We start from the raw sequence: 114430 nt of genomic DNA on the forward strand, positions 1-114430 counted from the left end.
CGGTGCAGAACCGTTGACCGCCACGCGCAGGTACTTGCCAAACTTGCAACGCGCCGTTTCCAAGTCCCACACCTGCGTGACCTTGAAGCGGCGGCCGAATCGCTCGGAAGCGCCTTGCAGCGTTCCCTGGACAACCACAAACTCATCGTCCTTGAGCAGGTTGCGATAGGTGTTGAACGTGGCTTCATCAACGGAGGCTTCGATCACATCCGTTTTATCGTCCAGTTTAAAAATAATCACCTTGCCGCGCTGGCCATTGATGACACGCAGGTCCGTGACGATGGCCGCCAGCAACTGCTGGTCACGCGAATCCATCAGGTCCTCAATCTTGCGCTTGGCAAACTTGCGCACCTCAAGCTCCACCTCATCAAAAAGGTGGCCGGACAGGTAAAAACCAATCGCGGTCTTTTCCAGCACCAGACGCGCCTTGACGCCAAACGGCACAGCGGGCACCAGCGGCGGCTCCTGTGTGCTGGCCGCATGCGAGTCCATGTCGAACAGGCCGGTCTGGTTGGCATTGGCCTCGGCCGCGGCGGCAAATTCAAATGCGCGATCCACCGATGCCAGCAGCTCGGCGCGGTTCAAATGCAGGTTGTCAAAAGCGCCTGCCTTGATCAGTGCTTCAACCGTGCGTTTGTTGAGTTTTGACTTGTCAACACGCACGCAAAAATCGTACAGCGAGGTAAACGCCCCGCCGCTTTCACGCGCAGCGACGATCGCGGCAATGGCCTGCTGGCCGGTTCCCTTGACGGCGCCCAGGCCGTAGCGAATGCTTTTGTCGGTGATCGGTTCAAAACGGTAATTGCCGCGGTTCACATCGGGTGACTCGAAGGACAGGCCCATTTTTTGCGCATCGCCAAACAGGATCTTGAGCTTGTCGGTGTCGTCCATTTCCACCGTCATGTTGGCGCAAAAGAACTCGGCGGTGTAATGCACCTTGAGCCAGGCCGTGTGGTAAGCCAGCAGCGCGTAAGCAGCAGAGTGCGACTTGTTAAAGCCGTAGCCTGCGAACTTCTCCATCAAGTCAAAAACCTCGTCGGCCTTTTCCTCGCTCAGTCCATTGATGCCCGCGCCCTTGCGGAAGATTTCGCGCTGCGACGCCATCTCCTTCTCGTCTTTTTTACCCATGGCGCGACGCAACATGTCCGCACCACCGAGCGAATAACCGCCCAGGATCTGCGCGGTCTGCATCACCTGCTCCTGGTAGACCATGATGCCGTAGGTCTCCTCCAGCATGGGCTTGACGCGCGGATCGGGGTACTCCGGCTCCTCTCGCCCCTGCTTGCGGGCAATGTAGGTCGGTATCAGGTCCATAGGGCCCGGCCGGTACAGCGCATTCATCGCAATCAGGTCTTCAAGCCGGTTCGGCCTGGCGTCCTTGAGCATGCGCTGCATGCCGGTACTTTCAAACTGGAACACGGCTTCGGTCTTGCCCTCGGCAAACAAGGCATAGGTCCGCGCATCGTTGAGCGGCAGGTTCTCGAACTTGAAGTCCTTTTGTGTCGGGTGCCGGGCAATGATGAACTCTCGCGCGATCTCCAGGATCGTCAGCGTCGCCAGGCCCAAAAAGTCGAACTTGACGAGGCCGATCGCCTCCACATCGTTCTTGTCATACTGGCTCACCGCCGAGCCGCTGCCGGGCTGCAGGTAAAGCGGACAAAAGTCGGTCAGCTTGCCCGGCGCGATCAGCACCCCCCCAGCATGCATGCCGACGTTGCGGGTCAGGCCTTCGAGCTTGCGGGCCAGCTCGAGCAGGGTGTGAACGTCTTCTTCCTTGGCCTCGCGCTCGGCCAGCAGGGGTTCGGCCTCCAGCGCGTACACCTGCTTGTCATTCTTTTTACGTTCGGCGGGCAGCAGTTGCAGCGTGACGGCCTGACCCGGCTTGTTCGGGATCAGTTTGGAAATGCCGTCGCAAAATCCATAGGGAAAGTCCAGCACCCGGCCCACGTCACGAATGGCCGCACGTGCCGCCATGGTTCCGAAGGTCACGATCTGGCTGACCGCCGCATGGCCGTATTTGTCCTTGACGTAATCAATGACGCGGTCGCGGTTGCTCTGGCAAAAGTCGATATCGAAGTCGGGCATGGATACCCGCTCGGGATTCAGGAAACGTTCGAACAGCAGGTTGTACTGCAGCGGATCCAGGTCGGTAATTTTCAGCGCATAGGCCACCAGGGAGCCGGCACCCGAGCCCCGTCCCGGGCCCACCGGGCAGCCGTTGTTTTTGGCCCAATTGATGAAGTCACCCACGATCAAAAAGTAGCCCGGGAAACCCATCTTCAGGATGGTGTTGATCTCGAACTCCAGGCGTTCCACATAGGCAGGCCGCTTTTCGTCACGCACGGCTTCATTCGGGTACAAGTGCTTGAGTCGCTCTTCAAGGCCTTCAAAGGAAGTCTGGCGGAAGTAGTCATCGGCTGGCATGCGCACGCCATTGACTTCAGGCGTGGGGTAATCCGGCAACATGGGCTTGCCGAGTTCCAGCTTGAGGTTGCAGCGTTTTGCGATTTCCAGCGTATTGGCGAGCGCGGACGGAATGTCGGCAAACAGCTGCGCCATCTGCTCCGCCGACTTGAAGTACTGCTCACGCGTGAACTTGCGCACGCGGCGGGCATTGCCCAGGATTTCGCCCTCGGCGATGCACACCCGTGCTTCATGCGCCTCGTAATCGTCGTAAGTCAAAAACTGCACAGGGTGTGTTGCCACCACGGGCAGATTCAGGCGTGCAGCAAGTTGCACGGCAGCGCTGACATGCCGCGCATCGTCGGCCTGCTCGGCACGCTGGAGTTCAATGTAAAAACGGTGCGGAAACATTCCCGCCAGGTGCAGCGCACACTCCACGGCCCGCGCGTCGTCGCCCTGCACCAGCGCCTGCCCGATGGCGCCGCGCTGCGCACCCGACAACGCGATCAGGCCCTCATTCAGCTCACCCAGCCATTCAAGGCTGATGATGGCCTGGTCGCGCACCACGCCGCGCGTCCACGCGCGCGTGAGCAATTCGGACAAATTCAGGTAACCCCTGTGGTTTTGCACCAGCAACAGCATACGCGCAGGAGGAGATGCAGCGTCCTTGCCCGGCACCTGTACCCACACATCCGCAGCGATCAACGGCTTGACGCCCTTGCCACGGCATTCCTTGTAAAACTTGACAGTGCCAAACAGGTTGCTCAGGTCACTGATCGCCAGTGCCGGCTGCTGGTCTGCTGCTGCGGCAGCCACGATTTCATCTATGCGGTTGGTCCCGTCGACGACTGAAAACTCGGTGTGGATTCGTAAATGGACAAACATCGAAGAATTTTAGCCCCCACGGTCGTTCACTACGTGTAACTCCCGGCGAAGCAGGTTCCGCGGCCCCTATTTGTAAAGTCCCCACTCCGCCTACTGCCCCGCGCTTACCTGCCTACAATTCCCGGCATCATGAAAGTTCTGAATATTGCGGCGTACAAGTTTGTGGCGCTGGATGCGCTGCCTCAATTGCAGGCAGCTGTCCTGGAAACCCTGCAAACACTTGGTCTGAAGGGCACCGTGTTGCTGGCGGAAGAAGGCATCAACCTCTTTCTCGCCGGGCCATCGACGGCAATTCATGATTTTTTGGCATGGCTACGGCAGGATGCACGTTTTGCAGATATTGAGGTCAAGGAAAGTTTTTCAAACGCCCAGCCCTTTCGCAAGCTGCTGGTGAAAATAAAACCCGAAATCATCCGCATGAACCACCCGGCCATCCAGCCGGCTACGGGTCGCGCACCGGCGGTTGATGCTGCCACGCTCAAACGCTGGCTGGATACGGGTCATGACGATGCTGGTCAACCTGTTGTCACGCTGGACACCCGCAACGATTTCGAGGTCGACGTCGGGACATTCAAGAATGCCATTGACTGGCGTATTACGAAATTCACGGAGTTCCCGCAAGCCCTGCTCGACCACAGCCAGGAACTGCAGGGCAAAACCGTGGTGAGTTTTTGCACCGGTGGCATACGCTGTGAAAAAGCGGCGATCTTCATGCGCGAAGCCGGTGTGCAAAACGTCTACCAGCTTGACGGCGGCATCCTGAAGTATTTCGAGCTCAATGGGCACGCCCATTTTGAAGGGGAATGTTTTGTGTTTGACGACCGCCGGGCCCTGGACCCTGCGCTGAACCCCAAAATCAATCCATGACACCTGCGCCAAAACAGTGCCGCTCTGGCATGTTTCGGCATCTTGTCTGACAATTGGCGGCCTGGCATTCTGCGACGCTGGCAGGACAATTTTCGCAAACCCTTGCAGCGGCGGCCAGGCCCGCCCATCCCATAAAGGCAGCCCATGAAAAGCACCCTGCCCGCGCCAACATCTGCCTTGCAAATGGATGCGCCGCTGTCGCCATTGTCGAAACTGGCCGCGCGGTTTTCTGCGGTCCGCCAGCAAACCGAAAACCTGATCAGGCCGCTGAGCGCAGAAGACTGCCAGCTCCAGTCCATGCCTGACGCGAGCCCGGCCAAGTGGCACCTGGCGCACCTGACCTGGTTTTTCGAGACCTTTGTGCTGGAGCGTTTTGAAGCCGGGTTCAAGCCTTTTGATGCCAGCTTTCGCGTGCTTTTCAACAGCTACTACAACGGCGTGGGTGACAAATACCCTCGTCCCCAGCGCGGCCTGATCAGCCGCCCTTCGCTGCAGGAAGTTTTGGACTACCGGGCACAAGTCAACCTGCGCATGCTGGAAACCATGGCCAGGCTGCAAGCGCATGGATCGCAGCGTGAACAGTGCGAATTGCGGGAGCTCATAACACTGGGCCTGCAGCATGAACAGCAACACCAGGAACTGCTGCTGACGGATATCAAGCATGCCCTGTCATTCAACCCCGAAAGGCCTGCCTATGCCCGGCACTGGCCCCTGGCAGGCATCGCCCCCCAGGCCGCAAGCTGGCTACCCTATGCGGGCGGCTTGATCGAACACGGCTTTGACAGGGCACATGACGGTGAATTTGCATTCGACAACGAGACACCACGCCATCGTTTTTATATTGCGCCCTTCGAGCTGGCCAGCCGGCTGGTGACTAACGGCGAAATGATGGCCTTCATTGCCGATCGAGGCTACCAGAGGCCGGAGCTCTGGTTGTCCATGGGCTGGGACTGGGTGCAAGCCGGCCGGCACGCCTTGCCGCTTTATTGGCAGTGCAGCACAGGCAACGGCATAGGCGACTACCGGAACTTCACGCTGCAAGGCCTGGTGGACCTTGACCCCAACACCCCTGTGTGCCACCTGAGCTATTTTGAGGCCGATGCCCTTGCACGCTGGGCAGGTGCGCGCCTGCCTACGGAGTTTGAATGGGAGCTTGCTGCCAGGGGCCTGCCGGCAAGCGCAGGACCCCAGGGCAACTTTGTAGAGAACGCCGCCTATCACCCCCTGCCCCAGCAGGAAAACAGGCAAGGCCAGCCCATGCAGATGTTCGGCGACGTGTGGGAGTGGACACAATCAAACTACAACCCCTACCCCGGTTACAGGCCCTGGGAAGGCCTGGTCGGCGAGTACAACGGCAAGTTCATGTGCAACCAGTTTGTGCTGCGCGGGGGATCCTGTGCCACGCCGCAAAGCCATATCCGCGCCAGCTACCGCAACTTCTTCCCCCCCGATGCCCGCTGGCAGTTCAGCGGTTTGCGCCTGGCGCGGGATATAAGCTGAAAATAAGCGTCAACAAAGTCAGATCCGCGTTGTGCACCGGCCACAGCCAGCGCGAAGGGCAGGAACTCCGGCACGAGAAGCGGTTTTAAAGAGGATGGATGCTTCCAGGCCTAAGAAAAAATATTCATACTTACGACTTCTCAATGATGATTTCTTTGTGATTTCCGGGGACTATATGGATACTTTTTTCTCTGACAAAAAACGCTGGACAACGAGTGACGTGGCCCAGTTGCTGGTCTCCCACACCTCGCTCACGAATATCTCGCAGGAAGACGCAACCGAGTTCGTCAAGCGGATGCAGCCACGCCGAATCAAGCACGGTACGGTGTTGTTCCGCGAGGGAGAAAGGGACTCCCATTTCATGGTGTTCATACTCCAGGGCGAAGCAGTTGTCGAAAGCTCCACGACGGGGCATGGTGAATCCATGGTCCTCAAGCTTCTTGGTGAAGGCGACATCATCGGGGAGCTGGGCATCATCGACAACAAAGCCCGTTCTGCCACAGTCACGGCGGCCAGCGACATGGCACTGGCCGTGATGGACCAGACCGCATTTGCACAGCTGATCAAGGAAGCCCCAGGCCTGGGCTGTAGCCTGCTCGGTACGCTTCTGCAGAGCGTAGGCAATCGGCTGCGTGAGTCCAACCGCATGGTGCACACGCTGACACTGATCAATAAAAGCCTTCATGCAGAACTGGAAACCATCATGGCCCGCGACGAAGATGCGGAGCATGCCGCCAAACAGGTCCGGCCCCGTCCCGCATCGGCGAAGGCGGCACACTCCAGCCAGCCTGGCCAGGCTGTGTTCAAACGCCTGAAATCGAGTCCGCCATTTTTTGCCGATATGCCGTTTCCCGCCGTGCACCTGAACGGCGCTGCACCGGACATCAATGTCGAGCAATCATCAAAGCTGGATTTCCTGATCACACGCGGGGCGCCCGACTCACGACCGCCGGGATTTGCCAGTACCTACCAGGTTTGACAGCCACATGAACCCAGTGCCGGAGGCACTGCGTTCATTGGCAAACGGCCTTAAGCCTTACGTTCGGGTAGCGGGATGAATTCCGTCTCGCCGGGTACCTGCCCCATGGCCTGCGCCTGCCAGTCCTCGGACGCCTGAACAATCCGCTCCTTGCGGCTGGATACAAAGTTCCACCAGATCAGGCGATGGCCATCCAGCGTCTCGCCACCCAGGACCACCAGGCGGGCAGATGCTGCCGCGCCGATGCGTGAGTTCATGCCCGGCGTGAGCAGCACCAGTGTGTTCGCCGCGACCGTTTCACCGTCCACCTCGATGGCGTTGTCCACCGAATACACGGCCAGCTCGGGCGCCAGCGGCGGCAGCTCAAACATGCCACCGGCCTTGATCTGCACATCCAGATAAATCGTTGGCGCGAATGTCTTGACCGGCGACGTTTTGCCGAAAGCCTGCCCGATCAGCACGCGCACCTGCGCATCCCCCACGGCCAGCGCCGGAATGTCGGCTGCTGGCGTGTGCACAAAAGCCGGCTCAACCTCTTCATGCGCCACGGGCAGCGCAGCCCACAACTGGATGCCGTGGTTGACATAGGCTTTGGCCCTGAGATCCTCGGGTCCGCGCTCGGAATGCACAATGCCGCGTCCCGAGGTCATCCAGTTGATCGCGCCCGGCTCAATGCGCTGGACCGAACCCAGGCTGTCGCGGTGCATCATGGCGCCCTCGAACAGGTAGGTCACGGTTGCCAGCCCGATGTGCGGGTGCGGCCTGACATCGTGGTTCTCGCCGGGCTCCACCATGACCGGCCCGAAATGGTCGAAAAACAAAAAGGGGCCGACCGCCTGCTTTCTTGCGGAAGGCAGCAGGCGGCGAACCATAAAGCCGCCGCCCAGGTCCTTGTCATGCCCAGTCAGTTTGAGTTGCACGCCCATCACATACGCTCCACGCTGGTTGTAATTTCTGTCGTTACCACGGTCATGAGTTTGTGCAGCGGGCATTTTTGCGCAACGCCGGCCAGCTCATGCAACTGGGCGTCAGTCAGCCCACCGCTGATCTGCAACCTGGCTGCGAGGCGATACACCCCGGCCCGCTCCTGTGTGTCGTCACGTTCGATCACGGTGCGAACGTCGTCCACCGGAATGCCTTTTTTATTGGCGTACCACATCACCGTCAGCGCCTTGCAGGCACCCAGCGCGGCATCGTACAAGTCGTGCGGGCTCGGTCCCGCAGCGGCACCGCCTTCGGCCACGGTGGCATCGGCAATGATGTCATGGCCACGAAGATGCAGTAGCTGGGCCATTGCCGCGGTGCGGTCACGCTGGAGTTCAATTGCCATGACAAGCTCCTCTAAAAGAAAGGCCGAGCAATGGATGTTGCGGCCCGATGTGTTTGCAGTCTAGCGCTGAAACCGGCTAGCCACGTCAGCAACGCGGCTGCCGAAATTCCGGGCTGTTTCAAGATCACCGGGAAACATCTCGCCGGCGCCGGCATCCGATGGCGACTGCGCCATGGCGCCGCTGTAGGAGCCCAGATAGTTGGCATCGTTACGCTGTGCGCCCTTGCTGTTGCTGGGCAGCATGCCCTGGCTGACCCAGATGCCGCCATGCTGCATGGCCAGGGTAAAAAGGTAGTTCAGCGTTGACATCTTGTCGCCGTTCGTCGCGGCGCTGTTGGTAAAACCGGCGAAGAGCTTGTCTTTCCAGGCCTGGCTATACCAGGGTTTGGAAGATGCATCCGCAAATTTCTTGAACTGCCAGCTGACGCTGCCCATATAGGTGGGCGAGCCCATGATGATGGCATCCGCATCGTTCAGGGTGTCCCAGCCACCTTCAGGCAGGTTGCCGTCCGCATCTATGGCCAGCACCTGGGCCGCAGCGCCTTCAGCCACCGATTGCGCCATGCGCTGGGTATGGCCATAACCCGAGTGGTAAACCACGACAACTTTAGGCATGCTTGCTCACCTTGAAACGATTGAAGTACATCATCCAGAAACCGGGTTACCGGCAGCAGGCATCCCGCCTGCTGCCGGGCGAACAAACCGCTCAGGCGGCGGCGCGCTTCGCGTCCAGGCTCCAGCCGCCCGCACCCCAGGCCGCCAGGGTCAGCAAGCCACCCACGACAGCGATGTTCTTGAAGAACAGGAGCTGGGCGACCATGACCTGATTGGCCGGCACAGCCCAGTAGGCGTGGAAAAAGAAGCTGGCCACCAACGTGAAAAAGGCCAGTGCCAATGCGGCCCAGCGGGTTCCCAAACCAAAGATCAGCGCCAGCGAGCCGACGATCTCAATGACCAGCGCAATGGCCGTAGCAACTTCGGGCATGGGTACGCCACCGGAAGCGGTATAGCCGACACTCCCTGCGAAGGCCGTCAACTTGCCCCAGCCAGCCGGCAAAAAAAGCGAAGCCAGCAGCAGGCGGCCAATGAGGGACAGGGGGTTTTGCAATGTGTTGAACATAAAAATCCTTTTTGAGTAAGCAGGGTTGATGGGGAAATGATGAATTAAAAAAAGGCGGCAGGCAAGGCTACCCAGGCCGCCAGTACAACAGCGGCGCAGGCTCAGGCAGCCAGGTCAAACACCAGCACCTCGGCTGATTGCCCCTGTGCCAACGTCAAAAGGCTCTCGGACGCCAGGGCCGCCGCGTCACCGGCATGAAGCACCGTCCCGTTGACCTCCAGTTGCCCGCGGATCAGGTGCACATAGGTTTTGCGATTCGGGTCCAGCGTGAGCGTGACTTTTTCAGCGCCGTCAAACAGGCCTGCATACAAACGCGCATCGGCATGAACCGTCACAGCCCCCTGGGCGCCATCGGGCGATGCCACCAGACGCAGTACGCCGCGCTTTTCAGCTTCTGCAAAAGTCTTTTGTTCATAGCTGGGCGGAATGCCCGTCACGTTGGGCTCGATCCAGATCTGCAGGAAGTGTGTGGTCTGGCCATCGGCATGGTTGAACTCACTGTGCTGCACACCCGTGCCGGCACTCATGCGCTGCACATCACCGGGCGGAATGCCCTTGACATTGCCCATGTTGTCCTTGTGCGCCAGTTCACCGCTCAATACGTAGCTGATGATTTCCATGTCCTTGTGGCCATGGGTGCCGAAGCCTCGGCCGGCGGCAATGCGGTCCTCGTTGATGACGCGCAGGTTGCCGAAACCCATGTGTTTCGGGTCGTAATAACCGGCGAATGAAAACGAGTGAAAAGACTTGAGCCAGCCGTGGTCGGCATAACCACGCTCGGCGGATTTGCGTAAGGTCATCATGTGAATTTCCTTTTTTATGCTGGCTTCTGCAGGAGAGTTACAAAGCCTCTGCCAGTGCGTCCAACGCCTCCAATGTAGTTCTGAAAACCCTGCTGGCCGTTGCCTGCCTTTGATGGCATCATTCAAATTATTTGAATGATTAACTCCCCCATGACGAAGCACACCCTGCGCGACGTGCTCACGCCCGAAGCCCTTGGCCTGATTGACGCCGTGCACCGCACAGGCAGCATGGCCGCCGCCGCACGCGAACTGGGCGTGGTGCCGAGCACACTGACTTACCGCGTGCGGCTTATCGAGGATACGCTGGACGTGCTGCTGTTTGACCGCTCTTCGCGCCAGGCCAGGTTGACGGAGGCCGGCAAGGAATTGCTGCGCGAAGGCAACCGGGTGTTGAGCGAGCTGGACGCCATTGCCAACCGCGTCAAGCGTGTCGCCACGGGCTGGGAGCCACAGCTGACACTTTCGGTGGACAGCATTGTCTCGCGCAGCACCATGATGGAGTTGTGCGAGGCTTTCTTTGCACTGAAGCCGCCCACACGCCTGAAGCTCCGGGAGGAGTCCCTCTCCGGCACGCTGCAGGCGCTGACCTCCGGCCAGGCAGACCTGGCCATCGGTATCGCGCTGGACGTCAGCTCCGGGGCCCGCATGGAGCCGGCCGTCAGCAGTGCGGTGCAAAGCCGGGTGCTGGGCAACATCAGTTTTGTCTATGCCGTGGCGCCGCACCACCCACTGGCGCAGGTCACCCAGCCCATCACCGACGAGATGATGCTGGCGCACCGGGTGGTGGCCGTGGCCGACTCGGTGCAGCGCGGCGACGGCATGACGGTGGGCCTGCTGGGCGGGCAGGATGTTTTCACCGTACCCGGCATGCTGGCCAAGCTGGATGCGCAGTTGCGTGGGCTGGGATCGGGTTTTTTGCCCGAGTACCTCGCCCGGCCGCACATTGAAACAGGCCGGCTGGTCGAGAAGGCAGTGACGCGGCCGCCCCGCGTGGTGCGGGCCAGCTATGCCTGGCGCAGCAGCGCGGGCGCCAAACCCGGGCGCGCCTTGCAGTGGTGGCTCAAACAGCTGGAAAGCGCCACCACGCGCAGCGCGCTGCTGGAGCGCTAACCGGTGCCGCAAGGCAGGAGGTGGGGCAGCCTTGGGATGACTGCGTGTAGAGTGTGTTCGTGGCAAGGCATTGAATGAATTGTTTCCGCCCTTTCATTAACTTCGGAAAAAGTACAAAGACATGACCAAAACATCCCGTAAAAAACCTGCCGGCAAGCCCCTTGATGCAGGCCCCCGCCGCATTGCAGTCATTGGCGCGGGCATTGCAGGCATTGCCTGCGCGCGCACGCTGATGCAGGCAGGGCACCAGGTCACGGTCTTTGAAAAAAATGCCGGCGCGGGTGGGCGCATGGCTACCCGCAACACCGAGTTCGGCGGGTTTGACCATGGCACCCAATATTTCACGGTACGCGATTCGCGCTTTGAAAAGGCACTTGCCACGGCCTCCGGGCTGGTTCGCCCCTGGAGCGCAAACACGGTGCGCATCCTGGACGAGTTAGGCCGTGTAGTGGCGTCCGCTCTTCCTCCCAAGGAAGCGCACTGGGTAGCCACACCCGGCATGAACGCGCTGGTACGGCAATGGGCCCAGCCCATTGCGGCGGCTGGCCAGCTGTTCTTGGAAACCCAGGTGATGCGCCTGGAAACCGACAAGCTCTCCCCCGGGCACTGGCAATTGCAAACCGAAGGCTCCGGGACCGGCAGCCGGGTTCACTCCGGCTTCGATACCGTGATCCTGGCCGTGCCCTCCGCACAGGCGAATGCCTTGCTGCTCAGTTCGCAACAAGGCAAGCCCCTTATAGCTGCACTTGGCGGTGTCAGTGTGGCCCCCTGCTGGACATTGATGCTGGCATTTCCGCAGGCCGTACAACCCAACCTGCCGCACATCGGACCGCACTGGAATGCAGCGCGCAGCACACATCACCGCGTCGCCTGGCTGGCGCGCGAATCCTCCAAGCCCGGGCGCGGCCCGATTGAGCGCTGGACCGTGCAGGCCAGCCCAGACTGGTCACAGCGCCACCTGGAAGACGACGGCGAGCGCGTCAAGGCCAAACTGCTCAAGGCATTCACTGAAATCACCGGTATACGCGCGCAGCCTCCGCACGCGGAAGTGCACCGCTGGCGCCAGGCCCAAACCATAGTCCCGCTGGGCAAAACCCATCTCTGGGATGCCAAATCCGGCATAGGCGCCTGCGGCGACTGGTGCCTTGGTCACCGCGTCGAGGACGGCTTTGTGTCGGGTCTTGAAATGGCTCTGGCTGTTCTTTGATCTGCGGAGCGGTCCCGAAGAATGGATGGGCTTGAAGCCAATGTCTACAAGGGGCGCTTTGCCCCCTCACCCACCGGCCCGCTGCACGCAGGCTCCCTTGTTGCAGCTCTAGCCAGCTGGCTGGACGCACGGGCGCACAACGGCCAATGGCTGGTGCGTATTGAAGATGTGGACACACCTCGCTGCGTGCCTGGTGCCGACCAGCGCATATTGCAGCAGCTCGCCGCCTGCGGCCTGCAACCCGACGAGCCCCCGGCATACCAGTCGCAGCGCAGCCATCTGTACCAGCAGGCACTGGAGCGGCTTGTCGCGCAAGGCCTGGCCTACCCCTGCGCTTGCACCCGCCAGGACATCGCGCTGGCGCTGGCGGCCACCGGGCAGGCACGCCAGAGGCATGGCGAACTGGTGTATCCGGGCACCTGCCGGCATGGGCTGAATGGCCGCGCCGCGCGCGCCTGGCGGTTTTTAACGCTCAATTCAGCATCAAACATGCCCTTGGCCACCGTCCAGCGCTCGCAACAAGCTATCAATTTGATAGCATCCAGTAAACCGAAAAACACTACATGGCATGACCGCAGGCTGGGAGAGCAGACACAAAACGTCAGCCGGGAGGTGGGCGACTTCATCCTCAGGCGAGCGGACGGTTTATGGGCCTACCAGTTGGCCGTGGTGGTGGACGACGCCGCGCAAGGCATCACCCACATCGTGCGCGGCGAGGACCTGGCGGACAACACGGCGCGGCAAATCCTGCTGCAGCGCGCGCTCGGGCTTGCGCAGCCGCTGTACCTGCACACCCCGCTGGTGCTGGGCGTAAATGGCGAAAAGCTCTCCAAACAGAATGGTGCCCGGGCGCTGGACACGGACAGGCCACTGGCCTTGCTTGAAACAGCCGGCAAGACGCTGGGCCTTGAACTGCCTGCGGAATCGGTCCAGGCGTGGCTGGCGGGTGCGGTATTGCAATGGCGCCAGATTCATCGGCTGAAACCACACCATTGACGAATGCACGCGTGGCTACATTGTTTTGGTTACACTTGGAAACAACTACACCATCCATGTCAGGCCGCCTAGGCAACATTCGGTTTTATGGTCGTTTCTTTCTGGTCTTCCGAATCCGTCAGGGTGCTCTGTCGCCGAGGCCTTGTGCTGCTCGCCCTTCTCGGGTGCTGCATCACCGGCATGGCGCAGACCTGCGCCCTGCCAGGGTGGAACGGGCCAGTCACGGCCGCCGGTGTCATCAACGCCTACTACGGCGGTAGCGGCAGCGCTACTGCAGGCGCCACATCCATCACCCTGGCCTCCATCACCGGCCAGCGAAGCAATGCGCGCTCGCTGCTGGTGGGCGACCTGATCCTCATCATGCAGATGCAGGATTCGGCCAACGGCGCCAATGCCGGCCTGCATGAATACGCCCACATAACCGCCATCACGGGCACCACAATCTCCCTGAGCCAGCCGCTGGTCAACGCCTACAACCAGTCCATGAACACCTCGTCCGTGCGCAACTGGCAGGTGGTGTGGGTGCCGCAGTATTCGGCGGCAACCATCACAGGGACGGTCAGTGCTGATCGATGGACGATCAATAACGGCACAGGCGTGGGAACCGGCGGCGTGGTGGCCATGGACGTGGCCGGCAGCCTTGCGCTCAACGGCACGGTCACCGTGTCGGGCGCCGGTTTCCGCGGTGCGTTTGGCCTGAGCGGCACCGGTAACGTGACGGGCGGCACGGCAACCTCCGCCAATGTCAACTTTGACCCGACCAGCGTGGCCACAGTCAATGGCGGCCAAAAGGGAGAAGGCACCGAAGGCACGCCACCCCGCGTGTTCGCCGGTGTGCTCGCGGCGGTCAATTACACAGCACTGCTGGGACAGGGATACACCCTTGGCGCCGGCGGCCAGGCTTCGATAGGCAACGCCGGCGGCGGCTCCAATGACGGCAACCCGCCCACCGGCACCAACTCCTACAATGCGGGCGGCGGCGGCGGCGGCAACGCGGGCGCCGGCGGCCAGGGGGGCAACAGCTGGAACGACGCCAATACCCTGCCCCTCACCCCTGTGTTGAACCAGGGCACAACCACCAACATCGGCAACATTGCCGGCGGCAAGGGCGGCAACGCACAAACCCCTTCGCCAACACGGCTCGTACTGGGCGGCGGCGGCGGTTCGGGCGCTGCCAACAACGGTACTGTCGCCAATGCACTCACCACCTGGCCGCCAACCACGGCTACCGTCGCTGCCGGCAACGGCGCCTCCGGGCCCATCACCTCCAGCGGCGCCTCGGGTGGCGGCGCAGTCCTGATCCGGGCCGGCAGCCTGACCTCGACGGCCGGTGTGATTGATGCCAGCGGTTACCGCGCTTACAACAAGGCGCCTACGGCCGATACAGACTCGGCCGGCGGCGGCGGTGCGGGGGGTTCCGTCTTCATCGTCGCCGGTTCAGGCAATGGGGCGGGGCTCACCATCAGGGCTTCCGGTGGTGCCGGCGGCTCTTCAAACTACTACAACCACGGTCCCGGCGGCGGCGGCGGCGGCGGGTACATCCTCTCAAACCTGGCCAGTGCAACAACCAATGTCGCCGGCGGTGCCAGTGGCACGGATGGCTGTTGCGGCGGCACGGCAGGCAATGGCAGCCCCAAGGCCTGGAACTCGGCACCGGGCAGCCCCGGCAGCACGTCCACCGCCGGCGGCACGGCTGCCGGCGCACAAGGCGGCGCGGCATGCCTGCCGGTGATCACCGTGACAAAGAGCACCACCACCCCCAACATCACGACCACAACGGGCGCAACGGCCGGCTACAGCATCAACCTGAGCAACAGCGGCGGCGCCGCGTCCAATGTGTTCGTGTTCGACGCAACCTTGCCGCCCGGCTGGCTATACACCGCAGCCACGGCACCGACCTTCAACTACAGCCCGGCGCCGCCTGCAGCGGCCGGATCCGCCGCCGCCGGGGCAGAAACCACCACTGCGTCAGCGCCGGCTGCCTTGCCGGTCAGCAGCGTGACCCGGGTCAACTCCGTAACCTCCGTGACGCTGCGCGCTGCAGCCAGCGCCCCCGGCATCACCCCCACCACGGGCAACAACACCGCGACTTTCGGCAGTTTTTACCTGCCGCAAAACGGCAGCATCACCGTCAGTTTTGTTGCCACCATCCCCAACACGGCTACCGTGGGCGTATACCACAACCCGGCCGGCGTGATTTTCCTCGACCCCACGCGCACAACAACAGCGGTACGCATGGTCAGCCCCGCGGCCAACATCAATGCCAACCGGACCGGCATCAGCTATAGCGGCAACACCACCTATGCAAGCGGCGCAACGTCCAGTGTCGGGGGCAGCAATTACAGCGGACTGGAGGGCGGGCCGGCCGGCGAGGATGTCAACCTGCAACCGGACCTCTCCGTCACCAAAACCCTCAATACCCCGACCTTCACACTGGGCGTTACAGGGTTGAAATACGTCATTGTCGGCCGCAACAATGGCAGGGCCATCGCCAACCAGGTCTACGCCACAACCCAGGCCACCAGCCAATCGGCTACCGCCATCATCACCTCCCCAGCTGTCACGGACACCCTCCCCGCCGGCATGGCCGTGACGGCCCTGGTCAACAGCGCCCCCGCCATATGGACCTGCACGCCCAACGGAAGCAGCACCACATTTGCCTGCTCGGCAAGCAGCGCCGTATTCCCCATGGCGTCGGCCACCAATCTTGTGACCGTGACGGCCACGGTCAGCGTCTCCGCTCCGGCTTGCCCCAGTCCGCAAACCAACACAGTCACAATCAGCATCTCGTCAATCGGCGACGCGGTACCCGCCAACAACACGGCGACCCTGTCCACACCGATCGGCTGCAGCACCAATTTGACCGTTACAAAAACGAACGGCATCACAAGCCTGCCCGCCGGCGGGACCACAAGCTACACCGTGACTTTTGCCAACCTGGGGCCGGCGGCAAGCGATGGCAGCACAGTAGCCGATACGCCTGGCGCCGGACTGAACTGCTCTGTGACCAATTGCGCAGCCAGCGGCACCGGCGTGTGTCCGGCGCCCGGGTCATGGCCGGGCCTGCTTGGCGGCGGCCTGACGCTGGCATCGTTTTCCACGGGCGCGACCGTCAGTTTTATCCTGAGTTGCAGCGTCACAGCCACAGGGCAATAACACACCTGTCAGCCCCGGCCCGACGGCGCGTAGCCCGTAAACTATGGCCCCATGACATCCATAGTTCCCATTGCACCTGATACAGGCGAGCCAGACGACAACACGCACCCTGTACGGGCCATCCGCAGTTTTGTGCGCCGTACCGGCCGCACCACGGCCGGGCAGGCCAAGGCATTTGCGGATGTGGGCCCGCAGTTTTTACTGCCATATTCGCCGGACCTCGCAGACTTCAATGCGATATTCAGGCGCACGGCCCCCACCATTCTTGAAATCGGCTTCGGCATGGGCGAAGCCACGGCGCATATTGCTGCGCTGATGCCGGAGAAAAACTTTTTATGCTGCGAAGTGCACACGCCGGGCGTTGGCGCATTGCTCAAGCGCATCGAAGAACAAAAGCTCACCAACATCCGCATCCTGCAGCATGACGCGGTTGAAGTCATCGACGACATGCTGCCGCATCAAAGCCTGGACGGCGTGCACATCTTTTTCCCCGACCCCTGGCACAAGAAAAAACACAACAAGCGCCGCCTGATCCAGGCGCCGCTGATTGCCAAGCTGGCCGCCCGCCTCAAACCCGGCGGCTACCTGCATTGCGCCACCGACTGGCAGCCCTATGCCGAGCAGATCCTTGAAGTGCTGAGCGGCCAGGCCCTGCTGAAAAACACGGCCGATGCATCGAACGGCGGCTACGCACCCAAGCCCGATTACCGGCCCCTGACCAAGTTTGAAAATCGCGGCATCAAGCTGGGCCACGGTGTATGGGATGTGGTGTTTGTCCGTGTTTGATGCGGCTCTGCGGCTGTGAGCAAAACGCTCAAATACGGCTTGCACGGCCTGCCCACACGCCACGGCGTAGGCCCCAGTTGCGTCAGCTTGCCTGCAGGCCAATGGCCGACCATCACCGATTTTCTGGTTGAGCGCTTTCCGGCCATCACACGCAAAACTTGGCTTGAGCGCATGCAGCAAGGCCTGATGGCCGACGAGTTTGGCCTTGCCGTCACGCCGGAGCGCCCCTACCAGGGCCATATGCGCGTGTATTACTACCGCGCCCTGGACGACGAGCCCCGCATCCCGTTTGAGGAAACCGTGCTGTACCAGGACGAGCACCTGGTGGTCGCCGACAAGCCGCACTTTCTGCCGGTCACACCCTCGGGCCACTACCTGCAGGAAACGCTGCTGGTGCGACTTAAAAACCGGCTGGGCCTGGATGGCCTGACCCCAATCCACCGCATAGACCGCGAAACCGCCGGCCTGGTGCTGTTCTCGGTACGGATTGCAGACCGCAATGCCTACCAGGGGCTGTTCAGACAGCACACCATCCATAAACATTACGAAGCGATAGCGCCCTGGCGCGCGGGCACGGTTTTCCCCTTGACACGCAAAAGCCGCATCGTCGAGGACAAGCCCTTTTTTCGCCAGCTTGAGGTGCCCGGCGAGCCGAACAGCGAAAGCCGTATCGACGTACTGGAAGTAGCCGGCAATGTTGCCCGCTATGCGCTAAGCCCCGTCACGGGGAAAAAGCACCAGCTGCGTGTGCACATGAATGCCTTGGGACTGCCTATCCTGAATGACCGCATGTACCCGCCAGTAGAGCACACCCCGGATGACGATTACAGACTCCCGCTGCAACTGCTGGCCAAATCGATCGCCTTTACCGACCCGGTGACGGGGCAGCAAAGGCAATTTGAAACCCGGTTCAGCTTAAATTTTTAGGCTGCGATTTCTTTCGCGGTAATCTGGTACTTGAAGTCATCCGGCGCATAGGAGTCAAAACGCCCCGCTGCGTTTTCGCCCACCGGGTACATCAGGAAACCCAGCTTTTCTCCGGTCGATTTTGGCAAGGCCACATCGTGCGCCGTGTTGTAGGCCATCCAGTTGCCTTCCCAGCCGCCAAACAGCGCCTTGTTCACCGGAGCCACCACCGGATTGGTCGTGTTCTTGATCCAGTCCGTGGTTTCCAGGCGCATGACCTTGGCCACATCGGCCGGGTCCATGGCCACCCAGCCGTAACCCTTGAGGTAGGCTTCAGAACGGCAATGCTGCGCGCCCTTGAGGCTGGCCGGGTTGCCTGACAACTCCTTGTAGCCGAATGCCGAGGGCACCAGGCGGATGCCGTACACGTCGCGCGCCGGCACACCCACGGAGCGGCACAGGCCGACAAACAAGGCGTTCAGGTCGGCGCACTTGCCGCCCAGGTTGCCGGTCTCCAGCATGGTCTTGATGTCGCCCTCGCCGCAGCCACGCACCTTGGGTTCGCGGTAGGTGTTGGTGACTATCCAGTCGTAAATCTTCTGGGTTTTTTCGACATCGGTTTTGGCATTGCCGACTGCGGCAAGAGCTGTCTTGCGCACGATCCCGTCGGTCGGGATCATTGCCGTCGGGCGCGTGAAATAACGCAGCGTGTCGGCGCTCTCGGCCGGCGCGTTTTTCTGCGACCAGTCCATGGCCCGGCCTTGCGTCTGCACGCGGCTGGTCAGCTCGACATAGGGCTGCTTTTCAGTCGCGGCAAATTCCACGTACAACATCTTCGCGCCATCCTGGCCGTCCTGCGTGAGCATCGTTGTGCCGTTGCTGGAGAAGCTGTTTCCAAGCGAATGCTGGTAGTCGCTGTTGACCGACGGGATGGGCAGCCAGACCTTGGTCACGCCCTCGGGTTTGACGATATCGACGCGTGTGGTCACGTCAAAGGTGCGCCAGGCGCCGCTTTGCGGTGCGAAATGACCCCGGGCTGTCGGGGTTTGGGCGAAATTAAGCGAGGGCAGGGCTGCTGCAACAGCTGCGGCAGCGGTATTTTTGAGGAAGGTGCGGCGTACGGTGGTCATGAAAAGATCTCCGGATGGGGGTGAAGTAACGTGCACCGGGGCATGTAAAGGTGCTCCGGGATGTTTTTTGCGAGTATGGGCCCGCCTGTCAAGGCAGCACTCAGGCAGCCTGGTGATTATCGCTGCCCGCGCCCGGCAGGCAACATCAAGCCTGGATCAGGCCTGTTATCAGTTTGTCGGCAGCACTGCTGGTCCAGTCCACCTCGCCCTGCACCCGCTGGCGCGGCCGGCCCCGGCTGTCAATCGTCAGGGTGGTCGGGAATACCTTCACGCCCCACTGGCGCGCCGCCCTGCCGTCTACATCCAGCAAAACCGGCATGGTGACGCCGGTGGTTTTGGCAAACTGGATCGCGCGCGCAGCGGGCTCCTTGAAGTTGATGGCCAGTACCAGCAGCTTGTCGGGCCCATACAGGTCGGCTACTTGCTGCAAGGTAGGCATTTCGGCGCGGCAAGGCTCGCACCAGCTGGCCCAGAAATTGAGCAGTACTGCCCTGCCCCGCAAATCGGCGGGCCGCCAGGTCTTGCCCGTGGTGTCCACCAGCGCAAACCCGGACACCGGACCGGTCCATGCGGACACCTCGTAAGCAGGCCCCGTCAGGCCTTGTGCGCCAGGCCGTGGCATGACAGCGAAAGCGGTGCTGCCCGCAAGCGCACTGCGCATCAACTGGCGGCGGGTAAGACGGGGGGTAAGCGGACTGGTGAGCATCGGCGTGGCCATGGCATGAAGAATTAAGCAGGCATCCTGCAGGAAATGCAAGGTTCGAAAGACTAACAGAGCGTGCGCCGGCCCCCTGCCGCTGCATCTCAAAGTCCCCACGCGGATGGTGCAGCTTGCGTTCAAAGCGGTTCGGTCCTACAAATGGGGTGCCCAAACTGTTTTTAAATCTGTCGATATAACCCATAAAGCCAAGGCAATCTTGAACCTCCCCCTCAACATTCCCGGCCTGTCCATCCCCCTGCCGCCGGCCTCACCGCAGTTCATGGACCTCTACAGCCGGCATAAGGCCCAGCCTCCGGGGCTCGCCCTCAGTTCGGTGCAGGAGTTGACGGACGGGCTGCGTGCCCCGGCAGCCAGCGTGAGTCCCAAGTTCTTTTACAACGCACTCGGATCCAAACTGTTTGAGGCCATCACGAAACTGGACGAGTACTACCCAACGCGCACGGAAGCCGGCATTTTTGAGGCATCCTATCCACAAATCGCCGAAGCGCTGGCCGCAGGCGGCGTCCGGTCCCCCTGCCTGATTGACCTGGGCGCGGGCAACTGCGCCAAGGCCGCAGCACTCATTCCCCATCTACAACCGCGGCAGTATGTGCCCGTCGATATTTCGGTAGATTTTTTGAAGGATGCTGCCGGGCAGGTGCAAAACAGCTTTCCCGCGCTCGACATCGTGGGCCTGGGCATGGACTTCTCAAGCGGCCTGGTATTGCCGGAAGAAGTGCAACACCACGATCGGGTCTTTTTCTATCCCGGGTCCAGCCTCGGAAACTTTCATCCCGACCAGGCTTTGCAGTTTTTGCAGCACATTGCCGACCCGGCGCAAGGCAAGGCACGCGGACTGCTGCTGGGCATTGACCTGGTCAAGGACAGGGCCACGCTGGAGGCGGCTTACGACGATGCGCTGGGCGTAACGGCGGCATTCAACAAAAACCTGCTGCTCAACGTCAACGACCTGCTGCAATCGGATTTCGACGTGATTCAGTGGCGGCATGTGGCGCTGTTCAATCAAACCCAGTCACGCATCGAGATGCACCTGGAAGCCATGAGCGAGCTGACAGTTCGCTGGCGCGGCCATGCACGCACATTCGGCGCCGGGGAACGCATCCACACCGAATGCTCCTACAAGTACACGCTGGAGGGCATGGCGGCACTGCTGCAGCAGGCCGGATTCCGGCATGTCCAGTACTGGACCGACCCGAAACAGTGGTTTGCGGTGTTCTGGGCGGCTGTTTAAGCCCTCCCGGCACGTTCAAGGGCAGTTTTCAGTATAAAAAGTGCCCGTAGCCAAGGAGGAATGAGCGCAGCCAGCTATCAATTAAGTAGCAGGCTGCGGCAGTTTCCGGCTGTCAGGCGCGCTCGCTCACCCAGGCCTGGACAGATTTCAGCGCATCGCCGAGTTTGGAGGCATCGGTGCCGCCCGCCATGGCCATGTCGGCCTTGCCGCCGCCCTTGCCGCCCACCTGCTGGGCGACAAAGTTGACCAGTTCGCCGGCCTTGACCTTGCCCACGCTGTCGGCCGTGACGCCTGCCGCGATCTGGACCTTGTCGCCATCCACGGCGGCCAGCACGATGACAGCGGTTTTCAGCTTGTCCTTGAGCTTGTCCATGGTGTCGCGCAGGGTCTTGGCGTCAGCGCCTTCGAGGCGTGCAGCCAACACTTTCAGGCCCTTGACATCAACGGCCTGCGCCATCAGTTCATCGCCCTGCGACGATGCGAGCTTGCCCTTGAGCGCCGCGATTTCCTTTTCCAGCGACTTGACCTGGTCCAGCACCTGGCCAATGCGGTTCTGCAAATCGGCCGGGCTGGCCTTGAGCGAGCCTGCTGCGGCCTCAACCGTTGACTCCAGCGACTGCAAATAGGCCAGCGCGTTCTCGCCGGTCACCGCCTCGACCCGGCGCACGCCGGCCGCCACACCGCTTTCGGCCACAATCTTGAACAGGCCAATGTCCCCGGTGCGGCCGACGTGAACGCCGCCGCACAGCTCCTTGCTCGAGCCTATGGTCAGCACGCGAACGGTTTCGCCATACTTTTCACCGAACAGCATCATGGCGCCGGTTTTTTGCGCGGCCTCCATGTCCATCACGCTGGCATCGGTTGCCACGTTGGCCAGGATCTCGGCATTGACACGCGCTTCGATCTCGCGAATCTGCTCATCCGTTACAGGGGCGTTGTGGGTAAAGTCAAAACGCGTGCGCTCGGCGTTGACCAGCGAACCCTTTTGCTGCACATGCTCGCCCAGCACTTCACGCAAGGCCTTATGCATCAAATGCGTGGCGCTGTGGTTGCGCACGGTGGCCGCGCGCACGGCCGTATTAACCGCCGCCGTCACATGGTCGCCCACGCTCAGCGTGCCTTGCTCCAGCATGCCGTGGTGGCCAAACACATCGGCCTTGATCTTCTGTGTGTCAGCCACGGCAAAGCTGGCCGAGCCGCTGGTGATGGTGCCTTCGTCACCAACCTGGCCGCCGCTCTCGGCGTAGAACGGCGTCGTATCCAGCACCACCACACCGGCTTGACCATGTTTTAGCGTTGCAACGCTGGTCCCGTCTGCGTAGAGCGCTACGATTTTTGCAGTCGCCTCCAACTTGTCGTAGCCGACGAAGTCGTTGCTGGCACCGCTGTAATCGAGCGCCTTGTCCATCTTGAACTTGCCGGCGGCGCGAGCCTGTGCCTTCTGTTTTTCCATGGCCAGCTTGAAACCGGCTTCGTCCACCTGCACGTCGCGCTCGCGGCAGACGTCGTTGGTCAGGTCCAGCGGGAAGCCATAGGTATCGTGCAACTTGAAAGCCACATCACCCGGCAGTACCCTGACGCCATTGGCCAGGGTGATGTCCAGGATTTCCATGCCGTTGGCCAAGGTCTCGAAGAAGCGCTCCTCTTCGGTCTTGAGCACTTCTGTGATGCGCTGCTCCTGCTCACGCAGTTTGGGGTAGGCCTCGCCCATGACTTTCACCAGATCCGCCACCAGCTTGTGGAAGAACGGTGTCTTCTTGCCCAGCTTATAGCCATGGCGGATGGCGCGACGCACAATGCGGCGCTGCACGTAGCCGCGGCCCTCGTTGCTCGGGATCACGCCATCGCTCACCAGGAAGGCGGTGGCGCGGATGTGGTCGGCGATCACGCGCAAGGACTTGTGGTTCAGGTCCTGTTCACCGGTCTCGCGGGAAGCCGCCTTGATGAGCGCGGCGAACAGGTCTATCTCGTAATTGCTGTGCACATGCTGCAGGATGGCGGCCAGGCGCTCCAGACCCATGCCGGTATCCACGCAGGGCGCAGGCAGCGGTTTGACCGAGCCGTCTTCGGCCATGTCGAACTGCATGAACACGTTGTTCCAGATCTCGATGAAACGGTCGCCGTCTTCATCCGGGCTGCCCGGCGGGCCGCCGGGGATGTGGTCACCGTGGTCGTAGAAAATTTCCGAGCAGGGGCCGCAGGGGCCGGTATCGGCCATCATCCAGAAGTTGTCGGACTTGTAGCGCCCTCCCTTGTTGTCGCCGATGCGGATCACACGCTCGGGCGGCAGGCCGATTTCTTTTGTCCAGATGTCGTAAGCCTCATCGTCCTCTTGGTACACCGTGGCCAGCAGGCGGTCCGCCGGCAGCTTGTACACCTCGGTCAGCAATTCCCAGGCCCACTTCAGCGACTCCCGCTTGAAATAATCGCCAAAGCTCCAGTTGCCCAGCATTTCAAAGAAGGTGTGGTGGCGTGCGGTGTAGCCGACGTTTTCCAGGTCGTTGTGTTTGCCCCCGGCGCGCAGGCAGGCTTGCACGGACGTGGCGCGCACATAAGGGCGCTTGTCGGTCCCGAGGAACACGTCCTTGAACTGCACCATGCCGGAGTTGGTGAACATCAGCGTCGGGTCGTTGCCGGGCACCAGTGAGCTGGAGGGCACAACCGTATGGCCCTTGGATGCAAAGAAGTCCAGAAAGGTCTTGCGGATGTCGGCGACGGAGAATGCAGGCTGAGAAGTGGGAAGGCTCATGTTGTTGGGAGAGCATTCCCACACCGGTCCGCGAATGCAGGGCGCAGGTGAATGCTTTATTGACCAGAATCCTGAATTATAGGTTTTGGCATGCCTCCCGCCGCCTGCGCGACGTTTGGCCGGGATTCGCGAGCCGTCCGCCCGTCAGCCCGCGCCAAACCGCCCTGCAGTCAACCCCTCAATATCGATATCGGGGCTTTTGCCGGACACAACATCGGCCACGATACGGCTGGTGCCGCAGGCCTGCGTCCAGCCGTTGGAGCCATGGCCGCTGTTCAGGAAGAGATTGGGCCAGCGGGTCTTGCCCAGGATGGGCGGGCCGTCGGGTGTCATGGGTCGCAGTCCGGCCCAGAAGGACACCTGGTCAAAATCAAGACCCCGGGGGAATATTTCCCGGACGACCCGTACAAGAAGGTCCTTGCGCGAAGGCACCAGTGAAAGGTCATAGCCCGTCAGTTCAGCCATGCCCGCCGCGCGAATGCGATTGCCAAGCCGTGAAATCATCACCTTGTTGTGCTCATCCATGATGGCAGCCCGGGGGGCCAGCGCCTCGTCGGTCACCGGCACTGTGATCGAGTAGCCCTTCAGGGGATAAATGGGCAGCCTGATGCCCAGCGGGGCCAGCATGAGGGGCGCATAACTCCCAAGTGCGACAACATAGGCATCGCTTTGCAACAGGCTGCCCGCGCCTGCCGCCGTCGCTGCAGTCCTGACGCCGGTGATGGCGCCAGCATCATGCGCAATGGCTTCAACAGCCGTGTTGTAGAGAAATGAAACGCCCCGGGCTTCAAGCCAGGCACCCAGGCTGAGCACAAACCGGTGGCTGTCGCCGGAAGCATCCAGCGGCAGGTGCAGCGCCCCCGCCACGCCGACGGTACTGTGTGCCAGGGCGGGCTCCACAAGGTTCAGCCCGGCAGCGTCCAGCATGCGCCACGGCACGCCGAACTCCGCCAGGGCACGCGCTGACGCATGTCCCATTTCCAGCTCGGCCGCGGTACGGAACAGCTGCAGCACACCATCGGCATGAAAATCAAAACCCGTCAGCGCGGTGCTGTCTACCAGGTCTTTCAGGCAGGCCATGCTGTAATGCGCAACTTTTTGCATGCGCAATTTGTTGACGCGAAAGCTCTCCGTATTGCAATTGGCCAGCCACAGCCTGAGCCACTGCAGCTTGCGAATCTCGGGCTTGAGGGAAAAGCGGATGGGCGAGTCGCCTTGCAGCGACATCTTCAAGACCTTGGAAACCATGCCAGGCGCCGCCCAGGGACCTGCAAAACTGGGGCAAAGGCCCCCGGCGTTGCCAAAGCTGGTTTCAAACCCCGGCCCCGCCTGGCGATCAAGCACCGTCACTTCATGCCCATCGCGCCACAGGTAATAGGCGGTGGTGACGCCAACAACGCCGGCGCCCAGGACGAGGACCTTCATCTGGCGGACCTCAATCTATGGTGATATTCGCTTTGTCGATGATCACCTGGTAGCGGGCCATTTCAACGTTGATGTACTTCGCGAAATCCGATGAGCTCTTGTACGCCGGATCGAATCCGCGCTCGTTCAGGTACTTTTTCATGTCCGGCGACTGCATGATCTTCGAGGATGCGGCCTCGAGTTTCAGGCGTATCGGCTCGGGAATATTGGCCGGGGCCCACAGGCCGTACCAGGAATAAAACTCGAAGTCCTTGAGGCCGGACTCGCGCATGGTCGGCACATCCGGCAGCAGCGGGCTGCGCTCACGTCCGGTCACTGCCAGGGCCCGGAGTTTTCCCGCCTTCACTTGCGGCAGGGAGGACAGCATGGGGTCCATCATCCCGGAGGTCTGGCCACCGACCAGGTCCTGCAAGGCAGGCGCGGCACCCTTGTACAACACGATGGGGATTTGAAGCGGGGAGAGTCCGGACTCATAGAGGAACTGGGCAATGCCAAGGTGGCCCGCAGAGCCAAAACCGCTGGTTCCGAAGTTGTAGGCTTTCGGTGATGCCTTGACCTTGGTGATCAGCTCCTGCACCGTGTTGGCGGGCACCTTGGGGTTGACGCTGAAAATAAGCGCGCCCTGGGCCAGCATGCTGATGGGCGTGAAGTCCTTCACCGCATCGAACTTGACATTTTTCTTGTAGAGAAGCGGATTGATCGAGTGGATGGAAGCATTGACGTACAGCGTGTAGCCATCCGGCGTAGCGTGGGCCACGGTACCTGCACCAATCATTCCCGACGCGCCGGGACGGTTGTCCACAACGACAGACTCCTTGAGTTCTTCGCGAAGCTTGTCCGCAAAGATGCGCGCAACACCGTCCACCGCACCGCCTGCGGCATGCGGCACCACGATAGTGACAGGGCGCGAAGGATAGCTTGCCTGGGCCATCAGTGGCGCGGTGTGGACAAGGCCTGCCAGGCCCATCAGGGCCAGGCCGCCCTGCGTGAAAGTACGACGATTGAAGCGCATCATGTTTCTCCCAAATTGCTTGCGGTAAAAGAAAAGCTGAAGATTTTTGCCCGACGTTTTTTTCAGTACGTCCCGGGGTACGCACCACCATCGATCAGAATGTTCTGACCCGTGATGTATCCGGTGTGGGCAGAGCAGATGTATGCACAGAGCGTGCCCATTTCTTCGGCTTCGCCGTAACGGCCTGCAGGATTGTTGCTACCCCTCTCCTGCCAGAGCTGGTCAAACGATTTTCCCGTGCTGTCCAGCATGCCTTCGATATGGTGGCGCTGGGCGTCCGTCGCGAATACGCCGGGCAGCAGGTTGTTGATGGTGACGTTGTGCCGCACCGTCTGCCGCGAGAGGCCGGCAACAAAACCCACCAGCCCGGAGCGCGCGCCGTTGGACAGGCCAAGTTCAAGCTGCGGCGTCTTGACGCTGCGCGAAACGATGTTGACGATGCGCCCGAACCTGCGCTCAATCATGCCGTCCACGGTCCTGCGGATCATTTCAATCGGCCCCACCATCATCGAATCGAGTGCGGCATGCCAGTCTGCGGGCGTCCATTGGCGAAAATCCCCGGGCGGCGCGCCGTCAGCGTTGTTCACAAGGATGTCCGGCGAAGGACATGCCGCCAGTGCGGCATCACGCCCGGCGGGCGTCGTGATGTTGGCCACGACGTAGCGGACTTCATGGCCGGTCTGCGCGGAGATTTCCGCGGCAGCCCGTGCCAGAGTTTCCTCTGTGCGGGCGGCGATGAAGACCTTGACGCCCTCCTGTGAAAGCTGCTGCGCACAGGCACGGCCCATGCCCTTGCTGCCCCCAAACACAAGCGCTGTTTTTCCTTCGATTCCGAGATCCATGCTGAGGCTTCCGTTTGAGCTGGCTGATGATCAGGCGGATTTCAATGCGGCAGAACTCCAGCCGTATTTTTTGTCCAGCTCCAGCTCCTTGATGATGCGCAAGCCCTTGAGCAGGGCTTCGCCTTCCAGGCCTTTCAGGGGTTTACGCAATTCACCGGCGGGCAGGCCCACGGCTTTCATCAGCGACTTGATGGCGACCGGGTTGATGGCGGAATAGGAAAAATGCAGCAGGGAAAGAATCTGCAAATAGGTTTCGCGGAAGCTGATGGATACGTCCGGCGTTGCCCATGGCGTTGAAATCGTGGCCATCTCCGCCGGGGCGATATTGCCGGTCATGTTTGCAGTGCCGTGGCCACCCAGGCTCATGGTCGGGACGACCAGCCCGAGGTTGGGCGAATCGCAGCACATCACGGCCACATCCGTGTTGGCGCGCAACACCTGGGCCACCTGGCCAACGCGTGTTGTGGACTCTTTGTGAACCACATAGTTGGGGTGCTTGAAGATGCGGATCAGGTTGTCCCAATGCAGGTCGGTCTTGACGCGCGGCGGGTTGTTGTAAAGCCCGAGCGGCAGGTCCGTCGCATCGGCTACTTCAAGGAAATAGTCTTCGATATCGGCTTCCGGGCCGCAGATGTAGGCGGGTGCGGCCAGAATCGCGCCGTCAGCACCGTTGGCCTTTGCAAAACGCAGGTAGTCTTTTGTGGTCTCCGTATTGTTGCCGGTGCAGCCGTAAAAGAACTTCATCTTGCCGGTTTTCATCTTCGCGGTTTCCACGATGATGGCCTGGCGCTCCTGCTGCGAAAGCATGGACACCTCTCCGGTGGAACCCATGATGAGCACGGCGCTGGTGCCGTGGTCTTCCTGGAATTTCAGCAGCGTCCGGAACGCGCCAAAGTCGGTGGTTCCATCCTGGTTGAACGGTGTGATGAGGGCAACGAAAGAACCCTCTACTTTCATCTTTGACATGACAAATCCTTCTTTAAATGGCTGCGTTTTTCGCAACCCATGATGGTAGCTGAAGGTACCCTCAGCGCTTAGTAAAAATCCCCATGAGCTTATGCGTATTGCATATCCGCTTTTGCCTCGATGTTTTCAAGCATTGTGAACGCCTGCTCCAGATCGGTGATCAGGTCTTCCGGATCCTCCAGGCCAATGTGCAGGCGCACGCCCTGGCCCGCATACGGCCAGCGTGCCGGCAGGTGTTTTCCGCTGGGCGTGAACGGGATGATGAGGCTCTCGTAACCGCCCCATGAAACACCCAGGCCGAAAAGGCTCAGGCTGTCCACAAAACCTTCAAGGGCCTTCGCCGATACGGGTTTGAGAACCATCGCGAACAAGCCGCAAGCCCCCTTGAAATCCCGCTTCCACAATGCATGGCCGGGATGGCTGGGCAATGCCGGGTGCAGCACAGCCTCCACTTCAGGGCGCGTCTGCAGCCATTGGGCAACCCGCAGGCCGGATTTCCAGTGCTGCTGCAGCCGGACATTCAGGGTGCGAAGCCCGCGCAATGCGAGGTAGATATCGTCAGGGCCGGCCGTCTGGCCCAGGTCATAGGTCGTTTGCTTGATGCGCGGCCACATTTCGCGCGTGCAGGTGACCACACCCAGCATGGCATCGGAATGGCCGACCACGTATTTCGTCGCGGCCTGGATGGAGACGTCCACGCCATGCTCGAAGGGCTTGAAAAACAGGGGCGTTCCCCAGGTGTTGTCCATGACCACGACAGCGCCATGGCGGTGGGCCACGGCCGATATGGCTGGCACGTCCTGGATTTCAAAGGTTTCGGAACCCGGCGACTCCACGTAAACAACCCGGGTGTTGGGGCGCATCAGGCTTTCAATGCTGCCACCCATGACCGGGTCGTAGGCCGTGACTTCAACCCCGTACCGCGACAACACGCGTGTCAGGAAAGTGTGGGTCGGCGAATAGGCACTGTCGGTGAGCAGCACATGGTCGCCGGCGGACAGGAGCGCGGTCAGCGCGGTCGCGGCAGCAGCCAGTCCCGACGGAAAAACCAGGGAGCGATAGCCGCCCTCGATCTCCGCCATGGCTTCCTCCAGCGCATGGGTGGTGGGCGTGCCGAAGCGGCCGTAGGTGCTGACGCCGGCCTCATCATTGGCGCGCGCCTTCTTCTTTTTCTCCCATTCGGACAGCGAGCCGGACAGGATGGTCGATGCCCGGAAAACAGGGGTGTTCACGACCCCTGCAAATCGCTCCGGATGCCGTCCGGCAGTTGTGAGGCGGGTACTTTCTTTCATTGCATGTGCTCTCTTGTTCCTGTGTGCCATGGTGACGGCACGTAACGTGGTGCAAGGTTGATGTGCAACACAGCGAACCCTGCGTATTGCTCAGGAAAGTTTAGGAGTGCCTGCAGCGTACTTTTTTCCTTTTCTGGCAGAATTTCACTGGAGAAACAGAAAAATATTCCTTCTTTATCTTTTAATATGGATAAAAAATCATCATGGATAAAAAAGACCGCACTATTCTTTCGATTCTGCAGAACGATGCCAAGCTGGCGATCAATGAGATTGCCGAACGCGTCAACCTGTCGTCGACAGCCTGCTGGAATCGCATCCAGCGCCTGACCGAAGAAGGCTTCATCCGCCAGCAGGTGTGCCTGCTGGACAGCCACAAAGTGGGTCTGGGTGTAACGGTGTTTGTGTCGATCAAGACAAACCATCATGATTTGAAATGGTTCCGGCAGTTTTCGCTGGGAGTGTGTGATTTGCCGGAGGTGGTGGAGTTCTACCGCATGAGCGGGGACACCGACTACCTGCTGAAAGTGGTGGTGCCCGACATCGCAGGATTTGACCGTGTCTACAAAAAGCTGATACAGATTGCGGAGCTGTTTGATGTCAGCTCCAGTTTTGCAATGGAAGAATTGAAGTACACCACAGCACTCCCCCTGGACTATGTATAACGCTGCCACCGCAGCCTTCCTGGATCATTCACCCATGCCTGCCCATATCGAGCGTTTTCCTTCCCTGTCCCACTGGGGCGCCTTCACCGCCGTCGTATCGGACGGCAAGCTGATCGCTTGCGAACCTTTCGAGCACGACCCGGTGCCGTCGGCGATCCTCCAGTCGATGCCGGGCATGATGCAGTCCCCTTTGCGGATTGCGCGCCCCGCAGTGCGCGAAGGCTGGCTGCATCAACGCGAACACAGTGACCGCACTGCGCGGGGATCTGACCGTTTTGTCGAAGTGAGCTGGGATCTTGCGCTTGAGCTGGTGTCCGGCGAGCTGGCGCGTGTACGCGAACAACACGGCCATGCCTCCATCTTCGGCGGCTCTTATGGCTGGTCGTCGGCGGGCCGCCTGCACCATGCGCGTACCCTGACGCACCGCTTCCTCAACAGCTCCGGCGGCTGTGTCAACCAGGCCGGGAACTACAGCTGGGGAGCCGCGCAATTCCTGCTGCCCCATGTCATTGGCACTTATGCCCCCGTCACCGGCCGCGTCACAGACTGGAAAAACATCCAGGCGCATACCGAGCTTTTCATTGCATTCGGCGGCCTGCCCTTGCGTAATGCGCAAATCACATCCGGCGGCGCCGGCGCCCACAGCACGCAGCAGTGGCTGGAGCGCGCCAAAACCGGCGCCATTGAATTTGTCATCATCAGCCCCACCCGCGCAGACATGCCCGAAGGCCTCAACGCACGCTGGATACCGATACGCCCCAACACGGACACCGCGTTGATGCTGGGAATGGCGCACACCCTGCTTGAATCCGGCAAGCACGACCAGGATTTCCTGAACACCCACTGCGTCGGTTTTGAGCAATTGGCCGCCTACCTGCGCGGCAGCTCCGACGGCCAGGTGAAGAACGCCCTGTGGGCACAGGCGATTTGCGGCGTGCCTGCAGAGGTGATCCGCGAACTGGCACTGAAAGCATCGGCACGGCGCACGATGATCAATTGCACCTGGTCGCTGCAGCGTGCCCACAGGGGCGAGCAGCCCTACTGGACCAGCATCGCACTGGCAGCCATGCTCGGGCAAATCGGCCTGCCCGGCGGAGGCTTTGCTTTTGGCCATGGCTCCATCAACGGCGCGGCCACGCCGCGGCCCGACGTGGCGGCGCCTGAAATGTCCGCGGGCAGCAATCCCATCAAAAAATCCATCCCTGTGGCCCGCCTGGCCGACATGCTGCTGCATCCCGGCCAGCCATTCGACTTCAACGGCAGGGCCGATGTATATCCCGATATCCAGATGGTTTACTGGGCCGGCGGCAACCCGTTCCACCACCACCAGGACCTGAACCGGCTGGTGCGCGGCTGGCAAAAACCGCAGACGGTTGTGGTGCACGACAGCTGGTGGACGCCGACGGCCCGCCGCGCCGATATCGTCCTGCCTGCCACCACCACGCTTGAACGCAACGACATAGGCGGGTCTTCACGCGACCGCTTTGTGCTGGCGATGAAACGCGCATTGGCGCCACACGCACAAAGCCGCAATGACTTCGACATTTATCGGGAACTGTCTGCCCGCGCAGGCTGCGAGCAGGCCTTCACGGAAGGCCGCGATGAAAGCGCGTGGATCCGTTTCATCTACGAACAGATGACTGAAAAATGGCGCGCCAAGGGATTTTCAGCGCCTGGGTTTGACGCCTTCTGGGAAACAGGCCATATAGAGTTGCCCGAGCCGGAGCAGGACTTCATCCTGTTTGAAGCCTTCCGCCAGAGCCCGCAAAGCCACGCGTTGGGCACGCCTTCAGGCAGGATTGAACTGTATTCAGAAAAGATCGCCGCGTTTGCCTACAAGGACAGCCCGCCCCACCCCTGCTGGATTGAGCCGCTTGAATGGCTGGGTGCACCTGAGGCAAAGGATTGGCCCCTGCACCTGGTGACATCGCAGCCAGCCGACAAACTGCATTCCCAGCTTGACGCAGGAACGGTCTCACGTGAAGCCAAGATCCAGTCCCGGCAGCGGGTGCTCATCAACCCCGAAAACGCCCGCCAGCGTTCTATCACGGCCGGCGCCCTGGTGCGTGTTTTCAATGCACGCGGCAGCTGCATGGCAGGTGCGGTGCTGGACAGCAACGTCATGCCCGGTGTACTGGTCATGTCTACGGGCGCGTGGTTCGACCCGGAAAGCAAGACGCTTGAACGCCACGGAAACCCCAACGTTTTAACCATGGATGTTGGAAGTTCCAGCCTGACACAGGCCCCCAGTGCCCTGTCCGCCCTGGTGGACGTCGAGGCATGGACGGGAGAAGTACCGGCAGTACAGGCTTTTGAGATGCCGGTGCTCACGGAAAACAGCCACTGAAAATCAATCCCCACGAGGGTTCTCACAATCGGAGTTGCACATGCCCCGCTTCGCACTGCCTTGCCGATTTGGAGCTATCCTAGACGGTTGTACGAAAACCAGTTACTGCACTTTTTTACGAACGAATACCTCATTCTCATGGACATGAAAACCTCCCCCATTTCCCTGCTCAACGACCCCAGCCTGCTCAAAACCGATGCACTGGTCAACGGTCAGTGGATTGCGGGCCGCTCCCGCTTTGATGTCAACGATCCTTCCACCGGGCTGAAGCTCGCCGACGTGGCCAACCTGGGCGCCCAGGATGCCGAAGCGGCCATCGCAGCCGCCAATGCCGCATGGCCCGCATGGCGCAACAAAACCGGCAAGGAGCGCCACGCCATCCTGCTCAACTGGTTCCAGCTGCTCATGGCCAACCAGGAAGACCTGGCCCGCATCATGACGGCGGAACAAGGCAAACCTTTTGCAGAAGCCAAAGGCGAAATTGCCTACGGCGCCAGCTTTGTCGAATGGTTTGCTGAGGAAGCCAAGCGCGTCAACGGCGAAACCCTGCCCCAGTTTGACAACAACCGCCGCCTGACCGTCATCAGGCAGCCGATAGGCGTTTGCGCGGCCATCACACCGTGGAATTTCCCGCTGGCCATGATCACCCGCAAGGTGGCCCCGGCCCTGGCTGCCGGCTGCCCCGTGGTCATCAAACCGGCCGAACTGACCCCGCTGACGGCCCTGGCAGCCGCTGAACTGGCAATGCGTGCCGGCATTCCTGCCGGCGTGCTGAACGTCTTGACGGCCGACTCGGACAGCTCCATTGCCATCGGCAAGGTCTTCTGCGCCAGCGATACCGTGCGCCATATCAGCTTTACCGGCTCCACCGAAGTCGGCCGCATCCTGATGGCGCAAAGCGCACCCTCGGTCAAAAAGCTCGCACTGGAACTGGGCGGCAACGCACCATTTATCGTCTTTGACGATGCCGACATTGATTCGGCCGTTGAAGGCGCCATTGCCAGCAAGTACCGCAACGCCGGCCAGACCTGCGTCTGCGCCAACCGCATTTATGTGCAGGACGGCGTTTATGACAGCTTCGTCGAAAAATTTGCCGCAAAGGTCAAGGCCCTGAAAGTCGGCAACGGATTTGAAGACGGTGTGGTGCAGGGCCCGCTGATTGAAGATGCAGCCGTGGACAAGGTTCAGCGCCATGTCGATGATGCCCTGGCCAAAGGCGGCAAACTGCTGGCGGGCGGGCACAGGATCAAGGGCCAGTTCTTTGAGCCGACGGTGATCTCCGAAGCCACGGCCGACATGCTGTGCGCCCGGGAAGAAACCTTTGGCCCGTTCGCGCCTGTGTTTCGTTTCAAACAAGAGCAGGAAGCCATTGACGCGGCCAACAACACGGAATTCGGCCTGGCCAGTTACTTCTATAGCCGCGACATCGGCCGCATCTACCGCGTGGCTGAAGCGCTGGAATACGGCATGGTCGGCATCAATGCCGGCGTGATTGCCACGGAGCATGTTCCCTTCGGCGGAGTCAAGCAGTCCGGCCTGGGCCGGGAGGGTTCCAGTCATGGTATGGATGAATACCTGGAAATGAAGTATTTGTGCATGGGCGACATCCTTCGCTGAAAGGCCATCAACATGCCGGTTATTTCCGTCACCCTGCTGCCCGGCTATCCGGCCGATGTTGAAACCCGGCTGGTCGCGCGGCTTGCCACGGCGGCCCGCTCCGTCATTGCCGCATCTCCTGCGGGCACGACCGTCTTCGTGAACCATGCAAACACCTACCAGCGCGACGGAAATGTTTTCAGCAGCGGCGGCCCTGCCCGCCTCGTGGCCAGCGATGTGGTGAAAGGTTTTCTGGAAGCGATGCAGCAGCGCGACCTGGATACCGCGCAATCATTTCTCGCAGGCGGCTTTGCCATGCGTTTTCCCGGCAGCGCTGTCATGCACAGCCTGGCCGAGATGATCGCGTGGGCACGGCCGCGCTACCGCAGCGTTGCCAAGGACTACGAACGCTTCGAGGAGGTCTGGCGTGAAAACGACACCGTCGTGTTTTGCAGCGGCACGCTTCGCGGCACCTGGAACGATGGGCGCGATTTCTCCGGCATTCGTTTTATAGACCGCTTCGAGGTGGTCGACGGAAAAATCACCCGGCAGGACGTATGGAACGACGTCGCGGAAACACTGGCCGCCCAGGCGTAGGCCTGCGGGTCAGTCCGGAACAGGGGCTTGCGCTCAATCGCCAGCCATGGCAGCGACCGCATTAAACGCCAGCCCAAATGACTGGGCCAGTCCATTGCCCGGCAGGTAGCCGTCACCGCCCTGGCCCGAAAGCCCCGCTGCGCAGCCGCCCGCGGCGTACAGGTGAGGTATGGCCTGCCCATCGGCCATGAGCACGCGCCCCTCGCCATCGGTCACGATGCCGCCCTGTGTATGGGCCAGCGAGCCGGTCACCCAGGACGCGCGGTAAGGTGCTGCGAGCGGCTGGGCAAACCTGGCACGCCCCAGTGGATCACTTGAGCCGCTCGCGCTTTCTGCACACTGCACAGCCAATGCAACACTGTCTGCCAGCGCATGCGCGGGCACACCGGCTGCGCGCGCAAGTTCTTCCAGCGTGTCGGCCTCCAGTACCCTGCCTGCTGCCCTTGCGGCCGCATAGGCAGAGTGGTTACCCAGGCGGGCCTCGATGGCCGCATCAAACACCTCAAGTGCAAGCTGCCCCGGCTGGGCCAGCACCTTTGCGGCCAGTGCCGATGGCCCGATGTCTTCGCGGACAAAACGCTGCCCGCTGCGATCAACCATGATGCCGCCCAGCGTCGGGATAGACATGCCAAGCCGCGTGTGCCCCCCCGGATGGGTATGGCCCTGCCCCTGGTAACCATCCATGCCCGCAAGGGCCGCACCCCAAGCGCGCGCCATGCCAATCACCGAGCCGTCATTGGTGGGCGAGCCGCTGTGCAGCGCGCCCGACATTTCGGGAATGAACTCCGTCACCATGTCCGCCGCACCGCCAAAACCTCCACCGGCCAATAGCAGTTGCCGCGCATGGGTGTGCCTCGCCGCATCGATCAGCTCAAAACCTTTTTCCGCACGCTCCATGCGGCTCACCACTACATCGACACGGCAGTCGATCAAGGGGTGCGCGCGCACTGCACGGCGCAGGCAGTCGCTCAGGGCCGGGCCTGATGCCGGCGTCACCGAATGAAAGCGGACAGCACCGTGCCCCGGCGCCGGCACGTCTGCCAGGAAACGGACAGGCATCTGCATGCGTTCAACAAGAAAGGCCACGACCTGCGGCAAGGATTGCGCAACTGGCGCAGCTATGCGCTCATTCACCGAGCTGCCGGCATAGGCGCGCAAGTCGGCCAGCCACTGCCCCGGCGAGTCATCGACGCCCGCCATGGACTGTAGTTGTGAGCCTGCGGCCGGAAACAGCCCGCCGCTCAGCTCAAGGTTGTTGGGCGTGGACCAGAAGGGATCGAACAGCGCCACATGCATGCCGCGGTCAGCCGCACACAGGGCCGCCATCATGCCCGCAGCGCCGGCGCCCAGGATGGCGAGGTCGGTATTTTTAGGATTCATGAAAATGCTGGCACAGGCAACACCGGAATGCCGCCCATTGACGGCCGTTGATACAGCCGTCCGTTGCCTTTATTGCTCAGCCTTGGCGCCCGAAATCTCCACGGCGCGCTTGAATTTCCGAAGCTCACCCTGGTGGAAGGCCGCCGCCTCTTGCGGTGTGGAGCCCACCACGCTTGCGCCCTGCGACTCCAGCTGTGCGCGCACGGCCGGGTCTTCGACGGCGCGGCGCAGTTCGGCGGAAATCTTCGCCACCACGGCGGGCGGCGTGCCTGCCGGCGCCATCAGCAAAATCCATGCGGATGCATCAAAACCGGGCAGGAACTCCGAGACCGCGGGCACCATGGGCAACAGCGGAGAGCGCGCCGCCGAGGTGACAGCCAGCGGCAGCACGGTGCCGGCCTTGATCTGTCCCATGAGAGAAGGCAGGCCCTCCACGCCGGTCTGTACTTCGCCCGCAGCCACCGCCTGGATGGTTGGCGCGCCACCGCGATAACTCACGTGCGTCATCTTCACTTTCGCGTCGGCCTTGATCAGCTCCATCACAAGGTGGCTGGTCGTACCCTGGCCCGATGAGCCGTGCATGACGGCCCCCGGATTGGCGCGGGCGGCGGCAATGAGGTCCGGGATGGACTTGATGGATTGTTTCGGGTTGGCAACCACGACTTGCGGGAAGGACACGATCTGGCCGACCGCGACAAAGTCCTTCACGGCGTCGTAAGGCAGTTTGGAGAAAAGAAAGGGGTTGATGGCCATGGTGCCGGGCGAGCCCAGCAGCAGCGTGTAGCCATCGGGCCTGGCGCGCGCCGCCAGGTCGGTGCCGATATTGCCCGAAGCCCCGGTGCGGTAGTCGATGTTGATGGGCTGGCCCAGGTTCATCGTCATCTTCTGTGCCACCACGCGTGCCACCACGTCAACGGCAGAGCCTGCGGCGAAAGGGTTGATCAGCATAACTGGCCGCGCCGGCCAATCGGTTGCCGCGCCCGCCTGGGCATGTGCGGCCGGCATCGCAAGCGCAGACATCGCAGTCACCGCCGCGAACGCCAAAATGCTCTTTCTCCTGAAATTCATGAGTGCGGTCCTCTTGTGAAATGACACTGGGCAAAAAAGACATGGAAAGCCCATGTTCGCGACCAGTATGCATAGAACCGACAGGACATGTCCATAAGACATTTCATTATGATTTGCCCTCATGTCCGTCGCTACAGAACCACCCAACGAGCACTACCCGCACCTGTTCGCGCCTTTCGAACTCGCCGGCAAGCGCCTTCGCAACCGCATAGTTCACGCTTCGATCTCGTTGCATTTCGGCGCCGAGCGGGGTGCACCCGACGGACTCATCGACTACCACGCCAGCCGTGCGCGCAGCGGCGCAGCCATGATCGTGACCGAGCCCATAGGCGTGGCGGCACACCAGGGCAACCAGCGCATCGTCGCCTGGAACAACAGCATGGCCGGTGACCTGGCACGCTGGGCGGATGCCGTCGAGTCACATGACTGCAGGCTGATCGGCCAGGTACAGGACTCGGGACGCGGCCGCCATGTGCCAGGCCGTTCCTTCAGCGCCATAGGCCCCTCGGCCCTGCCCGACGACATCAGCTGGAGTGTGCCGCATGCGATGTCGGCTGCGGAGATATCGGTCTTTGTCGAATCAGCTGCAGGTGCCTGCCTGCGCATGAAACACGCGGGTTTCTCCGGCGCGGAAATTTCCGCCGGCCATGGCCATCTCTTCCACCAGTTTCTCTCACCGCTGTCGAACCACCGAGAGGATGCCTACGGCGGTGACCTTGCGGGGCGCTGCAGGTTCCTGGCCGAGCTGTGCCTGGCGATCCGGCATGCGTGCGGCAGTAATTTCATACTTGGCGTCAAACTGCCGGGCGACGATGGCGTGCCTGGCGGCATAGGCCCGGTTGTGGCGGCGGCCATTGCCGCACACCTCACATCGCTGGTGCGCGTGGACTACCTCAGCTATGCGCAAGGGTCGCACCACCGCACGCTCGAAATGCACCTGCCCGACGGTGCCTACCCACGACTGCCCTACCTCGCACTGACACGCGAATTGCGGCGCACCACGCCGGAGGTTCCCGTGATGGCGCTGGGCCGCATCACCGATCCGGCCGAGGCAGAAGGCATCCTGGCAGCAGGCGACATTGAGCTCGTGGCCCTGGGCCGCCCGCTGATCACCGATGCCACCTGGCCGCTGAAGGCGCAGCACGGCAAGGCCGGCGATATCCGCTACTGCGTGTCGTGCAACACCTGCTGGAAGGTCATCGTCACGCATACACCGATTGCCTGCGACAACAATCCACGCGCCGGAAAACCCGGCGAAACCGGGGCCCTGCCCCCGGCGGCAATACGCCGCCGCATTGCCATCGCCGGGGCGGGCATAGCGGGACTGGAAGCGGCCATGACAGCAGCCCGGCGCGGCCATGAGGTGACCGTGTTCGGAGCCTCTGCCGAAGTCGGCGGTAAAACGCGGCTGCATGCGGCCATGCCGGTTGCCGAGTCGCTTTCCAGCATTTACGACTACCAGTTTGTGCAAGCCCGGCTTGCGGGCGTACGTTTTGAGCTGGGCCAAATGGTCAGCGCGCAAACATTGATAGACCTTGCGCCCGACGCAGTGGTGCTGGCAACCGGTGCGGCCATGACCTGGCCGCCATGCCTGCCGAAAACCTTGCAGGCGGACGGCCTTGTGCAGGACCTGCGCGAAGCGATGGGCACACTTTCAGGCACCACGCAGCCCCAGGCAGGCACCGCCGTGGTTCTGGACATGGACCACACCGACGGCACGTACTCCGCGATTGAACGCCTGCGCGACCTGTTTGCGCGGGTTGTCGTCCTCACGCCCCGGGAGCGCATCGCAGAAGACACCTCCCTGGCCACCCGTCAACGCGTGCAGCGCCGGTTCCATGAACGCGGCATTGAGGTGATCTGCCTCGTCGAGCCGCAATGGACCACGCTGGTCGAGAATGAAGGAACTCTGCAGTACCGCAGTGTCTTTGGCGGCGAACTGAAAAACATCAACAACCTGGCCTTCTTTGCCTACGCAACGCCTCGCGTACCGGAGCTATCGCTGCTTGAGCCGTTGCGGCAGGCAGGCATGGAAGTCCACACCATCGGCGACTGCAAGGTGGCGCGCGGCGTACTGGAAGCCACTGCGGAGGGCTACGCGGCGGGTCTCGCCCTCTAACCCGTACGATGAATGCCCAGGACAGGCAAAGACGCCCAAACATGCCGGAATATGTTGAAATGCAATACCCCTTTGCTCTGGAGACTCCCCAAATGAACCGCAGACTTTTTATTCAGGCCGGCGCCATCGGTTCGCTGGCTGCCAGCGCTCCTTTTTTGATAGCTGCCCACGCGCAGACAACGCCGGCTGCAGGCCAAAAACGCCAAAGAATCGTGATCCAGGTCAGCGATAACGACCCTGCGAAGTGGAACCTGGCGCTCAACAACGCCAAAAACCTGCAGGAGGACGTGGGCGCGGCCAATGTGGACATTGAAATTGTCGCCTACGGCCCGGGCATAGGCATGCTCAAACTCGAATCACCCACCGGCGCACGCATCGCCGACGCCATGAAGGCCAACGTCAAGGTGCTGGCCTGCGAGAACACCATGCGTGGCCAAAAACTGACCAAGGACGACATGCTGGGCGGCATCAGCTACGTGCCTGCCGGCGTGACAGAAATCATGCGCAGGCAGATTGAGGGCTGGGCGTACTTGCGCCCCTGAAAAACGCAATCCCCGCCAACAGGGTTCAACCCGGCCCTTGTCGCGGCAGGGCCACCGGGCCGCGACCGCCGACAAGCTCCTGCTTGCATGCCCGGTACTCTACCTGCTACCCTCCTGTTCATGCGCATTCTCCTGGTAGAAGACGAAACCGACATGGCAGTGTGGCTGGTGCGCGCGCTCAAGCAAAGCGGCTTCGTGCCCGACCATGCGAGCGATGCAGGCACAGCCGAAGCGCTCCTCGCCACAACGGAATACAACGCCGTGGTGCTGGACCTTCAATTGCCCGACAAACACGGCCTGACCCTGCTTACCGGCATGCGCGAGTCCGGAAACCGTACGCCGGTGCTGGTGCTGACGGCCCAGGGCTCTCTCCAGGACCGGGTACGCGGCCTGAACCTCGGCGCGGATGATTTCCTGACCAAGCCCTTTGAACTCGAAGAGCTGGAAGCACGCCTGGCCGCACTGGTGCGACGCAGCCGCGGCCGTCCGCATGCGCCGCTCCATTGCGCTTCGCTGTCCTGCGACCACGAAAGCCGGGCGTTCACGCTCGCCGGAACGCTGCTGCCGCTGACACCCCGTGAGCATGCGGCCCTGATGGCGCTGCTGCTGCGCAGCGGCACGCCCGTGGGCAAGTCACAACTCTCCAGCAAGGTCTTTCCGCACGACAGCAGCGCCGGCCCCGACGCGATCGAGCTGGTGCTGCACCGGCTGCGCCGCAAACTCGCGGGCAGCGACGTGCGCATCGTCACGGTTCGCGGCCTGGGCTACATGCTGGAAGGCATTGCCCATGCACCCGCCCAGACCTGAACGTAGCCACTTCGGCATCCGGGCACGGCTGCTGACCCTGCTGCTGCCCGGCGTCCTGGCCCTGCTCGCCCTTGACAGCTGGAATGACTACCGCGCCCTTCGCGCCATCGTGGAGGACGCCTACGACCAGTCCATGCTGGAGCCGGTGAACGCACTGGGCAACAGCCTCAGCCTGGCTGCTGACGGGTCCATTCGCGTGAACACGCCTTTCTCGGTGCAGGCCATGTTCGAGGCAACCCGGCCGCAGCACAAGTACCTGTACGTCGGGCTGACGCCGCTGCCTGACGGGCCGGCCGGCAACACCCGGTCCGCCAGTGAGATAACGTTGCTCGGCGTGCCCGATCTGCCGCGCCCCCCCATGCAGCCGGGCGACAACGGTCCGTTCGTCTGGTACGACGCTGTCTACCGTGACCACCCGGTGCGTGTGGTGGCCTTGCATCGCACAGCAATTGACGGGCAGGCCAGGCCGTACCGCGTCCTGATCCAGGCAGCCGAAGGGACGGGTCCGCGCCTGCAGGCACAGGCCGATTCACTGCGGCAGGAACTCCTGCGCGACGCTCGCATGGTCGGCCTGGTGGTTCTGCTTGTCTGGCTGGGCGTGACCTGGTCCTTGCATCCCCTGGAGCGGCTGCGAAAGTCCCTGCTGCAAAGCAAGGGGAGCGACCTGAAGCCACTGGACACCCACGGTGTTCCGCATGAAGTTGCGCCACTGGTTGATGCCGTCAACCAGCATATTGCCAGCTACCGCGACCTGCTGGACCGGCAGTCGCAGTTTCTGGCCGATGCATCGCACCAGTTGCGCACGCCGCTGGCCATCATGCTGACCCAGGCCGGCGTCGCGCTGCGCGAACAAGACCCCGAACAGGTGAGAGAGACCTTGCGCGCCATCGTCGCCCAGATATCCCGCAGCAGGCGGCTGTGCGAGCAATTGCTGTCGCTGGCCCATGCGAGCGATACAACATCGCCGGCCGATGCACCGGGTGTCGTAGACCTCAACACCGTTGCAAGGGACGTGGTGCTGCAATACCTGACGCTGGCCCATGAGAAAAACCAGGATCTGGGCTGGATCGATGCCCGGGAAGCACCAGCCACCACACAGGTTGCAGCCGAAGGCACTCCAGACGATGCATTTCCCCCGTCCAGTCCGGCCCCCGTGGTTCCGGTGCTGGCCACAGGCCCCGAGCTGCACGAGGCGATTGCCAACCTGGTGCACAACGCCATCGTGTACACGCCATCAGGCGGGCACATTACCGTGATGGTGAGTACCCGGGATGGCATGGCCCTGGCCGAAGTCCATGACGACGGCCCCGGCATTGCCATGGCCCGGCGGGCAGAGGTCTTCGAACGTTTCCGCCAGGCCAGCCGGAGCGCCGGCAAAGGCCCGCACGGGGCCGGCCTGGGCCTGTCCATAGCGCGCGCTTACGCCAGGCGCAATGGCGGCGATATAGAGCTCGCAGATATCGCCGCCCCCGGTGCGGGAGCAGGCTCCGGCACCACCGGTTTGCGTGCCATCCTGCGCCTGCCCCTGGCAGCCGGCCGCCAGGGCTGAAGCACAACTCCACACCGGGCCAAACCCCGGCAGGCGCTCGGCATGGGCGCCTGCAGCACGGCTGTCACTCATTAGTGATAACACGTATTTTGAAGCGAACAGGGCAAAACGAAAGCTGATTGGAAGCATCGCTTCATACCATCAAATCCGAACGCTTCATCGGCTGCGTTTTGCATGCCCTGAAAGCGCGGAACAAGACAAACAGGAGACCCGGATGACCCAAATCGCCGTGAACAACAACGCCGCACCGGCACAGCCCTGGAGCAAACCAAAATGAACATGAAAAACCGAAATTTCGTCAGGGGCCTGTGCCTCATGGCGATCGCCCTGCTTTTTGGCGTGATCTCGCTGAAATACACGATAGGCACATTAAGCCGGTCCGGGCCCGGGATGTTTCCCCTGATCGTGAGCTCCTTTCTGTTTGTGATTGGCCTGCTCTCCGTGGTGCGTTCGCACTTCGTTGACCCGGTCCCCCTGAACTACAACATCAAGAACATCACGCTGATCCTGCTCAGCCTTGCAGGATTCGCGGTGATCTCACAGTACCTCAACATGATCCTGGGCATCATATTTCTGGTGTTCTGCTCGACGTTTGCAGGTACCTCGTACTCCGTGGTGCGCAACATCAAGATCTCGCTTGGCCTGATCGCGGTGGCCTTCGCCTTTAAAGACTTGCTGGGCCTTAGCCTGCCCCTCTACTGATGGACGCCCTACACAACCTCGCGTTCGGTTTCGAACACGCGCTGACCCTGCAGAACCTGCTTTACTGCGCGCTTGGCTGCACGGTGGGAACGCTCGTTGGGCTGCTGCCCGGGCTGGGCCCTTTGTCCACCATCAGCCTGTTGCTGCCCCTGACCTATTCCATTCCGACTGGCGGCGCCCTCATCATGCTGGCCGGGATTTACTACGGTGCGCAATACGGCGACAGCGTGAGCGCCATCACCATGAAAATCCCGCACGCGAGCAGCATCGTCGCCTGCATCGACGGCTACCAGATGACGCTCAAGGGCAAGACAGGCCTGGCCTTGTTCACCGCGGGCATTTCCAGCTTCATTGGCGGCACCGTGGCCATCATCGTGCTGTCGACGATGGCGCCGGCCTTGGGTGAGGTCGGTTTCCTGTTCGGGCCGGCCGACTACTGCGCCCTCATGCTGCTTGGCTTTTTCTGCGTGAGTTTTGTCAGCAGCGGCAGCCTGCTCAACGGCCTGGCCATGGCCATGGTTGGCGTTCTCCTGGGAATGGTGGGAACCGACGTGAACAGCGGCGTGGCGCGCTACACCATGGACCTGCCTTTCCTGATCGACGGCATCGGCCTGATCAGCATCGCCCTGGGCTGCTTCGGCATTGCCGAGGTGGTGAAGAACCTCGACAACAAAAACGTGCTCACGCCATTCAACGGCAAGATCAAGCTGATGCCGACCTGGCCCGAGTTCAAACGCATCATTCCCAGCGCCTTGCGCGGCAGCATCATCGGCTCGGTCCTCGGCATCCTGCCCGGCGGCGGCCCCACGATCGCCCAATTTGCGGCCTACGCAGCCGACAAGAAATTCAGCAAATACAAACACGAAATCGGCACCGGCTGCATCGAGGGTGTGGCCGGACAGGCGGCTGCCGACGAGGCGGCGGCACGTACCAGTTTCATCCCGCTCATGGCCATTGGCATTCCCGAAAATGCGGTCATGGCCCTGATGATGGCGGCCTTCATCGTCAAGGGCATACAGCCCGGACCGAACATGATTGCCAGCCACCCCGATTTATTCTGGGGGCTGGTGGCCAGCATGTGGGTCGGCAACGTGTTCCTGGTGGTACTCAACGTGCCCCTGGTGCGCTACTGGCTGTCGGTGTTCAAGATTCCCTATACCGTCCTGTTTCCGGCCATCCTGTTTTTCTGCTGCATCGGCACTTTCAGCATCAACAACAGCCTAGACGACATCTACACCACAGCCGTTTTTGGCTTGATTGGCTATCTGTTCCTGCGGCTGGACATGGAGGCCGCGCCCCTCATGCTGGGCTTCATTCTGGGTCCCATGCTGGAGGAGAATTTCCGCCGGGCAATGCTTCTCAGCCGGGGAAATTTCAACGTGTTCATCAACCGCCCCATCAGCGGCACCCTGCTGACCATGATTGCAATCATGGTTGTGTGGCAAGTGGTGGCATTTGTCCGGAAACTGCAAAAATCGCCAGATCACATCATTCACGATGCCGCAAGCGCACCTGTAGCAACAGGTGGTGTGCCCGTGGTCCCGGCCAAATAACAGCATTTTTCAAGGCCATCACGATGCCCGCAAGACAGGCGGCAGGCGCCTGGGGGCTTTCAGGCCCGCCCTTGTCGCAGCAGGGCTATAAGACAGCCATCCCGGCAGTGATGCCGGGCAAGCGCCTAAGCTGTACCTCACCATGGAAGTCGAACGCAAGCGGCGACTGCCCCCGGCAAACCTCACGGCGGTGCAGCCCCATCCGGAAAAAACACAGCCATTGCTGCTGCCTCCGGATGCCGATGCGCAGGTGGCCGTTCGGCTGGCCATTGGTGACACCCTCGCCCACTGGCAGGCCAGCGCGGCGGGGTTTCTGGAACCTGGCCGCGCGCCGGCAGACAGTATCGAATGCCTGCACCAGTTGCGCGTCACCTTGCGGCGGCTGCGGGTGGCTTGCGGGCCGCTTGCACGGGCTGCCCGCTGGCACGGCGAAGACCTCAAACCGGTGCGCACCGGCCTGCGCAACCTTGGACAGCAACTGGGCGAGGCACGCGACTGGGATGTGTTCATCGAGGAAACCCTGCCGGCGCTGTCCAGCCAGCTACACGAACCCTCATTGAGCCAGGCGCTGAAGGAGGCCGCTGGCGTGCTGCAGCGCAGCGCTCACCTTCGTGCAAAAGCCGCACTTGAATCGGGCGACAGCCAGCACCTGTTGCTGCAACTAGGCCACTGTCTTGCATCGCCCGGCGGGGACGAGCGGGTTTCATTCAGAGCACTCCTGCGCAGGCTTGACAGGCTGGACCACAGCCTGAGAAAGGCACTGCCCCGACTGGCCCGCCTGACGCCCTCGCGCCTGCACCGCTTGCGCATTGCGGCCAAGAAAATGCGCTACATCACGGAGTTCATGGCCAGCCGCCATGATCCGGCAGCCATTGCGCATTGGCTAGCCTGGCTCAGACATGCCCAAACGGTTCTGGGAGCCCACAACGACCGGAAAACCGCAATGGCGCACCTCCAGGTCATTTGTGAAAGTGCCGGCACAGGGCACGGCAAGGATTGCCGTGCTTTGCAGAAGGCCTTGCGTTCACAGTCATTGCCGAAACTGCAGCTGCCGCCCCTGCCCCACGCCTATTGGCGTGGAAAAAAATCGCGGGATGGCAACAAAAAACCAGTGCATCGCGGCCCGGCAAGGCTGGCCCTCTGACACGCGATGCCTAACCGGCAATGTTCACTCCGCCCGTATGCCGGCCTGCCGCACAATCGCGCCCAGGCGTTCGGCATCGCCGTTGATCGTTGCCCCAAACGCCTCAGGACTGCCGCCTACCGGTTCAAAATACTGCGCCGCCATGGTCTTTTTGAGCTCAGGAGCCTGCAGCGCCTTGTTCACCTCGGCGTTGAGCTTCTGGATGACATCGACCGGCGTACCTTTGGCAACGATCAGGCCGAACCAGGCCTCGACATCAAACTGCGGGTAACCGGACTCGGCAATCGTCGGGACGTCAGGCATCAGCGGCGAGCGTTTTTTACCGGTCACGGCAATCGGCAAGATGCGGCCGGATTTGGCATTGGTGATCAAGTGCGGAATGCTGGCAAAAAACAGGGGCACTTCGTTGGACAGCACATCCGGCAAGGCCGCGCCACACCCCTTGTAGGGTATGTGGACGATGTCGATCTGCGCCACCGACTTCAGGTACTCGGCCGCAATATGCTGCGGCGACGCAATGCCGCAGGAAGCGTAGCTCACGCTGTTTTTGCGCGCATAGGCAAAAAACTCCTTGATACTTTTCACCGGCAATTTCGCACCAACGGAAATCCCGACCGGGGAAGAACCCACGTTCACCACCGGCACGAAATCCTTCAGCGGATCAAACGGCAATTTTTCATACAGCACGCTCATGACCGACAGGTTCGCCGGCATCATGACCAGGTTGTAGCCGTCCTTCGGCAGCCGCGCCACTTCCCCCATGCCAATACTGCCGCCGGCACCTGGCTTGTTTTCGACAATGAACTGCTGGCCCATCTGGGTGGACAGTTGCTGCGCCAGCACCCGCGCCATGATGTCGGTCACGCCGCCTGCGGCATAAGGCACGACGATGCGCACCACCTTGTTGGGGAAAGGTGCCTGGGCCTGTGCCGGGGACATGCCCAGGGACGACCCCAACAAAAGCGCGGCCAAAAGCCGGCTGGAAGATTTGAATAGTTTCTTGTACATGGTTGCTCCTGAATAGTTGCTTATTTCCACATCGACGTGACTTGCCCCTACTCCTTCAGAAAAAGGAGCAGTCGCGATTTCCTTGCATGAGATGCGCAAATCAATGCGCTGTTTTTTTATCCGCCCGGGGGCGCCAGCCACTCTTCGTAAAGAGCGGCCCTGCTGGCCTGCTGCATCAGCAACGGCGGCGCGAGGCTGCCAGCCGGCAGTTCAACACCGTCCCGCAATGCGCGGTAAGTCGAGCGCAGCGCCTGCACCACCGCAGCCATGCTTTGGTGACCCTGCAGGCAGATGGGTACGCCAAAACCGGCCAAACGCTCCCGATCCATCAAGGGCGCGCCAGCATTGCCCAACAGCACAGGTATCTTGATGGCCGCGCGTATTTCCGCCAGTTGTTCCCAGCTCTTCACTCCGACCAGAAAGACGCCATCCACACCGGCCGCTTCATAGGCCCTGGCGCGCAGCAGCGTATCCCGCATGTCCGTGATCTGCGGTGCACTGGTACGGCCTATGACCGCAAGCGCCGGGTCGGTGCGCGCGGATAGCGCTGCGCGCATTTTTGCAACACCCTCTTCCACGGGGATAAGTGCTGCCTTGCCGCTGGCGCCAAAGGGCGCGGGCAGCAAGGTGTCTTCAATCGTGAGTGCCGCGATACCGGCGTTTTCGAGCTCCTCGACCGTACGCCTGACATTGAGCACGCCGCCATAACCGTGGTCCGCATCGACCAGGACAGGCAGGCTGCTGGCGCGGCAGATGCGCCTGGCCTGTTCCGCCAGTTCCGTGAGCGTCAGCACTATCAGGTCGGGTGCAGCCAGCACCGACATGGCGGCAGTCGAGCCGGCAAACATGCCAACTTCAAAACCGGCGTCCTGTGCCAGGCGCGCAGAAATCGGGTCAAACACCGAGGCCGGGTAAACGCATTGTTGCCCGTGCAGGATTTCGCGAAAATGGCCGCGCGCCTTGCCCGCCTTCATGCTGCGGCTCCCGAAGGTGTCGTGATGGGGGCACCGCCGGCAAACACCGGCTTGAGAAAGTGCGAGGCAAAGCGCCACAGGCCGTCGGCACCGCGCACGCACTGGGCGGTCTCATCGGCAATCAGTATGGGCGGCCGCGACTCCAGCACAGGCACGCCATCGGCAGCGTACAGGCAGAGGATGCAATCGACATCCGCACGGTCATCGCCTTGCCCGATCACACGAAGGTTGGATATGACATGGCGCGCCTCACGTGCGCCGCGTCCTTCTCGCCACTTGTAGAAAGCCTGCACCGCACCCGGGCCGTCCATGCGGTCATCGCCAATCGAGAACACCCCTTGCCCGGTATACAGCAAATGCGCATGACGGCCCCAATGGTGATCCACGTCGTACCAATAGTCGGCCAGCAGCACACCAACGGCCAACAGCAGGTCGGGCGCCGTCGAGGAACGGCCAGGCTGCTCGTGCATGTCAAACCTCGCCGTCAATGTGCAGGTCGTGCAGCGTCTGCCGCGTCAACGCGCGCGCCGCCTCACGCGCTGCGTCGGGCTGGCCTGCCACGATGGCATCGATCAGGGAATTGATGTGCTTGCGGCTGTCTTCCCCGGAGTTGGCGCGCATGGACAGGTTCACGTACACCAGCGTGCGCAGCATGGCGGTGTTCCAGAGCTGCTGCATCAGCGCATTGCCAGCCACCGACAGCAGCCATTTCGACAACTGGCCGCTGAAGGACGGGTGCGAGGAAGCCTGGCTGCCCATGTCATCAAAGGCCTGGTTGAGCTCGACCTTCAATGCCTCCGCCTGCGTGATGCCTTTGGCTGTGATTTTCCGCGCAGCCAGCTCTGCCGCATATTCAAGCAATGCCAGCCGTACCTGGAACAACTCCACCAGTTTGCCCTTGTCCAGCTCGACAATGCTGACCCCACGCCAGGGCGCACGCTCCGCAATGCCGTCAGCCACGATCTGCTGCAGGGCTTCCCGCGTCGGGCCATTGGATATGCCGAACTCCTGTTGCAGCGCCGACTCGCGGATGCGTTCACCCGGTTTGTAAACGCCCTCAATGACGCGCTTGCGCAGCACGTCGGCAAGCCAGTCGGCACGCGTTGCGCTGGGCATGGTGTCCATCAGCGCATCACCACTGGCGCCTGCATCGGGCGTGCCGGAATTGAAGTTCGTCATGGCTTCCTGTCTTTTCTCTGTTTTCTTGCTTGTTGTCTTACTTGAAGAAACGGTCCTGGTAGCTGTGCTCGTCCACAGGCTGCTTCAGCGCCCAGTCACCAAGTTCTTCATGGCGTGCAAACCAGACATCCGGGTGTTTCTTGAAATACTTCAGGATCTGGTCAAACACCGAAACAATCATGGGCCGGCCACCGAAGTGGGCATGCAGCGTCACCACCAGCATGCTGCCGGGCTCGTTTTCATAAAGGTAGTCGAATGTGTTTTTGTAGACATCGATCAGGTCGTTCGGGCTGGAGCGCAACACGCGGCTGTCGGTGAAGTCGCTGTTGGGCACGCCGGCGATATTACCGTGGAGCGTGTGCACCTTGTGCGGAACATCCGTGTAGGTCACATCGGCATGCCACTTCAGGCCGGCCTTCGCCAGGAATCCTGCCGTTTCCGGCGTGAAGGCAAGCACCGAACTAAGCCAGCCGTTGGGGCGCTTGCCGGTGACGGAGCCCAGGATGTCAATGGACTTGTTGATGGTTGCCTGCTGTTCTTCGTCAGACATGTAGGTCAGCAATCCGTCCTGGGTGTAATTGTGTCCACCCACATCGTGACCCGAGCTGACGATCTGTTTGACCGACTCCGGGTAAAGCTCGGCGCAGCGTGCATTGGTAAAAAAAGTGGCGGGTACCTGGTTGTCGTCCAGGTTGCGGATGATGCGCCAGATGCCGTTGCGGGCGCCGTAAGTGGACCATGCCTTGCCCGCATGGTCGATGGTGCCGGGCTTGAGGCCTGTAGCCTGCACGGTGTATGAAGGCGCCTTGCCTTCGGACCAGGTTTCGTACATCACGGTGACCGCCACGGCGATGCGTTTGCCGTTGGGCCAATTTTTAGCTTGAGTCATGCTTTTTCCATGTGGGAACAATAAATTTGCGACGCGGTGGCAAGAGGTTTCGAGCCCCGTGTCATGTATGCCATTGCATCATGGTTAAAGTTTAATCATTAATAATGATGTGAATTAAAGGGTTTTCCCTAGTTTGTAAAAATCAATGCAAAAACGAGGCTTGGGAGCCAGAGGGAACGCGACGTACACTTCTTCGCTATTATTTTCATAGCTGGCTGCGCTTGCTATTGTTGGGGAAGCGCTTTATTTGATGCTCAAAATGATGCAGAAAACATGCATCCCGGAGCGACGAATGGCGTGGAGACAGGTCACAAGCCCTGTTTTTGAGGTTTTTTGGCCTCAGGCCCAATCACTGCGCGCGCAACCAGCTATCTTTTCAATAGCATTTTCGGAAGCGGGTATTCAGGTGAGACATGCGATTGACAGGCATGGGTGCCTGACCTGCTCAACCGCATGCGTCGCACACGGTGCCCATAAACAGGCAAGACCATGCAGGGATTTGCCTCGGTGTGGCTTTTATAATCAGCTCACTTTGCGGGTGTAGTTCAATGGTAGAACGGCAGCTTCCCAAGCTTCATACGAGGGTTCGATTCCCTTCACCCGCTCCAGACAAAAAAAGGCCCTTTTCAGGGCCTTTTCTCATAGTGACGCGAAAACCGCGTGAAGCTCAGCTGAACTTCAAATTCACGTTTTTCGTATACGTGAACTCCAGCAACTCGGCAAAACACTCTTCACGCCCTATGCCTGATTGCTTCACACCGCCGAAAGGCGCGCCCATGAAGTGCTGGCTGGAGTTGTTGATCCACACATAACCTGTCTGGATGCGCTTGGCAGCGCGGTGCGCCGTGTTGAGGTTTTGTGTCCAGATCGAGCCGGTGAGGCCAAAGTCCACGCCGTTGACCTGCTCGAACAGCGTGTCTTCGTTGCTCCATTTGAAGACCGACATGATGGGGCCAAACACCTCTTCCTGCGCCAGGCGCATGTGCGGCTGCATGTCGGCAAACACGGTGGCTTCGAAAAAGAAACCGTCCTTGAGCGCCGGGTCCGTTGGCTGCACGCCGCCGCACACCAGCCGGCCACCGTCTTCCAGGCCCTTGGCGACATAACCCTGCACTTTCTCCAGCTGCGCGCGGCTGACGAGCGAGCCCATGGTGGTTTTCGGGTCGGTCGGGATACCGGGCTTGTGGCGCTCGGGCAGCAGCTCAACCACCTTTTCCAGCACGTGGTCGTAAATGGACTCATGCAAAAAGACGCGGCTGGTGGAGCCGCAGCTCTGCCCCGACCAGGTGAAGTTCATGCCGCCAATGATGCCGTTGACGAGCTTGTCGATGTCGGCGTCGGGGTAGGCGATCAGCGCATTTTTGCCGCCCAGCTCCAGCAGCACGGGCTTGAGGTTGTCGGAAGCCGTTTTCATCACGGCCTTGCCGGTAGGCACGCCACCAATCAGCGTGATCTTGCGCACCAGCGGGTGCTTGCCCATGGCGTCGCCGCACTCGCGGCCGCCGCACAGGAAGTTGGCCACACCGGGCGGGAAGATGTCGCCCACCAGTTCAGCCAGCCGCAGGATGGACAGCGGCGCCTGGTCGGGCGACTTCACGACCACGGTGTTGCCGGCCGCCAGCGGCGCGGCCAGGCGCGCGGCGGCGAACATAAAGGGATGGTTGTAGGCGACGATGCGGGCGATCACGCCCAGCGGCTCCTGCAGGGTGTAGTTGAAGTTGCCGTCGCCCATGGGGATGGTCTCGCCCTTGATCTCGGTGGCCAGGCCCGCAAAGTAATCGAGGCAGTCGGCGGCAAAACCCGCGTCCATGGCCAGCGCCGACACCGGGTTGCCGTTGTTCAGCGAGTCCAGCAACGCCAGCGGCCCGGCGTGCTCGCGCAACACAGCGGCGGCCCTGCGCAGGTAACGCCCGCGCTCCACCGGTGGCGTGGCGGCCCATGTCGGAAAGGCCGCGTGGGCAGCTTGTACTGCGGCGTCCACGTCGGCCGCATCGGCGACGGGCGCGATGGTGATGGCTTCGTTGTAGCTCGGGTTGATGGTTTCCAGATAGACGCCGGCCTTGGGCGCATGCCAGGCACCACCGTAATACAGGCCTCGTTGCACCGGCAAAATGCCGGCGGGGATATCGTGTGCGCGCATAACTTTTGTGTCCTCAGTCAATCAAGGCTCAGTCTTTCGACCGGGTCAGCCCCGCCGTCATGGCTGCGCTGTAACCGGTCTGCACCACCACATCAACCACCACGGTCTCGCCCCGCTTCACGGCGGCGATGGCGTCAACCAGGATTTTCTCCAGCTCACCGGCGTCCTCGACCGGGCCTATGCCGGTCAGGCCCTGGCCCCGCGCCATCATGGCGAGGTCAGGTGGTGGATCGCTGATGCGCTGGCCTATCCAGCGGTTTTCAATCGGGCGTTTGCGCTGACGCGCCACGCGCTCCTGGTGCACCTCGTCGTTGAAGAAGGATCGGTTGTTGCAGACCACGATCAGCATGGGAATGCGGGCATTCGCCGCTGTCCAGAGCGCATTGACGCCCATCATGTAGTCGCCATCGCCTATCACCGCGACCGGCAGGCGGTCAGTTCCCTTGAGGCCCAAGGCAGAGCCTATGGACATGCCCGGGCCGGAACCTATGCCGCCGCCGCCGTCGTAACCCAGGAAGTCGAGAGGATGTTTGAAGTCCCACATCTCGCCGCTCCAACTGAGCGGCAGGCGCATCAGGCAGACCTTCTGGTCCCCAACGGCGCGCTTCAAGGTAGCCGCAAGCGTGGACACCATCATGTTGCTGGCGCCTGAAGCACCCGGCACAGGCTGCACCGGCGCCACCACAGGCAGCGGCCGCCTGGCCGGCGCGGGCGTCTTGCGCGGCGTGACCTGCTGGTTCAGCAAGGTTACGGCCGGCTCGGGCTCGCACAACATGAAGACGTCGACGGGCGGCAGGCCCTGGTGGTCCATGCTCCAGCCGTTGTGGCTGTAATGGTCCACCGAGACCTGGATGATCTTGCTGCCCACGGGTTTGTCGCCCCAGGCCTGCTTGAGCGTGCCGGCAAGGTCCAGCCAGTCCAGGCTCAGCACCACATCGGCTTCGCGCAGCACTTCCTGCGCATTGGGCGTGAGAAAGGCGCCACTGGGCGCGGCGTGCAGCGGGTGGTCGGTCGGGAAGGCCGCGCCCACACGCAGGTCGGTCAGCACTTCGGCGTTCAATGTTTCGGCCAGCTGGATGCGTTCGGCCCAGGCGGCTTCGCTGCGGGTGACGCGGCCCATCAGGATGACCGGGCGGCTGGCTTTGGAAAGCAGCGCCGCGGCTTGCGCAACGACTTCGTCCGAGGGCCTGGCCTGCGGCGGCGCGAGGTAACGCGCCGGGTCGGGAATCGCCGGGCGCTCAGTGAGCTTGGATTCCTGCAGGGCCGCATCAAAGCAGACATACACGGGGCCCTGCGGCGCGGTGGTGGCGATCTGCCGCGCGCGCAGCAGCGCTTCTTGCGCCGAAGGGATGGACGCGGGCTGGCAGTCCCACTTGATGAAGTGGCGCACCAGCGCAGCCTGGTCCTGAGCGGTGTGTATCCAGTCAATCCATGGGCGGCGCTTGTTGGCATCGACCGGGCCGGTGGCACCCAGCACGATGACGGGCACGCGGTCCACCCAGGCATCGAAGATCGCCATGGAGCCGTGCATCAGGCCGACGTTGCTGTGCAGGATGGCGATCAGCGGCTTGCCGGTGACCTTGGTATAGCCGTGGGCAATGGCCACCGCATGCTCTTCATGCAGCACCACCATCATCTGCGGCTTTTCATTGCCCAGGTGGTTGACGATGCTGTCGTGCAGGCCGCGAAAGCTCGCGCCCGGGTTGAGCAGCACGTAGGGAATGTCCATCGCGCGCAGCATGTCGGCGATGGCATCGCTGGCCCAGACGGTTTCTTCCGGTTCGGAAGGCTTGGGAATGTCGCGGCGCACGGTGGAGCCGGAAGGAACGGTCATGAAGTCTCCTGATGAAAAATGAATCGGCCGCTTATTCGGGTTTGATATTCGCGGCTTTGATAACTTCGGCCCAGCGCTTCTGGTCGGTCGCGATGAGGCGGGTAAATTCAGCTGGCGTGCTGGTCTCGGCGTAAATGCCCTGCTCGGCCAGCTTGCCCTGCACGTCGGGCAACGCAAGCGAGCGGCGCAGTTCGGCATTGAGCTTGTTAATGATGGCCGGCGGCGTTTTGGCCGGCGCCACCATGCCTATCCAGATGTCGCTTTCATAATTGGGAATGGTTTCGGCGATGGTCGGCACGTTGGGCAGAAGATCAACGCGTTTGGTGCCGGTGGTGCCCAGCGCGCGCAGCTTGCCGCTGCGTATGTGCGGCAGGGCCGAATTCAGGGGGCAGAACATCACGTCCACCGTGCCGCCCAGAACGTCGACCAGCGCCGGGGCGGAGCCCTTGTACGGAATCTGCGTGATGCGCGTGCCCGTCATGGACTTGAAGACCTCGGCTGCCATGTGCTGCGGGCTGCCGGAGCCGGCGGAGGCGTAGGAAAGCTTTTCAGGGTTGGCCTTGGCCAGCGCGATCAGCTCGGCCACCGTGGTGGCCTGCACCCTGGCAGGAGAGACCACCAGCACCATGGGCACGCGGCCCATCATGGTGATGCCGGTCAGGTCGCGGTTCACGTCAAACGGCAGCTTTGGGTAGAGCACCGGGTTGACGGCCACGGTCTGGTTGGGGGCAACCGCAATGTAGTAGCCATCGGGCTCGGCCCTGGCCATGAACTCGGAGGCGATGTTGCCGGCGGCGCCGGGCTTGTTCTCGACAATCACCGGCTGGCCAAAGGATTCGGACATTTTTTGTCCGAGCAGGCGCGCCAGTACGTCATTGGAACCACCGGGCGGCAAGGGCACCACGATGCGGATCGGTTTGATCGGGAAGTCCTGCGCCCAGCTGAGCGGGCTGGCAAAAGCGGCGGAAAGGCAGAGGGCGAGCACCCCTGTGCGGCGGTTGAATGGCATGTCTTGTCTCCAGTATTTATGGCGCGAATCTGCAGGCGCACCGGCATCCTATTGAAGACCCAACAATCATTCAATCTTGAACATCGAATCAACATGAGCGTCAACATGAGCCGCGTCTCACATGGTGCGACTCATACTCAAAATGTGGACACCCAGCGATTCAGGGGGCCGGCAGCGAAGGCTTTACAAACTTGGCTCGGGGTCGCAGTAGGGTGCCATATGCGCGCTGCTCTTGCGCGTGCGCGACCCAACCTGCCAGGCGACCGAGTACGAAGAGCGCAGCGGTTGCCTGGCGCGGCAGGCCCATGGCGCGTGCCATCACCACCAGGGCTAGTTCCTGCCGGGGCAGCAGGCCGGCGCTGGTGCGCATCTCGTCGATAAAACGCGCTATCGCCCGCAGCTCAGGGCTGGGGTTCTTACGGGCAAACACCATCTCAAGCAACTGGGCGGCACGCGGATCGCCTTTGGGATACAGCGGGTGATCAAACCCGGGAACGCTCTGGCCCTGCGCATGCAGCTTGTGGGCGCGTTTGACGAGCACGGGCCTGGTCGGCGTCTGACCCAGAAAATCCTCGACCCGTTCGTACATGCGCCCGACATCCACGCCGGAGGTCGCGCACAGTGCCGAGGCCAGGCAGCTGTGCAGCGTGCCGCCGGCAGACGCCACCACACGCGCGCTCAGCGTTCCGGGAGGGAGCTCGTGGTCGGCCATCAGGATCAGCACGGCGCGCAGGGCTTCGCGGTTTTCGCCGGTGGCAGGCATGGCCAGCGCGTGCATGAGGCCCTCCACCACCGACTCGCCTCGCTGCATGGGCCGCAGAGTTTGCGCCGGGCCGACAAAGCCGCAGCAGGCCACGACCGTCTGCATGATCTCGCGCGCAGCAGGCAGGGTTTTGCCTTGCGACAGCCGCTCGGCCACCGAACCGCGCCGCATGCCCAGCAACAAGATCACCAGCGCGAATGACTCCAGCACGTTGTCTTGTGCCTGTAGCGAGGTGAGTGTTTTTGCCAGCGTGACGAGTTCGGCCGAAGGCTTGCGCACCGGCCAGGCGGACATCTCTTCGGTCAACTCACCGGTCCACAGCAGCTCGGCCACAGACTCAAAAGAAGCCCCCGAGCGCACCAGGTCCGCCGCCAGGTGGCCACGGTAGCGCGGCCCCTGTTCGGTGATCTCGGTGATGGAGGTTGGGAAGATGGGCTCACCCCAGTTCATGGCCGAGGCCGCAACCGCACCGTGGCCGGAACGCGCCAGCGAACGCATGCCCATACGCGTGAGGTCGTCACGCAGATAGAGCTTGTCTTTCTGGCCCTGCCGGGCCACGCTGCGTATCCAGCCCCGGCTCACGTAAGCGTACAGCGTCTGCTGCCTGACGTTCAGGATTTTCATGGCCTCGGCAGCGGAGGCGTAATCGCGGCGCAGCTGTTTGTCCGTATCGTCCATGAATTCAGGCCCCATCCATTGCGTCTGCTGTGAAGTAGCCCTCAGGCTACCACTACGGCGGCCGGCTACTTCAGCGCATCACGATGATGAAAATTCCCAGCAGGGTCAGGGCCGTGCCCCCCAGAACGACAGGCGTGATGTCTTCCTGGTTTTTAAACAGCAAATGGCTGAGCGGAAACACCAGAATGGGCGTGCACAAGGTCAGCAGGGTTGCGATGGACATTGGTATGTAGCGCATGGCGCCTATGCCCAGAATCTGCCCTGAAATCGTGAACGTACCCAAAAGGGCATACAACCAGACCCCGCTGCAGCTGGCGGCTCTCAGGCGCTGCAACAGCTCCCTTTTTTCTGGCGTGAACGCAAGGTGCAGCAGCAAGCCGCACGCCGCGCCCAAAAAACCACCCAGCACCGGCTCGTTCCAGTCGCGCACGGCCGAGCCACGCAGAAAGTTGCCAATCGCATAGGCGAGCGAACTGCCCAGGCCCAGCACCAGGATGGATTGGGGCAGGTATCCCCGCGCGGGATGCTTTGTGTCACCCACCGCCGCGGGGTCACGACCGGCAAAAAAACCGGGCTTGTAACTCACCAGCATCAAACCCGCTATGGTCAATACCATGCCCGCCACGACCAGCGGACCAAGACGTTCTCCCAGCAGCAGCCAGGCCATCAAGGCCGTGAACAGCGGGCTGCTCACCTGGAAAATGCTGGCCTTGGCCGGCCCGAAGCGGACCACGGCTTCGTAAAAAAACCAGCGCCCAAAATAGGTCGCGAATATGCCTGCGGCCACGAAGATCCAGAAGGCATGCACATTCCATTGAAGGCCTTCTGGCCTCAAGCCCAGCTGTACAAGAAAAGCCAGGCCCGAAAACACCACATTTGTCGTTGTCGCGATCAGGAAACCCAGACCCAGGTTGATCCGGCTGGCCGCCACCTTGGTAACAAGGATGCCTGAAGTAAAACAAAGCAGTGCCCCCAGAGCAAGCAGGTAGCCCAGAAAAGCATCAGACATTAGCAAACGTATTTTCGGGCGAGGTTTTGATCATCAGATCTTGAATGCTTCCAGGGACTCCGGCGCGAACAATTCAGACGGTTCGAGCAGCCGCTTTGAAAGACCTTGCTCAAAGTGGTAGCGCAGGAAAGTGCGCAGGGTCTGCTCATTTTTCTCGAAGCCGTAAGGCCAGAAGTCTTCGCCCATTTCGCGTTTGACCTGCTCAACATGCGAGGTGAGCCAAGGCAGCATGGCTTTCAGCGCCGCGGTTTCATACAGGTCTTCATAGGTGCGGCGCTGAGATTCTTCCAGCGCCTTCATCATGGAGCGCGCAACCCAGCGATTGGCCTCGTACACGTCGCGCCGGATGGCCACCGTGTGCATGATGGGAAACATCTTTGTTTCCTTGAAGTAATTGCGCTCGACCTGCTCGTAGTCCTCAAACAGGCGCTTCACCTTGCCGCCGCCATTGAGAAAACTCGACGGCATCCGGGCCGTGTACAACGCGTCAATTTCTCCGTCCAGCAGCATTTGCGCCAGCGTCTGATCAGGACCAATGCTTTCGACCTTGATGTTGGGCGGCAGATCGAGCTTGATCTTCTCGGAACGGCCGGGTTCTTCTTCACCACCGGTGTAATAGGTGACGCTATCAACCGGCACGCCGTAGTGGTCCGACAGGATGCCGCGTATCCATACTGGCGCGGTCATCTGGTATTCAGGATTGCCGATTTTTTTACCGATGAGATCCTTTGCTTCGCGAATCCCCGATTTGGCATTCACGTAAATGCAGGAATGGCGGAAGAAACGCGACGGAAAAACCGGGATCGCCACAAAGGGCTTCGGGTCCCGCGACATGGACACCGAATAGGACGACAGCGACATTTCTGCGACATCAAACTCCTTGTGCCGCAGCATGCGGAAGAAGGTCTCCTCCACCGGCATGTTGAGGTAGTTCAGGTCGATGCCATCGGGCTGCACGCTCCCGTCCATCAGGGCACGGGTGCGGTCATAGTTCCAGCAGCCGAAGGTCAGTTTCAGTTTTGACATGTCGCGGTTTGTTCCTTAAAAAAATAATGCCCCACACAAGCCCGCTTCGCGGGGCTTGCTGCCCCCTGAAGGGGCTGGTTTTTCAGGGGCTGTCCTTCAAAAATTACTCCGGTTTGATACCAGAGGCAACGATGGCTTTGGCCAGGCGTTCGTTTTCGCCGAGGATGGCCTTGTTGTAATCGGCCGGGCTGCTGCCTATGGGCTCGATGCCGGCTGTGTTCAGCGTGGCGATCACCTCCGGCATCTTGGCGATCTGCGCCATTTCTGCGCTGATGCGGTCAATCGCGCTGGAAGGCGTTCCGGTTGCGGCCAGCACGCCGACGATGGGTGCGAAGTCAAAGCCGGGAATGATCTCGGCAATGGCCGGCACATTCGGCTCCTGGCTGGAGCGCTGCGCAGCATTGTTGGCCAGCAGCTTGACCTGGCCCGACTTCACAAAGCCCGCCAGCGAAGGCAAGGCGGAAAACAGCACTTCGACCTGGCCGCCAATCAGTGCCGGCACCGATTGGCCCGTCCCCTTGAACGGCACGTGTGTGATCTGCAAGCCCAGCGAAGCCTTCATGGCCTCCATGGTCAGGTGATGCGTGCTGCCTATGCCGGATGAGCCGTAGTTCAACGTCCCGGGCTTGGCCTTGGCCAATGCAATAAATTCCTGCAATGTGTTGGCTGGCACCTTGGGGTGCACCGCAAGGTACAAAGGAGCACGGGCAGCCAGCGAGACCGGCATGAAGTCCCGTTTGTAGTCGTAGCCCAGGTTTTTATACATGGCGGGATTGATGGAGAACATGGACCCATCAGTCACAAGAAAGGTATAGCCATCCTTGGGTGAGGAGGCCAGCACTTGCGCTGCCACCACGCCATTGGCGCCCGGCCGGTTATCCACCACGACGGACTGACCCAGCTTGTCGCCCAGGCGCTGCGCAAAGATGCGCGCCACCGTATCAGGCAGGCCGCCGGGCGCGTACGGCACAACGAACTTGATGGGCCGGTTCGGATAGGCGCCCTGGGCATTTGCCAGGGACGGCAACGCCAGCATGCCGGCTGTCAGCACGGCAGTCGCAAGCAAAAGGGTACGGCGTGGTTTCATTGAAATATCTCCTGTCTGGTTTTATTGAAGTTTCATGGGGCCGGGAAAACGGTCGCCCGCCCCTTATGGGGTGGACGTGGAATACGAAGGCTCAAGGGCAGGTGCGCCGGCATCCCATACATAGGATGCTTCGTAGGCACGCCAGTCCGTGGTCTTTGGAACAATGGCTTGGAACGAGCACACGCTGGAGGGAATGCGGGCATCGCCGGTGCCTATGGCCTGCGCACCGTCCCGGAAAGCCTTCACGGCCTCCAGCATCTGCTTGCGAAACTCCACGACGGCGAGGTCACTGGCGCCCAAGCGTTCATGCGTGCGATCGGCAATCGGCCCCATGGTCACCCACATCGCGATGTCCTGGTTGGGGAAACCCGTGATGCCCGTGAAATTACCGGCCTTCATCGCAGCACGGTCCTGCCAGAAATGGTTGCTGACATTGCGCAGGGGGACGTACTTCTCATCCAGGTCGGAGCCGACCTGTTGGCCCAGAAACTTCCGCCAGGTGGCTGTATCCGGTGTCTGGTCTGGATGGCCCCAGGCGATGAAATAAAACGCCGTATTCGTGTCGTCCATGGGCACATTGATATTGGCCACGTTGTACAGGTTGTTGGGCGGAATCAGGGCTGTGGCAGGCGCCACAAACACAGTGGAGCGCACGTAATCCGTCGTGGCCGCATTGGTGATGGGCCGGCGTATGGCGGCATAGCGGAAACCATAAGTCCCGCGCTCTATCTGCATGCGCGGGGCCTTGTCGGTTGACGGGCGCAGCCAGTTGGTTTCGGTTGCAGACCCCGTCGCCACCCGCGCCGGTACCATGTCCGATGAGTGCAGGCTGGAGCTGTGCGCGGAATCAATCGCACCCTCAAGGATCTGCGCCCAGTTGCAGGGAATGATGGCTTTGGCAATCGTCACCTTCGCATCCGCCGTCGGCGCCCAGGCCGGCGGCTGGAACTCGGGCCGGGTTTCCTGCGGTCCCATGTAGGCCCACACAAAACCGCCCCACTCCTGCGTCGGATAAGCCAGGTGCTTGACCTTTTGTGCCATGCCGCTGGCTGCAGGCTCGGACACCATCTCCATCACATTGCCGTCCACATCCATCTTCCAGCCGTGGTAAAGGCAACGCAGGCCGCAGTCCTCATTGCGGCCGAACACCAGCGACACACGCCGGTGCGGGCAGTATTCGTCCATCACGCCCACGCGGCCATTGGTGTCGCGAAACACAACCAGGTCTTCGCCGAACACCTGCGCCTTGATGGGCGTGCCGTCCGGCTCGCTGACTTCCTCAATCAGGCATACCGGTGTCCAGTGGCGGCGCATCAACTGGCCCATGGGCGCCTTGCCTTCCACGCGGCACAACAATTCATTTTCTTCGTGGGTCAACATGTGCAATATCCTTCAAACGCATTGATCTGGAATCTCCTCCAAAACTGCTTGCAAATTCAGATTAACGAGATTATTCTTAGAGCCCTAAGATTATTCGCAGTCTTTCAATTTGTCAAGAAAATTTATGGAGACCACGATGAGCGTTAACCCTAGCGTTCCGGCCAGCGCGGACGCCCACAGTCCGGAGCCGGACTTTTTCAGCCTCCGGGTGGTGCGCAAAAAGGCATTGGCGGGAGGCATTTACCTGTTCGAACTACGCCATCCAGACGGCGCGGCCCTGCCCGCTTTCACAGCCGGCGCACACCTCACAGTCCAGGTGCCGGCAGGTGCGCGGCGCAACTACTCCCTGTGCAGCAACCCGGCGGACGGTGACTTCTACCAGATCGCCGTCAAACGCGATGCAACAGGCCGCGGCGGCTCAGTCAGCATGGCTGACGAGGTGCATGAGGGCGACCTGCTCCAGGTCAGTGCGCCGCGCAACAACTTTGAACTGCACCCGCGCGCAAGCAAATTCCTCTTTGTGGCCGGTGGCATAGGCATCACACCCATCCTGTCCATGATGCGCCACCTGAAAGCACAGGGAAACGACCAGTTCAGGCTGATCTACTGCACCCGGGACGCGGGCAGCACCGCCTTCCTGGAGGAGCTGGGCAGCCCCGAATTCGCCGCCCACGTGCAGGTGCACCATGACCACGGCGATATCAACAACGCACTGGACTTCTGGCCCGTTTTTGAAACCCCCACCAACGAACACGTTTATTGCTGCGGCCCGCGCGGGCTGATGGATGCCGTCGCCGACATGTCGGGTCACTGGCCGTCCAGTGCCATCCACTTTGAAAGCTTCGGTGTCGATGCCAGCGTGTATGCAGCCAATACAGCATTCAGCGTCCGCCTGCAGAAAACCGGCACCTGCATACCGGTGGCTGCGGACCAGTCAATTCTTGAGGCCTTGCGCGCAGCCAGCCTGCGCGTGCCCAGCTCGTGCGAGAGCGGTACCTGCGGATCCTGCCGCACCACCCTCCTGTCGGGCGAAGCAGAGCACCGTGACATGGTGCTGAGCGATGAGGAAAAGGAACACAGCATCATGGTTTGCGTATCTCGCGCAAAATCGGCAGAACTTGTGCTGGACCTATGAGTAACAAAAATACCCCTCCACTGAACATAGGCGTCGTCGGGCTGGGCCGGGCGTTCACGCTGATGCTGCCCACCTTTGTGCACGACAGCCGCGTCCGGCTGGTGGCGGCGACGGACCCGATTGCGGCAGCACAGGCGCAGTTCGGTAAGGACTTCAGCGCACCCACCCATGACTCCGTGGAGGCCCTCTGCGCCAACCCGGACGTGGAGGCTGTGTACATAGCCTCCCCGCACCAGTTTCACGCCGAGCATGTGTGCCTGGCCGCCGCCCATGGCAAACACGTGCTGGTGGAAAAACCCATGGCACTCTCGCTTGATGAATGCAGCCGGATGATTGAAGCAGCCCGCAGCGCAGGCGTGCACCTGATCGTCGGCCACAGCCACAGCTTCAATACACCCATCAAACGTACCCGGCAAATCATCGACAGCGGCACTTACGGCGCAGTGAAGATGATCACGGCGCTGAATTTCACCGACTTTTTATACCGGCCGCGCAGGCCGGAAGAGCTCGATACCCAGGCCGGCGGCGGTGTCATCCATAGCCAGGCCACGCACCAGATAGACATCGTCCGGCTGCTGGGAGGCGGGCTGGTGCGCAGCGTGCAGGCCCACACCGGCGCATGGGACAGCGCCCGCCCGACCGAGGGCGCGTACAGCGCGCTGCTGGGTTTTGAAAGCGGTGCGTTTGCGTCTGCCACCTACAGCGGTTATGGCCACTACGATTCCGATGAGTTGATGGGCAATATCGGTGAAATGGGCCAGGCCAAAAATCCGCAGGACTATGGCGCTGCCCGCAAGCGCCTGGTCAACGCCGCCAGTGCCGAAGAGGAAAGCCGGCTCAAGGCCGCGCGCAACTATGGGGGCAGCCTGTACACGGGCACCCCGTCCCTGCCGGCTGGCCTGGCGCACCAGCATTTCGGGAACATCATCGTCAGTTGCGAAAAAGCGGACCTGCGGCCAACGCCCTCCGGGATCGAGATTTACGGCGATGGCCAGCGCAGCTTTGAGCCCCTGCCGCCGCCAGCAGTCCCGCGCAGCGAGGTCATCGACGAGTTATACGGTGCTGTGTTTGAAGGCCGGGACCCGCTGCACAGCGGCGCCTGGGCACGGGCCACCACCGAGGTCTGCCTGGCCATCCTCGAAGCCGCCCGCAGCGGCAGCGCCCAGCCCATGCGCCATCAGGTAGCATTGGGCAGCACGTAAATGAAAACCGATACCCACAACATTCTTCACCATTGGCGCGAGGCGGTACCCAATGACCGCATGGCCCACCTGATACGCGACACGGAGCGGGCCTTCCGGCGGGCGCTGCAGATCAGGCTGGCCGAACACGGCGTGCCCTTCGGCCACTGGAGCTTCCTGCGCATTCTCTGGGAAGCCGATGGCTTGACCCAGAAAGAACTCAGCTCACGTGCTGGCGTGATGGAGCCCACCACCTTCTCGGCCATGAAGGCCATGGAGTCGCTCGGCTACATCGTGCGCAAGCAGTTGCCAACCAACAAGAAGAATGTGTATGTCCACCTGACCGACAGCGGGCGGGCCCTGAAAAAAGTCCTGGTCCCGCTGGCTGAAGACACCAACCGTATCAGTACCCGGAATGTCTCGCCGGCAGACCTGGCAACGGCGCGCAAGGTGCTGCTGTCAATGATAGACAACCTGGCCGCGGACGAACTAAGCCAGGTCGAGCTGCCGCGCAAGAAACCAGCCGCGCAAGCCAGGTAAGTGCCTGGCCTGCAGCTCCGCAGGTTCAGTCCAGCAGGCGCCTGGCCTCCATCCAGTCGATATAGCTTTTCGCTGCAAGCGCCAGCAGCTCGGGTTGTCCCACAAAGTAGTGGGTTGCACCCTTGATGCACTGCATCGTCTTGTCCGCACTGCCGGCGGCGTCAAATATCCGCTGCGTATGCGGTTGTGGTACGGCGTCATCGGCGCTGTGTTCTATCGCCAGCATGGGCACTGTGATGCCCGCCGCGCTTTTCTCGCCATGTGCATTGGTGTCATCGGGTGACCACTGCGACAGCCAGGAACGCAATGTGGAGAAGCGTCCCGAGCCCACCGGGCCGTTGTTGACGGTTTCAGGGTTCCCCATGAAGCAGGTCCCGATCGGCCTGTCGTTGGGGTCGATGGAAGCATCCAGGAAACGCGGCTCGGCCATGGTGCGATGCGTCACAAAACCGCGCTCCATTTCAAGCCCGCCCTTCTTGCGCAGGTCCTCAAGCGTCTGTTTGACCCAGGCCGTGCGCCTGCGGATACGGGCCAGTTGCGCCGCGCGGAAGCGGGCCATGAACTCGGCTGAATAGGGCGGCTTGATGTCGGGGTTGTACAGGTTCAGTTCCGGATCGACCTTGTCCGGATCGTTCTCGTCAATGACTGACGGGTCGATCCAGTCGGCCAGTACCACGGCGCGCGATACATGGGCCGCCTGGAAAATAAAACCGTCGGCCGGTATCAGGCCTGCTGCGATGATGTTGCAGGGATCGCCTGCAGGCGTGTGGGTGACCGTCGGTTTTTCTGCCTGGGACTGGTAGAACAGCGCCAGCGACCCGCCGCCCGACCAGCCTGCCATCACTATTTTTTTGTAGCCCCACACTTCCCTGGCGTGGCGCACATAGGCGCCCAGGTCCACCACCACGTTTTCCATGATCAGCGCGCTGTCGTTGCGGGCATAACGGCTGGCCGCGCACAGGACGTGGACGCCGCGCTCTGCCATGGCCCTTGGCATGGGCAGCAATTGCAAGGTTGACGCCGGATGCATGTAAATCACCAGCGTACCGGAAGGCCTGCCCTTGGGTATGTAACGTATGCCCTCCAGGTTGATCACGCCCTGGTTGCCTGCAAAACCATACACCTCCTTGAAGGTGGTTTTTTCCGCAAACTTGACGTGCACCCACTCGGCCTGGACTTCAAACTTTTCCGTCGACATCAAAAAAACTCCTGATTGTTTATTAAAGACTCAAGCCGTCGCAGCGATGTTCAGGCGGGCATTCTTTTCTTTCATCCAGGTATCGCAAGCGGCACGCGCTTCCCGGCGAAAGAACTGCTGCTCCTCCACGCTCGTGGTGCTCACCGTCAATTCCAGGCGAATGCCATTCGGGTCAAAGAAATAAATGGAATGAAACTGGTCCTCATGCAGCACAGGACCCAGCACTTCGACACCGGCTGCTTCAAGGCGCTTTTTGGCCTCGTCAACCTTTGCAGTGGACTCCACCTTGAGCGCCAGGTGGTTTACCCAGCGCGGCGTGTTGGGGGACGGCTCGCCGGTGACGTTGTCGCCCAGGTCAAAAAAGGCCACGCAGCCGCCGTTCGTCATCTCGAAAAACAGGTGCGCAAACAGGTTTTTTTCACCGGTGCTGACCACGTCGCCGCGCACGACATGAATCAGCGGCAGGCCGAGCAGGTCTTCATAAAAATGACGCGTTTCTTCGGCATCGCGGCAACGGTAGGCCACATGATGCAGGCCATTGATGGGTACAAATTTTCCCATGATCTTCTCCTGAACAGGGTTATGCGGCGGGGCGCCGCGTTGGTAGGTGTTGGGTGACCTGTTGCAGCCAGGCCTTGTCGTCAGAAAGCGAAGCCAGCTCGGCAAGCGCCTCGTCCTGTGTCTGGGTCCAGCGCTCCACCACCCTGACGTCGTCCGCATCGTCAGACTGGTATGAGAACTCGAGCCGTATGCCGTTCGGGTCCATGAAATACACCGACCATGTACCGGCGCCCACCATGATGGGGCCGATCAATGGCACGCCGGCGGCCTTCAACCGCTCCAGCAATTGCGCAAAACGCTCTTCGGTTGTGGTGAAGGAGCAATGCTGCATGGCCGCCAGCGCATCCCGGTCGCCTTGTGTTTTGGCGCCCTTGGGCATTTCAAAAAATGCCACCATGGTGTCGCCGCCGGCATCGAAAAAATAGTGGCGCAGGTTTTCAAATGGCGGGTTACCCCGGTTGGCAGGCCCGACGCCGACGCCGGGCGGCACCTTGAGCGCATGCACCAGCGGCATGCCCAGGACCTTGCCGTAAAAATCCATAGTCATCTTCATGTCGTCGGTATTCAGCGCCAGGTGGTGGATACCGCGCGTCATCGGCTTTGCACCGTGTTGCAGGCGCATGGGGTCGTTGGCCATGATTTGCCTTTCCTCAGGAGTTGGTCTTTGCAAGATCAAAGTAAAGCTGCGCCAGGTCGGGCCGGCCAGCCAGGCTGGCGCTGGCCTCGCTCAATGCGACACGGCCCTTGATCAGCACATAGGCCCGGCTGGTGAAAGGCAAGGCAATGTCCAGCTTCTGCTCCACCAGCACCATGGTCAGCCCGCCATCACGCAGCGTGTTGAGCGTGCGGCGGATCTCATCCACCACCTTTGGTGCCAGCCCCAGAAACGGTTCGTCAAGCAACAACACGCGCGGGGACGACATCAGCGCACGGCCTATGGCCACCATCTGCTGTTCGCCACCGGACAGGGTCCCCGTCAGTTGCGTGCGCCGTTCCGCCAGCCGCGGGAAGAGTTTGTAAACGTAGTCAAAACGTTCCTGCACGGTACTGGCGCTGCGCCCGGCCAGGCGAACCGTCCCCAGGCGCAGGTTGTCTTCCACCGACATGGGTGCAAACATGCGCCGGCCTTCCGGCACCTGGGCCAGGCCATGTCCCACGATCTCATGGGTCGGCATTTTCATCAGGTCCGCTCCGTCCATCAGAACCTGGCCGCTGCGCTCGCGCAGGGTGCCGGACAAGGCCGCCAGCAGGGTCGACTTGCCGGCGCCGTTGGGGCCCAGCAGCGCGATTGTTTCCCCGCGCGCAATCTTCATGTTGACGCCCTGCACCACCGGGCCGTGCCCGTAGCCCGCGCAAAGATCGGAAATATCAAGCATCTGCCAGCGCCCCCACGTCACCCAGATAAGCCGCCACGACCGCTTCATCGGCCTGAACCTCTGCGGGTGTGCCCTGTGCAATCTTGCGACCAAAGTTAAGAACCACCACCCGGTTGGCCAAAGCCATCAGGAAGCGCATGTCATGTTCAATCAGAAGCACGGCAATGCCGCGCTGCGAAATCTGCCTGATGATGTCCGACAGGCGATCACACTCGGCGGGCGTCAGTCCGGCAGCCGGCTCGTCAAACAGCATCAGCCGCGGCTCGGATGCCAGGCCGCGTGCAATCTCCAGCAGGCGTCCCTGGCCGAACGACAGGGTGCCGACGTCCGCGTTGCGCCATTCACCCAGCCCGACAAAGTCCACGAGTTCGTCCGCACGTTGCGCCGCATCACGCTCGGCCTTGGCCGCGCCGCGTGTGCCGGCCAGTACCTGCCAGAGCGAACCGGTCAAGCGGGTGTGCATGCCGACCATCACGTTCTCGCGCACGGACATGCTGGCAAAGGGCTTGTTATGCTGGAAGGTACGCATGATGCCGCGCGCCGCCATCGCATGTGTAGGCAGCCCCTGCAGCGGCTTGCCATCAAAGTGCAGGGTTCCGGTGGAACACGGAAGTGCACCGGAAATCATGCTGAAGGTTGTGCTTTTGCCCGCGCCGTTCGGGCCGATGACGCCCAGGATCTCACCCGCGCGTACCTCAAGGTCAACATCCGCCACAGCCTGCAGCCCGCCAAAACGTTTGCCCAGGCCGCTTACGGTTAACAGTGCCGTATTGCTCATGCCTTGCTCCTCACTTTGGCTACCAACCAGTCCCAGATGCCAATCACGCCCTTGGGCTGGAACAGGACCACGGCGACCATGAATATGCCGAATACAAGCGCGTGGTGGTGCCCGATGATGGGCGCCAGCACCAGCGGCATCAGGTACAGCAGCACGGCGCCAACGATGGCCCCGGCATGCCGGCCGCTGCCGCCCACGATCACCATGAACAGAAGCAAAAACGAGTTGGAGAGGCCAAAAATGGGCGGATTGACGGTGTTGTCCACAAACGCATAGACCATGCCTGCAATACCAGCCAGCGCGCTGGTGATGGTGTAGGCAATGATCTTGGTACGCGCCACATTCACGCCCATGGCCTGCGCCGCTTCGGAATCATCGCGCACCGCGCGGCAGGCGCGGCCAAAGTACGAGCGGTCCAGCCGCCAGAGGATGGCCAGCGTGGCCAGCATGAGCATCACGATCACGACCGTGTACCAGGGCCCGCTTACCTGCATGCCAAACACATCGGGCAAACGGTAATTGGCAAGGCCGCCGGCAGACCCGGTGACTGTTCCGCCTTCATCCAGCACCACAATAAAAAGCTGAGCGAAAGCCAGCGTGGCCAGCGCCAGGTAAAAACCTTCCAGCCGGGTTGCGGGAATGGCCACCACCAGCGCCAGCACCACGCAAATCGCGATGGTTGCGAGTATGGCCAGCGGCAGGGGCAAACCGACCTGGAAAATCAGGATAACGATGGCGTACGCGCCAATGCCATAAAAGGTGAAATGCGAGAACGCCACCTGGCCGGCAATACCGAACAGGAAGTTGTAGCTCAGCGCCAGCGTGACCCATAGCAGCACCTTGCGGTACACATCGGTCTGATAGGAGCCGAGCATGAAACCGATCGCCGACAGGATGACGGCGGTGACCACAAAACCAAGAATCTGCTTCATGCCCGTGCCTCCCGCGCGCGCAACAGGCCGGTAGGCCGCAGCAACAGGAAGAGGATCAGCAGTACCAGCGGCACGCCCATGGCCAGCCCCGGAGGAATGGGCAGGTAGCGGACAGTGAGTTGTTCGACAAACGCCAGGATCACGCCGCCCAGCAAGGCGCCTTCGACACGGCCGACGCCGCCAATCACCAGGGCGGTAAAACCCTGGATGGCCAGCGGCAGGCCCATCAGGTAGTGAGCGGACACATTGGGTGCCACCAGTATGCCGGCCAGCCCGGCCACAACGGCACTTGCCGCAAAGGCGAATGCCGTGACACGGCGCAGGTTGATGCCCATCAGCGACGCGGCACGCCGGTCTATGGCAACCGCCTCAAAGGACTTGCCGGCCAGGGTGCGTTCAAAGAAATACCAGACCGCGGCAAACACCGTCAAGGTCACAGCAATGATAAAAAAGCTTTGGTAAGAGCCGGCAACAGGGCCAAGCTCCAGCCGGTCAAATCCAAATGCGGGAGGTACGGGCTGCGGGTCGGGACCGAAGCCGAGCGACACAAGCTCACGGAACACCACCAGCATGCCCAGCAGCGCGAGGATGGGTGCAAGCGGCGGCGCACCGCGTTCGACCAGCGGCCGCACCGTCAGCCGCTCCGTCAGCCAGCCGATCAGGAACATGCCAAGCAGGATGAGGGCGATGCCGACCGGGTAAGGAAGGTTGAACCTGGACAGCAGCAAAAAGCCGCCAAACGCTCCCAGCATGGACCATTCGCCCACAGCGAAATTAATGATGCCGGTAGGCCGCGTAATGAGCAGGTACGACAAAGCCGCCAGCCCATAAATACAACCGCTGGCCAAGGCGCCCACGGTCAACTCCAGAAAATCATTCACCTGATGCCCTCATCATTGATATTTCAGTATTAAATGAGGCCATAGCCTCCTGTATATGCGCACAACCAGCTATCAAATAAATAGCATGCAGAAGCCCGTCACAGTCCGGCGAGGAGTGCTGGACAACACCCCTCGCCTGTCGCCTGTTTACTTTGAGCCGACGTGCAGGACCTTGCCCTGCTTGTCACCTTCATAAACCCGTACCACCATGCCATTGGTGTCAAAGCCGGTGCGCTTGCCGTCGACAAAACCGTAGGCCGCGTCGGTACTGCCCATCACGCCCTTGAAGCTCTTGGTAGCCTGCATCGCAACGCGCACTTTCTCCTTGTCGGTGCTGCCTGCGCGCGTGATGGCATCGGCGACCAGCATGACGCCGTCGTAGCCATAGCCGATCAGGTTGTAGGGCTCGGTGCCGGTGTCTTTTTTATACGCTTCGATAAAACGCTGTGTTGCAGGTTTTGCAGGATCAAATGCATCGACAAAGGTGATGCCATCAATCAGGCCTTTGGCCGCTGTCATGTAAACCGGCACCGACAGGTTGTAGCTGGCAAGAACCGGCGTCTTGATGCCGAGCTGCCTGTAGGATTTCAGGACCAGCAGGTTCGGGCCGGTGGTAATGCCGGTCATGAACAGGGCTTCGGGGTTGGCCGCGCGAACTTTCTGCATCTGCGGATCGGCCGTGGTCGCGCCGCCTGCCACGACTTCTTCAGCGACGATCTGGATGCCGGCTTTCTCCAGGCCTGCCTTGAAGAACTTGTTGGTGAGCTGGCCGAGATCGGAGTTCTCACCGACCAGCGCTACCCGCTTGTAGTTCTTGTTCTTGGCATACGACAGCAAGGTGGCAATCTGGGTGGAGCCCAGGGGTCCGGTTTGCCAGAAGTTGGGGTTGTCGACTTGCGTGGTCAACGTGTCGCCGCTGTTAGACGGCGTCATGTGCGGTGTCTTGCTCTCCTTTGTCACGGACTGCGCCTGCTGCGTCGCCGGTGTCAGGGAAACCGAAATAATGAAAGCAGCTCCGGCATCCACCAGCTTGCGGGCCATGGTGGCCGAGACATCGGGTTTGGCCTGATCGTCTTCCACCAGCAGCTCGATCTGCTTGCCGAGAATGCCGCCCTTGGCATTGAGCTCTTTCACCGCAAAGCTCACGCCCGCGGCAACCGGTTCGGCATAGGCCTTGGCCACGCCGACCTTGTCGGTGATCATGCCGATCTTGATGGTGTTCTGTGCCAGGGCTGGCGTTACCATCATCGCGGTGCCAACTGCGGCGGCGGCAAATGCCGCACGTGTCAATGTGAAGATAGAACGTTTCATTTAAGTTGTCTCCTTATAAATACCAAACACAAAAAGAAGCGGAACCCGGGTATCCATCAATTCACCGAAGGCGCCTCCACACGCTTTATCCAGGCCTGTAACGCCACCATCTGGTCACCGATGAACTTGCGCGTGGTGGCATCCGTCAGCTCACCCTGTTCGTCAAAGCGGTTCTGGCACAGGCCGATAAATATTTCAGGCTTGTTCAGCACCATCGCCTCAAGGCCACCCAGGATTTTTCTCAGTTCGTACTGGTTTCTGGCACCACCAACCGGGCCCTGTGTGGCAGACAACAGGGCAATCGGCTTTTCCCGGAAGGGCTGCGGTGAGGTGCGCGACAGCCAGTCGATGGCATTCTTGAGCACGCCGGTGACGGAAAAGTTGTATTCAGGGCTGGCGATCAGCAGCGCATCGGCACCTGCCACCTGCGCACGCAGGCGCTCCACGGCGGCCAGCGTTGCAGGCGCCTGGTTGTCCTGGTTGTAGAGCGGGATGTCCGAATAGTCGGCGATCTGCAGGCTCATGCCCTCGGGCATGAGCTGGGCCGCAGCCTTCAGTGCGAAATGGTTGTAGGACTTTGCACGCAGGCTGCCGCAGATGCCGAGAATCTTGTATGTTTTCATTGGTCTTTCAACTGGATTGACGTTATTAAATTGAAGAGTTATGCATAGCCTGGGGCCACACGAATGGAAAATTGCCCTATCGATTCGATGCCCGCTTCAATCAGGTCACCGGGCTTGACGGGGCCTACGCCCTCAGGCGTGCCCGACATGATGATGTCGCCGGGCATCAGGGTGTAGAACGACGAGGTGAACTCGATCAGGCGCGCAATGTCATACACCAGGTAGCTGGTGTTGGACTTCTGGCGCGACTCGCCGTTGACGTTGAGCCACAGTCCAAGCGCGTTCGGGTCGGCCACTTCATCGGCCGTCACCAGCCAGGGGCCGACCACGGAATAGGTGTCGATAGATTTCCTGAAGCACTGGAACTCCGGGCCGCGCAAGGTCATGTCCAGCGCCACGGTGTAACCCGCGATGTAGTCCATGGCATCGGCCGCCCTGATCTGGTTGCCCTGCTTGCCGATGACAACACCCAGCTCGACCTCATGGTCGTTGCGGCGTTCCGGGAATCGCAAAACGATGTCGTCACTGCAGCCAATCAGCGAGGTACCGGCCTTGAGGAACATGCCCCAGTCGCCAATGGAAGTGATGGCTCGGCCGTGGCCTATGCCTGCGTCAGCCTTGCTCTCCTCCACATGGGCCTTGTAATTGATGGGCGCGCCAATGATCTTGCCCGGGTTGGCAACCGGCGAATCAAACCTGATGCCGGCAAGCGCGTGGCTTGCGCCTTTTTCAGCCTCGGCTTCAATGGCCTGGCGCAACTGCGGCAAGGCCTCGATCAGCAAGTCTTTCTGCGGCAGCGGATAGCGTTGCGGCGGGATCAGGCCCAGGACCGGTGTGACATCGATCACCTGGTCGCCGCGCACAAGGCCCAGGCGGCCGCCGTTGAATCTGCAAATCCTCATGATGATGTCTCCGCTTTGTCTTCCTGGTCTTCTTCCCGCAGGTAACCCATGCCCGCCACCAGTTCACGGTCGCTCATGAGGAACAGTTTTGCATGACTGCTGCTTGCCGTGTGTGTTGCCCACTGCCAGTGCGGCAACGTGAACACGTCGTTGCGCCGCCAGGCTATGGTGGTGCCGCCAATGATCGAAGTGCCCTCGCCTTCGGCGACCACGCAGATGGCGCTAGCCGTACTGCGGCGCCCGCGTGTGGGCATGGATTTATCCAGGCCCATCAGGTAGCAGTCCAGCGTCGGCAACACCGGGCCGCCGCTGGTCGCATCGATATAACGCAGCAGGCGGCTGCCGTCGCCGCGCGGGACGCTTTGCGCAAGCGCAGACCATGCGCGTTCTGCGCTGTAGCGAAAGCGGCTGGGCTTGAAGCCGCCAGCAGAAACACTTGCGGCATCGCAGGAATCGGGCAGCAGGGTTGCGCCATCGCTGGGGACCGCAGGCGCGCGCGTTGGCAGCGGCTCCACCGCCACCAGCCCGGGTGCGGCCATTTCAAAAAACATGGTGTCGAGGTGGTGCGACAGCGGCAGGTCCAGGCCATCGAACCAGACCATGCGGCCTTCACCTGGGTGGGTATGCTCATGCCAGGTCCACGAGGGCGTGAGCACCAGGTCGCCTTCGCTCATTTGGCACTGCTGGTCGTTGACGGTGGTCACCGCGCCCTGCCCTTGCATCACAAAACGCAGCGCCGCCAGCGTGTGCCGGTGCGCGTGGGCTACTTCGCCGGGCAACAGGGTCTGCAGGCCGCCGGAAATACTGCGCATGGTGGCAACCGAACCGCCTGCATCGGGATTCGTGAACAGCAGCACCCGCCGCTCCGCATCGGCCATGGCGACCTCGGCAACCGCGCGGTCAACCAGGGGCGCCATCGCCGCCCACGGCCACAGGTGCGCGGCGGCAGGGCTTTGCGGATGCCGCGTCGTGATGCGGTGGTACCTGTCCCACAAAGGCTGGGACTGCACCGCATCCAGCACGGTGATGAAGTCGGCGTAGGGCGCCGGTGAAACTGCTTGATCCATTTGTCTCCACGCTGGCTTGCGTACTGCTGGCCATCTTGATTTGTTGCCAGTCTAGTTCGATGTCATATAAATTCCTAGTAAGACTGTTTATCAATAAAATAAACGAAACAAATATCACGAAAACCCTTAGGGGTTTGCATTTACTTCGGAAGCAACCATGGACCTGCTTGATTTCGACATGAACCTGTTGCTGACGTTTGATGCGATTTACCGGCATCAAAACCTGTCTGCGGCGGCGATTGAACTGGGGCTGACCCAGCCGGCCGTCAGCGCCGCGCTCAAGCGCCTGCGCGAGTGTTTTGGCAACCCGCTGTTTGTGCGTACATCGCACGGCATGCGTCCCACACCTTATGCGGACAACATGGCCGTGAAGATCACCCGGGCACTTGATATCGTGCGCGAGGTTGACCAGCCCGCCCATTTTTTGCCGCAGACGACGACCATCAACTTTCGCGTCTACATCAACGACATCGGGATGCAGCTGGTGATGCCGCGGGTCGTGCGTTATTTGAGCGACCACGCCCCGAATGCCAAGCTCACCATTCTTGATTTACGGCCGGATGAAGTGGTTGAAGCGCTGGACAGCGGCGCCATTGACCTCGCGGTGGGGTATTTCCTGGGCATGCCCAACTGGGCGCACCAGCAGACGATACGCAACACGTCTTACGTCTGCGCCGTGCGCGGTGACCACCCGAACATCCAGGGCAGCCTGTCACTGAACCAGTTCCTGAACAACAAACACGCGATGTACTGGACCACGGGCTCGCCGCACAGCGCCGTGGAAGAAGCCCTGAGCCGGCTCGACCTGACGCGTGACGTCATGCTGCGGCTGCCGCGCTTCTCTGCGCTTCCATTTTTTATTGCCCAGTCAGACCTGGTCGTGACCATTCCCGAAGATCTCGGGCTGGCGTTTACCGGCCTGCTGGGAATCAGGATTTTCAAGCCGCCCATGAAGCTGCCGAACTTCGAAATCCGGCAATACTGGCATGAGCGGCATCACGCCGACCCGGCCAACAAGTGGCTGCGTACCGTCGTCAAGACAGAAACCGCCAACATGGCGCACATGCAGGCGCCATACCCCTATTGAGACAAGCCGCAGGGAGGCCAGGCGGCCTCCCCGGGTCGTAACGAACCTAGTGCAGCTTCACGCCTGTCTTGGCCTGCAGCGCTTCCATGGTCACGCCGGGCGCCAGTTCCATCACCTTGAGGCCCTGGGGCGTGACGTCCATCACGGCCAGGTCGGTGATGATGCGGTTCACCACGCCCACGCCCGTGAGCGGCAGCGTGCATTGCGGCAGAATTTTCATGTCCTCGGTGCCGTCCTTCTTTTTCGCAACGTGTTCCATCAGGATGATCACGCGCTTGACGCCGGCCACCAGGTCCATCGCGCCGCCCATGCCCTTGACCATCTTGCCGGGGATCATCCAGTTGGCCAGGTCGCCCTTTTCGCTGACCTGCATGGCGCCCAGGATGGACAGGTTGATCTTGCCGCCGCGGATCATGGCAAAGCTGTCGTGGCTGCCGAAGATGGACGAGCCCTTGATGGTGGTCACCGTCTGCTTGCCGGCGTTGATCAGGTCAGCATCGACCTTGTCTTCGGTCGGGAAAGGGCCAATGCCCAGCATGCCGTTTTCCGATTGCAGCCAGACCTCGATGTCAGGGCTGACGTGGTTGGCCACCAGCGTCGGGATGCCGATGCCGAGGTTGACGTAAAAGCCGTCCTGCAGTTCCTGTGCAGCGCGTGCTGCCATTTGGTCTTGTGTCCAGGCCATGATTTAAGCTCCTGCCTTCTCGGTGATGGTTCGTTTTTCAATGCGTTTTTCGGGCGTCGGGTTGCACACGATGCGGTGCACATAGATACCAGGCAGGTGAACCTGGTCCGGCTCCATCGCGCCGAGTTCCACCACTTCCTCGACTTCCACAATACAAATCTTGCCGGCCATCGCCACTGCAGGGTTGAAGTTGCGCGCCGTGAAGCGGAATTGCAGGTTGCCGGAGGTGTCCGCGCGCCAGGCCTTGACCAGCGACACGTCAGGCAGCAGCGAGCGCTCCATCACATAGGTCTCACCGTCGAACTCGCGCAGTTCCTTGCCTTCTGCAATGATGGTGCCGACGCCGGTCTTGGTGAAGAATGCAGGGATGCCCGCACCGCCGGCCCGCAGCCGCTCGGCCAGCGTGCCCTGCGGGGTGAACTCCAGTGCCAGCTCACCTGCCAGGTACTGGCGCTCGAACTCCTTGTTCTCGCCGACGTAGCTGGCGATCATTTTTTTGATCTGGCGGGTTTCAAGAAGTTTGCCCAGGCCAAATCCATCGACGCCGGCGTTGTTTGAAACCACGCTCAGGTTCTGGACACCGCTGTCGCGCAGCGCGTCAATCAGGGCCTCGGGAATGCCGCACAGGCCGAAGCCGCCCACGGCCATCAACTGGCCGTCTTTCACGACGCCCTTGAGCGCCTCTGCGGCGGAGGGATAAAGTTTCTTCACAAAAAGTCTCCTTTTACATGTCTGTCAGCTTGGCCAATCCATTACGATACTACTTATTTAAATACGTAGTTTTTCGTAAAGGTTAGCCCCATGAAGGTGGATGCGAAAGTCGATTACCAGCAGGCCTTTGACCTGGCGCCGGTAGGCCTGGTGTTGTCCCGCAACCGTGCCATTGTGGACTGCAACCGGCATTTATGCGAGATGTTTGGCGCATCGCGGGAACAACTTATTGGCCAGTCATTCATGGTGCTCTATCCCAGCGCGGCCGAATACGAGCGCATAGGCGCGCGCATGCTGCCCATACTCAATGCCAGGGGCCTGTATTCCGACGACCGCATCATGAAACGCGTAGACGGCCGCAACAAGGGCGAGACCTTCTGGTGCCATGTGACGGGGCGGGCCCTGAACCGCAATGCACCGCACGAGTCGGGTATCTGGACATTTGAAGACCTGAGTTCCCGCCGCCCCGTGACGGCGGAACTCACGGCGCGTGAACGCGAAGTGGCCGCCCACCTGATGGACGGCCTGACTTCCAAGGAAATCGGCCGCGCCCTCATCATCAGCCACCGCACAGTGGAGATTTACCGGGCCCGCCTGATGCGCAAATACAAGGCCTCCACCACCGCCGACCTAGTGCACAAGCTGATGGCGGGCTGAGCTTATACGCTATTAATTTAATAGCTTGTCGCGCTTGCTGCACGGGGGCCGTAGGCCTAGAATCCTTGAAAACCCAGCAAGGATCGTCATGACCACGACTTTGGCCACCACCCCCGACAGCGCCTTTCACCACCTGCCGGTCAGCCTGTTCGGCTCGGTCATGAGCTTGTGCGGCCTGTGCCTGGCCTGGCGCATCGCCGCCGCAGCCTACAGCCTCCCGGCGCTGATCGCAGAAACCATAGGCGGGGTCGCGGTGTTGACCTTTCTTGTGCTGTGCGCGGCTTACGGCGTGAAACTGGTGCGTGCGCCGGCCGCCGTGCATGCCGAATTCATGCACCCCGTGGCGGCCAATTTTTTCGGCACCTTCATCATTTCGCTGTTGCTGTTGCCGGCCGTGCTGCTGCCGTATGCAAGGGCGCTGGCCGGCATCCTGTGGGTGCTGGGCGCGCTGCTGATGGTGCTGTTTGCCTGGTGGATGGTCAAACGCTGGATGAGCGTGCGCCAGAAATTCGCACACGCCACGCCGGCCTGGATCGTGCCCGTGGTCGGCACGCTGGACATCCCGATCGCCGGCAACCTGCTGGGCTGGCCCGGCCTGCATGAAGTGGCTTTGTTCTCACTCGCGGTGGGCCTGTTCTTCACCATCCCGCTGTTCACCCTGATCTTTGCGCGACTGCTGTTTGAAGAACCCATGCCCGCGGCGCAGCGGCCTTCGCTGCTGATTTTGCTGGCGCCGTTTGCCGTGGGCTTTTCGGCCTATGTGGGCACGCTAGGGGAAATGGACATGCTGGCCAGCGGCCTGTTTTACCTGGCGCTGTTCATGCTGGCCGTGCTCTTGCCCAAGCTGCTCGATTTGCCGGGCTGCTGCCCGTTTCGCGTGTCGTGGTGGGCTGCAGGCTTCCCGATGGCCGCCACCTCAATCGCCACGCTGACCTACGCAACGCACCTGGGCGCGGCCTTCGCCCACATCCTGGCGCTGATGCTGCTGGGCTTCACCACCCTGTTGGTGCTGGGCCTGGCCTGGCGCACCCTGCGCGGTATCGCGCAGGGTGAACTGGCCACCATCACGCTTGGCTGAGGACCCCTGCTGGCGGCAAAACCGCTACTCTTTCAAGAGCATATTGCGCGCGCCCCACTTGGGCTGCAGCCTTAAATCACTCTAAGGCCGGCCCCGGGAGGCACACTCTTGAGCAGTTCCTCGCAGCGTTGCGCGATGAACTCGCGCAACAGGCGCAAGGCCGGCGTGAGCTGGCGCCGCCCCGGCAACACCATATAAAGCGGCGAAGGCTCCGTCTGCCAGTCATTGCACAACGCCACCAGCTGGCCCTGGGCCAGGTCACCGGCCACGTCAAAACCCGACTTGTAGGCAATGCCGCGCCCGGCCAGCGCCCAGCGGCGCACCACGTCGCCGTCGTTTGATATATTGCCGCCGCCCACACGCACCGTCACCTCCTTCCCTTCACGCCAGAAGCGCCAGCGGTCGTACACCTCCTCGCCCAGCATGAAACAGAGGCAGTTGTGCTGCGCCAGCGCTTCCGGCGTATCGGGCACACCGTGCTTTTCAAGGTAGGCGGGCGAGGCGCACAGCACGCGGCGGTTGGTCAGGTCCAGCGGCAGGGCCAGCATGTTTGACTCGGGCGGCTCGCCCTGGCGGAAAGCCGCATCAACGAGGTTGCTGTAGACATTGGTGACGCGGTCGGCCACATGCAGGCGGTACTGGATGCCGGGGTGCAGTTGCTGGAACACCTCCAGCCACGGCAGCAGCAGGTTGCGGCCGAAGTCCGACGGGGCGGCCAGTTGCAGCATGCCGCGCACCTGCTGTTGCCCGCTGGCCAGTTCAAGCTGCGCGTCGCGCAGCGCGGCCAGCGCCGGCTTGCAGTGCGACAGGAAAACCTCACCCTCGCGCGTCAGGCGCAGGCTGCGGGTGGAGCGCGCAAACAGCGGCGCATTCAGTTCTGCTTCCAGCCGCTTCAGGGCCGCGCTGGCAGCAGCGGGCGTCAGGTTCAGGCTGCGCGCGGTGGCCGACAGGCTGCCGGTGTCGACCGTGCGGACGAAGATTTCAAGGTCCTGCAACGCTTTCATTTACAAATTTTATTTGTAAATATCTTCAAATACCAGCATGTTTATCTTAATTTTCAAAACCAATACAGTTCAGTCATCCCTTCTGCCACATTCACTCAACCCAAAAAAGGACATCCCATGAAAGCCATTGGATACAAACAGGCCCACGCCCTCAGCACCGCCGGCGACACCGGACTGACAGACATCACCCTGCCCGACCCGACACCAGCCGGCCATGACCTTCTGGTGGAGGTCAAGGCCATTTCAGTCAACCCGGTGGATACAAAAGTGCGTTCCAGCGCCCCACCCGCGCCGGGCCAGGACTACAAGGTACTGGGTTACGACGCCAGCGGCATCGTGCGCGCCGTCGGCCCCAACGTGACGCTATTCAAGGCCGGCGACAAGGTCTGGTATGCGGGTTCCATCACGCGCGCCGGGACCAACAGCGAATTGCATCTGGTTGACGAACGCATCGCCGGCCGCATGCCCACGTCGCTTGGCTTTGCCGAGGCCGCCGCCCTGCCGCTGACGACCATCACCGCCTGGGAAATGCTGTTTGACCGCCTGTCCATCCAGCCGGGCAAGAAGCCGGACGGCAAAAAGCTGCTGGTCATAGGCGCATCAGGCGGCGTCGGCTCCATCATGACGCAATTGGCTGCGCGGCTGACCTCGCTGACCGTCATAGGCACGGCATCGCGGCCCGAAACGCAGGCCTGGGTCAAGGAACTGGGCGCGCACCATGTGATCGACCACAGCAAGCCGGTGGCCGAAGAACTCAAGCGCATCGGTGTCGGGCAGGTCGACTATGTCGTCTGCCTGACGCAGACCGACGCACACCTGGACCAGATCGTTGAAGCGCTGGCGCCGCAAGGCAAATTCGGCCTGATCGACGACCCGAAAAATGTGGACATCACCAAGTTCAAGAAGAAGGCCATTTCGATTCACTGGGAGTCAATGTTCACGCGTTCGATGTTCGGCACGCCCGACATGGCAGCGCAGCACGGCTTGCTGGACGAAGTGGCGCAACTGGTGGACGCGGGATTGATCCGCACCACGCTGACTGAAAAATTCGGCAGCATCAACGCCGCCAACCTGCGCAAGGCCCACGCACTGATCGAGTCGGGCAAGTCGCGCGGCAAGGTCGTGCTGGAAGGCTGGGTGTGAGCGCCGTGCGCCGGCATACGCATTCGCTATAAAAACAATAGCGCCCTGCGCGCATTCGACGGCGGCCAAGGACCTGAAAGGCTTTAAAAACTACCCCGAACGACCCCAAAAGCGTCGTTCAGGCCTTTTTAGGGCCGTCCACCACTTCCGCAGCAGAGCGGTAGGCCTCCACCGCCGAAGGCACACCGCAATAAATGCTGGCGTGCAGCAGCACTTCCTGGATTTCTTCCGGCGTGGCGCCGTTGTTGAGCGCGCCGCGCACATGGCCCTTGAGTTCGTGCTGCTTTCCCAGGGCTGTCAGCATGGCCACGGTGATCAGGCTGCGGGTCTTCAAATCCAGCCCCGGCCGCTGCCACACGTCGCCCCAGGCATTGCGGGTGATGTAGTGCTGCATGGGCAAGGTAAAAGGCGTGGCATTGCCAAAGGCGTTGGCGACGAAGTCCTCGCCCATGACCTGCTTGCGCATGGCGAGGCCATTGTCAAAGTCCTTGCCGGCGTCCTTGTCTGCTGGGTGGGTCATGCTGGTTTCCTGTAGTAGCGAGAGATAAAACCCCAAGGATAGTGGAATCACCCGCATGCAGGCATCCGCACCACGGGGCCACGGCCGGTTTCAGGCAATTCGTATTGCCTATCGGCGCCTTGAGAAACTACTATGGGGTTGCTATTGCACACTCAATAGTTGTTAGACACAATAAATCCACTACTGATAGATTCAATCTATTAAAAGTGCCACGGGTTATCTGGAAAACCTTCCCCCATGAGCCATCACGGTACGGAAGCAGCCAGCTAACGAAAAATCAGCCTGCAGATTTATTCAAAGGAACAGACCCATGACAAAGTTAACCACCGCCGCCGGCGCACCGGTTGTCGACAACCAGAATACGCAAACTGCGGGACCGCGCGGCCCCGTGCTGCTGCAGGATGTCTGGCACCTGGAAAAGCTGGCTCACTTTGCCCGTGAAGTCATTCCCGAGCGCCGCATGCATGCCAAGGGCTCCGCCGCTTATGGCACCTTCACCGTCACGCATGACATCACGAAGTACACCAAGGCCAAGATCTTTTCGCAGGTCGGCAAAAAAACGGATCTGGTGCTGCGCTTTTCCACCGTCGCAGGAGAACGCGGCGCGGCCGATGCCGAACGCGACATCCGCGGTTTTGCCGTCAAGTTCTACACCGAGGAAGGCAACTGGGACATGGTCGGCAACAACACGCCGGTATTCTTCCTGCGCGACCCGCTGAAGTTTCCCGACCTCAACCGCGCCGTCAAACGCGACCCGCGCACCAACCTGCGCAGTGCCGAAAACAACTGGGACTTCTGGACCCTGCTGCCCGAAGCCCTGCACCAGGTCACCATCGTGATGAGCGACCGGGGCCTGCCCAGGTCCTACCGCCACATGCACGGTTTCGGCAGCCACACCTTCAGTTTCCTGAATGCGAAAAATGAACGTTTCTGGGTCAAGTTCCACTTCGTCTCGCAGCAAGGCATTGAAAACCTGAGCGATGCCGATGCAGCGGCACTGGTCGGCAACGACCGCGAAAGCCACCAGGCCGATCTGCTCAACGCCATCGACAACAAGGACTTCCCGCGCTGGAACTTGAAGGTGCAGGTCATGCCCGAAAAAGACGCCGCCACCTACCACCTGAACCCGTTTGATTTGACCAAGGTCTGGCCGCACAAGGACTACCCGCTGATCGACGTCGGCGTGCTGGAGCTGAACCGCAACCCGGAAAACTATTTTGCCGAAGTCGAGCAACTCGCCTTCTCGCCCGCCAACGTGGTGCCCGGCATCAGCTTCTCGCCCGACAAGATGCTGCAGTCACGCCTGTTCTCGTACGGCGATGCGCAGCGTTACCGCCTGGGCGTGAACCACCACCAGATCCCGGTGAATGCGCCCAAGTGCCCATTCCACACCTCCCACCGCGACGGCAGCATGAGGGTGGACAACAACAACGGCTCGGAGGTCGGCTATGAGCCCAACAGCAAAGGCGCGCTGCAGGAGCAACCCGACTTTGCCGAACCACCGCTGTCGATTGAAGGCGCGGCCGCCCACTGGAACCACCGCGTGGACGAAGACTATTACTCGCAGCCCGGCAATCTGTTCCGCCTGATGACGCCGGAAAAGCAGCAACTGTTGTTTGAGAACACGGCACGCGCAGTCGGGGGCGCGTCAAAAGCCATCCAGGAACGTCACATTGCCAACTGCAGCAAAGCCGACCCGGCTTATGGCGCGGGGGTTGCGAAAGCGCTGGCTGCCAGGGCGAAGTAGCGTATTAGCCCTTCACCAGCAGGCCGGGAGCCTGTTCCCGGCCTGCTGTTGAGGCGCAAGGAGTCCAGGCCAGCAGCACCCTTGCCAGAGACCTTCACAACACAGGCAAACTTACTGCAAGGTCTCTTTCACAGCGGCAGGCAGCGGCAAGGGCATGACTTCAATGCCCTCTTCCATCAACTCCACGGCTTCCCGCACGCTGGCCTGGCCACGAATGCTGCGCGCCTCGGCATCGCCGTAATGCATGCGGCGCGCCTCATCGGCGAATCGTTCGCCGACATCCTCGGTATTGGCCACAACATGACGCAAGGCCTTGAGGAAGGCTGCCTGCTCTGCCGGGCTGGCGCTGGTTTGTACACCCGTCGCGGCATCTGCGGTGCTCGCAGCAGCATGGTGCTGGGGAAGCAATGATGGCGCACTTCCCGGCGCCCCGGCCTTTGGGCTGCCCTCGTCTGACCCGCTAGCTGGCGCCTGGTGACCGCCGAGGTTCAGGCGTGGTGCGCTGGGCATTTTTTGAATGCTTTTGTCCGCGCACATCGGGCACTCCACAAGACCGCGTGCAAGCTGGGTCTGGAAATCGCCCTCGGACGCAAACCAGCCTTCAAACGAATGCTGGCGGGCACACTGGAGATTCAGGACTTTCATGAACGGATTATCTTCAAACGCTTACAGCGCAGGGGTTTGCCAGTCCAATGCCCATGCACCCGACTGCACGTTCTGCAGCCACAGCGCACCCGTGAGTGTTTTGGCGTCGGTGATCTGGCCGTTGCCACACCACTCCAGAAGCTCGGCAGGGCTTGCGGTGAACACATCCAGGAATTCGCCGGCGTCCAGCTTGCGTTCACCCAGGCTCAGCTCGCGCGCAAACCAGATGTCTATGAATTCAGTTGAATAGGAAATCACCGGATGCAGCATGCCGGCCCTGGCCCACTGGCGTGCGGTGTAGCCGGTTTCTTCGAGCAACTCGCGCTGCGCGCAGGCAAGAGAGCTTTCACCCGGGTCAAGCTTGCCAGCGGGAAACTCGATCATCACATCCTGCACCGGATAACGGTACTGCCGCTCCAGCACCAGGCGGCCGTCGCCCAGTTGCGCCACGATCATGACTGCGCCGGGGTGGATGATGTATTCACGTGTAGCGTGGCTGCCGTCGGGCAAGCTGACCACATCGCGGCGGGCGTGAAGAAAATTCCCCTTGAGTATGTCTTCGGAACTGAGCTTGTGCTCCGCCAGGTGGGGATAGTCCATCGCGCTTCTTTTCACCTCAGGCATACGCAGCCTTCAGTTCCGGTGCTTGAACAGGTAGCGCCAGGTAAAGCCGGGAAATGCAAAAGTGATGAAGAGCGCGCCGGTAATGGCGTAGAACTCCCAGCCCTGGGGTGCAATCTGCCCGGCGCGCTGCTCAAGGTACAGGCCCACGCCGCCGACCACAAAATACCAGACCACCAGCTCGGCCAGCCGCACGGCCAGGTTCTTGGGCGTCTTGAGCGCCAGCACCGCAAACAGGCGATTGCTGACAAAAGGAAGGTTGGCCGCCAGCAGGCCGAAAAGCACGACCAGCCAGACCGAGACAGTTTGGGTCATGAAACGGTCTAGCTACCCAGGGACTTGACGATGGTGCTGATGGATTGCGCGCACAAGGCCATCAGGCCACCGGGCGCAATGCCGAGGATCAGGATGAGTGCGCCGTTGATGGACAACACGACACGGGCATCCGCAGGTGCGGAAATCGGCTGGTTGTTGTTGGCCTGAGGCGCATCAAAGTACATGACCTTGACAACACGCAGGTAATAAAAAGCACCCACAAGGGACATCAGCACTGCAAACACGGCCAGCACCAGGTAGCTGGTCAGAGCCGAGGAAATCAGCGCCTGCAAAACGGCCAGCTTGGCATAAAAACCAACCAGCGGCGGCAGGCCGGCCAGCGAGAACATGCAAATGGCCATGACACCCGCATACAGCGGGCTGCGCTGGTTGAGGCCTGCCAGGTCTGTAATTTCTTCCGACTCATGGCCGGCCCGGGCCAGCAGCATGATGATGCCGAAAGCAGCCAGCGTGGTCAGCACATAGGTCAGTGCATAAAACATGGCTGCGCTGTAGGCCGAAGCGGTGTTGAGCTGGTTGCCGTTCACCACGCCGGACAGCAGGCCCAGCAGCAGGAAACCCATTTGTGAAATCGTCGAGAACGCCAGCATGCGCTTGAGGTTGGACTGCGCGATGGCGGCCAGGTTACCCACCAGCAGGGAGCCGATGGCCATCAGCGCCAGCATCTGCTGCCAGTCAATGGCCAGGGGCAACATGCCTTCCACCAGCAGGCGGATGCAGATGGCAAAAGCCGCCAGCTGCGGTGCACCGCCAATCAGCAGGGTAACAGCCGTCGGCGCACCCTGGTAGACGTCCGGCAGCCACATATGGAAAGGCACGGCACCCAGTTTGAAGGCCAGGCCGGCAACGATGAAGACCAGGCCGAAGACCAGCACCTGGTGCCTGACCTGGCGGCTCGCGATGGCATTGAAGACTTCGTTGATATCCAGCGAGCCGGTCGCGCCATAAAGCATGGACAGGCCATAGAGCAAAAAGCCCGAAGCCAGCGCGCCCAGCACAAAGTACTTCATGGCGGCCTCTGTGGCCGTGCCGTTGTCGCGGCGCAGCGCCACGAGGGCATAACTGGACAGCGTCAGCAACTCCAGCCCCATGTAGATCACCAGGAAGTTGTGGCCCGAAATCATCACAAACATGCCCAGCAGGGCAAACAGGCTGAGCGTGAAAAACTCTCCGCCGCGCAGCATGTCGCGGTCTGCGGCGTAGGGCCGGCCATAGACCAGGGTAACCATCAGCGCCACGCTGGCAAAACACTTGAGCCAGCCACCCATGGGGTCAACGACAACCATCTTGCCGAAACCGTAGAAAGTTTCGCCGCCCACTGCATAGACAGCCTCCATGACGGCGACCACGGCCAGCGTCAGCAGGGTCAGCACATAGGTCAGGGTACGCTGCGGTGTCTTCACGCCCAGATCAACCAGCGCAATCACGCAAGCCATGACCAGCAGGAAGATTTCGGGGTAAACCGCGATCCAGGAGAGTTTGTCAATCATCGGAATATTTCTGGATAGGTTCTGAATCAGTTCAGTTTCGACGCAGCGACATGCTTGAGCAGGTCAGCCACGGACGTGTCCATCACATCGGTAAACGGCTTGGGGTAGATGCCCATGTACATAACCGCAATGGCCAGCAGCGCAAGCATCAGGAACTCACGGCCGTTGATGTCCTTCAGGCCTTTGACATCATCATTGGTCACGGGGCCGAGATACACGCGCTTGAACATCCACAGCGTGTATGCGGCGCCGAAAATCAGGGCCGTCGCGGCTGCCAGGCCTATCCAGAAGTTGAATTTGACGGCGCCCAGGATGACCATCCATTCGCCCACAAAACCGGCCGTGGCAGGCAATCCACAATTGGCCATGGCAAACAGCAATGCAAAGGCCGCAAACTTGGGCATGGTGTTGACCACGCCGCCGTAACTGGCGATCTCCCGCGAATGCACCCGGTCGTACAGAACACCGATGCAAAGGAACATGGCGCCCGACACAAAGCCGTGGGCAATCATCTGCACAATGCCACCCGAAACGCCGAGGTCATTGAAGATGAAGAAACCCAGCGTCACAAAGCCCATGTGCGCAACGGACGAATAAGCCACCAGCTTTTTCATGTCCTGCTGCACCATGGCAACCAGGCCCACGTAGATCACAGCGATAAGCGACAGGGCAATCATCAGCCATGCCCATTCGCGGGCAGCATCCGGCGCAATCGGCATCGAAAAACGCAGGAAACCATAGGCGCCCAGCTTGAGCATGATGGCCGCCAGAACAGCGGAGCCGCCGGTAGGCGCCTCGACGTGCACGTCAGGCAGCCAGGTATGCACCGGCCACATCGGCACCTTCACAGCGAACGCAGCAAAGAAAGCAAAGAACAGCAGCGTCTGTATGGTGCTGCCCAATGGCAGCTTGTGCCAGGTCAGGATGTCAAAGCTGCCGCCCGACTTGTTGTACAGGAAGATCAGCGCAACCAGCATCAGCAGGGAACCAAGCAGGGTGTACAGGAAGAACTTGAAGGCCGCGTAAATCTTGTTCGGCCCGCCCCAGATACCGATGATGAGGTACATCGGTATCAGCGTGGCTTCGAAAAACACGTAGAACAGCAGGCCGTCCAGCGCACTGAACACGCCGATCATGAGCCCGCTGAGGATCAGGAAAGAGGCCATGTACTGGTTGACACGCGTGGTGATGGACTCCCAACTGGCGATGATGACCACCACGTTGATGAAAGCCGTCAACAGCACGAACCAGAACGAAATGCCATCCACCCCGAGGTGGTAATTGACATTGAAGCGCTCTATCCAGCTGGTCTTTTCCACGAACTGCATGGCAGACGTGCCCAGCTTGAAGCCGTCATACAAAGGCAGCGTCACCAGGAAACTGGCGATAGCGCCTATCAGTGCAATCCAGCGCACACTGCGCGCCTGCTCGTCACGACCGAGCGCCAACAACACGACACCGAAAGCAATAGGCATCCAGATGGCAAGGCTCAACAAACCCATTTTTGTTTTTCCTTTTTATTCTTGTTCGTTTATTTATTGAGCCAGACGAAATACGTCATCAGCACAAATACGCCGATGATCATGCCGAAGGCGTAGTGGTAGATGTAGCCGGACTGCAGGCGGCGCACGATGCCAGAGACCCAGCCCACAAGTTTCCAGGAACCGTTGACCAGCGCGCCGTCGATCAGCTTCTGGTCGCCGCCCTTCCAGAGGGCCATGCCCAGGCCGCGGGCACCGCGGGCCAGCACGTTTTCATTGAACCAGTCGAGGTAGTACTTGTTGTCAAGCAAGGTGTAGATCGGCTGGAAACGGCGCTTGATGCCAGCTGGCAAGGCCGGATTGACCATGTACATGTAGTAGGACAGCGCCACACCAGCCAAAGCCAGCCAGAACGGCGCAGCCGTCAAGCCGTGCAGGGCCATCTGGACAGGTCCGTGGAAAAGCTTTGCAAGTTCTTCCATGGCGGGGTGCCGCTCAAGATTCACAAAGATGGCATCCTTGAAGAACTCGCCAAACAGCATGGGCTGGATCGTCATGAAGCCAATCACCACAGAAGGGATGGCCAGCAGGATCAGCGGGACTGTGACGACCCAGGGTGACTCATGCGGTTCATGGTGACCGGCGTGGCTGCCGTGATCGTCATGGGCGCCGTGGTGGTCATCATGGTGCGCATCGGGGTTCTGGTCGTAACGTTCCTTGCCGTGGAAGACCAGGAAATACAGCCGGAACGAGTAGAAGGCGGTAATGAATACCCCGGCCAGCACCGCGAAGTAGGCGAAACCTGCACCCGCCAGATGGCTTTCATGCACAGCTTCAATGATGCTGTCCTTGGAATAGAAACCTGCGAACAAGGGTGTGCCTATCAGGGCAAGTGAGCCGAGCAGGAAGGTGATCCACGTGATGGGCATGTATTTGCGCACGCCGCCCATCCAGCGGATGTCCTGGTTGTGGTGCATGCCCAGAATCACCGAGCCTGCGCCAAGGAACAGCAGCGCCTTGAAAAAAGCATGCGTCATCAGGTGGAACACCCCAACCGAATAGGCCGAAGCCCCCAGTGCCACCGTCATGTAGCCCAGTTGCGACAGGGTGGAGTAGGCAATAACCCGCTTGATGTCGTTCTGGATGATGCCAAGAAAGCCCATGAACAGCGCCGTGATGCCGCCTATCACCATGATGAAGCTGAGCGCCGTATCGCTGAGTTCGAACAGCGGTGACATGCGCGCCACCATGAAGATGCCGGCCGTCACCATGGTCGCCGCGTGGATCAGCGCAGAAATCGGTGTCGGGCCTTCCATCGAGTCGGGCAGCCAGACATGCAGGGGGAACTGCGCGGACTTGCCCATGGCACCGATAAAGAGGCAAATGCAGACCACCGTGATCAGCATCCAGCCCGTGCCCGGCAAGGTCAGCTTGGCCAGGTCATCGGCCTTGGCAAAGGCCTCCCCATAGTTCAGCGTGCCGGCATAGGCGGCAATCAGGCCGATGCCGAGGATAAAGCCGAAGTCACCCACGCGATTGACCAAAAAGGCCTTCATGTTGGCAAAAATCGCCGTCGGCTTGTTGAAATAAAAGCCGATCAGCAGGTAAGACACCAGGCCCACTGCCTCCCAGCCGAAGAACAGCTGCAGCATGTTGTTGCTCATGACAAGCATCAACATCGAGAAGGTGAACAGCGATATATAGCCAAAGAAACGGTTGTAGCCTTCGTCTTCTTCCATGTAGCCGATGGTGTAGATGTGCACCATGAGCGAGACAAACGTCACCACGCACATCATCATGGCGGTCAGGCTGTCTACCAGGAAGCCGATTTCCATTTTCAGCCCGCCAACCACCATCCAGGTATACAGCGTTTCATTGAATCGGGCGCCATCCAGGACAACACTTTTGAGCGTCATCGCAGAAAGGACGAAGGCCAGCAGCACGCCCAGGATGGTCAGGCTATGCGAGAGGCGGCGGCCTATCAGGTTGCCACCAAAGGCCGTGCCGAAAACACCGGCAATTACAGCGCCAGCCAGCGGCAAAAGTGGGACCGCCAGCAGGGTCGATGCAGAAAGGGTTTGACTCATTATTTAACTGCCCGTAGGGCCGCCCCAAGGGCGGTTAGCGCTGCCTCGGCGGGCAGCGAATACATGAAGAGAGAAGCGTGTGGGTGAACGGCCGCCGCGCCGGGCCGCCCCAAGCAAGGCCGGCCCCCTCGGGGGGCAGCGAAGTACACGAAGTGACGAGCGTGGGGGCTCATGTTCATCCCTGCAGCGTGTTGAGTTCGTCGACGTTGATGCTGGACTTGTTACGGAACAGCAGCACCAGTATGGCCAGCCCGATGGCGGATTCGGCCGCAGCCACGGTCAGGATGAAAAACACAAACACCTGCCCGGCCATGTCATTCAGGTAATACGAGAACGCGACAAAATTCATGTTGACGGCAAGCAGCATGAGCTCGATGGCCATGAGCAGCACGATCAGGTTTTTGCGATTCAGGAAAATGCCTATCACCGACAGCGCAAACAGCATGGCGCCCAGCGAGAGAAAGTGTCCAAGGGTAAGTGTCATGGTTGTTTTTCCTCGGCAAGCGCAGCGGCTGCAGGCGCCGCAACGACAGACTTCATATTGACCAGGCTGACACGGTCCGCTCGCTTGACACGGATCTGCTCGGACGGGTTCTGGTATTTCGAATCCTTGCGCTTGCGCAGGGTCAGCGCAATGGCGGCAATGATGGCCACCAGCAAAATGACGGCTGCGATTTCCAGCGGGTAGATATATTCCGAGTACAGCAGCTTGCCGAGTTCCTTGGTGTTGGACACCTGCTCGCCAATCTGGCCCACCGCAGAAGCTGCCTTGGGCGGCTCACGGAAACCACCCATCAACACGTAAGACATTTCCAGGGCAATGATGGCGCCCACCGTGCCGGCAAGCGGAAAGTGCTTCCAGAAACCCTTGCGCACACCGTCAATATTGATGTCAAGCATCATCACTACAAAAAGGAACAGCACCATCACCGCCCCCACATAGACAAGCACCAGCGTGATGGCCAGGAATTCTGCCTTGAGCAGAATCCAGACGGCGGCAGCCTGGAAAAATGCGAGCACCAGATAGAGCGCTGCATGCACGGGATTGCGCGCGGTAATCACCCGGAACGCTGCAAACAGCAGCACCGCGGCGAATACATAAAAAAGACCTGTTTTAGCGTCCATGTTGTTGTGGATTCTTTCTTGAGCCAGCTACTAGGTGACTTGGTTCAGCGGTACTTGGCATCTACTGCCCGGTTGGCGGCAATTTCGGATTCGTAGCGGTCACCCACGGCCAGCAGCATCTCTTTGGTGAAGTACAGGTCACCGCGTTTTTCGCCGTGATATTCGAAGATGTGGGTCTCAACGATGGAGTCGACCGGGCAGCTTTCCTCGCAGAAGCCGCAGAAAATGCATTTGGTCAGGTCGATGTCGTAGCGCGAGGTGCGACGGCTGCCGTCTTCACGCACATCGGATTCAATCGTGATGGCCATCGCCGGGCACACCGCTTCGCAGAGCTTGCAGGCAATGCAGCGCTCTTCGCCATTGTCGTAGCGGCGCAGGGCATGCAGGCCGCGAAAACGCGGGCTCAACGGGGTTTTCTCTTCGGGAAATTGGACCGTGATCTTGCGGCTGAACATGTACTTGCCGGTCAGGGCCATGCCCTTGAACAGCTCGGTGAGCATGAAGCTCGAAACAAAATCCTTGACGGAGGCTACGGCGCTCATGATGATTTCCTGCACAACTGAGTCATATAAGCAATTCTTTTCAAGCAGGGGCCGCGGGACTGGCTTTGCCAGACCGCAGGCGCAGCGGCTCCCTCGGGGGGCAGCGCATTACACGAAGTGAAAAGCGTGGGGGCCATCATCACTTCCAGATGTTGTAAGGGGTCTGCATCCAGGCCCCGACGACCACCAGCCAGACCAGGGTCACGGGAATGAAGATCTTCCAGCCCAAACGCATGATCTGGTCGTACCGGAAGCGCGGGAAGGTAGCACGCACCCACAGGAACATGGTGACCACGACGAAAGTCTTGGCACCCAGCCAGATCCAGCCCGGGATAAAGCTCAGCGCTTCGACGGGTGGCAACCAGCCACCCAGGAACAGCAGCACGGCCAGGATGGCGACCAACCACATGTTCGCGTATTCGGCGAGGAAGAACATTGCGAAAGCCATGCCCGAGTACTCGACCATATGGCCGGCCACGATTTCAGACTCGCCTTCGACCACGTCGAACGGATGCCGGTTGGTTTCGGCCAGGCCGGAGATGAAGTACACGACAAAAATCGGCAGCAGCGGCAACCAGTTCCACGACAGGAAGGTCCAGCCCGCACTGGCCAGCGTGCCCTTGCCCTGGCTCATCACGATGTCGGTCATGTTGAGGCTGCCCGACACCATCAGCACCACCACCAGGCAAAAGCCCATGGCGATTTCGTAACTCACCATTTGCGCAGAAGCGCGCATGGCGCCCAGGAACGCGTATTTGGAGTTGGAAGCCCAGCCCGCAATGATCACGCCATAAACTTCCAGCGACGTAATGGCCATGAGGAACAGCAGGCCGGCGTTGATGTTGGCCAGCGCAATCTCGGGCCCGAAGGGAATCACGGCCCAGGCAGCCAGGGCCGGCATGATCGTCATGATCGGGCCCAGCACAAACAGGCCTTTGCTCGCCGCGGTGGGGATGATGATTTCCTTGGTCAGCAGCTTGAGCGCATCGGCAATTGGCTGCAGCAGGCCAAAAGGCCCGACACGGTTGGGCCCAAGGCGAATCTGGGTAAAACCAATGGCCTTGCGTTCCCACAAGGTCAGGTAAGCCACACAGCCCATCAGCGGCAGCAGGACGCAGACAATCTTGATGAGTGCCCACAATACGGGCCACACCGTCGCGGGCCAGATACCGCCCATCAAGCCCTGGCCGAAAGCGTAAATCGCGTCAATCATGCGGCCACCTCTTCAACATCGGCGCTGCGGTTTGCCGCGTGCCTCGCGTCAGCAGTCAACTGCAGCGACGTGGCGCGCCTGACAAGACCGTCGAGCTGGTAAATGCTTGCAACCGCAGGTATCCCTCTTGATTCCTTTGAAAGCGTTACTGCGGCGTCACTGGCATTGTTCAGCCTGTCTGCCGGCACTTGCGCTGCGTCAACACCCGGGATCTGCCTGAGCACGTCTTGCGATGACTCGAAATCAAAACCGGGCAGGTCCAGCAGATTGGCGAGCACACGCAGGACCTTCCAGGCTGGACGCGTCTCGCCCAGAGGCTTGACCACGGCATGAAAGCCCTGCACCCGGCCTTCAGCATTCACAAAAGTACCCGGCGTTTCAGTAAACGGCGCAATCGGCAACAGCACGTCGCTGAAACCCATATTGGCCTTGAAGGGGCTCAACGTAACAACCATTTGCGCGCTATTGAGCGACGCCCTGGCCTCTGCACCCGCAGCCGAATCAAACTCCGGTTCATTGTTAAGCAGAAGGACAGCCTTGAGCTTGCCAGCCAGCATCTGGCCTGCATCCAGGCCCTTGCCCTTCGGCACAGCACCTGCCAGTTGTGCTCCAACCGTGTTGGCAGCCTCGGTCAGGTAACCCACAGTGGCGCCCGTCTGCGCACCTATCCAGTTGGCGAGTGCCAGGAGGCTGGAAGCATTCGCGTGGTGTGCTGCCGCATTGCCCAGCAGGATGGCTTTGCGGTCGCCACCAAGCAGGGATTTGGCAATAGCTTTGGCGGCATCCGTGGCCTGCCCTGCGGCTGGCGCGGTCACGCCCTTGTCGAGCGCAATGGCGGCTGCCACATCGGCCAGCGACTGCAGCCATGACTCGGGCGCGCTTAGCAAAGTATTGGCAACCGGCATGGCCCAGGCCTCTGCACCGGCTAGTTCCACTACTGAATTAATAGCACTTACCGCGCAGCCCTTGCGCACAGCCTGGCGAATCCGTTGTGCAAACAGCGGATGGTCCTTGCGCAGGTTGGAGCCCACGACCAGCACGCGCTGCAATTGCGACAGCGAGGCAATCGTTGTGCCCAGCCAGCGGGCGCCGGGTGCCGCCACAAACTCGGCATTGCGCAGGCGGTAATCAATGTTGTCGCTGCCCAGGCCACGCATCAGCGAAGCCGCAAGATGGAACTCTTCGAGCGTGCTGTGCGGACTGGCCAGCGTGCCAATGCTGTCAGCACCGTGATCGGTCCTGATCTGCTTGAGGCCATTGGCCACATATTCGAGCGCGGTCTGCCAGTCAACGGTTTTCCATTCACCGCCCTGCTTGAGCATGGGGCTGGTCAGGCGTTCGTCACTGTTCAGGGCTTCGTACGAGAAGCGGTCGCGGTCGGCGATCCAGCATTCGTTGATGTCTTCGTTCTCCAGCGGTACAACGCGCATGACCTTGTTGTTCTTGACCTGGACAATCAGGTTGGCGCCGGTCGAATCGTGCGGGCTGACCGATTTGCGGCGCGACAACTCCCAGGTGCGGGCGCTGTAGCGGAAAGGCTTGCTGGTCAAGGCGCCCACGGGGCAAATGTCAATCATGTTGCCCGACAGCTCGGAGTCCACCGACATGCCGACAAAGGTTTCGATCTCGGCATGCTCACCGCGATGCGACATGCCCAGCTCCATCACGCCGGCCACTTCCTGGCCAAAACGCACGCAGCGGGTGCAGTGAATGCAGCGGCTCATCTCCTGCATGGAAATCAGCGGCCCCACATCCTTGACGGGAACAACGCGCTTTTCCTCTTCGTAGCGCGATTCACTGCCGCCATAACCCACGGCCAGATCCTGCAGCTGGCATTCGCCGCCCTGGTCGCAGATCGGGCAATCCAGCGGGTGATTGATCAGCAGGAACTCCATCACGCCCTTCTGGGCCTTGATGGCTTTGTCGTTCTTGGTGCGCACGATCATGCCCTGTGTCACGGGCGTGGCGCAGGCCGGCATGGGCTTGGGCGCCTTCTCGATGTCGACCAGGCACATGCGGCAATTGGCGGCGATGGAGAGCTTCTTGTGGTAGCAAAAATGCGGGATGTAGCTACCGGCTTTTTCTGCCGCATGCATGACGGTGCTGCCTTCGAGCACTTCCACCTTCTGGCCGTCGAGTTCTATTTCAACCATTGTGTTTTCTTTCCGCGATCAGGCTTGCACAGCCGCAGATGCATCAGCCCGAGGGGTCTTTTGAGGAATCATGGCTTCGAATTCATGACGGAAATGCTTGATCATGGCGCGCACCGGCATGGCTGCGGCATCACCCAGCGCGCAAATCGTGCGTCCCTGGATGTTGTCGGCGACCGAGTTGAGCAGGTCCATGTCGCTGGGCTTGCCATGGCCGTTGTGGATACGATCCACGACGCGCCAGAGCCAGCCCGTGCCTTCACGGCAAGGCGTGCATTGTCCGCAGGATTCGTGCATGTAAAAGTACGAAAGGCGCTTCAGCGACTCGACCATGCATCGGCTGTCGTCCATCACGATCACCGCGCCGGAGCCCAGCATGGAGCCGGCCTTGGCGATGGAGTCGTAGTCCATGGTGCATTCCATCATGATGGATGCAGGCAGCACCGGGGCCGATGAGCCGCCGGGAATCACGGCCTTGAGCGTGCGGCCCTTGCGCACACCGCCGGCAAGTTCCAGGAGCCTGGAAAACGGCGTGCCCATGGGCACTTCATAGTTGCCCGGCATTTCGACGTCGCCCGACACCGAATAGATCTTGGTGCCGCCGTTGTTGGGTTTGCCGCACTCGAGGTAGGCCTGGCCGCCATTGCGGATAAGCCACGGCACAGCCGCGAAGGTTTCGGTGTTGTTGATGGTGGTGGGCTTGCCGTAGAGGCCGAAGCTCGCCGGGAATGGCGGCTTGAAGCGCGGCTGGCCTTTTTTGCCTTCCAGCGATTCAAGCAAGGCAGTTTCTTCACCGCAGATGTAAGCGCCAAAACCATGCGAGGCATGAAGCTGGAAGCTGAAGCCGCTGCCAAGAATCCTGTCACCCAACAAACCAGCGGCACGTGCTTCTTCAAGCGCTTCTTCAAAGCGCTGGTAGGTCGCAAAAATCTCGCCGTGAATGTAGTTGTAGCCCACGCTGATGCCCATGGCATAAGCTGCAATCGCCATGCCCTCGATCACGCTGTGCGGGTTGTACTGCATGATGTCGCGGTCTTTGCAGGTGCCCGGCTCGCCCTCGTCGGAATTGCACACCAGGTATTTCTGGCCCGGGAACTGGCGAGGCATGAAGCTCCACTTGAGCCCAGTCGGGAAGCCTGCGCCACCACGGCCACGCAGCCCACCGGCCTTGACCTCGGCAATCACCTGATCGGGGGTCATGCCTTCGCCACCGTCTTGCGCCAGGATTTTGCGCAGGGCCTGGTAACCGCCACGCGCTTCATAGTCTTTCAGGCGCCAGTTGCTTCCATTCAGGTCGGCCAGGATTTGCGGGCTGATGTGACGGCCATGAAAACAGGTCTGCACGCCGGTGGCCGCAAACTGCGACAGCACGCTTTGCGCAGCTGCGTTGGTAGGATTGCTTGCGAGGGTCATCTTATTTTGCCTCGGCAGATTTAAGGCCATCGATGAGCTGGTCGAGTTTCTCGTTGCTCATGAAGCTGCACATGGTGAGGTCGTTGACCAGCATCACCGGGGAATCTGCGCAGGCACCCAGGCACTCGGACTGCTGCAGGGTAAACAGGCCGTCAGCCGTGCTCTCACCCATGGAGATGCCAAGCTTGTGTTCAAGGTGTTTAAGCGCCCTGGCGCCGTCACGTAACTGGCAAGGCAGGTTGGTGCAGACATTGAGCTTGTATTTGCCCACTGGCTGCTGGTTGTACATGTTGTAGAAGGTAGTGACTTCGTGCACGGCGATCGGGGCCATGCCCAGGTAGTCGGCCACGACTTTTTCACTCTCCGCGCTGACATAACCCAGCTCTTCCTGCACGATGGTGAGGCAGGCCATCACCGCCGACTGCTTGCCGTCCGCAGGGTACTTGGCAACTTCCCGGGCGAAACGGGTGAATGCCTGCTCCGACAAGGCGGGTGCAGGCACTGGGGCTTGATCTGAAATCATGGTGGTGCTCATGCAGTTTTAGCGGTCAATCTCACCGAACACAATGTCCATGGTGCCGATCACGGCAACGGCGTCGGCAATCATGTGGCCACGCGACATTTCATCCATGGCTGCCAGGTGGGGAAAGCCCGGCGGGCGAATCTTCAAACGGTAAGGCTTGTTCGCGCCGTCGCTCACGATGTAGATGCCGAACTCACCCTTGGGGTGCTCAACCGCGGCATAAGCCTCGCCTTCGGGCACATGGAAGCCTTCGGTGAAGAGCTTGAAGTGATGGATCAGCTCTTCCATGTTGGATTTCATGGATTCGCGGTCCGGCGCAGCCACCTTGTGGTTGCTGGTAATGACCGGGCCCGGATTGACGCGCAGCCAGTCAATGCACTGCTTGATGATGCGGTTGGACTGGCGCATTTCTTCAACGCGGACAAGGTAGCGGTCGTAGCAGTCGCCGGTCTTGCCGACCGGGATGTCGAAGTCCATCTTGTCGTAGACGTCGTAAGGCTGCTGCTTGCGCAGGTCCCAGGCAAAACCCGAGCCCCTGAGCATGGGACCGGTAAAGCCCAGGTTCAGCGCACGCTCCGGCGAGACCACACCTACACCGACGGTACGCTGTTTCCAGATACGGTTGTCGGTCAGCAGGGTTTCGTATTCGTCGACGTAACCCGGGAACTTGTTGGTGAAGTCCTCGATGAAATCGAGCAGCGAGCCCTGGCGGTTTTCATTCAGCGCAGCTATGGCCTTGGCGTTCTTGACCTTGCTGACCTTGTATTGCGGCATGGTCTCCGGCAGGTCGCGGTAAACACCACCGGGCCGGAAGTAGGCTGCATGCATGCGTGCGCCCGAAACCGCCTCGTACATGTCGAACAGCGCCTCGCGTTCACGGAAGCAATAAATCAGGATGTTCATCGCGCCGCAGTCAAAACCGTGCGCGCCCAGCCACAGCAGGTGATTCAGCAAACGCGTGATTTCCGCGTACATCACACGGATGTACTGCGCACGAACCGGCACGTCGACGCCGAGCAGCTTCTCGATAGCCAGACAGTAGGCGTGCTCGTTGGACATCATGGAGACGTAGTCCAGCCTGTCCATGTAAGGCAGCGACTGGATGTAGGTCTTGCTTTCGGCCAGTTTTTCGGTCGCGCGGTGCAGCAGGCCGATATGCGGGTCGGCGCGCTGGATCACTTCGCCGTCCAGCTCCAGTACCAGGCGCAGGACGCCGTGGGCCGCAGGATGCTGGGGCCCGAAATTGAGCGTGTAGTTTTTGATTTCAGCCATGGGTATCTTTTGCGACTTTGCGAACGCCGTTATTGAAGGCCACTGCCGTAGTTGTCTTCACGGATCACGCGCGGCGTAATTTCACGCGGCTCGATCGTGACCGGCTGGTAAATCACGCGCTTCTGTTCGGGGTCGTAACGCATTTCCACGTGGCCGGTGGTTGGGAAATCCTTGCGGAAAGGATGGCCGATAAAACCGTAATCGGTCAGGATGCGGCGCAGGTCATTGTGGCCTTCAAAAATGATGCCATAGAGGTCAAAGGCCTCGCGCTCGAACCAGTTCGCAGCATTCCAGATGCCATTGAGCGAGTCCACCACCGGAAAATCATCATCGGCACAGAACACCTTGAGGCGCACGCGCTGGTTCAGGCTGACAGAAAGCAGGTGCGACGCAACGCAAAAGCGCAAACCGTCGTACTGGCCGTCCTTGTATTCGGAGTAGTCGAGGCCGCACAGGTCAATCAGCTGCTCGAACCTGCAACCCGGCGCATCGCGCAACAGCGTTGCGGCTGCGAGGTAGTCTGCAGCAGCCACGGTAACCGTGACCTCGCCGAATGCGACCTTGATATTTTTAAGCTTGTCACCGAGTACCGCTGCCACGGTATCGCCAATTTGCTGCGCGGACGCAGGCGAAGCGGATGGCTGCATCAGGCCCTCGCAATCGTGTTGGTGCGGCGGATTTTTTGCTGCAGCTGGATGATGCCGTACATCAGCGCCTCGGCCGTCGGAGGGCAACCAGGCACATACACATCCACCGGCACGATGCGGTCGCAGCCGCGAACCACGGAATAGCTGTAGTGGTAGTAACCGCCACCGTTGGCGCACGAGCCCATGGACAGCACCCAGCGCGGCTCGGACATCTGGTCGTAGACCTTGCGCAGTGCCGGGCCCATTTTGTTGCACAGCGTGCCGGCAACAATCATCAAATCAGACTGGCGCGGGCTGGGGCGAAACAGCATGCCGAAACGGTCAAGGTCATAACGCGCAGCACCGGCATGCATCATTTCGACAGCGCAGCAAGCCAGGCCAAACGTCATGGGCCAAAGCGAACCCGTCTTGGCCCAATTGACCACCGAGTCGTAACTCGTGGTCATGAAGCCTTCGTTGAAAACACCTTCAAGTGACATACCCGTACCTTATTTGGTGGATTTGGTGGCGAACGTGTCGCAAAGAACCCTGAGGCTCTTTTTACTCCCAGTCCAGCGCACCCTTTTTCCACTCGTAGACAAAGCCCACGACCAGGATGCCCAGGAAAACCATGACTGACCAGAAACCGACGGGGCCGATTTCCTTGAGCGCCACCGCCCACGGAAAAAGAAACGCTATCTCGAGGTCAAAAAGAATAAAGAGGATGGCGACCAGGTAGTAGCGCACATCGAACTTCATGCGGGCGTCTTCGAAAGCCTCGAAACCGCACTCGTAAGGGGAATTTTTTTCGCTGTCGGGCCGCACGGGGCCCAACAAGCGGCCCAGCACCTGGGGCACAACGCCGACACCAACACCGACCAGAATAAACAAGAGAACAGGAAGGTATTGATCGAGGTTCATTGTGGATTCAGTTTCTGAAAAACCACCGTTGCGGTCTTTTTTCAGATTGCCGTTTGAGCCGACAGCACCGCCGGAGCGATGCTGCCGATGCTTATCAATCTGGTGCGGACGGCGAGACTCGAACTCGCACACCTTTCGGCACTACCCCCTCAAGATAGCGTGTCTACCAATTTCACCACGTCCGCGGTATTTAGCTGCCTGGATGGCATGAGGAAACCTTGCGGTTTTTGGCTTTCCAGACAGACTCAGAGTTTACCCTGAAATCAGGCTCTTCCCTTCCGTGAAGAGCAGCTTAATCACCTTATTTCGTCGGAATTTGCGCGGCGCCGGAGGCAGGGATCGCAGGCGCCGCCGGAACCGTTGCGCTGCCGGCAGCAGGGACGGAGGTTCCCGGAATCTGCGCGGCACCGGAAGCCGCTGTGGCTGGTGCAGGCGCGGTGACGGCAAGCCCGTCCAGAACGCTGGAACCGGTGGCGCGCGGCTGCGCATTACCAAAATATGCCAGCAGCAGGGTGCAGGCGAAAAACACGGCAGCCAGGATGCCCGTGGTGCGCGACAGGAAGTTGGCGCTCCCGCTGGCGCCAAACAGGCTGCCGGAACCGCCGCTGCCAAACGCCGCACCCATGTCGGCACCCTTGCCGTGCTGCACCAGGATCAGGCCAATCATGCCCAGCGCAGTCAGCATTTGCACGGCGAGGACAATGGTCAATACAACGTTCATAGATACTCCTAATTTAATAGCTGGTTGCGGCCGTTTTTATTGGGCTGCAGCAATAATTGTCAAAAAATCCGCGGCTTTGAGGGATGCCCCGCCAATCAGCCCGCCGTCAATGTCGGGCTGCGCCAGCAGCGTTGCCGCGTTGGCTGCATTCATGCTGCCGCCATACAAAATCTTTACCCGCGCCGACTGGTCGGTCGCCGCCTTGAGCTGCGCGCGCAACACGGTATGCACAGCCTGCGCCTCTTCGGGCGATGCGGTCTTGCCCGTGCCTATGGCCCAGACAGGCTCGTAAGCAACGACGATCTCGCTGATGCAATGCCCGTTGGCATGAATCACGGCCGCCAGCTGGCGCTTGACCACCTCCTCGGTATGCCCTGCTTCGCGTTCGGCCAGTGTCTCGCCCACACAGACGATGGGCGTAATGCCGGACGCCAGCGCAGCCCTGGCCTTGTCGGCCACAAGCGCATCGCTTTCACCGTGGTACTGGCGGCGCTCGGAATGTCCCACGATGGCGTAGCGGCAACCGAGCTCCTTGAGCATGGCCGCACTGACCTCGCCGGTGTAGGCACCCGATGCTTGTGCCGAGACATCCTGCGCACCCAGGTCAATCGCTGACAGGGCCGGCTTGGCCGACTTCAGGGCCTGGACCTGCGCAAGATAAGGTGCGGGCACACACACGGCCACTTCACAAGCAGGCTTGACAGCCAGCCCCTGCGCCAATGCACCCAGCAGGGCCTCATTGGCAGCCAGGCTGCCATTCATTTTCCAGTTTCCTGCAATCAGCTTTTTCATGGGCTTGTAGGTCTTTATGAGCTTGTCGATTACCAGGTCAGAACAATTTTGCCGACATGCTGGTTGGACTCCATCAGCACATGCGCCTTTGCAGCATCGGCTGCCGCGAAAGTGCTGTGAATCACGGGCTTGATCGCGCCACCGGCAACCAGCGGCCAGACTTTTTCTTTCAGGGCCATGGCAATCGCGGTTTTGAATTCCAGCGGACGCGGGCGCAAGGTCGAGCCGGTGATCGTCAGGCGCCTGCGCAGCACCAGGCCGGCATTGATCTCGGCCTTGATTCCGCCCTGCACCCCAATGATGACCAGGCGGCCATCCTCGGCAAGGCAATCGACTTCACGGGAAACGTAGCTGCCGGCGACCATATCCAGGATGACATTGACACCCTTGCCGGCCGTCAGTTTCTTGACTTCTTCCGCAAAGTCCGCAGTTTTGTAATTGATCGCATGATCCGCGCCCAATGCCAGGCAGGCTGCGCATTTCTCATCGCTGCCCGCCGTCACCAGAACCGTCGCGCCCAGCGCCCTGGCCATCTGTATGGCCGTCACGCCTATGCCGCTGGAGCCGCCCTGGATCAGCAATGTCTCACCGGCCTGCAGATAGGCACGTTCAAACACATTGCTCCAGACCGTGAAGAAGGTCTCCGGCAGTGAAGCCGCCTCAATGTCGCTCAAGCCTTGCGGTACAGGCAGGCATTGCCCAACCGGCGCGACACATAACTCGGCGTAACCGCCACCGGCTACCAGCGCACAAACGCGGTCACCGACTTTCAGGCCGGCAGCCGTCATTGCAGGCACATCACCCTCAACAATGACGCCGGCGACTTCCAGCCCCGGAATATCTGACGCACCCGGCGGCACCGGGTAGTTGCCGGTGCGTTGCAGCACATCCGGCCGGTTCACGCCGGAGGCTGCAACACGGATCAGCAATTCGCCCTTGCCCGGCACCGGCGCAGGACGCGAGCCCAAACGCAGCACCTCAGGCGCGCCAAACGAGGTAATTTCAATGGCTTTCATGCGATTTTCATATGTTTTGTGCCGCCAGCCTCCGGTTTACGGGCACCAGCAGCTACAAAATCAATAGCAGATACTGATCAGCCCCGATCCTGATCCTGGGCCGGACGGTCCAGCAAGGCCTTCATCGACAGCTTGACGCGACCCTTTTCGTCGGTCTCCAGAACCTTGACCTTGACGATCTGGCCTTCGCTCAGGTAATCGCTGACCTTCTCGACACGCTCGTGGGCGATCTGGCTGATGTGCAGCAGGCCGTCCTTGCCGGGCAAGAGGTTGATCAGTGCGCCGAAGTCCAGGATCTTGGTGACCGGGCCTTCGTAGACCTTGCCGATTTCGACTTCAGCGGTGATCTCGGCGATTCGGCGCTTGGCTTCGTCAGCCTTGGCGCTGTCGTTCGAGGCGATGGTGATGGTGCCGTCTTCCTCGATGTTGATCTGGGTGCCGGTTTCTTCGGTCAGCGCGCGGATGACGGCGCCGCCCTTGCCGATCACATCACGGATCTTCTCGGGGTTGATCTTCATCACATAGAGGCGTGGTGCGAAGTCAGACACTTCGGTCTTGGCTGCGCCCATGGCTTCCTGCATCTTGCCCAGGATGTGCATGCGGGCTTCCTTGGCCTGGGCCAGCGCAACCTGCATGATTTCTTTCGTGATGCCCTGGATTTTGATGTCCATCTGCAGCGCGGTGATACCGAAGGTGGTGCCCGCAACCTTGAAGTCCATGTCACCGAGGTGATCTTCGTCACCCAGGATGTCGGTCAGCACGGCAAAACGGTTGTCTTCCTTGATCAGGCCCATGGCGATACCGGCCACATGGGCTTTCATCGGCACGCCGGCGTCCATCAGCGACAGGCAGCCGCCGCAGACCGAAGCCATTGACGACGAACCGTTGGATTCGGTGATTTCAGACACCACACGCATGGTGTATGGGAACTCTTCTTTCGAAGGCAGCACGGCGATCAGCGCGCGCTTGGCCAGGCGGCCGTGGCCGATTTCGCGGCGTTTTGGCGAACCAACACGGCCGGTTTCGCCGGTGGCGAACGGAGGCATGTTGTAGTGCAGCATGAAGCGGTCTTCATAGTCGCCTGACAGCGCGTCAATGCGCTGTGCATCACGCTCGGTGCCCAGCGTGGTCACGACCAGCGCCTGGGTTTCACCACGGGTGAACAGGGCCGAACCGTGGGTGCGCGGCAGCACGCTGTTGCGGATTTCAATCGGGCGCACGGTGCGGGTGTCGCGGCCGTCAATACGCGGGTCGCCGGCCAGGATCTGGCTGCGCACGATTTTGGCTTCGATGTCGAACAGCATGCCGTCCACAGCCACGCTGTCGAACTCCACACCCTCGGCCTTCAGGCCCATCTTGGTCCAGGTGGTCACTTCACGCGTGGCGTGGGTACGTGCCTGCTTGTTGCGGATCTGGTAGGCGGCAGCCAGCTTTTCCTGGGCCAGTGCAACCACTTTGGCGATCAGCACTTCGTCCTTGGCTGGCGCTTTCCAGTCCCAGACCGGCTTGCCCGCGTCACGAACGAGTTCGTGGATCGCATTGATGGCAATGTTGCCCTGCTCGTGGCCAAACACGATGGCGGCGAGCATGATTTCTTCGGACAGTTGCTGGGCCTCGGACTCGACCATCAGCACGGCGGCTTCGGTGCCGGCCACGACGAGGTCCATCTTCGAATCCTTGAGCTGCGTCTTGCCGGGGTTCAGCACGTACTGGCCGTCGATGTAAGCCACGCGGGCTGCACCGATGGGGCCATTGAACGGGATGCCGGAGATTGCCAGCGCTGCGCTCGAAGCGATCAGCGCGGGAATGTCGCCTTCCACTTCAGGGTTCAAGGACAGCACGTGAACCACGACCTGAACTTCGTTGAAGAAACCTTCAGGAAACAACGGACGGATCGGGCGGTCGATCAGGCGCGAGGTCAGCGTTTCGAATTCGCTGGGACGGCCTTCGCGCTTGAAGAAGCTGCCGGGAATGCGGCCGGCGGCGTAGGTCTTTTCCAGGTAATCAACGGTCAGGGGAAAGAAGTCCTGGCCGGGCTTGGCTTCGGTCTTGGCGACCACGGTGGCCAGCACAACGGTGCCGTCCATGTCCAGCAGCACAGCGCCGCCGGACTGGCGTGCGACTTCGCCGGTTTCCATCGTGACCTTGTGCTGGCCCCACTGGAAGGATTTTGTGACTTTATTGAAAATGCTCATGTTCTTTTCTCCACTTGTGTCGAGCGCTTGAGGCAGCGCTTGAGGCCCGGAGTGGCGGCGGTTGAGAACGATGCCATTCCACAAAATGCCTGGGACCAGCGGACTGACCAGGGCTTTTCTTGTGGAATGACACAGCGCGTACTCGTTTTGCCTTGCTCCGAAGTAAAAAGCGCCTGAGCTAGTGAACTAACTCAGGCGCTTTCAAATCGTTGTTACCGATTACTTGCGCAGGCCAAGCTTGGCGATCAGCGCGGTGTAACGGTCTGCGTCTTTGGACTTCAGGTAGTCCAGCAGCTTGCGACGGCGGCTCACCATGCGCAGCAGACCGCGGCGGCCGTGGTGATCCTTGGCGTTGGCCTTGAAATGGGGGGTCAGTTCGTTGATGCGGCCGGTCAGCAGCGCCACTTGAACTTCAGGGCTACCGGTGTCGCCGGCGGCACGTGCGTTGGCCTGAACGATTTCGGCCTTGACTGATTTTGCAATCATGATTTTCTCTTTCCTGCACCGAGGTGCGCTTGCGAGCGAAGCAGCGTTCCCGACATGGGAGATGGATAAACCGCTTTCGTCGTGTTCCAGCATGAAAAAGGCCCCCAAAAGGCCTCAAACTGCGCAGAGCCTTGGATTATAGCCCAAGCCAGCGATCAAGGCGCTTTACCCCCTGCCCCAGCCTGGCAAGGTCCTGGCTGGCAAAACACCAGCGCAGCCATCCCCGGGCCTCGGGTCCGGGATTGACCATGAAGGCGTTGCCGGGCGCCAGGCCCAACCCGGCCTCCACGACCAGCCGTTTGGCCGTCTCCAGCGAATCGCCGAAACGCGCCTGGTCTTCCAGCCGGAAAAAAGCGTACATTCCTCCCTTGGCCGGGGCAACCTGCACGCCCGGCACCGCCTGCAGCAAGGGCACCAGGGTGTCGCGACAGGTTTTGAGGTGGGCCACCACCCGCGGCGTGACATCGCCCGTGCGTTCAATCGCGACCAGCCCGGCCCGCTGCACAAAAACCGGCGCGCAGGAAGTATTGAACTCCACCAGCTTGCCCATGTGCGGCGTCATGGACGGCGGCATCACCAGCCAGCCAAGCCGCCAGCCGGTCATCAAAAAGCTCTTGGAAAAGCTGTGAACCACCACCAGGCGGTCTTCCGGCGCCGCAATATCCAGAAAACTGGGTGCGCAACCGTTAGGCGTGGGCTCGTAGTACAGGCGTTCATAGACCTCGTCGGCCAGTATCCAGGTGCCGGTTTGGCGGCAATGCGCCAGGATGGCCTCCTGCTCGACCCGGCTCAAGGTCCAGCCGGTCGGATTGTTGGGGGCATTGACAATCAAAAGCCTGGTCCCCGGCGTGATGGCGGCCAGCAATTCGGCCATGTCGAGCTGCCATTCACCGGCCATCGGCTTGAGGCTGACACATTTCACCTGCGCGCCCATGATGGCAGGCTGGGCCGTCAGGTTGGGCCAGACCGGCGTCACGGCCACTACCTCGTCACCCGCTTCCACCAGCATCTGGACAGCCAGCATCAGCGCATTGACGCCGCCTGAGGTCACGGCAATGCGGTCGGCATTTATGGGCGCAGCGCCAGCGCAACGCAGCCCCGTGGCATAGCGGGCAATGGCCTCCCGCAATTCAGGCAGCCCCAGATTGTGGGCATAAAAGGTTTCGCCCTGCTGCAGCGAGGCGACTGCGGCATCGCGGATGAAGGCGGGCGTCACCTCATCACTCTCGCCAAACCAGAACCTGAGCACGTCGGCACGCCCCATGCCGGCGTTCGCCACCTGGCGGATCATGGACTCTTCAAGGTTTAAAACAGCCTGCCTCATGTTCGCCTCCAGGTCCGGAAAGTTCAGGGACGCACCATCCTGCAGCTGTTCGGCTGCTCGGCCCGCTCCGGTGTGATCGTCTTGATGACACGAAAGCCGTAACCCGACCCCTCGACGTCAAAGCGTATGCCCGGCGTACCCTGCTTGCCCATCATCGCCACCAGCAAAGGCTGCTGGAACTGGTGATCCGTCGCACGCATGGTGCCCTTGTGGCCTGAAACCGTCGCAACGGCCCGTTCCATTTCGGCCGCCACAGCCCCCGATTCGGTCGACCCTGCCCGCTCAATGCTTTGTGCCAGCGCCTCCACCATCAGTTGCATGCGCATGTGCACATAGTCGTCCTGCGGTTTCGGGAAACGCTGGCGGAAGGCCTGGTAAAAAGCCTCGGATGCGGCACCCGGCTCGTTGGGGAACCAGTCCGCCACCGCAATCACCTTGCCCACGCCCGCATCGCCCAGCGCCGCCGGCACGCCCAGCGCGTTGCCGTAAAAAGTGTAGAACTTGCCGTCGTAGCCCACCTCTCTGGCAGCCTTGATGAGCAGGGTCAGGTCATTACCCCAGTTGCCGGTCAGCACCGCCTGCGCGCCGCTGGCCTTGATCTTGACGGCGTAAGGGATGAAGTCCTTCACGCGGCCAAGCGCATGCAGCTCGTCCCCCACGATCTGCACATCCGGCCGCTGCACGGCGATCTGTTTACGCGCTTCGCGCAGCACCGCCTGGCCGAAACTGTAATCCTGCCCTATCAGGTAAATGCTCTTGAGTGAGGCATCGTCCTTGAGGACGTCCATGAGTGCAGCCATGCGCATGTCGGCATGGGCATCAAAACGAAAATGCCAGTAACTGCATTTCTCATTGGTCAATATCGGATCAACCGCAGAGTAGTTCAGGAAAAGCACACGTTTGCCTGGCGAGCGCTCGTTGTGTTTGTTGATCGCATCAATGAGCACCGCCGCAATGGCCGATGAATTACCCTGGGCAATCACCGTAATGCCGTCGTCAATGGCCGAGCGCAATGCCGCCAGCGATTCTTCGTTCTGGCCCTTGTTGTCGTAACGCTCAATCACCAGGTTGCGTGCGCCGCCGGGCAGCTTGACGCCGCCGCGCGCATTGATGCGTTCCGTCGCCCACACCAGGTTGCGAAACACCGCCTCACCCGTATTGGCGAATGCGCCGGACATGCTTTCGATCAGTGCGATCCGTATGGGCGGCTGCGCGGGCTGGGTTGCAGGCTGCGCCAGCGCCGCGAGCCAGGTGCACAGACATAGGGCTGCCAGCAGGCGTTTCAAGAGTTTTTGCATAAATAAATACATCCCTGTTTTGACTTGAATTAATCGCATGCACATCCAGTTGATGTGCATGCGGCAATCACGGTGAGCGCCGCGCAGTGTAAGGGGAAAACACCCCTTGTTAAGTTACCAAGGAACCAGCATGTTTTACTCTCTCGCCACCCGCCCCGCCCGCAGCTTCCAGCGTAGCCATGCGCCTGCCGTCAGCAACGGCGCCCTCGAAAGCTTCCTCAGCGACACATTCTCCTCGCTGTCCAATGCAGGGACGGCCAAGGCCGCCACCGTGGAAGACCTTGAAAAAACCTACGCACTGCAACTGGACGTTCCCGGCCTTGCCAAAGAGCAGCTGGATATCGGCATTGAAGGCGATGTGGTCCGGGTCACCAGCAAGGACGACGCTGCCCGGAAGGTCAAGGCCGCCTGGCGTTTCCCGCTTGAAATCGACGCAGCCAACAGCACGGCAAAACTTGAAAACGGCGTTCTGACCTTGACGCTAGGCAAAAAAGTCCCCGTCAGCAACGTCAGCCAGCTCGCCATCCAGTAAATGGACCCACGACGGGACCGCTGCGCCTGTGGTCCGGCAAAGCCGGTTCCGCGGCCCCTGCTGATGGGGAGAGCTCCAGGGCGCTCCCTGATTTCAGGATTTACGCAGTAGTCAATTCAGCGAGGCCCCAGCGCGGTTTCACATCAAAGGTATAAGCGCGCTGCAGCGGTTCCAGGCCTGCCTGCAAACGCATGCCGGCAGCCAGCGCAATCATCGCGCCGTTGTCGGTGCACAGGTGAAGCTCCGGGTAATGCACGCGGATACCGCGCTGTTTACAAATGGCATTGAGCTGGCTGCGCAGCAGCGCATTCGCCCCCACCCCACCGGCGACCACCAGCCGCTTGAGCCCGGTTTGCGCCATGGCGCTCATGGATTTTTTAACCAGCACATCGACAATGGCTGCCTGCGTGGATGCCGCAAGGTCGGCCTTTCGGTTCTCAAGCTCATCGCCCAGCTTTTTTGCCTGTGTCAGCACCGCTGTTTTCAGTCCCGCGAATGAGAAATCGAGGTTGCCGCTGTGCAGCAGCGGACGGGGCAATTTGAAGGCGGCCCCATCGCCCTGCTCTGCCAGTTTTGACAGGTGCGGCCCGCCGGGATAAGGCAGGCCCATGAGTTTGGCCGATTTGTCAAAGGCTTCGCCGGCCGCATCATCAATGGTCTCGCCCAGCAGCGCATAACTGCCCACGCGGTCCACCCGCATCAGTTGGGTGTGGCCGCCGGACACCAGCAGGGCCACAAACGGAAATTCGGGTGGATCGGCACTTAAAAAAGGTGAAAGCAAGTGGCCTTCAAGGTGGTGCACGCCCATCACCGGCTTGCCCAGCGCCGCCGCCAGCGAGCAGGCCACACCGGCACCGACCAGCAGCGCACCGGCCAGGCCAGGCCCGCGGGTGTAGGCGATCACGTCAACATCGGCCAGGGCGCGTTGCGCCTCCCTCATCACGGCATGAGTGAGCGGCAGCACGCGGCGAATATGGTCGCGGCTCGCCAGCTCCGGCACCACGCCCCCATAGGCCTGATGCATGTCAATCTGGCTGTGCAGGAAGTGGCTCAACAGGCGCGGTACAGCACGGCCTCGCGCATCCACCAACGCAACCCCTGTTTCGTCACAAGACGATTCGATTCCCAATACCAGCATGGCGCCAAGTGTAAAGTGTTCGTGGGAGGCCTTTGTTAGCTGCGGGGCTTAACCTTTCGGCACGAATGTTGCTGCATCGAGCGCAGCCATGATCAAGTCCGGACTCAGTTTTCTTATTGCCGCCCGCCAGTGCGAAATCGCGGAGCTGGAGCAGCTTGCACTCAGCTGCGAATTGGTGGGTGTGATCGGCCGACTGGTTCATGCGCTACAAAAAGAGCGCGGCATCTCCAACATCTTCCTCGGCTCCCAGGGAACACGTTTTGGCGACCAGCGACTTCGCCAGGTCGCCGAATGCGGGCAAGTTGAGCAGCATGTGCGCAAGCACTTCAATGCACTGGACACCCAGCCCGACCATGTGCGCAATGGCGCCCGGCTGTTCAGCCGCATCGCTTTTGTCCTGCACGCACTGGACGGCCTGCCCGGCCTGCGCCAGCGCGTAGACGGCCAGGCGCTGTCTCCTGGGGAGGCCACGGGGGCATTCACGCGGTTGATCTCGGGCCTGCTGGTCGTGGTTTTTGAAGCTGCCGACAGCGCCACAGACCCCGAAATCTCCCGCGCGCTGGTGGCCATGTTCAATTTCATGCAGGGCAAGGAGTTCACCGGCCAGGAACGCGCTTTTGGCGCCACGGCCTTTGCCTCCGGCCACACCAATGCCGGGCACCAACAGCAATGGCAACACCTGATCGAATCACAGGAACGCTGCCTGCAGGTATTCAGCGATTTTGCAGACCCCGGCGTTCTGGGCGAATGGAATGCCAATCAGCCAGGCGATGACCTCGCCGAACTTGAGCGGCTGCGCCGTATAGGCTGCACACCCCATACAGGCGGCGCACTGGACGCCAACCTCAGCCAGATCTGGTTTGACTGCTGCACACATCGCATAGACGGCATGAAAACAGTGGAGGACCTGCTCGCGGCCAACCTGCGCCTGCTGTGTGAACGCAAGATCGCCCAGGCCCACACCGAGTTGCGTGACCAGCAGGCCACCCTTGATGACCTGTCGCGCCAGGAGGGTTCTGCAGCCAGCCCCGACGCGCCCACCCACTATGGCCCCCAGCTTGAGCGCTCCATCCTTGGCATGGTGCAGGAGCAGGCGCACCGCCTGCAGGTGATGAGCGATGAACTGGAAACAGTACGCACCGCTCTCAATGAACGCAAGGTCATAGAACGCGCCAAGGGCCTGTTGATGGCCACCCGCAAACTCAGCGAAGACGATGCCTACAAGATGCTGCGCCAGACCGCCATGAGCCAGAACCGGCGCCTGCTGGACGTAGCCGAGTCCGTGCTGGCCATGGCCGCCTATTTGTAAGCACGCTGCTCGCAGGCAAAACTGCTGCACCGCACAAATCCCGTGCCTGCATTTTGACCATGCACCAATGATGGGCGCAACAAGAAACCGACGGGAAAGCGGCAGATCACTCCGCCAAGCCCATGATTTGAAAAGGAAAATCCTCACCTCACTCACAGAAGTAGAGATGGCACGGTTTCTGCTTTATTGATTACAAACCAGGCCAATGGCGGCCCGGCAGCAAGCCTGCAATGGCCTGTTTTTTGGACAACGGCGTCCCTCTCTTACCTGATTCCGCGCGGGTGAAAGATGGATGCCGTTTTTGTTTTCAGCTTCTTTTTGCAACCAGGAGTCCAATATGTCGCAACAACTTTCCGGCCCCACAGCACCAGCCCGCCGGGACTTCATCAAACAGGCCACTGCAATGGGTGCGGCCACCCTCCTGACCAGCGCGGGATCGGGCGGTGCCTGGGCCGCGGGCTCGGATGCGCCGGAAAAGAAGGAAGTGAAGATCGGCTTCATCCCGCTGACGGACTGCGCCTCCGTCGTCATGGCCTCGGTACTGGGCATTGACCAGAAGTACGGCGTCAAGATCATCCCGACCAAGGAAGCCAGCTGGCCCGGCGTGCGCGACAAGCTGGTCAATGGGGAACTCGACCTGGCGCACGTGCTTTACGGCCTGGTCTACGGCGTGCACATGGGAACGGCCGGCCCGAAAAAAGACATGGCCGTGCTGATGAACCTGAACCACAACGGCCAGGCCATCACGCTGTCGAAAAAACTCGCCGACAAGGGCGCCGTGGACGGCCCCTCACTGGCCAGGCTGATGGCCACCGACAAGCGCGAATACACCTTTGCGCAAACCTTCCCCACCGGCACCCATGCGATGTGGCTGTATTACTGGCTGGCAACCTACGGCGTCAACCCGATGAAGGATGCCAAGGTCATTACTGTGCCGCCGCCGCAGATGGTGGCCAATATGCGCGTCGGCAACATGGACGGCTACTGCGTGGGGGAGCCCTGGGGCCACCGCGCCATCATCGACGGCATCGGCATCACGGGCATCACCACCCAGGACATCTGGAAAGACCACCCTGAAAAGGTGCTGGGGACCACCGCCGACTTCGTCAAAAAATACCCGAACACGGCGCGCGCCGTGACGGCCGCCATCATCGAGGCCGGCAAATGGATAGACGCCAGCCTCTCCAACAAGAACAAGATGGCCGAGACGATTGCCGAGAAAAGCTACGTCAATACCAGCGTCGATGCCATCAACCAGCGCATCCTGGGCCGCTACCAGAACGGTCTGGGCAAGACCTGGGACGACCCCAACTACATGAAGTTCTTCAACGACGGCACGGTCAACTTCCCCTACCTGTCCGACGGCATGTGGTTCCTCACGCAGCACAAACGCTGGGGCCTGATCAAAGACCATCCCGACTACCTCGGCATCGCCAAACAGATCAACCAGATCGATATCTACAAGGACGCCGCCGCTGCCGCCAAGGTCAGCGTGCCCAAGGACGTGATGCGCACCCACAAGCTGCTGGACGGCACCGTGTGGGACGGCAAGGATCCGAAAAAATACGCGGACTCTTTCAAGATCCGCGCCTGAGCCAGACTGCATCAAGGAGAACACCATGGTCAGCGCCGTCTTCCACAGCCCGCTTGAAGCGGCCGCCCCGGCAGCCCGCAACGGGGACAAACCCAGAGATTCGGCAGCTACACATTTGATAGCTGCTCACACACAGCAAACGGGGGCTACAGCCCAAAATGACATGAAAACCCCCACGCCGGCCGTGGCCGCCGCAAAACCCCAGCGAGACCTTTCCTATCTCTGGCTGGGCATCCTGCCGCCGCTGCTGGGCCTGGGCCTGCTGGCACTGGTGTGGGAGCTGGTCTTCATGGGCACGGGCGGCAGCATCCCTTCGCCCAAAGACACCTTCGTGCAGGCCGTGCAAATCTTCAGCGACCCGTTTTACAGCAAGGGTCCCAACGACCAGGGCGTGGGCTGGAACGTGCTGTCCTCGCTCAAGCGCGTGGCCATGGGCTTCGGCATGGCGGCCATCGTCGGCATCCCGGTCGGCTTCCTGATCGGCCGCTTTAACTTCCTGAGCCGCATGTTCAACCCGCTGATCAGCCTCTTGCGCCCGGTCTCGCCGCTGGCCTGGCTGCCCATCGGCCTGCTGGTCTTCAAGGGCGCCAACCCGGCCGCCATCTGGACCATCTTCATCTGCTCGATCTGGCCCATGATCATCAACACCGCCGTCGGCGTGCAGCGTGTGCCGCAGGACTACATGAACGTGGCGCGCGTGCTCAACCTCAGCGAGTGGAAGATCGTCACCAGGATCCTCTTTCCCGCCGTGCTGCCCTACATGCTGACCGGCGTGCGCCTGGCCGTCGGCACCGCCTGGCTGGTGATCGTGGCCGCCGAGATGCTGACCGGCGGTGTCGGCATCGGCTTCTGGGTCTGGGACGAGTGGAACAACCTCAACGTCAAGAACATCATCATCGCGATCTTTGTCATCGGCATCGTCGGCCTGGCGCTGGAGTTCGCACTGATCAAGCTGGCCACGGCCTTCACCTTCGAAGAAGTCAAGAACTGAAGCAGCGGAGACCACCATGACATCCTTCACCACCAAGTACATCGAGATCCAGGGCGTAGCGCAAACATTCAAGACCCAAAAGGGGCCGTTCTGCGCACTGAAGGACATCAACCTGACGGTCGCCAGGGGCGAGTTTGTCGCGCTGATAGGCCACTCGGGCTGCGGCAAATCCACCCTGCTTAACCTGATTGCCGGCCTGACGACGCCCACCCAGGGCAGCCTGCTGTGCGCCAACCGCGAAATCAGCGGCCCCGGGCCCGAGCGCGCGGTGGTGTTCCAGAACCACTCGCTGCTGCCCTGGCTCACCTGCTTTGAGAACGTCTATCTGGCAGTGGAGCGCGTGTTCTCGGCCACCGAAAACAAGGCGCAACTCAAGGCCCGCACCGATGCTGCGCTGGCCATGGTCGGGCTGACCGCCGCCGCACAAAAACGCCCGGGCGAAATCTCCGGAGGCATGAAGCAGCGTGTCGGCATCGCCCGCGCGCTGTCCATGGAGCCCAAGGTGCTGCTGCTCGACGAACCCTTCGGTGCGCTGGACGCGCTGACCCGCGCCAGGCTGCAGGACGAGCTGCTGCAGATCGTCGCCACGACCCACAGCACGGTGGTGATGGTGACCCACGACGTGGACGAAGCAGTGTTGCTCTCCGATCGCATCGTGATGATGACCAACGGGCCCGCGGCCACCATTGGCGAGGTGCTGAGCATTGAGCTGCCCCGCCCCCGCAACCGCGTGGAGCTGGCCGAAAGCACCCAGTACCTGCACTACCGCAAGGCGGTCATCGACTTTTTGTACACGCGCCAGGCCCACGTGGAAAAAGCCGCTTAAAGGCAGCTTTCAGGCCTGAAAACGCACCGAGACAACCAAGGAACCACGATGGACATGCGTGTCAAGAAACCCAAGCTGGTGATGGTAGGCAACGGCATGGCCGGCGTCCGCACGCTGGAAGAGTTACTCAAGGTCTCGCCCGACCTCTACGACATCACCGTGTTCGGCGCCGAGCCCCATCCCAACTACAACCGTATCCTGCTGTCGCCGGTACTGGCCGGCGAGCAGACGCTTGATGAGATCGTGCTGAACTCCTGGGACTGGTACAAGGACAACCACATCACGCTGCATGCCGGCAAGAAGGTGGTCGAAGTCGACCGCATCAAACGCGTCGTGCGCGCGGTGGACTCCAGTGGCAACGTCACCGAAGAATCCTACGACCGCCTGTTGATCTGCACAGGATCCAACCCATTCATCCTGCCGGTGCCCGGCAAGGACCTGGCAGGCGTGATCGCCTACCGCGACATCGCCGACACCAACGCCATGATTGCGGCCTCGGAAAAATACAAAAGAGCCGTGGTCATAGGCGGCGGCCTGCTGGGCCTGGAAGCGGCCAACGGCCTGATGCTGCGCGGCATGGAGGTCAGCGTGGTGCATGTGATGCCGACTCTGATGGAGCGCCAGCTCGACAGCGTGGCCGGCAAACTGCTGCAAAAGTCGCTGGAAGAACGCGGCCTGAACTTCCTCATGGGTGCACAAACGCAGGAGCTGGTCGGCGGCACCGATGGCCGGGTCACAGCGATTCGTTTCAAGGACGGTAGCGAAGTCGCCGCCGACCTGGTGGTCATGGCCGTGGGCATTCGCCCCAACACGCAGCTGGCCGAATCGATGCGCCTGCATTGCAACAAGGGCATCGTCGTCAACGACACCATGCAGACCGTGACCGATGCGCGCATCTATTCCGTCGGCGAATGCGCGGCGCATCGCGGCATAGCTTACGGCCTGGTGGCCCCGCTGTTTGAGCAGGCCAAAGTGGCCGCCAATCACCTGGCGCAGTTCGGCATCGGCCGCTATACCGGGTCGCTCACCTCTACCAAGCTCAAAGTCACCGGCATCGACCTCTTCAGCGCCGGCGAGTTCATGGGCGGAGAGGGAACCGAAGAAATCGTGATGAGCGACCCCTTCGGCGGCGTCTACAAAAAACTGGTGATCAAGGACGACAGGCTGGTTGGCGCCTGCCTGTATGGCGACACGGTCGACGGCAGCTACTACTTCAAGCTGCTGCGCGACGGCCGCAACGTGAGCGACATCCGCGACAAGCTGATTTTTGGCGAGTCCAACCTCGGCGACGCGGGCCATGAAGGCCAGAACAAGGCCACGCTGATGGCCGACGATGCGGAAGTCTGCGGCTGCAATGGCGTCAACAAGGGCACCATCTGCAAGGCCATCAAGGAAAAAGGCCTCTTCACGCTCGATGAAGTGCGCAAGCACACCAAGGCCAGCGCTTCGTGCGGCTCCTGCACCGGGCTGGTGGAGCAGATCCTGATGTTTACCGCAGGCGGCGACTACTCGGCCACGCCCAAGCTCAAGGCCATGTGCGCTTGCACCGACCACGGCCACCAGGCGGTGCGTGACGCCATCCGCGCCAACAAGCTGCTCACCATCTCGGACGTCTATAAATTCATGGACTGGAAGACGCCCAATGGCTGCGCCACCTGCCGCCCCGCCGTCAACTATTACCTGATCAGCACCTGGCCCAAAGAAGCCAAAGACGACCCGCAAAGCCGCTTCATCAACGAACGCAGCCATGCCAACATCCAGAAAGACGGCACCTACAGCGTCATCCCGCGCATGTGGGGCGGCGAGACCACCGCGAGCGAGCTGCGCCGCATTGCCGACGCAGTCGACAAGTACAAGATCCCGACCGTCAAGGTCACCGGCGGGCAGCGCATCGATTTGCTGGGCGTCAAAAAAGAAGACCTGCAAAACGTCTGGAAAGACATCGGCATGCCTTCGGGCCACGCCTATGCCAAGGCCCTGCGCACGGTGAAGACCTGCGTGGGCAGCGAATGGTGCCGCATGGGCACGCAGGACAGCACCCAGATGGGCAAGGACCTGGAGCGCGCCATGTGGCGCATGTACGCACCACACAAGGTCAAGTTTGCCGTGAGCGGATGCCCGCGCAACTGCGCTGAGTCCGGCATCAAGGACGTCGGCATCATCGGTGTCGATTCGGGCTGGGAGATGT

At 61.0% G+C, this 114430-nt stretch carries 104 protein-coding genes and 2 tRNA genes (2 of these 106 cut by a window edge); 36 read left to right on the top strand and 70 right to left on the bottom strand.

From position 1 onward, the window contains the following. Positions 1-3288, bottom strand: the 5' portion of a protein-coding gene (gene dnaE / locus ACFQND_RS22535) for a DNA polymerase III subunit alpha (protein WP_371439779.1). The gene continues 231 nt to the left of window position 1, outside the view; the window shows 3288 of its 3519 coding nt (coding positions 1-3288); it begins with the start codon at positions 3286-3288; the stop codon falls past the left edge of the window. Between the two features lie 126 nt (positions 3289-3414). On the opposite strand from dnaE, the gene ACFQND_RS22540 reads away from it, so the two are divergent. The 3 genes from ACFQND_RS22540 to ACFQND_RS22550 all read left to right on the top strand — a co-directional run bounded on the left by ACFQND_RS22540 (position 3415) and on the right by ACFQND_RS22550 (position 6634). Next, on the top strand, positions 3415-4155 hold the full coding sequence (locus ACFQND_RS22540; protein ID WP_371440080.1) for a sulfurtransferase: 741 nt from the start codon (positions 3415-3417) through the stop codon (positions 4153-4155). 144 nt (positions 4156-4299) lie between these two features. Continuing rightward, positions 4300-5655 (top strand): ergothioneine biosynthesis protein EgtB, encoded by a 1356-nt coding sequence (gene egtB, locus ACFQND_RS22545; protein ID WP_371439780.1) that lies wholly within the window; start codon positions 4300-4302, stop codon positions 5653-5655. Positions 5656-5830: 175 nt separating this feature from the next. Then, complete coding sequence (locus ACFQND_RS22550; protein WP_371439781.1) at positions 5831-6634, top strand: Crp/Fnr family transcriptional regulator; 804 nt, start codon at positions 5831-5833, stop codon at positions 6632-6634. A 50-nt stretch (positions 6635-6684) separates the two neighbouring features. Here the strand turns inward: ACFQND_RS22550 and ACFQND_RS22555 are convergent, their stop codons facing one another. The 5 genes from ACFQND_RS22555 to ACFQND_RS22575 form a co-directional block, all read right to left on the bottom strand. Beyond that, positions 6685-7560 (bottom strand): pirin family protein, encoded by an 876-nt coding sequence (locus ACFQND_RS22555; RefSeq protein ID WP_371439782.1) that lies wholly within the window; start codon positions 7558-7560, stop codon positions 6685-6687. Continuing rightward, the gene (locus ACFQND_RS22560) at positions 7560-7964 is read right to left on the bottom strand and encodes an OsmC family protein (RefSeq protein WP_371439783.1); all 405 of its coding nucleotides are present in this window, start codon (positions 7962-7964) and stop codon (positions 7560-7562) included. Before ACFQND_RS22560 ends, ACFQND_RS22555 begins: the two co-directional genes overlap by 1 nt. Before the next feature lie 60 nt (positions 7965-8024). Further along, positions 8025-8579: a flavodoxin family protein gene (locus tag ACFQND_RS22565; protein ID WP_371439784.1), complete on the bottom strand. Its 555-nt coding sequence runs from the start codon at positions 8577-8579 to the stop codon at positions 8025-8027. 91 nt (positions 8580-8670) lie between these two features. Beyond that, positions 8671-9084, bottom strand: coding sequence for a DoxX family protein (locus tag ACFQND_RS22570; RefSeq protein ID WP_371439785.1), 414 nt, complete (start codon positions 9082-9084; stop codon positions 8671-8673). A 101-nt stretch (positions 9085-9185) separates the two neighbouring features. Beyond that, positions 9186-9887 (bottom strand): pirin family protein, encoded by a 702-nt coding sequence (locus ACFQND_RS22575; protein WP_371439786.1) that lies wholly within the window; start codon positions 9885-9887, stop codon positions 9186-9188. A gap of 150 nt (positions 9888-10037) precedes the next feature. Here ACFQND_RS22575 and ACFQND_RS22580 point away from each other — a divergent pair, with 150 nt between their 5' ends. The 6 genes from ACFQND_RS22580 (at position 10038) to ACFQND_RS22605 (ending at position 18069) form a co-directional block, all read left to right on the top strand. Beyond that, a complete protein-coding gene (locus ACFQND_RS22580; RefSeq protein WP_371439787.1) occupies positions 10038-10997 on the top strand; it encodes a LysR family transcriptional regulator in 960 nt (319 codons plus the stop codon). A 121-nt stretch (positions 10998-11118) separates the two neighbouring features. Next, entirely contained in the window at positions 11119-12204 is a 1086-nt protein-coding gene (locus ACFQND_RS22585; RefSeq protein WP_371439788.1) for an NAD(P)/FAD-dependent oxidoreductase, read from the top strand. A 21-nt stretch (positions 12205-12225) separates the two neighbouring features. Next, on the top strand, positions 12226-13200 hold the full coding sequence (gene gluQRS / locus ACFQND_RS22590; protein WP_371439789.1) for a tRNA glutamyl-Q(34) synthetase GluQRS: 975 nt from the start codon (positions 12226-12228) through the stop codon (positions 13198-13200). Between the two features lie 144 nt (positions 13201-13344). After that, complete coding sequence (locus ACFQND_RS22595) at positions 13345-16356, top strand: beta strand repeat-containing protein (RefSeq protein ID WP_371439790.1); 3012 nt, start codon at positions 13345-13347, stop codon at positions 16354-16356. A 51-nt stretch (positions 16357-16407) separates the two neighbouring features. Continuing rightward, complete coding sequence (gene trmB / locus ACFQND_RS22600) at positions 16408-17142, top strand: tRNA (guanosine(46)-N7)-methyltransferase TrmB (RefSeq protein ID WP_371439791.1); 735 nt, start codon at positions 16408-16410, stop codon at positions 17140-17142. Positions 17143-17157: 15 nt separating this feature from the next. Beyond that, positions 17158-18069, top strand: coding sequence for an RluA family pseudouridine synthase (locus ACFQND_RS22605; protein WP_371439792.1), 912 nt, complete (start codon positions 17158-17160; stop codon positions 18067-18069). Here the strand turns inward: ACFQND_RS22605 and ACFQND_RS22610 are convergent. Further along, entirely contained in the window at positions 18066-19178 is a 1113-nt protein-coding gene (locus ACFQND_RS22610; protein WP_371439793.1) for a transglutaminase-like domain-containing protein, read from the bottom strand. The genes ACFQND_RS22605 and ACFQND_RS22610 overlap by 4 nt on opposite strands. A 145-nt stretch (positions 19179-19323) precedes the next feature. After that, positions 19324-19896, bottom strand: coding sequence for a TlpA disulfide reductase family protein (locus tag ACFQND_RS22615; RefSeq protein WP_371439794.1), 573 nt, complete (start codon positions 19894-19896; stop codon positions 19324-19326). Positions 19897-20095: 199 nt separating this feature from the next. Between ACFQND_RS22615 and egtD the strand changes: the two genes are divergently transcribed. Continuing rightward, positions 20096-21130, top strand: a complete 1035-nt coding sequence (gene egtD, locus ACFQND_RS22620) for an L-histidine N(alpha)-methyltransferase (protein ID WP_371439795.1) — start codon at positions 20096-20098, stop codon at positions 21128-21130. A gap of 112 nt (positions 21131-21242) precedes the next feature. Here egtD and alaS read toward each other — a convergent pair whose 3' ends face one another. From alaS to metC, 6 genes are all read right to left on the bottom strand, one after another. Continuing rightward, complete coding sequence (gene alaS, locus ACFQND_RS22625) at positions 21243-23879, bottom strand: alanine--tRNA ligase (RefSeq protein ID WP_371439796.1); 2637 nt, start codon at positions 23877-23879, stop codon at positions 21243-21245. 144 nt (positions 23880-24023) lie between these two features. Continuing rightward, on the bottom strand, positions 24024-25304 hold the full coding sequence (locus ACFQND_RS22630; protein ID WP_371439797.1) for a D-amino acid dehydrogenase: 1281 nt from the start codon (positions 25302-25304) through the stop codon (positions 24024-24026). Between the two features lie 10 nt (positions 25305-25314). Next, positions 25315-26319 (bottom strand): Bug family tripartite tricarboxylate transporter substrate binding protein, encoded by a 1005-nt coding sequence (locus ACFQND_RS22635; protein WP_371439798.1) that lies wholly within the window; start codon positions 26317-26319, stop codon positions 25315-25317. 59 nt (positions 26320-26378) lie between these two features. Continuing rightward, positions 26379-27158: an SDR family oxidoreductase gene (locus tag ACFQND_RS22640; protein WP_371439799.1), complete on the bottom strand. Its 780-nt coding sequence runs from the start codon at positions 27156-27158 to the stop codon at positions 26379-26381. A gap of 30 nt (positions 27159-27188) precedes the next feature. Then, positions 27189-28124 carry a 4-hydroxy-tetrahydrodipicolinate synthase family protein gene (locus ACFQND_RS22645; RefSeq protein ID WP_371439800.1) on the bottom strand — a complete coding sequence of 312 codons (936 nt, stop codon included), beginning with the start codon at positions 28122-28124 and terminating at the stop codon, positions 27189-27191. 89 nt (positions 28125-28213) lie between these two features. After that, the gene (metC, locus tag ACFQND_RS22650) at positions 28214-29416 is read right to left on the bottom strand and encodes a cystathionine beta-lyase (protein WP_371439801.1); all 1203 of its coding nucleotides are present in this window, start codon (positions 29414-29416) and stop codon (positions 28214-28216) included. A 203-nt stretch (positions 29417-29619) separates the two neighbouring features. On the opposite strand from metC, the gene ACFQND_RS22655 reads away from it, so the two are divergent. The 4 genes from ACFQND_RS22655 (at position 29620) to ACFQND_RS22670 (ending at position 34618) form a co-directional block, all read left to right on the top strand. Continuing rightward, positions 29620-30078, top strand: a complete 459-nt coding sequence (locus ACFQND_RS22655; protein ID WP_371439802.1) for an Lrp/AsnC family transcriptional regulator — start codon at positions 29620-29622, stop codon at positions 30076-30078. Positions 30079-30112: 34 nt separating this feature from the next. Next, positions 30113-32425, top strand: a complete 2313-nt coding sequence (locus tag ACFQND_RS22660) for a molybdopterin-dependent oxidoreductase (RefSeq protein ID WP_371439803.1) — start codon at positions 30113-30115, stop codon at positions 32423-32425. 138 nt (positions 32426-32563) lie between these two features. Then, complete coding sequence (locus ACFQND_RS22665) at positions 32564-34042, top strand: NAD-dependent succinate-semialdehyde dehydrogenase (protein WP_371439804.1); 1479 nt, start codon at positions 32564-32566, stop codon at positions 34040-34042. A 12-nt stretch (positions 34043-34054) separates the two neighbouring features. Then, a complete protein-coding gene (locus ACFQND_RS22670; RefSeq protein ID WP_371439805.1) occupies positions 34055-34618 on the top strand; it encodes a nuclear transport factor 2 family protein in 564 nt (187 codons plus the stop codon). Positions 34619-34651: 33 nt separating this feature from the next. Here the strand turns inward: ACFQND_RS22670 and ACFQND_RS22675 are convergent, their stop codons facing one another. Both ACFQND_RS22675 and ACFQND_RS22680 read right to left on the bottom strand, forming a co-directional pair. Continuing rightward, positions 34652-35998, bottom strand: a complete 1347-nt coding sequence (locus ACFQND_RS22675; protein WP_371439806.1) for an FAD-binding protein — start codon at positions 35996-35998, stop codon at positions 34652-34654. Positions 35999-36067: 69 nt separating this feature from the next. After that, positions 36068-37066 (bottom strand): Bug family tripartite tricarboxylate transporter substrate binding protein, encoded by a 999-nt coding sequence (locus tag ACFQND_RS22680; RefSeq protein ID WP_371439807.1) that lies wholly within the window; start codon positions 37064-37066, stop codon positions 36068-36070. Between the two features lie 121 nt (positions 37067-37187). Here ACFQND_RS22680 and ACFQND_RS22685 point away from each other — a divergent pair, with 121 nt between their 5' ends. The 7 genes from ACFQND_RS22685 (at position 37188) to ACFQND_RS22715 (ending at position 45482) form a co-directional block, all read left to right on the top strand. Continuing rightward, the gene (locus tag ACFQND_RS22685) at positions 37188-39185 is read left to right on the top strand and encodes an oxidoreductase (protein ID WP_371439808.1); all 1998 of its coding nucleotides are present in this window, start codon (positions 37188-37190) and stop codon (positions 39183-39185) included. Positions 39186-39277: 92 nt separating this feature from the next. Further along, the gene (locus tag ACFQND_RS22690) at positions 39278-39727 is read left to right on the top strand and encodes a DsrE family protein (protein ID WP_371439809.1); all 450 of its coding nucleotides are present in this window, start codon (positions 39278-39280) and stop codon (positions 39725-39727) included. Between the two features lie 120 nt (positions 39728-39847). Then, positions 39848-40534 (top strand): response regulator, encoded by a 687-nt coding sequence (locus tag ACFQND_RS22695; RefSeq protein WP_371439810.1) that lies wholly within the window; start codon positions 39848-39850, stop codon positions 40532-40534. Beyond that, positions 40515-42083 carry a sensor histidine kinase gene (locus tag ACFQND_RS22700; protein WP_371439811.1) on the top strand — a complete coding sequence of 523 codons (1569 nt, stop codon included), beginning with the start codon at positions 40515-40517 and terminating at the stop codon, positions 42081-42083. The genes ACFQND_RS22695 and ACFQND_RS22700 overlap by 20 nt, the downstream gene beginning before the upstream one ends. A gap of 279 nt (positions 42084-42362) precedes the next feature. Then, on the top strand, positions 42363-42785 hold the full coding sequence (locus ACFQND_RS22705; protein WP_371440081.1) for a tripartite tricarboxylate transporter TctB family protein: 423 nt from the start codon (positions 42363-42365) through the stop codon (positions 42783-42785). Then, complete coding sequence (locus ACFQND_RS22710) at positions 42785-44338, top strand: tripartite tricarboxylate transporter permease (protein ID WP_371439812.1); 1554 nt, start codon at positions 42785-42787, stop codon at positions 44336-44338. The genes ACFQND_RS22705 and ACFQND_RS22710 overlap by 1 nt, the downstream gene beginning before the upstream one ends. Positions 44339-44480: 142 nt before the next feature. Further along, positions 44481-45482 (top strand): CHAD domain-containing protein, encoded by a 1002-nt coding sequence (locus tag ACFQND_RS22715; RefSeq protein WP_371439813.1) that lies wholly within the window; start codon positions 44481-44483, stop codon positions 45480-45482. A 24-nt stretch (positions 45483-45506) separates the two neighbouring features. Here ACFQND_RS22715 and ACFQND_RS22720 read toward each other — a convergent pair whose 3' ends face one another. From ACFQND_RS22720 to ACFQND_RS22740, 5 genes are all read right to left on the bottom strand, one after another. After that, positions 45507-46490 (bottom strand): Bug family tripartite tricarboxylate transporter substrate binding protein, encoded by a 984-nt coding sequence (locus ACFQND_RS22720; RefSeq protein WP_371439814.1) that lies wholly within the window; start codon positions 46488-46490, stop codon positions 45507-45509. 116 nt (positions 46491-46606) lie between these two features. Then, positions 46607-47464, bottom strand: coding sequence for an isocitrate lyase/PEP mutase family protein (locus ACFQND_RS22725; protein WP_371439815.1), 858 nt, complete (start codon positions 47462-47464; stop codon positions 46607-46609). Further along, positions 47461-47934, bottom strand: a complete 474-nt coding sequence (locus tag ACFQND_RS22730; protein ID WP_371439816.1) for a nuclear transport factor 2 family protein — start codon at positions 47932-47934, stop codon at positions 47461-47463. The genes ACFQND_RS22725 and ACFQND_RS22730 overlap by 4 nt, the downstream gene beginning before the upstream one ends. Position 47935: 1 nt before the next feature. Beyond that, on the bottom strand, positions 47936-48643 hold the full coding sequence (locus tag ACFQND_RS22735; protein ID WP_371439817.1) for a GntR family transcriptional regulator: 708 nt from the start codon (positions 48641-48643) through the stop codon (positions 47936-47938). 37 nt (positions 48644-48680) lie between these two features. Then, entirely contained in the window at positions 48681-49532 is an 852-nt protein-coding gene (locus ACFQND_RS22740) for a polysaccharide deacetylase family protein (protein ID WP_371439818.1), read from the bottom strand. 534 nt (positions 49533-50066) lie between these two features. Between ACFQND_RS22740 and ACFQND_RS22745 the strand changes: the two genes are divergently transcribed. Next, a tRNA-Gly gene (locus ACFQND_RS22745) sits at positions 50067-50140 on the top strand. A 59-nt stretch (positions 50141-50199) separates the two neighbouring features. Here ACFQND_RS22745 and ACFQND_RS22750 read toward each other — a convergent pair. The 8 genes from ACFQND_RS22750 to ACFQND_RS22785 all read right to left on the bottom strand — a co-directional run bounded on the left by ACFQND_RS22750 (position 50200) and on the right by ACFQND_RS22785 (position 60458). Further along, on the bottom strand, positions 50200-51672 hold the full coding sequence (locus ACFQND_RS22750; RefSeq protein WP_371439819.1) for an aldehyde dehydrogenase family protein: 1473 nt from the start codon (positions 51670-51672) through the stop codon (positions 50200-50202). Positions 51673-51700: 28 nt separating this feature from the next. Further along, positions 51701-53506, bottom strand: a complete 1806-nt coding sequence (locus ACFQND_RS22755; RefSeq protein ID WP_371439820.1) for a thiamine pyrophosphate-binding protein — start codon at positions 53504-53506, stop codon at positions 51701-51703. 31 nt (positions 53507-53537) lie between these two features. Then, the gene (locus tag ACFQND_RS22760; protein ID WP_371439821.1) at positions 53538-54515 is read right to left on the bottom strand and encodes a Bug family tripartite tricarboxylate transporter substrate binding protein; all 978 of its coding nucleotides are present in this window, start codon (positions 54513-54515) and stop codon (positions 53538-53540) included. 160 nt (positions 54516-54675) lie between these two features. Further along, on the bottom strand, positions 54676-55956 hold the full coding sequence (locus tag ACFQND_RS22765; protein ID WP_371439822.1) for a citrate synthase: 1281 nt from the start codon (positions 55954-55956) through the stop codon (positions 54676-54678). Positions 55957-56026: 70 nt separating this feature from the next. Then, entirely contained in the window at positions 56027-56965 is a 939-nt protein-coding gene (locus tag ACFQND_RS22770) for a DMT family transporter (RefSeq protein WP_371439823.1), read from the bottom strand. A 33-nt stretch (positions 56966-56998) separates the two neighbouring features. Beyond that, entirely contained in the window at positions 56999-57991 is a 993-nt protein-coding gene (locus ACFQND_RS22775) for an ABC transporter substrate-binding protein (RefSeq protein ID WP_371439824.1), read from the bottom strand. 103 nt (positions 57992-58094) lie between these two features. Continuing rightward, a complete protein-coding gene (locus ACFQND_RS22780; protein WP_371439825.1) occupies positions 58095-59078 on the bottom strand; it encodes a Bug family tripartite tricarboxylate transporter substrate binding protein in 984 nt (327 codons plus the stop codon). Between the two features lie 63 nt (positions 59079-59141). Continuing rightward, positions 59142-60458 carry a Rieske 2Fe-2S domain-containing protein gene (locus ACFQND_RS22785; RefSeq protein ID WP_371439826.1) on the bottom strand — a complete coding sequence of 439 codons (1317 nt, stop codon included), beginning with the start codon at positions 60456-60458 and terminating at the stop codon, positions 59142-59144. Positions 60459-60594: 136 nt separating this feature from the next. Here ACFQND_RS22785 and ACFQND_RS22790 point away from each other — a divergent pair, with 136 nt between their 5' ends. The 3 genes from ACFQND_RS22790 to ACFQND_RS22800 are packed head-to-tail and all read left to right on the top strand — an operon-like array spanning position 60595 to position 63314. Then, positions 60595-61593 (top strand): PDR/VanB family oxidoreductase, encoded by a 999-nt coding sequence (locus tag ACFQND_RS22790; protein ID WP_371439827.1) that lies wholly within the window; start codon positions 60595-60597, stop codon positions 61591-61593. After that, a complete protein-coding gene (locus ACFQND_RS22795) occupies positions 61590-62795 on the top strand; it encodes a Gfo/Idh/MocA family protein (protein ID WP_371439828.1) in 1206 nt (401 codons plus the stop codon). The genes ACFQND_RS22790 and ACFQND_RS22795 overlap by 4 nt, the downstream gene beginning before the upstream one ends. After that, on the top strand, positions 62796-63314 hold the full coding sequence (locus ACFQND_RS22800) for a MarR family winged helix-turn-helix transcriptional regulator (RefSeq protein ID WP_371439829.1): 519 nt from the start codon (positions 62796-62798) through the stop codon (positions 63312-63314). Positions 63315-63339: 25 nt separating this feature from the next. On the opposite strand, the gene ACFQND_RS22805 is transcribed toward ACFQND_RS22800, so the two are convergent. From ACFQND_RS22805 to ACFQND_RS22855, 11 genes are all read right to left on the bottom strand, one after another. Next, entirely contained in the window at positions 63340-64512 is a 1173-nt protein-coding gene (locus ACFQND_RS22805; protein WP_371439830.1) for an alpha/beta hydrolase family protein, read from the bottom strand. A gap of 30 nt (positions 64513-64542) precedes the next feature. Continuing rightward, positions 64543-65073 (bottom strand): VOC family protein, encoded by a 531-nt coding sequence (locus ACFQND_RS22810; protein WP_371439831.1) that lies wholly within the window; start codon positions 65071-65073, stop codon positions 64543-64545. Between the two features lie 19 nt (positions 65074-65092). Then, positions 65093-65710: a VOC family protein gene (locus ACFQND_RS22815; RefSeq protein ID WP_371439832.1), complete on the bottom strand. Its 618-nt coding sequence runs from the start codon at positions 65708-65710 to the stop codon at positions 65093-65095. Positions 65711-65723: 13 nt separating this feature from the next. Beyond that, positions 65724-66449 (bottom strand): ABC transporter ATP-binding protein, encoded by a 726-nt coding sequence (locus tag ACFQND_RS22820; protein ID WP_371439833.1) that lies wholly within the window; start codon positions 66447-66449, stop codon positions 65724-65726. Continuing rightward, on the bottom strand, positions 66442-67227 hold the full coding sequence (locus tag ACFQND_RS22825) for an ABC transporter ATP-binding protein (RefSeq protein ID WP_371439834.1): 786 nt from the start codon (positions 67225-67227) through the stop codon (positions 66442-66444). Before ACFQND_RS22825 ends, ACFQND_RS22820 begins: the two co-directional genes overlap by 8 nt. After that, positions 67224-68159, bottom strand: a complete 936-nt coding sequence (locus tag ACFQND_RS22830; RefSeq protein WP_371439835.1) for a branched-chain amino acid ABC transporter permease — start codon at positions 68157-68159, stop codon at positions 67224-67226. The genes ACFQND_RS22825 and ACFQND_RS22830 overlap by 4 nt, the downstream gene beginning before the upstream one ends. Beyond that, positions 68156-69040 carry a branched-chain amino acid ABC transporter permease gene (locus tag ACFQND_RS22835; protein WP_371439836.1) on the bottom strand — a complete coding sequence of 295 codons (885 nt, stop codon included), beginning with the start codon at positions 69038-69040 and terminating at the stop codon, positions 68156-68158. Before ACFQND_RS22835 ends, ACFQND_RS22830 begins: the two co-directional genes overlap by 4 nt. A 147-nt stretch (positions 69041-69187) precedes the next feature. Then, positions 69188-70351, bottom strand: coding sequence for an ABC transporter substrate-binding protein (locus ACFQND_RS22840; protein ID WP_371439837.1), 1164 nt, complete (start codon positions 70349-70351; stop codon positions 69188-69190). A 56-nt stretch (positions 70352-70407) separates the two neighbouring features. Continuing rightward, positions 70408-70974 carry an NADPH-dependent FMN reductase gene (locus ACFQND_RS22845; RefSeq protein ID WP_371439838.1) on the bottom strand — a complete coding sequence of 189 codons (567 nt, stop codon included), beginning with the start codon at positions 70972-70974 and terminating at the stop codon, positions 70408-70410. A gap of 38 nt (positions 70975-71012) precedes the next feature. Next, on the bottom strand, positions 71013-71876 hold the full coding sequence (locus ACFQND_RS22850) for a fumarylacetoacetate hydrolase family protein (protein ID WP_371439839.1): 864 nt from the start codon (positions 71874-71876) through the stop codon (positions 71013-71015). After that, positions 71873-72943: a cupin domain-containing protein gene (locus ACFQND_RS22855; protein ID WP_371439840.1), complete on the bottom strand. Its 1071-nt coding sequence runs from the start codon at positions 72941-72943 to the stop codon at positions 71873-71875. The genes ACFQND_RS22850 and ACFQND_RS22855 overlap by 4 nt, the downstream gene beginning before the upstream one ends. A gap of 157 nt (positions 72944-73100) precedes the next feature. Between ACFQND_RS22855 and ACFQND_RS22860 the strand changes: the two genes are divergently transcribed. Beyond that, positions 73101-74030 (top strand): LysR family transcriptional regulator, encoded by a 930-nt coding sequence (locus ACFQND_RS22860; protein WP_371439841.1) that lies wholly within the window; start codon positions 73101-73103, stop codon positions 74028-74030. Positions 74031-74076: 46 nt separating this feature from the next. On the opposite strand, the gene ACFQND_RS22865 is transcribed toward ACFQND_RS22860, so the two are convergent. Together ACFQND_RS22865 and ACFQND_RS22870 are read right to left on the bottom strand one after the other, a co-directional pair. Then, positions 74077-74715 (bottom strand): CoA transferase subunit B, encoded by a 639-nt coding sequence (locus ACFQND_RS22865; RefSeq protein WP_371439842.1) that lies wholly within the window; start codon positions 74713-74715, stop codon positions 74077-74079. A gap of 3 nt (positions 74716-74718) precedes the next feature. Then, positions 74719-75426, bottom strand: coding sequence for a CoA transferase subunit A (locus tag ACFQND_RS22870; RefSeq protein WP_371439843.1), 708 nt, complete (start codon positions 75424-75426; stop codon positions 74719-74721). Positions 75427-75516: 90 nt separating this feature from the next. Between ACFQND_RS22870 and ACFQND_RS22875 the strand changes: the two genes are divergently transcribed. Together ACFQND_RS22875 and ACFQND_RS22880 are read left to right on the top strand one after the other, a co-directional pair. Beyond that, positions 75517-76083: a LuxR C-terminal-related transcriptional regulator gene (locus tag ACFQND_RS22875; RefSeq protein WP_371439844.1), complete on the top strand. Its 567-nt coding sequence runs from the start codon at positions 75517-75519 to the stop codon at positions 76081-76083. Positions 76084-76171: 88 nt separating this feature from the next. Beyond that, positions 76172-77161, top strand: a complete 990-nt coding sequence (locus ACFQND_RS22880) for an SLAC1 anion channel family protein (protein WP_371439845.1) — start codon at positions 76172-76174, stop codon at positions 77159-77161. A 71-nt stretch (positions 77162-77232) separates the two neighbouring features. Here ACFQND_RS22880 and ACFQND_RS22885 read toward each other — a convergent pair whose 3' ends face one another. Further along, positions 77233-78165, bottom strand: coding sequence for a LysR family transcriptional regulator (locus ACFQND_RS22885; protein ID WP_371439846.1), 933 nt, complete (start codon positions 78163-78165; stop codon positions 77233-77235). Positions 78166-78282: 117 nt separating this feature from the next. Here ACFQND_RS22885 and ACFQND_RS22890 point away from each other — a divergent pair, with 117 nt between their 5' ends. Beyond that, entirely contained in the window at positions 78283-79308 is a 1026-nt protein-coding gene (locus tag ACFQND_RS22890) for a zinc-binding alcohol dehydrogenase family protein (protein ID WP_371439847.1), read from the top strand. Positions 79309-79426: 118 nt separating this feature from the next. Here ACFQND_RS22890 and ACFQND_RS22895 read toward each other — a convergent pair whose 3' ends face one another. After that, positions 79427-79828, bottom strand: a complete 402-nt coding sequence (locus tag ACFQND_RS22895) for a carboxymuconolactone decarboxylase family protein (RefSeq protein ID WP_371439848.1) — start codon at positions 79826-79828, stop codon at positions 79427-79429. A gap of 310 nt (positions 79829-80138) precedes the next feature. On the opposite strand from ACFQND_RS22895, the gene ACFQND_RS22900 reads away from it, so the two are divergent. Further along, positions 80139-81575 carry a catalase gene (locus tag ACFQND_RS22900; protein WP_371439849.1) on the top strand — a complete coding sequence of 479 codons (1437 nt, stop codon included), beginning with the start codon at positions 80139-80141 and terminating at the stop codon, positions 81573-81575. Positions 81576-81686: 111 nt separating this feature from the next. Here ACFQND_RS22900 and ACFQND_RS22905 read toward each other — a convergent pair whose 3' ends face one another. The 25 genes from ACFQND_RS22905 to ACFQND_RS23025 form a co-directional block, all read right to left on the bottom strand. Continuing rightward, positions 81687-82220, bottom strand: coding sequence for a DUF1178 family protein (locus tag ACFQND_RS22905; RefSeq protein ID WP_371439850.1), 534 nt, complete (start codon positions 82218-82220; stop codon positions 81687-81689). Between the two features lie 21 nt (positions 82221-82241). Next, positions 82242-82820, bottom strand: a complete 579-nt coding sequence (locus ACFQND_RS22910; protein WP_371439851.1) for an NUDIX domain-containing protein — start codon at positions 82818-82820, stop codon at positions 82242-82244. A 33-nt stretch (positions 82821-82853) separates the two neighbouring features. Further along, positions 82854-83156, bottom strand: a complete 303-nt coding sequence (locus ACFQND_RS22915) for a DUF2818 family protein (protein WP_371439852.1) — start codon at positions 83154-83156, stop codon at positions 82854-82856. 8 nt (positions 83157-83164) lie between these two features. After that, positions 83165-84667 carry an NADH-quinone oxidoreductase subunit NuoN gene (nuoN, locus tag ACFQND_RS22920; protein ID WP_371439853.1) on the bottom strand — a complete coding sequence of 501 codons (1503 nt, stop codon included), beginning with the start codon at positions 84665-84667 and terminating at the stop codon, positions 83165-83167. Between the two features lie 26 nt (positions 84668-84693). Next, positions 84694-86169 (bottom strand): NADH-quinone oxidoreductase subunit M, encoded by a 1476-nt coding sequence (locus tag ACFQND_RS22925; RefSeq protein ID WP_371439854.1) that lies wholly within the window; start codon positions 86167-86169, stop codon positions 84694-84696. A 29-nt stretch (positions 86170-86198) separates the two neighbouring features. Next, positions 86199-88235 (bottom strand): NADH-quinone oxidoreductase subunit L, encoded by a 2037-nt coding sequence (gene nuoL / locus ACFQND_RS22930; RefSeq protein WP_371439855.1) that lies wholly within the window; start codon positions 88233-88235, stop codon positions 86199-86201. Positions 88236-88410: 175 nt separating this feature from the next. Further along, positions 88411-88719, bottom strand: a complete 309-nt coding sequence (gene nuoK / locus ACFQND_RS22935; RefSeq protein WP_007864437.1) for an NADH-quinone oxidoreductase subunit NuoK — start codon at positions 88717-88719, stop codon at positions 88411-88413. Then, positions 88716-89360, bottom strand: a complete 645-nt coding sequence (locus ACFQND_RS22940; protein WP_371439856.1) for an NADH-quinone oxidoreductase subunit J — start codon at positions 89358-89360, stop codon at positions 88716-88718. The genes nuoK and ACFQND_RS22940 overlap by 4 nt, the downstream gene beginning before the upstream one ends. 44 nt (positions 89361-89404) lie before the next feature. Then, positions 89405-89902 carry an NADH-quinone oxidoreductase subunit NuoI gene (gene nuoI, locus ACFQND_RS22945; protein ID WP_371439857.1) on the bottom strand — a complete coding sequence of 166 codons (498 nt, stop codon included), beginning with the start codon at positions 89900-89902 and terminating at the stop codon, positions 89405-89407. Between the two features lie 139 nt (positions 89903-90041). Further along, positions 90042-91115: an NADH-quinone oxidoreductase subunit NuoH gene (nuoH, locus tag ACFQND_RS22950; RefSeq protein WP_371439858.1), complete on the bottom strand. Its 1074-nt coding sequence runs from the start codon at positions 91113-91115 to the stop codon at positions 90042-90044. Continuing rightward, positions 91112-93268, bottom strand: a complete 2157-nt coding sequence (gene nuoG / locus ACFQND_RS22955) for an NADH-quinone oxidoreductase subunit NuoG (RefSeq protein ID WP_371439859.1) — start codon at positions 93266-93268, stop codon at positions 91112-91114. The genes nuoH and nuoG overlap by 4 nt, the downstream gene beginning before the upstream one ends. Before the next feature lie 18 nt (positions 93269-93286). Next, positions 93287-94678, bottom strand: a complete 1392-nt coding sequence (gene nuoF / locus ACFQND_RS22960; protein ID WP_371439860.1) for an NADH-quinone oxidoreductase subunit NuoF — start codon at positions 94676-94678, stop codon at positions 93287-93289. 1 nt (position 94679) lies between these two features. Continuing rightward, positions 94680-95201 (bottom strand): NADH-quinone oxidoreductase subunit NuoE, encoded by a 522-nt coding sequence (gene nuoE, locus ACFQND_RS22965; RefSeq protein WP_371439861.1) that lies wholly within the window; start codon positions 95199-95201, stop codon positions 94680-94682. An 18-nt stretch (positions 95202-95219) separates the two neighbouring features. Further along, the gene (locus tag ACFQND_RS22970; RefSeq protein ID WP_371439862.1) at positions 95220-96473 is read right to left on the bottom strand and encodes an NADH-quinone oxidoreductase subunit D; all 1254 of its coding nucleotides are present in this window, start codon (positions 96471-96473) and stop codon (positions 95220-95222) included. A gap of 29 nt (positions 96474-96502) precedes the next feature. Then, positions 96503-97120, bottom strand: coding sequence for an NADH-quinone oxidoreductase subunit C (locus ACFQND_RS22975; RefSeq protein WP_371439863.1), 618 nt, complete (start codon positions 97118-97120; stop codon positions 96503-96505). After that, the gene (locus ACFQND_RS22980) at positions 97120-97599 is read right to left on the bottom strand and encodes a NuoB/complex I 20 kDa subunit family protein (protein ID WP_007864469.1); all 480 of its coding nucleotides are present in this window, start codon (positions 97597-97599) and stop codon (positions 97120-97122) included. Before ACFQND_RS22980 ends, ACFQND_RS22975 begins: the two co-directional genes overlap by 1 nt. Positions 97600-97660: 61 nt before the next feature. After that, complete coding sequence (locus tag ACFQND_RS22985) at positions 97661-98020, bottom strand: NADH-quinone oxidoreductase subunit A (RefSeq protein ID WP_371439864.1); 360 nt, start codon at positions 98018-98020, stop codon at positions 97661-97663. A 100-nt stretch (positions 98021-98120) separates the two neighbouring features. Continuing rightward, a tRNA-Leu gene (locus tag ACFQND_RS22990) sits at positions 98121-98205 on the bottom strand. Positions 98206-98321: 116 nt separating this feature from the next. Then, positions 98322-98741 (bottom strand): preprotein translocase subunit SecG, encoded by a 420-nt coding sequence (secG, locus tag ACFQND_RS22995; protein WP_371439865.1) that lies wholly within the window; start codon positions 98739-98741, stop codon positions 98322-98324. 36 nt (positions 98742-98777) lie between these two features. Next, on the bottom strand, positions 98778-99533 hold the full coding sequence (gene tpiA / locus ACFQND_RS23000; RefSeq protein WP_371439866.1) for a triose-phosphate isomerase: 756 nt from the start codon (positions 99531-99533) through the stop codon (positions 98778-98780). A gap of 29 nt (positions 99534-99562) precedes the next feature. Continuing rightward, positions 99563-100549, bottom strand: a complete 987-nt coding sequence (locus ACFQND_RS23005; protein ID WP_371439867.1) for an NAD(P)H-quinone oxidoreductase — start codon at positions 100547-100549, stop codon at positions 99563-99565. Between the two features lie 77 nt (positions 100550-100626). Continuing rightward, a complete protein-coding gene (pnp, locus tag ACFQND_RS23010; protein ID WP_371439868.1) occupies positions 100627-102744 on the bottom strand; it encodes a polyribonucleotide nucleotidyltransferase in 2118 nt (705 codons plus the stop codon). A 219-nt stretch (positions 102745-102963) separates the two neighbouring features. Beyond that, positions 102964-103230 carry a 30S ribosomal protein S15 gene (gene rpsO, locus ACFQND_RS23015; RefSeq protein WP_007864491.1) on the bottom strand — a complete coding sequence of 89 codons (267 nt, stop codon included), beginning with the start codon at positions 103228-103230 and terminating at the stop codon, positions 102964-102966. A gap of 136 nt (positions 103231-103366) precedes the next feature. Next, positions 103367-104554 (bottom strand): pyridoxal phosphate-dependent aminotransferase, encoded by a 1188-nt coding sequence (locus ACFQND_RS23020; protein WP_371439869.1) that lies wholly within the window; start codon positions 104552-104554, stop codon positions 103367-103369. 23 nt (positions 104555-104577) lie between these two features. Next, on the bottom strand, positions 104578-105852 hold the full coding sequence (locus ACFQND_RS23025) for a branched-chain amino acid ABC transporter substrate-binding protein (RefSeq protein ID WP_371439870.1): 1275 nt from the start codon (positions 105850-105852) through the stop codon (positions 104578-104580). A 130-nt stretch (positions 105853-105982) separates the two neighbouring features. Here ACFQND_RS23025 and ACFQND_RS23030 point away from each other — a divergent pair, with 130 nt between their 5' ends. Next, complete coding sequence (locus ACFQND_RS23030) at positions 105983-106384, top strand: Hsp20/alpha crystallin family protein (RefSeq protein ID WP_371439871.1); 402 nt, start codon at positions 105983-105985, stop codon at positions 106382-106384. A gap of 100 nt (positions 106385-106484) precedes the next feature. Here ACFQND_RS23030 and tsaD read toward each other — a convergent pair whose 3' ends face one another. Then, positions 106485-107522 carry a tRNA (adenosine(37)-N6)-threonylcarbamoyltransferase complex transferase subunit TsaD gene (gene tsaD / locus ACFQND_RS23035; RefSeq protein WP_371439872.1) on the bottom strand — a complete coding sequence of 346 codons (1038 nt, stop codon included), beginning with the start codon at positions 107520-107522 and terminating at the stop codon, positions 106485-106487. A gap of 91 nt (positions 107523-107613) precedes the next feature. Here tsaD and ACFQND_RS23040 point away from each other — a divergent pair, with 91 nt between their 5' ends. The 5 genes from ACFQND_RS23040 to nirB form a co-directional block, all read left to right on the top strand. After that, entirely contained in the window at positions 107614-108831 is a 1218-nt protein-coding gene (locus ACFQND_RS23040) for a nitrate- and nitrite sensing domain-containing protein (RefSeq protein WP_371440082.1), read from the top strand. 337 nt (positions 108832-109168) lie between these two features. Continuing rightward, on the top strand, positions 109169-110425 hold the full coding sequence (locus tag ACFQND_RS23045) for a CmpA/NrtA family ABC transporter substrate-binding protein (RefSeq protein WP_371439873.1): 1257 nt from the start codon (positions 109169-109171) through the stop codon (positions 110423-110425). A 25-nt stretch (positions 110426-110450) separates the two neighbouring features. Continuing rightward, on the top strand, positions 110451-111416 hold the full coding sequence (gene ntrB, locus ACFQND_RS23050; RefSeq protein ID WP_377414649.1) for a nitrate ABC transporter permease: 966 nt from the start codon (positions 110451-110453) through the stop codon (positions 111414-111416). Positions 111417-111432: 16 nt separating this feature from the next. Then, positions 111433-112242, top strand: a complete 810-nt coding sequence (locus ACFQND_RS23055; RefSeq protein WP_371439875.1) for an ABC transporter ATP-binding protein — start codon at positions 111433-111435, stop codon at positions 112240-112242. Positions 112243-112290: 48 nt separating this feature from the next. Then, positions 112291-114430, top strand: partial view of a nitrite reductase large subunit NirB gene (gene nirB, locus ACFQND_RS23060; RefSeq protein ID WP_371439876.1) — the 5' portion only. The gene runs 317 nt beyond the window's last position; 2140 of the gene's 2457 nt are visible here — the first part of the coding sequence; its start codon is at positions 112291-112293; its stop codon lies beyond the right edge, outside the window.

Source organism: Polaromonas aquatica (genome assembly GCF_042659145.1).
GTDB classification, from domain to species: domain Bacteria; phylum Pseudomonadota; class Gammaproteobacteria; order Burkholderiales; family Burkholderiaceae_C; genus Polaromonas; species Polaromonas aquatica.

Coding starts and splice junctions, on each gene's coding strand:
- egtB (WP_371439780.1), top strand. CDS start 4,300: ATGAAAAGCACCCTGCCCGCGCCAACATCTGCCTTGCAAATGGATGCG.
- ACFQND_RS22550 (WP_371439781.1), top strand. CDS start 5,831: ATGGATACTTTTTTCTCTGACAAAAAACGCTGGACAACGAGTGACGTG.
- ACFQND_RS22555 (WP_371439782.1), bottom strand. CDS start 7,560: ATGGGCGTGCAACTCAAACTGACTGGGCATGACAAGGACCTGGGCGGC.
- ACFQND_RS22560 (WP_371439783.1), bottom strand. CDS start 7,964: ATGGCAATTGAACTCCAGCGTGACCGCACCGCGGCAATGGCCCAGCTA.
- ACFQND_RS22565 (WP_371439784.1), bottom strand. CDS start 8,579: ATGCCTAAAGTTGTCGTGGTTTACCACTCGGGTTATGGCCATACCCAG.
- ACFQND_RS22570 (WP_371439785.1), bottom strand. CDS start 9,084: ATGTTCAACACATTGCAAAACCCCCTGTCCCTCATTGGCCGCCTGCTG.
- ACFQND_RS22575 (WP_371439786.1), bottom strand. CDS start 9,887: ATGATGACCTTACGCAAATCCGCCGAGCGTGGTTATGCCGACCACGGC.
- ACFQND_RS22580 (WP_371439787.1), top strand. CDS start 10,038: ATGACGAAGCACACCCTGCGCGACGTGCTCACGCCCGAAGCCCTTGGC.
- ACFQND_RS22585 (WP_371439788.1), top strand. CDS start 11,119: ATGACCAAAACATCCCGTAAAAAACCTGCCGGCAAGCCCCTTGATGCA.
- gluQRS (WP_371439789.1), top strand. CDS start 12,226: ATGGATGGGCTTGAAGCCAATGTCTACAAGGGGCGCTTTGCCCCCTCA.
- trmB (WP_371439791.1), top strand. CDS start 16,408: ATGACATCCATAGTTCCCATTGCACCTGATACAGGCGAGCCAGACGAC.
- ACFQND_RS22610 (WP_371439793.1), bottom strand. CDS start 19,178: ATGACCACCGTACGCCGCACCTTCCTCAAAAATACCGCTGCCGCAGCT.
- ACFQND_RS22615 (WP_371439794.1), bottom strand. CDS start 19,896: ATGGCCACGCCGATGCTCACCAGTCCGCTTACCCCCCGTCTTACCCGC.
- alaS (WP_371439796.1), bottom strand. CDS start 23,879: ATGAGCCTTCCCACTTCTCAGCCTGCATTCTCCGTCGCCGACATCCGC.
- ACFQND_RS22630 (WP_371439797.1), bottom strand. CDS start 25,304: ATGAAGGTCCTCGTCCTGGGCGCCGGCGTTGTTGGCGTCACCACCGCC.
- ACFQND_RS22635 (WP_371439798.1), bottom strand. CDS start 26,319: ATGATGCGCTTCAATCGTCGTACTTTCACGCAGGGCGGCCTGGCCCTG.
- ACFQND_RS22640 (WP_371439799.1), bottom strand. CDS start 27,158: ATGGATCTCGGAATCGAAGGAAAAACAGCGCTTGTGTTTGGGGGCAGC.
- ACFQND_RS22645 (WP_371439800.1), bottom strand. CDS start 28,124: ATGTCAAAGATGAAAGTAGAGGGTTCTTTCGTTGCCCTCATCACACCG.
- metC (WP_371439801.1), bottom strand. CDS start 29,416: ATGAAAGAAAGTACCCGCCTCACAACTGCCGGACGGCATCCGGAGCGA.
- ACFQND_RS22655 (WP_371439802.1), top strand. CDS start 29,620: ATGGATAAAAAAGACCGCACTATTCTTTCGATTCTGCAGAACGATGCC.
- ACFQND_RS22660 (WP_371439803.1), top strand. CDS start 30,113: ATGCCTGCCCATATCGAGCGTTTTCCTTCCCTGTCCCACTGGGGCGCC.
- ACFQND_RS22665 (WP_371439804.1), top strand. CDS start 32,564: ATGGACATGAAAACCTCCCCCATTTCCCTGCTCAACGACCCCAGCCTG.
- ACFQND_RS22670 (WP_371439805.1), top strand. CDS start 34,055: ATGCCGGTTATTTCCGTCACCCTGCTGCCCGGCTATCCGGCCGATGTT.
- ACFQND_RS22675 (WP_371439806.1), bottom strand. CDS start 35,998: ATGAATCCTAAAAATACCGACCTCGCCATCCTGGGCGCCGGCGCTGCG.
- ACFQND_RS22680 (WP_371439807.1), bottom strand. CDS start 37,066: ATGAATTTCAGGAGAAAGAGCATTTTGGCGTTCGCGGCGGTGACTGCG.
- ACFQND_RS22685 (WP_371439808.1), top strand. CDS start 37,188: ATGTCCGTCGCTACAGAACCACCCAACGAGCACTACCCGCACCTGTTC.
- ACFQND_RS22690 (WP_371439809.1), top strand. CDS start 39,278: ATGAACCGCAGACTTTTTATTCAGGCCGGCGCCATCGGTTCGCTGGCT.
- ACFQND_RS22695 (WP_371439810.1), top strand. CDS start 39,848: ATGCGCATTCTCCTGGTAGAAGACGAAACCGACATGGCAGTGTGGCTG.
- ACFQND_RS22700 (WP_371439811.1), top strand. CDS start 40,515: ATGCACCCGCCCAGACCTGAACGTAGCCACTTCGGCATCCGGGCACGG.
- ACFQND_RS22705 (WP_371440081.1), top strand. CDS start 42,363: ATGAAAAACCGAAATTTCGTCAGGGGCCTGTGCCTCATGGCGATCGCC.
- ACFQND_RS22710 (WP_371439812.1), top strand. CDS start 42,785: ATGGACGCCCTACACAACCTCGCGTTCGGTTTCGAACACGCGCTGACC.
- ACFQND_RS22715 (WP_371439813.1), top strand. CDS start 44,481: ATGGAAGTCGAACGCAAGCGGCGACTGCCCCCGGCAAACCTCACGGCG.
- ACFQND_RS22720 (WP_371439814.1), bottom strand. CDS start 46,490: ATGTACAAGAAACTATTCAAATCTTCCAGCCGGCTTTTGGCCGCGCTT.
- ACFQND_RS22725 (WP_371439815.1), bottom strand. CDS start 47,464: ATGAAGGCGGGCAAGGCGCGCGGCCATTTTCGCGAAATCCTGCACGGG.
- ACFQND_RS22730 (WP_371439816.1), bottom strand. CDS start 47,934: ATGCACGAGCAGCCTGGCCGTTCCTCGACGGCGCCCGACCTGCTGTTG.
- ACFQND_RS22735 (WP_371439817.1), bottom strand. CDS start 48,643: ATGACGAACTTCAATTCCGGCACGCCCGATGCAGGCGCCAGTGGTGAT.
- ACFQND_RS22740 (WP_371439818.1), bottom strand. CDS start 49,532: ATGACTCAAGCTAAAAATTGGCCCAACGGCAAACGCATCGCCGTGGCG.
- ACFQND_RS22750 (WP_371439819.1), bottom strand. CDS start 51,672: ATGCGCGCACACGATATCCCCGCCGGCATTTTGCCGGTGCAACGAGGC.
- ACFQND_RS22755 (WP_371439820.1), bottom strand. CDS start 53,506: ATGACCGTTCCTTCCGGCTCCACCGTGCGCCGCGACATTCCCAAGCCT.
- ACFQND_RS22760 (WP_371439821.1), bottom strand. CDS start 54,515: ATGCCATTCAACCGCCGCACAGGGGTGCTCGCCCTCTGCCTTTCCGCC.
- ACFQND_RS22765 (WP_371439822.1), bottom strand. CDS start 55,956: ATGGACGATACGGACAAACAGCTGCGCCGCGATTACGCCTCCGCTGCC.
- ACFQND_RS22770 (WP_371439823.1), bottom strand. CDS start 56,965: ATGTCTGATGCTTTTCTGGGCTACCTGCTTGCTCTGGGGGCACTGCTT.
- ACFQND_RS22775 (WP_371439824.1), bottom strand. CDS start 57,991: ATGTCAAAACTGAAACTGACCTTCGGCTGCTGGAACTATGACCGCACC.
- ACFQND_RS22780 (WP_371439825.1), bottom strand. CDS start 59,078: ATGAAACCACGCCGTACCCTTTTGCTTGCGACTGCCGTGCTGACAGCC.
- ACFQND_RS22785 (WP_371439826.1), bottom strand. CDS start 60,458: ATGTTGACCCACGAAGAAAATGAATTGTTGTGCCGCGTGGAAGGCAAG.
- ACFQND_RS22790 (WP_371439827.1), top strand. CDS start 60,595: ATGAGCGTTAACCCTAGCGTTCCGGCCAGCGCGGACGCCCACAGTCCG.
- ACFQND_RS22795 (WP_371439828.1), top strand. CDS start 61,590: ATGAGTAACAAAAATACCCCTCCACTGAACATAGGCGTCGTCGGGCTG.
- ACFQND_RS22800 (WP_371439829.1), top strand. CDS start 62,796: ATGAAAACCGATACCCACAACATTCTTCACCATTGGCGCGAGGCGGTA.
- ACFQND_RS22805 (WP_371439830.1), bottom strand. CDS start 64,512: ATGTCGACGGAAAAGTTTGAAGTCCAGGCCGAGTGGGTGCACGTCAAG.
- ACFQND_RS22810 (WP_371439831.1), bottom strand. CDS start 65,073: ATGGGAAAATTTGTACCCATCAATGGCCTGCATCATGTGGCCTACCGT.
- ACFQND_RS22815 (WP_371439832.1), bottom strand. CDS start 65,710: ATGGCCAACGACCCCATGCGCCTGCAACACGGTGCAAAGCCGATGACG.
- ACFQND_RS22820 (WP_371439833.1), bottom strand. CDS start 66,449: ATGCTTGATATTTCCGATCTTTGCGCGGGCTACGGGCACGGCCCGGTG.
- ACFQND_RS22825 (WP_371439834.1), bottom strand. CDS start 67,227: ATGAGCAATACGGCACTGTTAACCGTAAGCGGCCTGGGCAAACGTTTT.
- ACFQND_RS22830 (WP_371439835.1), bottom strand. CDS start 68,159: ATGAAGCAGATTCTTGGTTTTGTGGTCACCGCCGTCATCCTGTCGGCG.
- ACFQND_RS22840 (WP_371439837.1), bottom strand. CDS start 70,351: ATGAAACGTTCTATCTTCACATTGACACGTGCGGCATTTGCCGCCGCC.
- ACFQND_RS22845 (WP_371439838.1), bottom strand. CDS start 70,974: ATGAAAACATACAAGATTCTCGGCATCTGCGGCAGCCTGCGTGCAAAG.
- ACFQND_RS22850 (WP_371439839.1), bottom strand. CDS start 71,876: ATGAGGATTTGCAGATTCAACGGCGGCCGCCTGGGCCTTGTGCGCGGC.
- ACFQND_RS22855 (WP_371439840.1), bottom strand. CDS start 72,943: ATGGATCAAGCAGTTTCACCGGCGCCCTACGCCGACTTCATCACCGTG.
- ACFQND_RS22860 (WP_371439841.1), top strand. CDS start 73,101: ATGGACCTGCTTGATTTCGACATGAACCTGTTGCTGACGTTTGATGCG.
- ACFQND_RS22865 (WP_371439842.1), bottom strand. CDS start 74,715: ATGGCCTGGACACAAGACCAAATGGCAGCACGCGCTGCACAGGAACTG.
- ACFQND_RS22875 (WP_371439844.1), top strand. CDS start 75,517: ATGAAGGTGGATGCGAAAGTCGATTACCAGCAGGCCTTTGACCTGGCG.
- ACFQND_RS22880 (WP_371439845.1), top strand. CDS start 76,172: ATGACCACGACTTTGGCCACCACCCCCGACAGCGCCTTTCACCACCTG.
- ACFQND_RS22885 (WP_371439846.1), bottom strand. CDS start 78,165: ATGAAAGCGTTGCAGGACCTTGAAATCTTCGTCCGCACGGTCGACACC.
- ACFQND_RS22890 (WP_371439847.1), top strand. CDS start 78,283: ATGAAAGCCATTGGATACAAACAGGCCCACGCCCTCAGCACCGCCGGC.
- ACFQND_RS22895 (WP_371439848.1), bottom strand. CDS start 79,828: ATGACCCACCCAGCAGACAAGGACGCCGGCAAGGACTTTGACAATGGC.
- ACFQND_RS22900 (WP_371439849.1), top strand. CDS start 80,139: ATGACAAAGTTAACCACCGCCGCCGGCGCACCGGTTGTCGACAACCAG.
- ACFQND_RS22905 (WP_371439850.1), bottom strand. CDS start 82,220: ATGAAAGTCCTGAATCTCCAGTGTGCCCGCCAGCATTCGTTTGAAGGC.
- ACFQND_RS22910 (WP_371439851.1), bottom strand. CDS start 82,820: ATGGACTATCCCCACCTGGCGGAGCACAAGCTCAGTTCCGAAGACATA.
- ACFQND_RS22915 (WP_371439852.1), bottom strand. CDS start 83,156: ATGACCCAAACTGTCTCGGTCTGGCTGGTCGTGCTTTTCGGCCTGCTG.
- nuoN (WP_371439853.1), bottom strand. CDS start 84,667: ATGATTGACAAACTCTCCTGGATCGCGGTTTACCCCGAAATCTTCCTG.
- ACFQND_RS22925 (WP_371439854.1), bottom strand. CDS start 86,169: ATGGGTTTGTTGAGCCTTGCCATCTGGATGCCTATTGCTTTCGGTGTC.
- nuoL (WP_371439855.1), bottom strand. CDS start 88,235: ATGAGTCAAACCCTTTCTGCATCGACCCTGCTGGCGGTCCCACTTTTG.
- nuoK (WP_007864437.1), bottom strand. CDS start 88,719: ATGACACTTACCCTTGGACACTTTCTCTCGCTGGGCGCCATGCTGTTT.
- ACFQND_RS22940 (WP_371439856.1), bottom strand. CDS start 89,360: ATGGACGCTAAAACAGGTCTTTTTTATGTATTCGCCGCGGTGCTGCTG.
- nuoI (WP_371439857.1), bottom strand. CDS start 89,902: ATGAGCGCCGTAGCCTCCGTCAAGGATTTTGTTTCGAGCTTCATGCTC.
- nuoH (WP_371439858.1), bottom strand. CDS start 91,115: ATGATTGACGCGATTTACGCTTTCGGCCAGGGCTTGATGGGCGGTATC.
- nuoG (WP_371439859.1), bottom strand. CDS start 93,268: ATGGTTGAAATAGAACTCGACGGCCAGAAGGTGGAAGTGCTCGAAGGC.
- nuoF (WP_371439860.1), bottom strand. CDS start 94,678: ATGACCCTCGCAAGCAATCCTACCAACGCAGCTGCGCAAAGCGTGCTG.
- nuoE (WP_371439861.1), bottom strand. CDS start 95,201: ATGATTTCAGATCAAGCCCCAGTGCCTGCACCCGCCTTGTCGGAGCAG.
- ACFQND_RS22970 (WP_371439862.1), bottom strand. CDS start 96,473: ATGGCTGAAATCAAAAACTACACGCTCAATTTCGGGCCCCAGCATCCT.
- ACFQND_RS22975 (WP_371439863.1), bottom strand. CDS start 97,120: ATGCAGCCATCCGCTTCGCCTGCGTCCGCGCAGCAAATTGGCGATACC.
- ACFQND_RS22980 (WP_007864469.1), bottom strand. CDS start 97,599: ATGTCACTTGAAGGTGTTTTCAACGAAGGCTTCATGACCACGAGTTAC.
- ACFQND_RS22985 (WP_371439864.1), bottom strand. CDS start 98,020: ATGAACCTCGATCAATACCTTCCTGTTCTCTTGTTTATTCTGGTCGGT.
- secG (WP_371439865.1), bottom strand. CDS start 98,741: ATGAACGTTGTATTGACCATTGTCCTCGCCGTGCAAATGCTGACTGCG.
- tpiA (WP_371439866.1), bottom strand. CDS start 99,533: ATGAAAAAGCTGATTGCAGGAAACTGGAAAATGAATGGCAGCCTGGCT.
- ACFQND_RS23005 (WP_371439867.1), bottom strand. CDS start 100,549: ATGAAAGCCATTGAAATTACCTCGTTTGGCGCGCCTGAGGTGCTGCGT.
- pnp (WP_371439868.1), bottom strand. CDS start 102,744: ATGAGCATTTTCAATAAAGTCACAAAATCCTTCCAGTGGGGCCAGCAC.
- rpsO (WP_007864491.1), bottom strand. CDS start 103,230: ATGATTGCAAAATCAGTCAAGGCCGAAATCGTTCAGGCCAACGCACGT.
- ACFQND_RS23020 (WP_371439869.1), bottom strand. CDS start 104,554: ATGAGGCAGGCTGTTTTAAACCTTGAAGAGTCCATGATCCGCCAGGTG.
- ACFQND_RS23025 (WP_371439870.1), bottom strand. CDS start 105,852: ATGCAAAAACTCTTGAAACGCCTGCTGGCAGCCCTATGTCTGTGCACC.
- ACFQND_RS23030 (WP_371439871.1), top strand. CDS start 105,983: ATGTTTTACTCTCTCGCCACCCGCCCCGCCCGCAGCTTCCAGCGTAGC.
- tsaD (WP_371439872.1), bottom strand. CDS start 107,522: ATGCTGGTATTGGGAATCGAATCGTCTTGTGACGAAACAGGGGTTGCG.
- ACFQND_RS23045 (WP_371439873.1), top strand. CDS start 109,169: ATGTCGCAACAACTTTCCGGCCCCACAGCACCAGCCCGCCGGGACTTC.
- ntrB (WP_377414649.1), top strand. CDS start 110,451: ATGGTCAGCGCCGTCTTCCACAGCCCGCTTGAAGCGGCCGCCCCGGCA.
- ACFQND_RS23055 (WP_371439875.1), top strand. CDS start 111,433: ATGACATCCTTCACCACCAAGTACATCGAGATCCAGGGCGTAGCGCAA.